We start from the raw sequence: 113175 nt of genomic DNA, 5'->3' as shown, positions 1-113175 counted from the left end.
TCAATAAACTTTTAATTTAATCAGTATTACAAAGGGATTCAGAGGTTTTTACCAACCATTTTTTGCCATTAAGCCGTAAACTAGTTAATTGCCAAAAAGAAATCGAATAGCAACAAAAACGGCAATAATTAAACTTCCGTAAAGAATTACTTTTTTTCCTGCACCTTTATAATAACGCTCGTGGTTTTTAATGTCTTTTCTATAGCTGTAAACCATTAAAGCAACAAAAGCAATGACAAAGAAAATGATAAAAATAATTCTACCTGTTGTAAAAAAAGTGTTTAAAAACAAATCAAAAAAATTAATAGAACAAATTTAAAATAATTTAATTACTTAAACTACAATTTAAGCCTGTAAAATTTGAAGTGTCATATAAAGAAGTTCCTATTTGATTTGTTTTAGATCCTTTTAGTTCCAATCTAAAATTAACTTTAGTTTTTCTTTTAGCCGTGCAAATCTCTAATGCATAATTACTGTTTGCTTCCTTTTTTATTTTATCTAGAATATTACCTAAAGCTAAGTTTAGCTGAGAATAATTATTAATATAAAATTGTCCATTTCTACCAATATCTACTAAAACATTTTTATTGATATCTATACCAGCTCCTACTACGTAAAATTCTACATCATTCTTAATGGAATTAATTTTTATATTCATTTCTGATTTATTTTTACTAAAAACTTCATTTTTTCCATCAGAAAATACAACCATAGATGCACCCCATATTGTAGTGTTAGGATTTGATTTTAAATTTTGAACTTTTACTTGGAATAAATTACAACTTTGAAAAATTGCTCCATACAAATTTGTAGATATATCTTTTTGTAAAGCTTTATCCATGTTATCTATAGCTGCTAATATGTTTGCTTTTGAGTTGGAAAAATTTATTAATTCTTGCAGTTTTTCTCTTCCATCAAAATATTGAATAGAAATTTCCAAATTCCCACTGTTTATTCCTTGATGCAAATTTTCTACATAAGTTTTTGCTGCTTCTTTAATTTTTTCAATTTCATCAATTACACTTCCACTTAAATCCATTACAATCATGGTAGCATAGCTAAAATTTTCTGGATTTGGAACAATGTATCTTGGTGCTTCAAGAGGGTCTATTAAGTTTTCATCTTCATTGCTTTTTAAAGCCCTTTCATATAAATTAAAGTCTTTGTCAGTTTTAGATGCTATGCCTTCATTATTTTCATCTGTCAATTTAAAAAATACTTCTATTTTACTTTCGCTAGTTAACGTTTTTAAGTCCTTAATTTGTATTTTTGATTGTTTTAAATTCTCTATGTCATCTTCATCATCACAATCCTTACTTATTCCTAAAAAGCAACAAGAAGAAAAAAGAAATAGAAAAAAAACATTAAAGAACACGTTTAATTTAGAGTTCATAGTATTATCTTTAGAATTACAAACTCAAAAATAGGAATGAGTAACTTTAAAATATATACCTATAAATAAGTAATTTTTAATAATGCAAAACGCAATTATTTTTGGAGCAACTTCTGGTATTGGTAAATCTTTAGTCAATTTTTTAATAAAAGATGGTTATCATGTAGCAATTACAGGTAGAAGATTAGAGCATCTACAAGCAATCAAAAAAGAACACCCAAGTAAGATTTTAATCAAACAAAACGATATTCAGGAAGTAGTAGAGGTAGAAAAAGTGTTTAATGAAATTGTAGCAGAGTTTAAAACCATAGATTTAGTAGTGCAATCTTCTGGAGTCGCGTTTATCAATCCTAAATTTGAATGGGAAAAAGAACAACAAAGCATTAATACCAATGTTTTAGGTGTTACAAAACTATATACATTAGCATATAATTTGTTTAAAAAACAACAATTTGGGCATTTGGTAGGTATTTCTTCGATAGCATCTATTAGAGGAAATCGTTCTGCACCAGTATATTTTGCATCTAAAGCTTATCAAAAAGCCTATTTAGAGAGTTTGTATATCAAAACAAAATCTATAAAATCTAAAAAAGTTTTTATCACAGAAATTAGACCAGGATTTGTAGATACAGACATGGCTTTAGGTGATGGAATTTTTTGGTTAGTGCCTTTAAAAAAAGCGACCAAACAAATTTACACAGCTATAAAAAAGAAGAAAAGAGTTGCTTATATTTCTAAAAGATGGAGATTAGTGGCTTGGGTTTTAAAAATTGTTCCAGCTTGGTTATTAAAAAAGGCGACTTAAAATAAAAAATAAACTACAATAATGAAAAATAAAATAGCAGCAGTTCATGCTTTTCACAGTGCATTTAAATTAAATATACAAGATACACCAACTGTAAATATTTCTGATGAAAGAAAACAATTACGATTTGAGTTGATGAAAGAAGAAAATGAAGAATATTTAGAAGCTGCAAAAAACAACGATTTGGTTGAGGTTGCAGATGCTTTAGGAGATATGTTATATATTTTGTGTGGTACTATTATAGAACACGGAATGCAAGATAAAATAGAGGAAGTTTTTAATGAAATACAGCATTCTAACATGAGTAAATTAGGTGAAGATGGCAAACCTATTTACAGAGAAGATGGTAAAGTTTTAAAAGGCCCCAATTACTTTAAACCGAATATCAAAGCTATTTTAGATAAGTAGTCTTTTGTGAATTTCGCTAACGTCTTTGTGTATGATTTATTACTTTGGTAAGTAGGTAAGAAGCTAGCAATAAACTATATATGTTCATACTGTTCAAAATTATATGTAAATTATTTATAACTAATTAGTTAATTTTCGCATCTTAAGTCGAATTTACATAAGGTTTCATTATTAGTATACCAGAATATACTATTTTTTAGTTTTAGAAATTAAAGTTATTGGTAAATAACAACCAGAAAAAACAGAAAACAATAAAATTAAATTTTTCATAACCATTAACAAAAAAAGCGATTGAGAATTTCTCAATCGCTTCATAAATATTTTACTTCACAAGTAATAGTTTTGTAATACTTTTATTATTATTTGTGATTTTAACAATATAAGTTCCACCTGAAAAATCATTTAAATCAACTGATATTGAGTTGTCTGAACTAGTGAAGTCTTTTACTACACTACCAATTATGTTATAAATCAAGATACCACTTTCTCCTTCTAAATTATTTAATTGAATATTAAAGTTTTTATTTACCGTAGGGTTTGGGTATAAACTTACTGAATTATCAGGTAATTGATTATCTACTACACTTAAAGAACCAGCATCAATAGGAATTTCCCACATTCCTCTACCATAAGTAGCTGCTCTTAATTTTTCAGTATCATAACGTATCTCTAAATCGTTTACAGCTACATTAGGTAATCCTGTTCCTAACTTGACCCAATCACCTGCAGTGTTAGTTCTATAATACACACCAAGATCTGTAGCTAAAAATAGCTCTCCATCGGTAGTTCCTGTTCTGTAACGTATTTGATGTGTAGGTACATTTGGCAATGAACCAGTTATATTTGTCCAGTTTACGCCACCATCTGTAGATTTATAAACCTTACCTGCAAGATATCCTGAATAAGCAATGTAAATTTCAGAGGTGTTGGTAGCGTGTACTTCTATACTTTTAACAGTTCCATTTTGAGGTAGATTTATATCTTGCCATGATGTACCACCATTTGTTGTCTTAGCTACACCATTATCTCCTGAAACATAAATTACATCAGCATTAGAAGGTGCTATGGAAATAAATTCTATATCACCTACTCCAGAACTTAAGTTTGTCCAACTATCTCCACGGTTGGTAGATTTATAAATATCATCAAATCCTCCAAAAATTGTTGTAGGTATTGTTGGATGTATTTCTAATTCCCAAAGAAAAGGTCCACCTGGCGTATTTATAAATGCTTCTGTTGTAAAATTATCAAGGCTTCTAAGCAAAATACCATTTTGGCCACCAACCCAACTAATATTTTGGTTAGAATAATCAATTAAGCCATTAACACCATCTCCTACACCAATTATTTTAATTGTTGTTCCATCAAAATGAGTAATATCGTTATCTTGCGCACCCCCAAAAAATCTTCCTATATTTTGGGGTGTTCCATCAATACTATAGTATTGTGTAATAGCTAAACCAGCGGTTAAATTTGTCCATTGAGTATCTAAAGAAGCATCACCTTTTATAATACCTCCGTCATTAACATCAAAAGCAATATTTGTACCTGGTACAAATTTTATATCATGGTGGTCAACATGTGCAGGAGTAAAGGGATCTCCAGTTGTCCATTCATGATCTAAATATACCACCCAATTTGAACCACCATCTGTTGACCTTTGACCAGTTAGTCCTCCTACTAAAATTAAATTTTTATTAATAGGCGATATGGCTAAAGTTTGGTTATATCCGTCTTGTGAATTATAAATTGGAACGGAAGAGACCATTGTCCAAGTTGATCCTTGATCGGTAGATTTTCTTATATTTCCGTTTTGATCTAATGTTAATATTAAATTAACATCGTCTGCAGTCAAAGCTAAATCTAACCTACCACCACCAGTTGCAGGGGTAGATGCAACTGACCAACTTGTACCGTTATTTGTAGATATATAAAATTTTCCAGTTTTTGAGGTTGCATATAAAATGGTGTTACTCCCTTTTTTATAGACTATATCATTAAAAAAAGCATTATTTTCCGTAAAAACATCTGTCCAGGTTGTTCCTCCATCTGTAGTTTGTTTTATGGAATTTTTTGTTGTAGCGAAAACAGTATTTACATTATTTGGATCTATAAGCAATTTACTGATAAGATTATTTTCAATTAACGTAAAAGTTAGACCAGTCATAGTCCAGTTATCTCCACCATCTGTTGATTTATAAACACCTATAGATCTACTGGTAACACCATCCCAATCTCCAGTTGCCAAGTATAGTATATTAGTATTCGTTGGGTTAATAACTATGTCTGAAACAGACATAGTTCCGAGTGCATCTCCTTTAGGTACCCAAGTGGATCCGCCATCTGTAGTTTTCCAAACGCCTCCACCAGGACTTGCAATATATAATGTATTGGTATTTGTGCCATTAAAAGCAACTGTATTGATTCTTCCTAAACCAGTAGATAAAGTTGAAGGGCCAATAGATGTCCAATTAGCATTACTTTTAGTATTTAATTGCAAATTATTTTGGCGCTGTTGTTCTTTTTTCCATTCGTTATAGGTATGTGTTGCCGAAACAAATGAGCCATCGGGTAGAATTCGATCTTTCCAAAAAGCTTTCCATCGTTCAAACTGCTTAATTTCTTTTTTGCTTTTATAATCTGTTTTTCCTTTTAAAAATACCAGTTCTTTATTTTTTTTGTTTACAATTTCAAAATAATTACTTTTCTTATCTAGTGTAGATGTTCTAAAGTTTTCATTTTGTGCAATTGTGTAGCTTGAAAGTAACATTATTGCTACTAAGAAAAATATTTGTTTTCTCATATTTTATATTTTTACGTTTTACATATATGTAACAATATAAAGTGTTATTACCCTACTTAAATTTTATTTTTTTTAATTTAGTTGTTGTTATTTGTGAATTTCTTTTATTCTACTCTTTTTATACTATTTCCTTTTTCTGCTAGTAGAAACAAACCCAATTACAATTCATAATTCTGTCCTTCTGTAGCAAACCTAAAACCTAGCTGTTCTATTTTCTTTCGCTCTTTACTATTCTCCTGCAAAGCAGGATTTGTATGGTTAAAGTGAATAAAAATCACTTTGTTTTTAGTTGCTAAAGTTTCGTTTTGAAATAAGTTTACAGTTTCTTCTATAAACGGATGAGGTACTTCTGTCATGGCTCTTTTTACTTCTTTCTGATTTAAAAAAGTAGCATCAACAAAAGCATAATCTACTTTTTTAACTTCTGCTATAATAGAGTGTTTCCATTTGTACCATTTGTCAATATCTGGTATAAACAAAGCCGTTTTTTTTAGTCCTTCAATTTTATAACCTACAGTTTCTGAAAACTCATCTCTATGGGGTACTAAAAAAGGGGTTACTTTTAGTTTGTTATTTAAAACAATAGTTACATTGTGTTCTAATGTTTTTAGTTGTACGTTTTCTAACGTAACTAACTGACTCCAAGGACCATTTGTTTCTAAATAATTCTTCATTTTTGGCATTGCAAAAACAGGAATATCTTTTTTACCCAAAGCTTCTCTACCAAAATACATTAAGCCTGTATAGTGTCCAATATGTGCATGTGTTAAAAATACACCATCAATAATTATTTTCTTTTTAATATGATTTTGCTCTAATTCAGCCAATTGCGTATGCATATCTGGTGTAGCATCAAACAGCCATTTTTGTTTATTTTCTTTATCAATCAAACCCAAAGAAACAACACTTTTACGTTTATTTTTTCCTTTGTAAACATTTCTACAACATTCTTTTTGGCATCCAATATGAGGGTATCCTCCATCTTGAGCAGTTCCTAAAACTGTAATATATTGGTTAAATTTAATTTTTTTGACCTCTTCTTTTGAGGTTGAATTGCCTTTACAAGAAAAGAAAATTAGTACCAAAACAACATTCCAAAAGTATTTCATAAACTTTTTATCTTATAATACTCAAAGCTCCTGAAGGACATTTACCAACTTGATTGATAATTTCTTGTTTGGTTGCATTTTCTGTTTGTACCCAAGGTTTGTCTTTAGGTTTAAAAACTTTGGGTAAACCTAAAGCACATTTTGCAGAATGCGTACATTTTTCTGGTTCCCAGTCTACTTTAATATCTTCTTTTAGATACGTTTTCATAAGATTAAATTTTAGTTTTTTAAAGATAGCAAAATTTAAAGCACAAAAAAAGCATCAAACTAAATTGATGCTTTTACATTATTGTTGTGTTCTATTTAAACCATCACTCTCCAACCATAAGGGTCTTTAGCTTTATTGGTTTGTATATCTGTAATTGCTTTCTTTAAAGTAGCCGCAAAAGGTTTTTCTAATTCAGGTAAATCATAATCTGTGCCTTGATAACCAAAACCTGAAATTGGTGAAATTACTGCAGCTGTTCCTGCACCAAACATTTCTTTTAAATTTCCATTTTGAGCAGCAGAAATTACTTCAGAAACTGTAATCTTTCTTACTTCTACATCAATACGTGTATCTTGTGCAATTTGGATGATACTTTTACGCGTAATTCCATCTAAAATTCTATCGTTAGTTGGACTTGTAATTAGCGTGTCTCCAATTCTGATAAAAATGTTCATAGCACCAGCTTCTTCAATATATTCGTGCGAATTATCATCCGTCCAAATTACTTGATTATACCCTTTTTCTATTGCTAATTGCGTAGGATAAAACTGTGCAGCATAATTACCTCCAGCTTTTGCAAAACCAACCCCACCATTGGCTGCTCTTGCATATTTTTCTTCGATTAAAACTTTTACTTTTCCAGCAAAATATGCACCAGAAGGAGCTGTACAAATAACAAACTTATAAGCATCTGCAGGAGAAGCATGAAAACCTAATCCAGAAGCAAACATAAAAGGTCTTATGTATAAAGAACTTCCTTCATTTTTAGGAATCCAGGCATTATCAACTTCTAATAATTTTTTTAATCCGTCCATAAAAATGTTTTCAGGAATCTGTGGTATTACCAGACGTTCTGCAGATTTGTTTAAACGTTTACAATTGTCTAAAGGTCTAAATAACATGGTATTACCATCTGCATCTTTGTAAGCTTTCATTCCTTCAAAAATAGATTGTCCATAATGGAAAATTTTCGCAGACGGATCTAAAGAAATTGGAGCATAAGGTCTAATAACAGGAGTTTGCCACTCACCATTTACAAAATCACATTCTAACATGTGATCAGAATACACACTACCAAATGGTAAGTTGTTAAAATCTACATTTTCAATGTTCGATTTTTCTACACGTTTTATTTCTATCGTAGAACTCATAAATAAATCAATTATTTTTTCTCCACAAATGTACATAAATTATTCATCTGAAAGGATATCTAATTATTGGTTTTGCACTAAAATTACGTACATTTGTTATTATTTTATTAAAAATGCATCTTATGAAGAATATCGTTAAATTTTTTGCAATCGTAATCTTTGTTATTACAGCTTGTAAACAAGAAAAAAAAGAAATTAAAGTAGAAAAAGAAGTAGAAATTACTACAAATTACAATTCTTTCGGAGCAAAAATTTCTGCAGATAAAGCCATAACATCAGAAGAGCTGTTGGCTAAGTTTAAAGCGATGAAAGTGGGTGACACTATAAATGTAAAATTTGTTTCAAATATTAAAGAAGTTTGTTCAAAAAAAGGATGTTGGATGAAATTACCTTTAAATAAAGAAACAGAAACAATGGTGCGTTTTAAAGATTATGGTTTTTTTATGCCCTTAGATTCAAAAGGAAGTGAAGTTATTGTAAACGGAAAAGCTTTTGTAAAAGAAACTCCTGTGAAAGAATTACAACACTATGCAGAAGATGCAGGAAAATCTAAAGCTGAAATTGCAAAAATAACAGAACCTAAAGTAGAGTTTGCTTTTGAGGCTGATGGAGTTTTAATGAAAAAATAAAGTAAATTGTCATTTCGAAATGAGCTTTTAAAGCGATTGAGAAATCTAATGAATTAAATTTATCATTTTGAAACGCGAAATATTAACAACTTCAGATGGTTCTACCACCATTCATTTACCAGATTGGAATGAGCAATATCATTCTAAAAATGGTTCGATTAATGAAACCTATCACGTTTTTATTAAAATGGGATTGAAACAAGTTGAATCAGAAAAAGTTTCAATATTAGAAATTGGTTTTGGTACAGGTTTAAATTGTTTTATTACTTATTTAGAATCAAAAAAGAAAATTGATTATGTTGGTGTAGAAGCATATCCTGTTACTGCTGAAGAAGTTGAAAAGATGAATTTTATTTCAGTTTTAGAAGCTGAAAAAGAAAGTGCTATTTTTAAAAAAATGCATGCTGTTTCTTGGGAAGAACAACATCAAATAACAGAAAATTTTTCGCTTGAAAAAAGAAAACAATTTTTTGAAGATATTAATGATGAAAATGCTTTCGATTTAATCTATTTTGATGCTTTTGGAGCGCGAGTTCAACCACAATTATGGACAGTAGAAATCTTTCAGAAAATGTATATAGCACTAAAAGAAAACGGAATTTTAGTAACTTATTCTGCAAAAGGAAGCGTTAGAAGAGCAATGCAAGAAGTAGGTTTTTCTGTAGAGCGTTTACCTGGACCTCCAGGAAAAAGAGAAATGTTAAGAGCCATTAAAACGAAGATAGATTAATGTTTCTTTAAATAATTGTATGTTTAAAAAAGGAACGTTTTATTACTTCATACTTAAAAAGCTACAAAAATAATTTCCAATAAAAAATGATTATTTTTGCGGCAACAAACAACAATTTTATAGTGTATGAAAGCATATATTTTTCCTGGTCAAGGAGCGCAGTTTACAGGGATGGGATTAGATTTATACGAAAAATCGCCATTAGCTCAAGAATACTTTGAAAAAGCAAACGATATTTTAGGGTTCTCAATTACAGACATTATGTTTGAGGGAACTGCAGAACAATTAAAAGAAACAAAAGTTACTCAACCAGCAATCTTTTTGCATTCAGTAATTTTAGCAAAGGTTTTAGGTGATTCTTTTCAGCCAGAAATGGTTGCTGGACACTCTTTAGGAGAATTATCTGCTTTAGTTGCTAACGGAGTTTTATCTTTTGAAGATGGTTTAAAATTAGTTTCTAAACGTGCTTTAGCTATGCAAAAAGCTTGTGAAATTGCACCTTCTACAATGGCTGCAGTTTTAGGTTTGGATGATAATGTAGTAGAAGAAACTTGTGCAGAAATTGATGGGATTGTAGTTGCAGCAAATTACAATTGTCCAGGTCAATTAGTAATTTCTGGAGAAATTGAAGCTGTTGAAAAAGCATGTGAAGTTTTAACTGAAAAAGGAGCAAGAAGAGCATTGTTATTACCAGTTGGTGGGGCATTTCATTCACCAATGATGGAACCAGCAAGAGAAGAGTTAGCAGCTGCTATAGAAGCTACAAAATTTAGTGAACCAACTTGTGCAGTATATCAAAACGTTGTAGCAAAAGCGGTTATTAATCCTGATGAAATTAAAGAAAACTTAATTGCACAATTAACTGCACCTGTAAAATGGACACAATGTGTGCAAGCTATGGTTGCAGATGGTGGAACCGAATTTATAGAAGTTGGACCTGGTAAAGTATTACAAGGTTTAATGCGAAAAATAGATAGAAGTGTTACTGCTAGTGGAGCTATTTTAGCTGAATAAGAGCGTAAAATAAAGATAAAAAAATGAGGCTGTCTGAAAAGTTAATTTATCTGTCATTTTGAGCCTTTCGTCTTCACTCAAGACAGGCTTTGTCGAAAAATCTATGTAATTGATTTGAGTAAATAAGATTTCTCCATTACAGTCGAATGACAAATTTTAATACTATTCAGACAGCCTCATTTTTTAACGAATTAATTTTGCTGCTGTTGCCATTTCCAAGCAGCAGCTAAAGCTTCATCTAGTGTTTTTTCTGTTTTCCAGTTTAATTCTTTATTTGCAATTGTAGTATCTGCATACGCAGCTGTAATATCTCCTTCACGTCTGCCAACAATTTTATAATTTAATGGTTTTCCAGATGCTTTTTCGAAAGCTTTTATTACTTCTAAAACAGAGCTTCCTGTTCCTGTACCTACATTAAAAAACTCAAAATTTTGTTTGTTATTTTTATTTGTTAATCTTTTTAGAGCAGCAATATGCGCTTTTGCCAAATCTACTACGTGAATGTAATCTCTAACTGCAGTTCCGTCTAAAGTAGGATAATCATCACCAAAAACAGACAGCTCTTTTCTAATTCCAGCTGCAGTTTGTGTAACAAAAGGAATTAAATTTTGAGGAACTCCTAGTGGTAATTCTCCAATTTTTACACTTTCGTGCGCTCCAATAGGATTAAAGTAACGTAATGCAATTGCATTTAAATTATGTGCTTTACAGGTTTCTTTAATTATTTCTTCACCAATTTGTTTGGTGTTTCCATACGTAGATTCTGCTGTTTTTACAGGTGCATTTTCTGTAATTGGCAATTCATCTGCTTGCCCATAAACAGTACAAGAAGAAGAAAAGATAAAATTATCAATATTTCTATCTCTCATTTCTTGTAAAAGATATACTAAAGAACCAATATTGTTTTCATAGTAATCTAATGGGTTTTCCATACTTTCTCCAACTGCTTTAAAAGCGGCAAAATGTATTATTCCATCTACTTTATTAGTGTCAAAAAAGTTTTTAACATCATTTTTAACTCTTAAATCGATATTGTGATAATCTGGTTTTTTACCTGTTATTTCTGTTATTTTTTCTAAAACAGAAATTCTAGTATTGGATAAATCATCAATAATAACAACTTCAAAACCTTCATTTTGTAATTCTACTACTGTATGAGAACCAATAAAACCTAATCCTCCTGTTACTAGAATTCTTTTCATACTATTTTATAAATTGATTGATTGTTTCTGTTATAAATGTTAATTGTTCTTGGTCTAACTCTGTATGCATAGGTAAAGAGATAACAGTTTTTATCAATTGATTGGTTACAGGAAAATCGCTTTCTTTGTAACGTGAGTCTTGATATGCTTTTTGAGCATGTAAAGCAACTGGATAGTAAATTGCATTTGGAATTCCTTTGTCTAACAAATGTTTGTGTAGTTCGTCTCTTTTTCCATTAGTAATTTGTAAGGTATATTGATGAAAAACGTGACAATCACAAACTTCACAAATTTCTCCACAACTATTTGTTGCATTTGATTTTGTGGTTGGTGTAATTATATTTGGGTTGCTTTTAAATGCATTGTTATAAAAACGAGCTGCATTTCTTCGAGCGTAACAATAAGCATCTAAATTTGGTAATTTTGCTTTTAAAACACCTGCTTGTATAGAGTCTAATCTAGAATTTACACCAACTACATCATGATAATAACGTGTATACATTCCGTGATTTACGATTCCTCTTAGAGTATGTGCCAATTCATCATCATTGGTAAAAATGGCTCCTCCATCTCCATAACAACCTAAGTTTTTTGAAGGGAAAAAAGAAGTTGTACCTACATTTCCAATAGTTCCTGCTTTCTTTTTTGATCCGTCTTTAAAGGTGTAATTTGCACCAATTGCTTGAGCGTTGTCTTCTATAACAAACAAATTATGTTCTTTGGCAATTTCTAAAACAGCATCCATATTGGCTACTTGTCCAAATAAATGAACAGGAACAATTGCTTTTGTTTTTGGTGTAATTGCTCTTTTTAAAGCTTCAATATCAATATTAAAGGTGTCTTTTTCAACATCAACCAAAACAGGTGTTAATTTTAAAAGTGCAATAACCTCTACAGTTGCAGCAAATGTAAAATCTGCAGTTATCACTTCATCACCTTGCTTTAAACCTAAACCCATCATTGCAATTTGCAAAGCATCTGTTCCGTTTGCACAAGGAATAACGTGTTTTACGTCTAAATATTTTTCTAAATCTGCTTGAAATTCATGAACTAAAGGACCATTGATGTATGCAGATGTATTTAAAACTTGTTCTATAGAAGTATTTACTTCATCTTTTATTCGTTGATATTGACCTTGAAGGTCAACCATTTGGATTTTTTTCATCTAGAAAATTTTACTCATCAAAAATACAAACTTCCAGCGATTTTTATTGTATTTATCCGTAAATAATAATTCTATTATCTTTGAAAAAAATCAATTTTTATGAAGTTTCTAAAGCGTTTTTTAAGAATACTATTAATTCTTGTATTATTAGTAGTTATTCTAGGCTGGTTATATACCAAATATGCTGCTCCTAAATATTATGGAGAATTAGAATTGAAAAATATTTCTGAGAAAGTAACTGTCTATTTTGATGAGATTGGAGTTCCGCATATTAATGCAAAAAACCAAAAAGATGCTTATGTAGCTTTAGGTTATGTGCATGCACAAGACAGGTTGTGGCAAATGGAGTTAATGCGCAGAATAGCATCTGGAAGATTGGCAGAGATTTTTGGTAAAGACTTGGTAAGAGTAGATCAATTTTTTGGAGGTTTAGGTATTGAAGAAGCTGCTGAGAAAACTATAAAAGGTTTAGATAAAACCTCTAAATCTTATATGTTAAGTCAAGCTTATTTAGATGGTGTTAATCAGTATATAGAAGAAGGAAAAACACCCATAGAATTTTATATGGTAGGCGTAAATAAAGAAAAATATACAATAAAAGATATGTATAATGTTTTTGGGTATATGTCTTTTAGTTTTGCAGTTGCTCATAAAACAGATCCATTATTAACTGAAATAAAAGAAAAATTAGGTGATTCTTATTTGCAAGAATTAATGAGTTCTTACAGCGAAAATTTAACGATTAATAAAACATACAATCCGAAAAAAATTGATGCAGTTTTTTCTAAAACTGTAAGTGCAATTATGGATGATTTACCTGTTTCTCCTTTTATTGGAAGCAACTCTTGGGTAATAGCTCCTGAGAAAACTAAAAACAGAAAGGTAATTTTTGCTAACGATCCACACATTGCTTTTGCGCAACCTTCTGTTTGGTATCAAAATCATATAAAAACACCCGATTACGAAATTTACGGATACAATATTGCATTGATGCCTTTTCCTTTGTTAGGGCATAATCGTGAATATGCTTATGGTTTGACAATGTTAGCGAATGATGATTTAAACTTTTATATTGAAAAAGAAAATCCTGACAATCCTTTAGAATATCAAACAAAAGAAGGTTTTAAAAAATATGAAATTAGAAACAAAACCATTAAAATTAAAGGGGAAGCAGATACTACCTATCAAGTTAAAGTAAGTAAGTATGGGCCTATTATGAATGGTTTGATAGAGCATATTATTGATGAACGCCCAATTGCGATGAACTGGATTTACACACAATTACCAAACGAAATGTTAGAAGTTTCTTATGGAATATCACACTCTAAATCTTTAAGGAATTTTAGGAGTTACGTTGCTAAAATTCACGCTCCAGGGTTAAATGTAATGTATGGTGATGCAAAAGATAATATTGGTTGGTTTTCATCAGCAAAATTATATCAGTTAAGAGATTCATTATCATCCAAAACTTATTTAGATGGTGCTTCTGGAAATGATGAAATTGTGGAGTTTTTACCTTTTGAAGAGAATCCTCAAGCAATAAATCCATCAAGAAATTATGTGTATTCTGCAAATCATCAACCAGATTCTGTAAGAGGTAAATTGTATCCAGGATATTACCAACCACAAGATCGTTCTAAGAGAATTGTGGAGTTGTTGTCGCCAAAAAATGATTTTACAACAAAAGACGTTCAAAAAATGATTTACGATGTAAAATCTGCAACAGCCCCAGAAATTGGAAGGAATTTGTTAGAGAATGTAGATAAATCGATGCTGACTCCTTCAGAAAGAAAAGCATATTCAGTTTTAGAAAATTGGGATGGAACTTATTTAAAATCTTCTGTTGGAGCAACTATTTACAATCGTTTTTTATATGAATTTTTAAAAGAAACTTACAAAGATGAATTAGGAGTTAGTTTCGATTTGTTTATCAACTCCCAATTGCAAGATCATGTGTTGCCAGTACAAGTAGATAGAGAAAAATCTGTTTGGTGGGATGATGTTTCTACTAAAGATAAAATGGAAACCAAAGCAGAAATAATTAATACATCATTTAAAAATACAATTTCTTTCTTACAAAATCAGTTGGGTGAAAATGTAGAAGATTGGACTTGGAACAGAGTAATTTCTGTAGAATACGAGCATGCAATTGGAAAAGCGGGTGGAGTTTTACGTAAGCTATTTAATGTGGGACCTTTTGAAACGATTGGAGGAAATGAAGTAATTAATAATCAAATTTTTAAGTTAGATAGTACTGGTGTTTATAAAGTTAATGCAGGGCCATCAACAAGAAGAATTATCGATTTTTCTGATGTAGAAAATAGCGTGTCAATTTTACCAACAGGTCAATCTGGAAATGTATTTAGTGAGTATTACAAAGACCAAACCCAAAAATATTTAAATGGCGAGTTTGTAAAAATGTATTTGAATCAAACAGAAATTGAGAAAAGTAAAAATGTTTTGGTTTTGAAGCCTGAAAAATAGATTAAAGGTAATTAAGTAATCCTATAATTGTTCCAATAAAAATAAATGTGATCATCATATTATTGAAATGATGGCCATGAATATCAAAATGATTTTTTGAGTTTTCTATTCCAAAAACATACTCTTTATATTTAAATTTTGGCTTTTTGAAGATTGTTCTATAAATGGATCCATAAATCCATCTAATTGTGCCACTAATAAAGTTACAAATTAGATATAATATTTCAAAACCAAAGAAATCCAACATAATTAAACCTCTTTATAAACTTCCTCAAAAGGAATTCTAAAACGCTCGCCATAAACTCCTTTTTCGGTTCTAATTCCGCAAGAGACAATCATGTTAATTTCTGAAGAAAAAGACAATCCCAATAAATTTTTTACACGCCAAGTGTCTGAACCTTCCATTGGGCAAGTATCGTAACCTTCTGCAGCCATAGAAATCATAAAATTTTCTGCAGCTAAGCCACAGGTTTTATGAGCAACAATGCGCATATCACTTTTTCTAACCTGTCTGTACATAGGTTTAAAAAGTCCGACAATTAAAACCATTAGATGTTTTAGAAAACCTAAAATTCCTAAAAATTCTGCATACGCAAACGGAATTATTTTTCCATAATAATTTCTTGCTACTTTTTCTCTGCTGCTTTGTTCTGCTTTAGGATTGTTTTTCCCGAAAACGGTATCCATGTATTGTAAATTGGCTTTGGCTCTTTGTTTCCATAAATCTTTTCTAACTACAAAAACGACTAATTGTTGGGCTGTTTTTGCTGCATTTTGGTTGAAACAATAAGGCGCAATTTTATCAATAACATCTTTAGATGTAATATGATAAAATTCCCACAATTGCATATTGCTGCTATTTGGAGCTAATGCAGCAAGTTCCAAACATCTTTTTACAGTATGCGTATCAATTGGTTTTTGAGCATCATAAATTCTTACAGAACGCCTGTACTTTATGCTTCTGAAACCTTTTTTTCTTGAGACATGTTTAATTACAGATTTTTTATTCTTTTATTCATCACCCAAAACCATAATGGAGGTAAGAGCGAAAGTAGCATCATTCCTGGATAACCTGTTGGCATTTGAGGGCTTTCTGGTAAAGATTTTAAGAGCTGGTAATGTTTTGCACCATTATAATGATGATCTGAATGACGTGATAAATTAAATAACAATGCTTGCCCAACTTGATGGTCTGAATTCCAAGAATGATTTCTTTTTACACGTTCGTATCTTCCGTTTTCATTCTTTTTTCTAAGCAAACCATAGTGCTCTATGTAGTTTACGGTTTCTAACAAAACAATACCAATACTTGCAGCAGCAATAAAAGATAATGTAGCAAATTGTCCGAAGAAAAAATAAATCAATGCAATTAAAAAGATATTACAAAAAGTATAGATTAACATTCTATTTTGATGATGGAACCAAGATCTGTTTTCAGACTTCATTCGTTTGTTTTCTAACTTCCAAGCTTGTACATAGCTTGTAAAGTGAGAACGAATCCAAAAAGAGAAAATCCATTCATTTTTTCTTGCTGTGGCTGCATCTTCTGGAGTAGCTACATTAAAATGATGCCCTCCATTATGATAGGGTAAAAAATGGGTGTTTAATGAAGATAGTAATAATATTTCTCCAATAAGTTCATCAAACCTATTGTTTCTATGTCCTAACTCATGGCCAACATTAATGCCCATTACTCCACATAAAATTCCCATTGCTAAAATTCTTCCACTAATTTCTAAGGTAGATAAATTAGGCTCTTGGATTACATTTAAAAAAAGTATTAAAAAAATAATTTGAATAGGTAAAGTTGCATACAATAAGTAAGTGTAATTCTTGTTTTGCTTTTCAATTTTTTCTTCTTCTTTTGATAAGTTTTTCTTGTTAGGTTTTATAAAAAACTCGATAAAAGGAACAAACCCAAAGACATAAAAAATTGGTAAATAAGTCCACCAGCCATAATTGTAAAAAGAGATGTATACCACAAAAGGCAAAGTAAAAATGGCAAAGTATTTAAAAAGATTCATTAAGAAATAATTATTTTCTAAAGATACCAATTAGTTACATGCACTCCAAATAGCATCATTAGGTGTTGGAGCAGTAATTTTAATAGTTTCTTTACTTACAGGATGAATAAAATTAATTTTCCTAGCATGTAAATGAATACTTCCGTCTTTATTACTCCTGTTAAAGCCGTATTTTAAGTCTCCTTTTATTGGACTTCCAATAAAAGATAACTGTGTTCTAATTTGATGGTGTCTTCCAGTTTCTAAGTCGATTTCTAACAAAGCGTAATTGTCTAATTTTTGTAGTACTTTATAATGTAATATCGCTTTCTTAGAGCCTTCTATTTCTTTCTTGTAAACAAAAGATTTGTTTTTTTTAGCGTCTTTTTTTAAGAAATTAGTTAAGGTGTCTTTTTCTTTCTTCGGATAATTTTTTACAACAGCCCAATAGGTTTTATGAATAGTTTTTTCTCGTAACATTTTATTTAAACGTTCTAAAGCTTTAGAGGTCCTTGCAAAAATGATAATTCCAGAAGTGGGTCTGTCTAACCTATGTACTGTTCCAATAAAAACATTGCCAGGTTTGTTGTACTTGTCTTTTATATATTCTTTTACAACTTCACTTAAAGGTTTGTCTCCTGTTTTATCACCTTGTGTAATATCTCCAGCTCTTTTATTCACAATTATAATGTGATTGTCTTCAAATAAAACCTGTAAATTTTCTTTAGTTGATTGCATTTTTCACTTTGAGCAAAATCGAGAATTTATTTAAAATTATCTTTTACATCTTCATTAACACCATCAATAAAATTTAAAAACTCATCTCTACCAAAACCTGAAGAAGATGAGGTGATAAAAGAAGTTGGTAGCGACTCCCAATACTGTAATAATTTCTTTTTGTAAGAAGTAATCTGCTTGTTGAGTTTTGAGCTACTTAGCTTGTCTGCCTTGGTGAAAACTATACAAAACGGAAGTTGTTGTTCGCCTAAAAACTGCATAAAATCTAAATCTATTTTCTGAGGATCGTGCCTTGAGTCTATCAAAACAAATGTGCAAACCAATTGTTCTCTTTCTTTAAAGTAATTTTCTATAAAATACTGAAAAATAACTCTTTTCTTTTTAGAAACTTGAGCATACCCATAACCTGGTAGGTCTACTAAAAACCATTCGTCATTAATCTTAAAGTGGTTGATGAGTTGTGTTTTTCCTGGTTTTCCAGAGATTTTTGCTAAATCTTTACGCTCCATCAACATATTTATTAATGAAGATTTACCAACATTAGATCTACCAATAAAAGCGTATTCTGGGATTCTGTCTTTAGGAGCTTTAGTAACATTACTGTTGCTCATAACAAATTCTGCAGATTTAATTTTCATCGAATTTAAATATTTCTAGAAGTAAACCAATCTTGAAGAATTTTATTAAACTCCTCAGGTCTTTCCATCATTGCAGCATGACCACATTTATCTATCCAAAATAAGTCAGAATTTGGTAATAATTTGTGAAAATCTTCAGCAGCTTCTGGTGGTGTAACATTATCCTGTTTACCCCAAATTAAACAAGTTGGTTGTTCCATTTTTGGTAAATCATTAGCCATGTTGTGTCTAATTGCACTCTTTGCTATAGATAGTGTTTTTATTGCTTTTATTCTATTATTTACAGTGTCGTAAACATCGTCTACTAACTCTTTTGTAGCAATAGCTGGGTCATAAAACACATCTCTTGCTTTTTGCTCTATATACTCGTAATTTCCTCTTTTAGGAAAACTATCTCCCATTGCTTTTTCGTACAAACCAGAACTACCTGTAAGTACCAATGCATTTACCTTTTCAGGATAATGTTTTGTAAAATACAATGCAATATGTCCTCCTAAAGAATTTCCCACAAGAATAGCACTCTCAATTCCTTTAAATTTCATAAAGTCTTTTAAGAATTTAGCTAAATTCTTAACATTGGTGCTAATTAATGGTAAAGTATATAAAGGCAATTCTGGAATTAGTACTTTATAATCATTTTTAGAAAAATGATCAAAAGTAGGTCCAAAATTACTTAAGGCACCCATCAACCCATGTAAAACAATGATAGCAGGTCCTTCTCCAGCTTCTGCGTATGTAAATTTTCCTTCCGTTTTTAACTTGTCAGTCATTGATTTTTTTCAATTCGCTTGAAAGCAAATGTAATCCTTTTTTATCAAATAGATATCGTTTTCGAAAAACCCATTTTTTAATTTTTTAAAGTAATTAACAGGCAATGAATTGTTAACAAATGCGTTATTTATTAACAAAGTAGTAAAAAGTGGTAAAAAGTGGTAAATTTTATATATTTTTGATATCATAAACTGTTTTTAAAGGGTGATAAATCTAATTGGTACATACGAGTGTAAGGCTGATGCTAAAGGAAGGTTGATGTTTTCGTCAGCTTTTAAAAAGCAATTGTCTACTGTGTTGCAAGAAGGTTTTGTTGTGAAAAGAGCTGTTTTTCAGCCTTGTTTAGAGTTGTATCCAATGAAAGAGTGGAATTTGATGATGGAGAAAATAAATAAGTTAAATAGGTTTAAAAAAAAGAACAACGATTTTATTAGGAGGTTTACAGCAGGTGTTAAAATGGTAGAGTTAGATGCTGCTGGTAGAATTTTAATTCCAAAAGATTTGTATGATTTTGCAGGTATTAAAAAGCAGGTAGTCATGTCATCTTCTCTAAATATTATTGAGATTTGGGATAAAGATAAGTACGAAAAAGCGATAGATGATGCAGCAGATGATTTTGCTGATTTAGCAGAAGAAGTAATGGGTAATACAGATTTTGATGAGCTATCATAATCCAGTTTTATTAAAAGAAAGTGTTGATGCGCTTTCTATAGAAAAAGATGGTGTTTATGTAGATGTTACGTTTGGTGGAGGTGGTCATTCTAAAGAAATTTTGAGTAGGCTTGGAAAAAATGGAAAATTGTTTGCCTTTGATCAAGATCCTGATGCTTTAGAAAATGTGATTGATGATGAGCGTTTTGTTTTAATTCCAGAGAATTTTAGATATATCTCAAGATTTTTAAGATTTCATGGAATAAGAAAGGTAGATGGTGTTTTAGCTGATTTGGGAGTTTCTTCTCATCAATTTGATGAGGCAGAAAGAGGGTTTTCAACTCGTTTTGATGGAGATTTAGATATGAGGATGAATCAGAAGTCGAAAACATCAGCAAAGGAGATTGTTAATAATTATTCTGAAGAAAAATTAGCAGAAATATTGTTTTTATATGGAGAGTTGAGAAACTCAAGAAACATAGCAAAAACAATTGTAGAGAAAAGAGGAGAAGCTAAGATTGAAACAAGTTTGCAGTTAAGAAAAGTATTGCAGAGGTATTTGCCAAAAGCAAAAGAGCACAAAATTATAGCGCAAATTTTTCAAGCAATAAGAATCGAGGTGAATGAAGAACTAGAGGTGTTGAAGGAGTTTTTACAGCAGATTCCTAATTTATTAAATGAAAAAGGAAGGTTAAGTGTTATTTCTTATCATTCTTTAGAAGACAGATTGGTAAAAAGATTTATAAGAACAGGTTTGTTTAGTGGAGAGCCAGAGAAAGATGTTTTTGGAAATAGTAATGAACCGTTGCAAAAAGTAGGAAAGTTAATAATTCCTACCTCGCAAGAAATTAAAACAAACAATAGAGCTAGAAGTGCAAAATTAAGAATTGCAACACTTCGAAAATAATTTAAAAGGTTAAAGCAAGATGTCTAAAGTAAAAAAAGGAGTTTATAGCTTTCTTCGTGGAAGTTTTCTTACAGATGAGTCTGCTTTTAAAAATTGGCGAATTATCATTTTTGTTGTGATTTTGTTGTTGTTTATGATTTCTAGTGCACATAGAGCAGATAAAAAGGTAATTCAAATATCAGAATTAAATAAAAAGAAAAGAGAGTTAAGAGCAGAGTATGTAGATACTGGAACCATTTTAATGCGAATGAAAATGGAATCTAACATAAAAGAAAAAGCAAAGGCAAGAGGTTTAGAACCTTCAAAAACTCCTCCAAAAAAAATAAAAGTAACTATTAAAGATTAATACAATTGGCAACTCATAAAAAAAGCATTCTAAAAAAATTCTACATAGTGGCTGCTTTTATGACGCTATTTTTGTTGGCTGTTGTAATTCGAGTTTTTTCAATTCAATATTCAGAAGGAGATAAATACAGAAAGCTTTCTACAGAATTAACAATTAAGCAAGATACTATTTATGCTAACAAAGGAAATGTATATGCAGCAGATGGTAATTTGTTAGCAACCTCTATGTCAAAATTTACAATAAGAATGGATGTAGTTGCAGCTGTAAAAAGTGGTGTTTTTGAAAAAAATATTGCAGCATTGTCTAAAGAACTTTCAAAAATGTTGGGAAAATCTCCAGCTTTTTATCAAAATAAATTAAGAAACGCAAAAAACAAAAAAAACAGGTATTTGTTAATCGCAAGAAATATTGGTTATACAGATTATTTAAAGATGAAACAATTTCCAATTTTTAATAAAGGCGTTTACAAAGGTGGTTTTATTGCAGAGCATAAAACAGTTCGTGCACATCCAATAGGTAAAATTGCAGAAAGAACAATTGGTTATGATGATTATAGAGGAGGTGCAGGAATAGAAGGAGCTTTTGCAGATTATATGCAGGGTAAAAATGGTTTGCGTTGGAAACAAAAGATTGCTAAAAACCAGTGGAAGCCAATTAACGATGTTAATGAAAAAGAGCCTATAGATGGTCATGATATTATTACAACTATAGATGTAAATATTCAAGATATTACACACCATGCTTTGCTTAATAGTTTAGAATATTTTGAGGCGGACCATGGTTGTGCAGTGGTTATGGAAACTGCAACAGGAGAGATTAAAGCAATTTCTAATTTAGGAAGAACATCAAAAGGTACCTACTATGAAAAAAGAAATTACGCAGTTTGGGAAAGTCATGAGCCAGGTTCTACATTTAAATTGGCAAGTTTAATGATTGCTTTAGATGATAAGAAAATTGATACATCTACAGTTGTAGATACTGAAAAAGGTAAAATTTACATTCATAATAAAAAAGTAGAAGATTCTAGAAGAGGAGGTTATGGAGAAATTTCTGCTGCAAGAGTTTTTGAAGTCTCTTCTAATGTCGGAATTGTAAAGTTAATTAGAAAGTATTATGATGATAAGCCAGAAAAATTTGTTTCTAAATTAGAAGAATATGGTTTTACAAAACCAATAGGTTTTCAAATTAAAGGAGAAGGACAACCTTATGTTCCTAATCCAAAAGATAAAAAAAGATGGAATAAAATTTCATTAGAGTGGATGTCTTGGGGTTATGGTGTTTCTGTAACAGCAATGCAAACGCTAATGTTTTACAACGCTGTTGCTAATAATGGAGTAATGGTAAAACCAAGGTTTATTAAGGAGTTAAGAAGGCAAGATAAAACTGAAAAAAAATTTAAAACTGAGGTTGTAAATCCAAAAATTGCTTCAGATGAAACTTTAAAAAAGATTCGAAAAGTAATGGAAAATGTAGTAATTAAAGGAACTGCAGACAATATCTATTCTCCTAATTTTTCTATGGCAGGAAAAACAGGAACTGCCAAAAAAGTTGTGAATGGGGCGTATTCAAATAAGCATTATGTAGCATCTTTTGCAGGTTTTTTTCCTGCAGATAAACCTAAGTACAGTTGTGTGGTTGTAATTCACGATCCAAAAAAAGAAAAAGGATATTATGGAGCTACTGTTGCTGCTCCAGTTTTTAAAGAAATTGCTCAAAAAATTTACACTACAACTCCTATTGATAATCAATACGTAGATGATAAAATTGAATTTGCTTCTATAGAAAATCAATATAAAAAGTTTCATAAAAAACTAAATAAAAATTACAAAGAGATTCCAGATGTAAGTGGCATGTCTGGTATGGATGCATTGTCTTTATTAGAAAATATTGGCTTAAAAGTAAAAATTACAGGAGTGGGTAAAGTAATTTCTCAATCACTTAAAAAAGGAGAAAAATTAGTGAAAGGAAAAACCATCATTTTAAAATTATCATAAACTGAAAAACTTAAAAGACATATTATATCAAGTTGCAATTCAACAAGTGTTTGGTGGTACAAATATTAATGTGAATGCTGTTGTTTTTGATTCTAGAAAAATTAAAAAAGCGGATGTTTTTGTGGCACAAAAAGGTGTAACAGTAGATGGTCATTTGTATATCGAAAAAGCAATTTCTTTAGGAGCAACTGCAATTATTTGCGAAGATTTTCCTTCAAATAAAAAAGAAGGTGTTACTTATGTGCAAGTTGAAGATGCAAATACTGCTTTGGCAATTATGGCTTCAAATTTTTATGACAATCCCTCAAAAAAAATACCTTTAGTTGGAGTTACTGGAACCAATGGAAAAACTACTATTGCTTCACTTTTGTATCAACTGTTTAAAAAAGCAGGTTATAAGGTAGGGTTGTTATCAACTGTAAAGGTTTTGGTTGATGAAACTGAATTTAAAGCAACTCATACAACTCCAGATTCTGTGACTATTAATAGTTATTTAGATAAAATGATAGAAGCTGGAGTAGATTATTGTTTTATGGAGGTGAGTTCTCATGGAATTCATCAAAAAAGAACTGAGGGTTTAATTTTTGCAGGTGGAATTTTTACGAATCTTTCTCACGATCACTTAGATTATCATGAAACATTTGCAGAGTATAGAAATGTAAAAAAAGCATTTTTTGATGGTTTGCCAAAAACTGCATTTGCGCTCACAAATATAGATGATAAAAATGGTGCTTTTATGTTGCAAAACTCCAAAGCTAAAAAATATACCTATGCCTTAAAAACGATTGCAGATTATAAAGCAAAAATTTTAGAAAAACAGTTATCAGGCAGTTTATTAAAAATTAACGATACAGAAGTTTGGACAAAATTAATTGGCGGTTTTAATGCATATAACTTATTAGCAATTTATGCTACAGCAGAATTGTTAGGCCTAGAAAAATTAGAGATTTTAACACTAGTAAGCCAGTTAGAAAATGTAAGTGGGCGTTTTGAATATGTAGTTTCTAATGACAATGTTACTGCAATTGTAGATTATGCACATACCCCAGATGCTTTAAAAAATGTTTTAGAAACCATTAATGATATTAGAACTGGTAACGAAAAACTAATTACAGTTGTAGGTTGTGGAGGAGATAGAGATAAAACCAAAAGACCAAAAATGGCACATATTGCTTCGCAATTAAGTAATCAAGCCATATTTACTTCAGACAACCCAAGAACGGAAAATGCACAAAATATTATAGATGAAATGGAGGTTGGAGTAGCTGCAGAAAATTATAAAAAAACAGTCTCAATTTTAGATAGAAAACAAGCTATTAAAGCTGCTTGTAAATTTTCAGAAAATGGAGATATTATTTTAATTGCAGGAAAAGGACATGAAAATTATCAAGAAATAAATGGCGTAAGAACACATTTTGATGATTTAGAGGAAGTTAAAAAATGTTTCAATCAACTAAAAACCAACTAAAATGCTGTATTATTTATTCGAATATTTAGAAAGTCAATTTAGTTTTCCTGGTGCAAGTGTGTTTCAGTTTATCACGTTTAGAGCAGCAGCAGCATTTATTTTATCGCTATTAATTTCTGCAATTTTTGGAAAAAGAATTATCAATTTTTTAAGCAAACAACAAGTAGGAGAATCTATTAGAGATTTAGGCTTAGAAGGGCAAGTGCAAAAGGCTGGGACACCAACTATGGGTGGAATTATTATTATTTTGGCTACGCTAATTCCAGTACTTTTATTAGCAAAGGTTGATAATATTTACATCATTATTTTGCTCATTACTACAATTTGGATGGGTGCTATAGGTTTTGTAGACGATTACATTAAAATATTTAAGAAAGACAAAGGAGGTTTAAAAGGGAAATTTAAGGTTTTAGGCCAAGTTGGTTTAGGTATTATTGTTGGTTCTATGCTTTATTTTAATGATGATGTAACCATAAAAGAACAACTTCCAATAGAGCAGCAAGTACTGCAAGAAAATGGACGTAAAAAGGTTTTTGGTGAAGCACATAAATCTACAAAAACAACAGTTCCGTTTTTAAAAGACAACGAATTAGACTACTCAAAAGCACTAAGTTTTTTAGGTGATGGATATGAAAAATACGGATGGATCATCTTTATTTTTATTACTGTTTTTATTGTAACAGGTATTTCTAATGGCGCAAATTTAACAGACGGAATAGATGGTTTAGCAGCAGGTTCCTCTGCAATTATGGTCATTACTTTGGCAGTTTTTGCATGGGTTTCTGGAAACATCATTTTTGCAGATTATTTAGATGTAATGTACATCCCAAACTCAGGAGAAATGACTGTTTTTATACTAGCATTTGCAGGAGCTTTAATTGGTTTTCTCTGGTACAACACATATCCAGCTCAGGTTTTTATGGGAGATACTGGTAGTTTAACTATTGGAGGCATCATTGCAGTAATAGCTATTGCAATTCGTAAAGAGTTGTTGTTGCCCATTTTAGCAGGAATTTTTGTAATTGAAAACCTATCAGTGATTTTGCAAGTTTCTTGGTTCAAATACACTAGGAAAAAGTTTGGAGAAGGAAGAAGAATTTTTAGAATGTCGCCTTTACATCATCATTATCAAAAATTAAGTTATCACGAAAGTAAAATTGTAGTCCGTTTTTGGATAGTTGGAATTCTATTAGCGGTATTCGCCATTGTTACTTTAAAATTAAGATAAATGAAAAGGTTGGTAGTTCTTGGAGGAGGAGAAAGTGGAGTTGGTACAGCACTTCTAGGAAAACAAAAAGGATTTGAAGTTTTTGTTTCAGACAAAGGAGAAATATCAAAAAAATATAAAGAAGTTCTTTTACATAACAAGATCAATTTTGAAGAAAAAAATCATACAGAGAGTGAGATTTTTAATGCAGATGTAGTAATGAAAAGTCCTGGAATTCCAGATAAAGTTGAGCTGATAAAAAGATTGATAAACAAATCAATTCCTGTGATTTCAGAAATTGAATTTGCAACACAATTTACAGATGCCAACATTATTGGAATAACAGGTTCTAATGGAAAAACAACCACAACATTATTGGTGCATCATATTTTAAAAAATGCAGGTGTAAGTGTTGGGGTTGCAGGAAATATTGGAGACAGCTTTGCACAGCAAGTTGCAGAAAAAAGCTATAAAAATTATGTGTTAGAATTGAGTAGTTTTCAATTAGATGGAATAAATAAATTCAATAGTCATATAGCAATATTAACCAATATTACACCAGATCATTTAGATAGATATGAGTATGATTTTAATAAATATATAGAATCAAAATTTAGAATAACAAAGAATCAAAAATCAACCGATTATTTAATTTATGATGCAGATGATGAAGCAATTAATAATTGGTTAAAAACAAATAAAACAGAAGCAAAATTAGTGCCGTTTTCAATTGAGCAAGAATTAGAATTCGGAGCTTTTTTAAAAGACAATAACATTATAATCAACATAAACAAAGACAAACTTATTATGCCATTATCAACTTTATCAGTTAGAGGAAAACACAATACAAAAAATGCGATGGCAGCAACAATGGCTGCACAATTATTAAAAGTTAGAAAAGAATCTATCAAAGAAAGTTTAGCAAATTTTGAAGGTGCAGAGCATCGATTAGAAAATGTAGCTAAAATTAAAGATGTAGAATACATTAACGATTCTAAAGCAACCAATGTAAATGCAACTTTTTATGCTTTAGAATGTATGGATAAAACTACAATTTGGATTGTTGGTGGTGTAGATAAAGGAAATGATTATAATGATTTGTTGCCATTAGTAAGAGAAAAAGTAAAAGCAATTGTTTGTTTAGGTGTTGATAATGAAAAAATAAAAAATACGTTTGGCAATGTAGTAGATATTATTGTGGAAACAGCAGGTGCAGAAGAAGCAGTAAAGGTTTCTCATAAGTTAGCAGAAAGAGGAGATGCAGTTTTATTATCACCAGCTTGTGCAAGTTTCGATTTGTTTGAAAATTACGAAGACAGAGGTCGTCAATTTAAAAAAGCGGTAAGGAGTTTGTAAAAATCCCATCCCAACTTTCCCAAAGGGAAGAAGTTAGCTTGTTTGTGGTAAAATAAAAAGAGGCGAAAATATAAAAACATAGATAAATACAAGAGTGTTTCTCTCCTTTGGAGAGATTAAGAGAGTATTATGAAAACCATTTTTCAACATATAAAAGGAGATAAAACCATTTGGGCAATTGTTGCTGTTTTGGCAATATTCTCATTTATGCCTGTATATAGTGCAAGTACAAATTTGGTGTATGTAGTTGGTAATGGTTCTACTTTGGGGCATTTGGTAAAGCACATTGTTTTGTTAATTATGGGATTTGCAATTATTTACGGAGTTCATAAAGTACCTTATAGGTATTTTTCTGGAGGATCTGTTTTAATGCTACCTGTAGTAATTGTTTTATTAATTTTTACCTTGGCACAAGGCAATACAATTGGAGGAGCCAACGCAAGTAGATGGATACGAATTGGAGGAGTTGGTTTTCAAACATCAACCTTAGCAGGTTTGGTTTTAATGGTGTATGTTGCTAGGTATTTAGCTAGAAATAAAGAAAAAATAATCAATTTCAAAGAAAGTTTATGGCAACTTTGGTTGCCAGTTGCAGCTATTTTAATACTAATTTTACCAGCAAATTTTTCTACAACTGCTATCATTTTTGTCATGATTTTAATGGTGACATTTATAGGTGGATACCCAATAAAATACATTGGTTTTATTTTAGGAGCAGGAATTGTAGCCTTATCTATTTTTATTTTAATAGCTAAAGCATTTCCAGATGCAATGCCAAATAGGGTGCAAACTTGGCAAAGCAGAATAGAGAGTTTTTCTGATGAAAATGGAAAAGAAGCATATCAAGTGGAAAAAGCAAAAATTGCGATAGCAACAGGAGGAACTTTAGGTGTTGGTCCAGGAAAAAGTGTACAGAAAAATTTTTTACCACAATCTACGTCCGATTTTATTTTTGCAATTATTGTAGAAGAATATGGTTTAGTTGGTGGTTTTGTAATAGTGTCTATTTACTTTTTATTGTTATTTAGAATTTTTGTTGTAATTCGTAAAACTACCACAATTTTCGGAACACTATTGGTAATTGGTGTTGGTCTTCCCATTATTTTTCAAGCAACAATAAATATGGCAGTTGCCACAAATTTATTTCCAGTAACAGGTCAAACCTTGCCACTTATTAGTAGTGGTGGTACTTCTATTTGGATGACGTGTTTTGCTCTTGGAATGATTTTAAGTGTAAGCGCATCAAAAGAAGAAACAGAAGAAGATATTTTAGATGATAACCCTTTAGATATACTCCATGAAACAATCGATTAATATTTTAATTTCTGGAGGAGGAACAGGAGGTCATATCTATCCTGCAATTGCAATTGCAAACGAATTAAAGTTGCGTTATCCTGATGCAAACTTTTTGTTTGTGGGTGCAAAAGATAAAATGGAAATGGGAAAAGTGCCACAAGCAGGTTATGAAATAAAAGGATTATGGATTTCTGGAATTCAAAGAAAATTGACTCTTGATAACTTGTCTTTTCCGTTTAAAATGATGAGTAGTTTATCTAAAGCAGCTAAAATTATTAGAAAGTTTAAACCAGATGTTGCTATTGGTACAGGAGGCTTTGCAAGTGGGCCAACATTAATAATGGCTAATAGAAAAGGAATTCCAACATTAATTCAAGAACAAAACTCATATCCAGGAATTACTAATAAGTTATTAAGTAAAAAGGCGCATAAAATTTGTGTGGCTTATGATAATTTAGAGCGTTTTTTTCCTGCGGATAAAATAGTAAAAACGGGAAATCCAGTTCGTCAAGATTTGTTATCTATTCATTCAAAAACACAAGAAGGAAAGGATTTTTTTAAAATTGATAAGACTAAGAAAACCATTTTAGTTTTAGGAGGAAGTTTAGGAGCAAGAAAAATAAATCAATTAATAGAAAACAACTTAGAGTTCTTTAAAAATCAAGAAGTACAGGTTATTTGGCAATGTGGTAAATTTTATATTGATGAATATAAAAAATACGACGATTTAGAACACATTCAGGTACATCAGTTTTTAAATAGAATGGATTTAGCCTATGCAGCTTCAGATATTATTATTTCGAGAGCAGGTGCAAGTTCGGTTTCAGAATTGTGTATTGTTGGCAAACCCGTAATTTTTATTCCATCACCAAATGTAGCTGAAGATCATCAAACTAAAAACGCAAAATCTGTTGCAGATAAACATGCAGCTATTTTGTTAAAAGAAAGTGAGTTAGAAACCTTTCCAATAGTTTTTGAAACCCTTTTGAAAGACAAAGGAAAACAAGAGCATTTATCAGAAAATATAAAAGAACTAGCATTGCCAGGAGCAACTACAGATATTGTTAACGAAGTTGAGAAATTAATAAAAAAGTGAATTTAAAAAATATACATAACGTCTATTTTGTCGGAATTGGAGGCATAGGAATGAGCGCAATTGCTCGCTATTTTGCATCTAATGGAAAAAATGTAGCTGGTTATGATAAAACGCCTTCTCAAATTACTTCGGATTTAGAAGAATTGGGTGTAGAAATTCATTTTGAAGATGTAGTAAAAAATATTCCGATTTCATTTTTAGATAAAAAACAAACACTGGTTGTGTATACACCAGCAATTCCTAAAAATCATTCAGAATTAAATTACTTTTCAGATCATAATTTTACAGTTTTAAAACGTTCAGAAATTTTAGGAAAAATAACAGAAAACACCTTCTGTCTTGCAGTTGCAGGAACGCATGGTAAAACCACAACTTCGTCTATTTTAGGACATATTATGACGCACATAAATGCCACTTCTTTTTTAGGTGGAATTGCAGAAAACTACAATTCAAACCTAATTTTAGGTAATGATAAAATTTCTGTGGTAGAAGCAGATGAATTTGATAGATCATTCTTAAAATTGAGCCCAAACATTGCTTGTGTAACTTCTATGGATGTAGATCATTTAGATATTTACGGAGCGCCAGAAGCGTTGCAAGAATCTTTTATAGAGTTTTCTAATAAAGTTTCAGATACGTTAATTGTTGCTAAAGGATTGCCTTTAAAAGGATTAACGTATGCAATAAATGAAACAGCAGATTATAAAGCCTTTAATTTAAAAATTGAAAGCGGAAAATATATTTTTGATGTAAAAACACCTTCTTCAGAGGTTAAAAATATAGAATTTCATTTACCAGGACAACATAACGTAATGAATGCTTTAGCAGCCTTGGCAATGGCTGATGTTTATGGAGTTTCGTTAGAAAATATCAAACAGAAATTAGGCACTTTTAAAGGTGTAAAACGTAGGTTTTCATATAAAATTAAAAAAGATAATTTTGTGTTGATAGATGATTATGCACATCATCCCACAGAAATCAACGCAGTAGAAAATTCGGTAAGAGAAATGTATCCTAATGAAAAAGTGTTGGTCATTTTTCAGCCTCATTTATTTTCTAGAACCAAAGATTTTGTTGATGATTTTGCAACAGCACTATCAAAATTTGATGAAGTTATATTGTTAGATATTTATCCAGCCAGAGAAGAACCCATTTCTGGAGTGGATTCTGAATGGTTATTGAGTAAAATTGATAATAAGCATAAAAAACTGACACAAAAAAATAATATTTTAAAAGATATTAAAAATTCTTCAGCTAAAGTGGTTGCAATGTTGGGTGCAGGAGATATAGGAGTGCTAATTAATCAAGTAACAAAAGAACTTTTAAAAACAACAAAACATGAGGTTTAAAAAAGTTTTAAAATACCTGTTTTTTCTATTGTTGTTAGGAAGTTTAGGGTTTTTGTATAGTTTTTCTTTAAAAAGAAATTCAAACAAAAAAGTAAAAGAAATAATAGTAGAATTTGAAGTTGGAGACAATAATTTTTTAACACATGAAATGGTTGATAAATTGTTAATACAAAATGGTACAACAGTTAAAAACCAAGCAAAAACTGTAATAGATTTATACAGTTTAGAAAAAAAGGTGGCTAAAAATCCGTATGTAGAAAATGCATCCGTTTTTTTAACCATAGCTGGTACTCTAAAAACAACCATAAAACAACGTACATCTGTTGCAAGAATTATGAGTAATAATTCTTCTTATTATGTTGATAAACAAGGTGTAAAGGTTCCTTTGTCTGATGTGTATTCAGCAAGAGTGTTGTTAGTTTCTGGTATTGATAATGATAAAGATATTAAAGAAATTTTGCCTTTAGTTTCCTTTATTTTAGCGGACGATTTTTTGAAAAAAGAAGTCGTTGGAATTCAGAAATTCGACAATGATGAGTATCAATTTTCCGTAAGAAGCGGAAATTATAAAATAGATTTCGGAAAATTATCTGAAATGGATATAAAATTTAAGAAGTTAAAAGCGTTTTACAACAAAACATTTTTAGATAAAACGATACAGAATTATAAAAAGATAAATGTAAAATATCACAACCAAGTTGTGTGCACAAAATAAATCATAATGGAAAACAATAAAATAGCTGTTGGTTTAGATATTGGTACTACCAAAATTGTGGCAATGATTGGTCGTAAAAACGAATACGATAAAATTGAGGTTGTTGGTATTGGAAAAGCAAAAAGTTTAGGCGTAAAACGTGGTGTTGTAAGTAATATTACACAAACCATCCAATCTATTCAACAAGCAGTAGATGAAGCAGAAAGTATTTCTGGTATTAAAATAGAAGAAGTTGTGGTTGGTATTGCTGGTCAGCATATTCGTAGTTTACATCACTCAGATTACATTACCAGAAATAATGCAGATGAAGTTATAGAAGATGCAGATATAGATGATTTGGTAAACCAAGTACACAAGTTGGTTATGTTGCCTGGAGAAGAAATTATACATGTTTTACCACAAGAATTTAAAGTAGATTCTCAAGCTGACATCAAAGAACCAATTGGCATGTATGGAGGTCGTTTAGAAGCAAATTTTCATGTAGTTGTTGGGCAAGTTTCATCCATCAGAAATATTGGGAGATGTGTAAAAAGTGCAGGTTTAGGGTTAAATGAAATTACCTTAGAACCTCTTGCATCTGCATCTGCAGTATTAAGCCAAGAAGAAAAAGAAGCTGGTGTTGCATTGATTGATATTGGTGGTGGTACAACAGATTTAGCTATTTTTAAAGACGGAATTATAAGACATACAGCTGTAATTCCTTTTGGAGGAAACGTAATTACGGATGATATAAAAGAAGGCTGTTCAATCATCGAAAAACAAGCAGAATTGCTAAAAATCAAGTTTGGTTCTGCATGGCCAGGAGAAAACAAAGAAACAGAAATCGTTTCTATTCCTGGTTTAAGAGGAAGAGAGCCCAAAGAAATTACGCTAAAAAATTTATCAAAAATTATACATGCAAGAGTTCAAGAAATTATTGAACATGTGTACTTAGAAATAAAAAATTACGGACACGAAACTGCTAAAGGAAAATTAATTGCAGGAATAGTGTTAACAGGTGGAGGATCTCAATTAAAACATTTACGCCAATTAGTAGAATATATTACTGGTATGGATGCAAGAATCGGTTTTCCAAATGAGCATTTAGCAGGAGATTCTGATGAGACATTATCAAGTCCATCTTATGCAACAGCAGTTGGTTTGTTAATGGAAGGCTTAGAAAGAGCAAATCCTGTAGAGAAAATTGTAGAAGAAATAGAGGAAGAAGTTATTGTTGATGAAAATCAAGAAGAAGTTATAGACGAAACTCCTAAAGTAGAAGTTAAACAAAAACCAAAAAAGAAGTCGTTTTTTGAAAAATTTACAGAAGGGTTAAAAGATTTTTTAGATAATGCAGAGTAAAATTATTGAGTAGTAGGAAGTTGGGAGACTGAAGTTGTAAAATGTTCCCAAAACTTGCAAAAAAATAAAAGGGAAAGTAAAAAATTAGATAATAAAAACAATCAATAAAAAAAATAGAACGTTATTATGAGCGCAGAATTTGATAACATTTCATTTGATATGCCAAAAACACAATCCAATACTATAAAAGTAATTGGAGTTGGTGGTGGAGGTAGCAACGCAGTAAATCACATGTTTACACAACATATTAAAGGTGTAGATTTTGTTATTTGCAATACAGATGCACAGGCTTTAGAAAATAGCCCAATTCCTAATAAAATTCAGTTAGGTGCAAACCTTACTTCTGGTTTAGGAGCAGGAGCAAACCCAGAAATTGGAGCACAAGCAGCTAAAGAAAGTATGCAAGAAATCCAGCAAATGTTAAATACCCAAACCAAAATGGTATTTATTACAGCTGGTATGGGTGGAGGAACTGGAACAGGAGCAGCACCAATTATTGCAAAAATTGCAAAAGATATGGACATTTTAACTGTAGGTATTGTTACAATGCCTTTTCAGTTTGAAGGTAGAATGCGCTCAAAACAAGCTCAATTAGGAATCGATCAACTGCGCCAAAATGTAGATTCTTTAATTGTGATTAATAATAATAAATTACGTGAAGTTTACGGAAATCTTGGTTTTAAAGCTGGTTTTTCTAAGGCAGATGAGGTGTTGTCTACAGCATCAAAAGGGATTGCAGAAGTAATTACACACCATTACAAGCAAAATATTGACTTGCATGATGCAAAAACAGTACTTTCTAATAGCGGAACTGCAATTATGGGATCTGCAAAAGAAGAAGGAAATGACCGTGCAAAAAATGCGATTGTAAAAGCCTTAGACTCTCCTTTATTAAATGACAACAAAATTACAGGAGCTAAAAATGTATTGTTGTTAATTGTATCTGGAACTAATGAAGTTACCTTGGATGAAATAGGAGAAATTAATGACTACATTCAAGATGAAGCTGGTTATGATGCCAACATAATTATGGGTATTGGAGAAGATGAAGAATTAGGAGATGCAATTTCTGTAACTATTGTAGCTACTGGTTTTGCAGCAGATCAACAAAGTACTATTACCAATACAGAGGTTAAAAAAATTGTGCATACTTTAGAAGATGAACAAAAAGCGACGTATAATTTTGAAGAGAAAACAATAACAAAATCGCCAACGTTAAACGAGCCTATTTCTAATAAATCAGACCAAAAAATAGTACATGTTTTAGAGGATGAAGTTGAAGAGGTAAAGCCTAAAGTAAATATTACAAAAACAACAAATGAAGTTGAAAATATGTCTGTGGTTTTTGATGAAGTTGCCATTGAAGATGTTACTGAGGATGATTTTGTAATTACAGATATGACTCCTGAAAAGGAAGAAATAGTGATTGAAGAACCACAACAACTACAAGCAGATTTATTGTTTGATTTGCCATTAAATTCTTATACAGAAGTAAAAGCAAATGAAGAAGTTAATCATCGTTTACAAGAAGAGAAAACTGTAAATATTAATGAAATTGAAGTTTACGGAGCAGAAGAAATTGTTTTTGAGAAAAAAGAAGTAGAAAAACGTTACGTTTTAGAAGATTTTGATGCAAAACCAACTATTGGAAAAAGTTCTCTTATTACAGAACAAAAACAAGTTGAGGAAGAAGAAATTCAATTTGAGTTAAAAACAAAAACTCCACAAGCAGCAATTAATGAAATTGAAACAAAAAGCGAAGAAGTTTCTCCTTTAGATTTAACCATTACTGAGTTACAAAAAAGAGCAGAAGAACGTCGTAAAAAAATGAAAGGGTTCAATTACAAGTTTAATGATCAGATGAATAAAAACATCGATGAAATTGAGCGTCAACCTGCTTATAAAAGATTAGGTGTAGATTTAGATACCAATGCTGCTATTAGTAAAGCAAAAACATCAATTAAAAAAGAGAATGATGATTTAGGTTTAAAATCGAACAATTCTTTTTTACATGACAATGTAGATTAGTGAAACTCTATTTTTTATAATTGCAAAACAATTAATTAAAAATAGTAAGTTGAACTAATTCCGTTTTTTTGCGGAATCTTTAAATTCAGTTTTTCTAATTTTATTTGGTTATATAATTTTTTTAAAAAAGTAACTTAAAACCACATCAATTCTGATGTGGTTTTTTTATAAAAATTATTTTTTTTTAAATTTTTTTCTCAATTGTCGTAAACCATCAATGCTGAAAACTGTTGGTTTTTAAAGGTTTTCTATAATTTTATTTTGTAACATTTTTGTTTTGAGTACGTCTTACCTGTATAATCAACAAAACTAAACATTATGAAATATTTACAAACAGTATCAGTAAAAGAAAGAGGAATTTTAACTTCAAGTTATAAACAAGAAATTAAAAATCAATCAAGAATAGAGAAGTCTAAATCTTTATCTCAGGTTAAATCGATGATATTAAATCAAAGTAATTTAGAGAGTCAAACAGGAACAATATTAAAAGTATCGTTTTTTATGTTAGCCATCATTTTTATGGTATCGTAGAAGGGGTAAAATAATAAAGAGCCAAATGCTGGGGGGTTTAGCTATTTAGCTCTTTAAATCAAATAATTAAAAGACAAGTTTTTACTTAATGGTTCTTAGAAACTATATTTTAATCCGAAGAAACCACTAATTATATATTTCTTTTTAGAGTTATGTAGTACTTGCAAATCTTTTCTATGAGTTATTTGTTGTGTGCAAATCAGTTTTAAGTTATTGTTTATTTTAAAATTTAACTCTCCACTTAAACTAAAGCTGTTAAAACCCTCTTTTTGCCTATAAATTTTTCCGAAATCTGCGTAAGCACCAGCTCCAAATTTCCCGAAAATTTTCTTAATAACATATCCAAACCCTAAAGCATATCTTTGATAGTTTTTAACTACCAAATCTGCATATTCTACAGATAAATAAGTAGATAAATACGTTTTATTTAATTCTAGAACAGGTACTTCTATTTTTGATAAAAGATTAATGGTTAAAGGATCATTTCCTTTTTTATCTCCTAATAAAAACAATCTTAAATCTTGTTGTAAAGAGATTTCTATGTTTTGTTGAGCGCTCAAAGAGAAGGCAAATAAAAAGCAGAAAATAATGCATATTGTTTTCATAATTGGGGGAGATTTATAAAGTAATTTAGAGAGTTAAGTAACGTAACATTCTTATAAGTGTTACGATAAATGTATTAATATACATTCGCATCTAAAGAAGAATAAAGTTCTTAGTAAGTTGTCAGTTTGGTATTAAAAACACCCTATAATTTAAGTTGTTATTATAAAGAATAGGATGTTTTCTCCCCTTAAATTTTAATATCGAAAATTTATTTTATTTTCATTTTTCCAGTCCAGCTTATTCCTCCTAAAGTAGAGGTGTAAAAAACTTTACCACGTTTTATTTTATTAATTTTCATTTTTAATTTAGAGCCCATTCTAAATGGAAAATTAGGAAGATTAGATTTTTGTAAAGTCATAATACATTCATCCTCAGAAATCCATTTGATGTTAGACTTAATAAAATATTTTTTATTATTAAAGTATTCTATATGTTCGTTTTCTTTATAGATAACTAAAACATCATCACCTTTATATTTGTAAGTATAGTGTGTTTCTTTTAATAAAGGAACCACTTTATAATTAGTGTTGTTATAAGTAGAACGATTATTATTAACCATTGCTACATCTTGTGCTTTAATTGTAAATGTTACAATTGATAATACTGAAAATAGGAGGAATTTTTTCATAATAGTGTTTTTTAGTTCTGTAGACAATTCTACACTACAAATGTATTTACGATCATAAGTTTTTACAATAGGCATATTTCTTATTTTACATAAAAAAACATAAAAACTAATCTTATTTAAAACTAATAAGAAAGGCTTTTTTGAGTTAAGTATTTATAAATCAGATATTTATATTTTGTTTTGTAAGGTTTTAGTATTTGATTATAGATTTTGCTGCTATTTGTAGAAAAAGCGTTTTAATAGATAAAACTTATAGTTTTTGTAGAAATTACTATAAATTATTTTAAAAAAGTGATTCTATTTATGTTAAGGGAAATAGGTTTTTCTATAAAAAAAGTCCCACAGTTTTTACTGTGAGACTATAATGTAAAAAATTAAATAAATTATTAATTAACTCAAAGCTTCTTTTATTCTTTTAACAGCTTCACGTATTTGCAACTCAGAAGCAGCATAAGATAATCGAATACAATTTGGTGTTCCAAAAGCATCTCCAGTTACAGTAGCAACATTTGCATGTTCTAAAATGAATAAAGAAAAATCGTTTGCGTTTTCAATTTTTGTTCCTTTAATGGTTTTACCAAAAAAGCTAGAAATATCAGGAAAAACGTAAAAAGCACCTTCAGGTACGTTTACTTTAAAGCCGTCTATTTCTCTTAACAAACCAATAATGATATCTCTACGAGTTTTAAATTCGTCTACCATATATTTAATTTTAGAAACTGGTGCTAAAACTGCAGTAATTGCAGCTCTTTGTGCAATACAATTGGTACCAGAAGTAATCTGTCCCTGCATTTTTGTACACGCTTTTGCAATCCATTCTGGAGCACCAATATAACCAATTCTCCAACCTGTCATTGCAAATGCTTTTGCCAAGCCATTAACAGTAATAGTTCTATTATACATGCTTTTTATAGCAGCAAAACTAAAAGGTTTTGTATCGTAGTTGATGTGTTCATAAATCTCATCAGATAATACATAAATCTGAGGATGTTTTTCTAAAACTGCAGCCAATGCTCTATATTCTGCTTCGCTATAAATCGTTCCACTAGGATTGTTTGGCGAGTTAAAGAAAATCATTTTAGTTTTTGGAGTAATTGCAGCCTCTAATTGTGCAGGAGTAATTTTAAAATCATTCTTTATAGACGAAGGAATTTCTACATATTTTGCTTCGCATAAAGTTGCAATTGCAGAATAACTTACCCAATAAGGAGCAGGTAATAAAACTTCATCTTCAGGATTTAAAAGTACTTGTGCAACGTTTGCAATAGATTGTTTTGCTCCTGTAGAAACTACAATTTGACTTGGTTTATAATCTAAATCGTTATCACGTTTAAATTTTACACAAATGGCTTCTTTTAATTCTAAATAACCATCAACAGGTGTGTAAGAATTGTAATCTTGATTGATGGCTTCTATAGCAGCGTCTTTAATAAAATCTGGTGTATTAAAGTCAGGCTCACCTAAACTTAAACCTATAATATCTTTTCCTTCTGCTCTTAATTCTCTTGCTTTAGCAGCCATTGCCAAAGTTTGTGATGTTGGTAGGCTGTTAATTCTGTCCGATAATGGATGTGTCATTTTTACTGTTAGTTGTGTGTTGTTTGCTTATACTAATTCAGGTTTTTTTCCTAAAACACCTAAGTGTCTAAAATGCTCTATAATAGCTTTTCTAGTTGTTTTGTATTCATTATAAGGCAAATTAAATTCTTTAGCGGTTTCTTTTACAATTTTAGCTAATTTACCATAATGTACGTGAGAAATATGTGGAAAAATATGATGTTCAACTTGGTGATTTAATCCTCCTGTATAGAAATTTACCAACCAGTTACTAGGTGCAAAGTTAGAGGTTGTATATAATTGATGGACTGCCCAAGTGTGTTCTAAATTTCCGTCTTTATCTGGAATAGGCATTTCTGTATTGGGTACAATGTGTGCCAACTGAAAAACCAGACTTAAAATCATACCAGCTGTGTAATGCATAACAAAAAAACCAATCAAAACTTTCCACCATGCAATATCTAAAACTAATATGGGTAAAACAATCCAAAGAGAGTAGTATGCAATTTTAGAAATAACTAGTTTTGTCCATTCTGTAGCAGGGTTTGGAAATTTACCATAAGACAATTTACGCTTTAAATATCTATGCATTTGTTTAATGTCTGTAGTTATTGCCCAGTTTATAGTTAATAATCCATACAAGAAAATAGAATAATATTTTTGAATTTTATGAATCTTTAACCATTTAGAATGTAATGAAAAACGAATGATTCTTCCTGCATCAATATCTTCATCATGATCTTTTACGTTGGTAAAAGTATGGTGTAACACATTGTGTTGTACTTTCCAGTTATATACATTTCCTGCCAAAATGTAAATACTGCTTCCCATTAATTTATTTACCCATTTTCTTTTAGAAAACGATTCATGATTTGCATCATGCATCACATTCATACCTACACCAGCCATTCCAATTCCTGTAATTACCATTAATAATACCATGGTCCATTGTGGCATAGAAACTGTTAAAACCAAGATAAAAGGCACTAAAAACAAAGAAAACATCAATACAGCTTTTGTATATAATTTCCAGTTTCCTGTCCTTTTAAGATTGTTTTCTTTAAAGTAAGTATTTACTCTTTTGTTTAAAGTTCTAAAAAACTTTGCTTTGTCAACTCTTGAAAAATTTAATGCTTTCATCTATTATTTTAATAATACTATGCAAAAATATGCTTTTTGAAATAGGTTTATATGATAAACGTCAGTTTTTGTTACTAATTGTTTAATTACAATAACTATTTTTGCAGTTCAAAAAATACCTATTAATGCAAATTATACACAAATATTTTAAAAATTTATCAGAAACGCAAACTGCACAATTTGCTAAGTTACAAGAGTTGTACCAAAATTGGAATTTAAAAATTAACGTAGTTTCTAGAAAAGATATTGATGAGTTGTATTTGCGTCACGTTTTACATTCTTTAGGAATTGCTAAGGTAATGCAGTTTAAACCTGGGGCAAAAGTAATGGATGTTGGTACAGGAGGAGGTTTCCCAGGAATTCCTCTAGCTATTTTATTTCCAGAAACACAATTCCATTTGGTAGATTCTATTGGTAAAAAAATAAAAGTGGTTAATGAAGTTGTGGCTGGTTTGGGTTTAGAAAATGTAAAAACAACTCATGGTAGAGTAGAAGAAGTTAAAGATACTTACGATTTTATTGTAAGTAGAGCTGTTGCCCAAATGGAAACTTTTGTACGATGGAATAAAGGTAAAATTGCTAAAAAACAAAACCACGACTTAAAAAACGGTATTTTGTATTTAAAAGGAGGCGATTTAACTGAAGAATTAAAATTATATACTTCTGCAACCATATATGATTTGCCTAATTATTTTGATGAACCATTTTTTGATACTAAAAAAGTGGTGCATTTAGGTATGAAGTATAAAGGGTAATTGTCTAGATTTTATCAGAAATATATAAGTCAACTTTTTTTAAAACGTTAATCTTTAATGTAAAAGCGTCAATTTTTAATGGTATTCTTTTTTAGGTTTGTAAAAACAAAAAAAACATTTATTATGAATTTAAAAAGAACATTTGGAGCAGTATTAACAACATTAGGAATTGCAGGATTAATTTTTACAGGTTACAACGTGCTTCAAGGTGGTGGTGCAATTACACAAATGCTTGTTTTTGGTATCTTAGGTTTTATCTTTTTTGTTTACGGAATTAGTTTGGTAAGAACAACTAAAGATGAGGCTTAGTAATAGCATTTAGAAAATATTTATATAATTTAAAAACAGAAATCTCTTTTGAGACTACTGTTTTTTTATTTTTACTAACTCAAGACAGTTATGATATTGTTATAATGACTTATAATCTGAGTTGAAGAAGCTATATATTTTTAACCAGAATATAAAAAAAATTTCTAATTTTCCTCAAACAAAACAACCATAGAAGTTTTAGGAATATTCAAACTCCCAGAAACACTTTCTTTCCCCTCAAAATCAAAAGAATCTGATAAAACTGCAACTTTCCAGTGTTGGTCTAAATTATAGTTTACAGTTTTATTTTGTGCATTAAAAATCACTAAAATAGTTTTCCAAGAATCGTTGTTTGCACTGTTTTTTAGTTGATAAGAAACCAATCCATTTTTCGTTATTTTAAATTCTAAATTTTCTCGTACTTCTTCTGCTGTTGGCATTCTAAAAGCTGGATGCTCTTTTCGTAAACGAATTAAATTTTTGTAATACTTTAGAACATCTGCATGTTGCACTTTTAAGTTCCAATCAATTTGATTTACAGCATCTGGAGATTTATAAGAATTATGATCTCCATTTTTAGTACGCATCATTTCTGAACCTGCATGTAAAAAAGGCGTTCCTTGAGACGTTAAAACAATGGCAGTTGCCAATTTATGCATGGCTTTTATTTCTTGTTCAGTAGCATTTGGTTGAGAGATTTTTAGTTTATCAAACAAGGTATGATTATCATGACAAGAAACATAATTGATAGCTTGCCAAGGTTGGTTTGCCCAAGGTTTGTCAAAATAATTTACTGTTTTATAATCAATTTGAGGATGATTTATGGAGCCTACAATTCCGAATTTTATAGATTCCTCAGTATTTTTTGCACCACTTACAAAACCTGTGCTTTTGTCATCAAAAACAGAGCCTTTAATGCCATCTCTCAAATCATCAGAAAAAGCTGCAATTTGTGGCATTTGGTTGGTGTGTTTTTTTAAAGCTCGTTTTTCTTCTGGAAGAGGAGAATCACCTGCAGTCCAACCTTCGCCATAAATTAAAGCGCTTTTGTTTATTTTTTTAATTTCTGAAGCAATTAAATTCATGGTTTCAATATCATGAATGCCCATTAAATCAAATCGAAAACCATCTAAATGATATTCCTTTGCCCAATATTTAACAGATTCAAGCATAAACTTTTGCATCATTTTGCGTTCTGAAGCAGTTTCATTTCCACAAGCAGCAGCATCAGAAAAAGAACCATCTTTGTTAAATCTGTAAAAATAATTTGGGTTTTCTAAGTTAAAATTAGAAGTTTCTGTTCTTCCTGTATGGTTGTAAACTACATCTAAAATAACGCCAATATTAGCATCGTGAAATGCTTTTACCATCGTTTTGAATTCTTTGATTCTAATTGAAGCATCAAAAGGATTTGTGGCAAAAGAACCTTCTGGAACATTGTAATTCTGGGGGTCATAACCCCAATTGAATTGTGGTTTTTCTAAACTGGTTTCATCAATCGAATAATGATCGAAAGTAGGTAACAAATGTACATGTGTAATGCCTAATTCTTTGATATGGTCAATAGCAGTTGCCACGTTTTTGTTGCTTTTTGTCCCTTTTTCAATCAAGCCTAAATACTTACCTGCAAAAGTGGAATTGGCTTCTTTTTGAATGGTAATATCTCTAATATGTAACTCGTAAATGATGGCGTTATTTGGTGATTTTAAATTTACAAAATTGTCATTTTCCCAGTTTGTAGGATTTGTGGTCTCAAAATCTAAAACCATGGCTCTATTGCCATTTACACCAACAGCTTTTGCGTAAATACCTAGAGTTTCTGCCAACCATTTACCATCAATATAAATTTGATACGTATAATAAGTCCCATGTAAATCTTCTTTAATTGTTTTTGACCAAACACCATTTTCATCATCTTGCAAAGCATGAGTTTCAAAAGCATCAGAATTATTTCCTGTTTTGTAAAAATTGAGTTTTACAGCAGTCGCAGTTGGAGACCAGATTTTAAAAGTGGTGGCTTCTTTAGAATAGTCTATCCACAAATTTTTATTTGTTGTTGGATAATCATCAAAAGAAGAAAATGTTGTTGGTCTTTTGTTACAAGAGGTGATGAACATGGCTAAAAATAAAAAGTTAAAAACTTTCATACCCTTTTTTAATTTGACTGAAAACAGGAAGTTCTTCTTTTTTATTTAGATATACAAACTAAGTTTTAAAAAATAGAAGAGGATGTTGCTGTTGTAAATTTTTCTAAAAACAACATACCTTTGTAAGAATTGCCTTTTTCATTTAATTTAGGACTCCAAACTGTAATACAATATTTATTTGGATGGATAGCAACAATGCCTCCACCAACACCACTTTTTCCTGGTAAACCTACTCTAAAAGCAAACTCACCAGATTCATCATAAAAACCACAAGTTAACATTATTGCATTTATTCTTTTAGCTTGACTTTCTGTAAGTACTTTTTTCCCTGTTTCAGTAACAAAATTATCGTCTGTTAAATAAAGAAAAAGGTTAGAGAGTTCTTTACAACTCATTCCTAAAGCACAAGTATAAAAGTAGAAATCTAAAACTGTATCAACATTATTTTTAATGTTTTTGAATGATTTTAAAAAATTACAAAGAGCATAATTTCTAAAACCTGTATTTTTTTCTGATTGTGCTACCTTTTCTGAATAATTTAAATTAGGATTATTAGAAATTTCTCTACAAAAAGTAAGAAAATCTTTTTTAGGATTTTTTAAATGAGAAATTAACACATCGCAAACTACTATTGCACCTGCATTTATAAAAGGGTTTCTAGGTTTACCTTTATCTGCATCTAATTGTTGTAAAGAGTTAAAAGGATTTCCAGAAGGTTCTACATCTACTCTTTCCCATAATTTTTCGCCTTCTAATTGATAGGCTAGTGTTAGGGTTAAAATTTTAGAAATACTTTGGATGGAGAATTTTTCTTCGAAATTACCTATACCAAAACTTTTTTTGTCAATGGTATTTAAACACACACCAAAATTATTGGCAGCTACATTGCGTAACTCTGGAATATAGTTGGCAACTTTACCAAAATCTTTAACTTTTTTCACATCAGCATAAATTTTGGTAATTATTTCTTGATACTCTTTTATTTCCATGTGGTATACTTTAAAAGCTAAGTTAAGGTTTCAGGAATTAAAAAAGGAACTACATTTCTGTAATTCCTTTTTTCATATTAAATATCTATTTCAGCCACCTTTAAAATCTTTATAAATTCTAAATGGGGGTTATCTAGCCATTTGTTATTATGATAACAAGCATTATATAAATTTAATCTTTCAATATTATCTATCTTAAGTATTTCATATTCTATAATAACATTATATTTAAAATAGTATGTAGCTTTAGTAGAAGTACTGAAGATTCTTGCATCTTTTGATAAACTAGAATCAACAAACTTAAAGTCTTCGTTTAATAATCTATATAGATCTCCGTTTGAAGTTTCTACAATATAAGTGCATCCAGAACCTATAAACCCAGAATCATTATAATTGTATATCGTTGCTTTTACTCCTGATAATTCTAGTTTAGAATTATCATCATTACAACTAATCGATATAAGAGTTATTAAAATTAAGATACTTTTTTTCATTTTAAATATTTTATAAGCTAAATATAGGTTTTTTTTTTAGAAAAAAAATATTGTTAAGGTTTTCATAAACTTATTAAATAAAAGGAACTACATTTCTGTAATTTCTTTCTTTATTATAAAATATCCTTAAATTTTCTTTAAGGATAAAATTTTGACATATTTAGGAAATTCTTCTAAAAACTCTTTGTTACGCCTATGATAACATTTATCATAAGGAGAAACAAAATCAGTATCGATAATTTCATACTCAATAGTAACATTTATACCTTCATAATTATTCTCTCTTTCTGAAAAATCTAAATCTTTCAAAAAAGGATCATTAGTGAGTGCTGTAAAAAAATCACCATTTATGGTCTCTATAACAATAGAACAACCAGAACCACCAAATCCTGGGTCAAAATAGTAATATATCGTAGCCTGATTTGGTAGTATGTCTTTTGTTTCTTTCTCATCACAATTAAAGAGCAATAAGAGAAATAATATGATTATTAGTCTATTCATAATTCTGAGATTTAATATGTTTTTTAAAAATACAAAAAAAAAGGAATTACATTGTTGTAATTCCTTATCAATATTTTAAGAATAAAATTTACTACACAATTTCCACAAACAAACCATCCTCAGTTTTAGAAACTTTAGCTACTTCTTTTTTAGTTAAACCTTTAATGGTTTTGTCCCATTTTTTATTTGATAAACCAGATTGAGTTTTTAAATCATTCAAATCTATTTTATCTGCTTTTGTGATAATTTCAAGCACTGCTTTTTCTTCATCATTCAATTCTATAGCTGGCGCTTTCTTTTCTGGACGCATTTGTGGGAAGAATAATACTTCTTGTATAGATTGATTATTAGTTAAAAACATAATTAATCTGTCCATTCCAATTCCCATTCCAGAGGTTGGAGGCATTCCATATTCTAATGCACGTAAAAAATCATGGTCTATAAATTCGGTAGCTTCATCATCGCCTTTTTGAGCTAATTTTAATTGATGTTCAAAACGCTCACGTTGGTCAATAGGGTCATTTAATTCAGAATAAGCATTGGCAATTTCTTTACCACAAACCATCAACTCAAAACGTTCTGTCAATTCTGGATTTGTTCTGTGTTCTTTACAAAGAGGACTCATTTCTTTAGGGTAATCTGTAATAAAAGTTGGCTGAATGTAATTTCCTTCACATTTCTCGCCAAAAATTTCATCAATTAACTTTCCTTTCCCCATAGTTTCGTCAACCTCGATGTTCATCGATTTTGCTGCAGCTCTAATTTCATCTTCAGTTTTATCATAAATATCAAAACCTGTAAATTCTAAAATAGAATCGCGCATCGAAATTCTTTTATATGGAGCCTTAAAATTGATTTTATGTTCGCCAAAAGTAGCTTCTGAAGTTCCGTTTACAGCAGTTGCACAATGTTCTAACAAACGCTCGCAGAAATCCATCATCCAATTGTAATCTTTATAAGAAACATAGATTTCCATGGCAGTAAATTCTGGATTGTGTGTTCTGTCCATTCCTTCATTTCTAAAGTTTTTAGAGAATTCATAAACTCCATCAAAACCACCAACAATTAATCTTTTTAGGTACAATTCGTTAGCAATTCTCATATACAATGGAATGTCTAAAGAATTATGATGTGTAATAAAAGGTCTTGCAGCTGCACCACCAGGAATAGGTTGTAAAACAGGTGTTTCTACTTCAAAATAACCAGCATCATTAAAAAAAGTACGCATTGCATTAAACAATTTTGTTCTTTTAATAAATACTTCTTTTACATGCGGATTTACCACTAAATCTGCGTAGCGTTGTCTGTAACGCATTTCTGGATCTGTAAAAGCATCGTAAGTAACACCATCTTTTACTTTTGGCATTGGTAAAGGTTTCAAAGCTTTAGAAAGCAATGTAAAATCTTTTACTTTTACGGTTTTCTCACCTACTTTTGTAGTGAATAATTCGCCTTCTATACCAACAAAATCTCCTAAATCTAGTAGTTTTTTAAAAACATCATTGTATTTAGATTTGTCTTCTCCAGGACAAATTTCATCACGATTAAAATACACTTGTATTCTACCTTCACCATCTTGTAATTGTGCAAAAGAAGCTTTTCCTTGAATATTTATAGCCATTAATCTTCCTGCAATAATTACCTTTTTGTTTTCAGAATAGTTTTGTTTTATTTCCTTTGAATTTGAATTGATTGGAAATAAATCTGCTGGATAGGGATTAATGCCTAAATTTCTTAATTTTGTCAGCTTTTCTCTACGTACAACTTCTTGTTCTGATAATTGCATTTTATACGGTATTATTGATGTTTTATAAAGATTGCAAAGATACAATCTTTAGATAAGTTGGCAATTGAAGATTTCAATAAAATAACAATAAAATATTGCAGAAATCATAAAACGTTGTATATTTGCACGCTACTTTTTGTTGAAGTAGCATTTAGTTGTGTTGTTTTGGCACTTTAGTAAAAGTGTCGTGGTTTTGTTAACCAATGGAAAGCTTCCCTTAAGTGGGACGCTTTTTTTTTTTGCTTTAATTTTTTTTTGAAGCTATTTCCAGCTTCTTGTGCAGAACTTGTTTCAGTATCTTACTCGCTTTTTTTATGCTGAATTTATTTCAGCATCTCAATTATTTAATAACATGTTTCAATATTACAAAAGATACAGAATTTATTTCAGCATAAAAAAGAGCTCAAACAAACCGTTCAATCTGAGCTAAACTTGTTTGTTAGCTTTTTGAAAAATAAACAACTCTCAACAAAATCTATGTTTTCTATGTGGTAAAAGTTTAAAAAAACTCACCTTTAAATTTCCAAAACTGAATTATAAACAATACAAAATAAACAGCAGCAATAGAAAACTTAATGGTTGCAGAAGCTAAAAAACCTAAAAAAGCTCCAAAAGAAGCTTTCAAAGCTCTATTTGTATCTTTACTATCATATAATAATTCTCCAATTAATGCACCAAAAAACGCACCTAACAACATACCAAAAGGAATAGGAGAGAGCAAACCAATAATTAATCCAATTGTGGTTCCATATACCCCATATTTAGTGCCTCCAAAACGTTTTGTACCCATTGCTGGTATAAAATAATCAAGAATCCAAATAAGTATTGCAATTCCTAAAGTAACTCCTAAAAAAGTCCAATCCATAGGTATTACATCTGTAAAATGTATAAGTAGTAAGCCTACCCAACTTGTTAATGGTCCAGGTAATACAGGCAAAAATGAGCCAATGATTCCGAGACAAACAAAAACAAAGCCAAGAAGTAATAAAAATATATCCATAATTATTTTAATAATTTAACTAGCGTAAAAGCCAGTATTAACAATAGTTTTATACTTTTTAGACGATTATATGAAACCATTGTTACAAATATTTTCAACTAAAAAATTAGTTTAAACTAATTTTTTAGTTATATTTGTTGTGTTAAACAAAAGATAAGTTAGAGTTATGAGTAAACAATTAACAAAAGCAGAAGAGCAAATTATGCAAGTTTTATGGGAGTTAGAAGAAGCTTCTGTAAAAGAAGTAATAGGCAAGCTGCCAGAACCAAAACCTGCATACAATACAGTTTCTACAATTATTAGAATTTTAGAAACCAAAAAATTTGTCAATCATAAAGCAATTGGGAGAGGGTTTATATATCGTCCAATAATAGATAAAGAAACCTACAGCAACCAAAGTTTACATAAATTAATGAACGGTTATTTTAATGGCTCTTTTAAAAGTATGGTATCTTTTTTTGTAAAAGAAAATAAAATGGATGTTGCAGAACTGGAATCTATACTAAAAGAAGTAAATAAGAAAAAGTAGGTAGTATTCAGTTTACAACCTTAGTACCAAACTGAGTTTGTCTAAGTTTCAATAAAAAATAAAAAATTATGCTCAATTATATTTTGCAAGTCATATTATTCCAAGTATTGTTCTTGGCTATTTATGATTTCTTTCTAAGCAAAGAAACCTTCTTTACAAAAAACAGGTGGTACTTATTAAGCACGCCCATTTTGTCTTTTTTAATTCCGTTTTTTAAAATCCCGACGTTTCAAAAAGCTGTTCCACAAGAGTTTATTGTGTATTTGCCAGAAATTATTTTATCACCAGAAAAAGTGATTCAAGAAACCAATTGGTATCAATCTTTAGATTTTATAGATGCAATTTTTGGTGTTGGAGTTATTATTTTTAGTGTGTTGTTTATTTCTAAGTTATATCAAGTTATTCAACTGATTTTAACCTATAAAAAAGAACGAAAAGATAATTATACTTTGGTTTTAATACCCAAAGAAAGCAAGGCATTTTCTTTTTTTAACTATATTTTTTTAGGAAAAGAAATTCCAAAAAGTCAAAAAGAAAACATCATTGCGCATGAAATGGTGCATAGTAAACAAAAACACACATTTGATTTACTGTTTTTCGAAATTTTAAAAATTGTGATGTGGTTTAATCCAATGATTTATTTATATCAAAAAAGAATCACATTAATACATGAATATATTTCTGATGCAGTTGCCTCTAAAAATAAAACCCAAGAAACCTATATAAATAGCTTGTTATCTAGTTTTTTTCAGGTAGAAAATATTGCTTTTATAAATCAATTTTACAAACATTCACTTATTAAAAAAAGAATTATGATGATGAAAAAAACACAATCAAAAAAAATGAAACAATTAAAATATTTAGTCTTAATTCCTGTATTAGCAAGTATGCTTTTCTATACATCTTGCTCTGAAACAGTTTTAGAGAATGCTGTTGTTAAGAAAGAATTACAAACTAGATATTCCAAATTTGGTACTAAAAAAATGAAAGAATATAAAGGCGAAAAAGAAAGTTTTTTAGATTTTTATATTGGATCTGAAATACCTAAATGGAAAGAGATTACTTATAACGATTTATCTTTTGAAGAACGAGAAGAGTTTGATGTTTTTTTAATTAGAGTAAATAATACGGAAAGTATGTTCTCTAATGGCATAACTTATAAGCTATATAAAGCTAAAAATGGTAGAAATGTAATAGCTAATGTTCTTGATTTTTCAAAAATGAAATTGAATAGAAAACCTCCTAAAAAACTTGCAGATGGATCGTTTTCTGTTATTCAAGTTCAAAGAACACCAATTTTCCCAGGTTGTGAAGAAAGAGATTTAGATTGTTTTTTTAAAAAGCTAGAAACTCATTTTCGTGAAAATTTTGATAAAAGTAAGGTCAATAATTTAGGTTTGAGTTCTGGGAAAAAGAAAGTCTTTGTTTCTTTTAATATTGATTTAAAAGGTGAAGTAGCAGATATTAAAGTTAGAGCACCACATTCTATAATTAAAGAAGAAGTAAAAAGAGTAGTTAGTTCTTTGCCAAAAATGACAATAGGTAAAAATGATGGAAAGCCAGTAAAAGTAAAATATACACTACCTTTTGTTTTTGTAGTAGATTAAAAAAAAATAAATTTAAATGAAAAAGAAAATTTTAATTGCATTATTATTCAGTATTGTAAAAGTCGAAGCGCAAACTTCGACTTTTTCTACAATAGATAGTTTGTTTGAAAAAGGACGTTATAAATTAGCTTTAGTACAGTTAGATAAATTACCACCCACTTTTGAGCGTAATTTTAAGAAAGCAATCATTTATGAGTCTATAGATAATTATAAAAAAACAGCTGAGTATTTAGAAAAAGCCATTGTTTTTAAAGAAGATTACAAAGCACAGTTAAAGTTAGCTAAAGTGTATCAAAGATTAAAAAAGATAAAAAAATCTATACTTATTTATGAAGATATTGTAAAAAAGGATTCTTTAAATCTGGTTTTAAAATATCAATTAGGAAAACTGTATTTGGTTTCTAGAAATGCTAAAAAATCCTTACAGACTTTTAAATATTTAATTAAAAAAGATCCTAAAACGCTAATTACGTATATCAACTAGGCTTGTCTTACGCTTTAAAAAATGATAGAAATAGAATGATAAATAGTTTTTTAGAAACTTTTAAGAAAGATTCTACTCACTTAAAGGCAATTGTACATTTGGCTTCTAGTTTTAATAAATTAAAAGATGTAGATTCTACTCAAATTTTTGTGAATAAAGGTTTAGCCATAAACCCTAACCATGTAAATTTAAACAAGCTAAAAATAAATCAATTATACAGAAAAAAAGAATTTTTCAAAGCTATTCCATTATTACACAACTTAGATACTATTGTTAATAATGATACATACCCAACTTCTATGCTTGGTAGAACCTACTACAACTTGGATAGCTTAACAAAGGCAAAAAAATATTTTAGAAAACTTAGGAATTTAGATAGAGAAAATTACAAAGCTTACACCTATTTAGGACATATTTTTGTAAAAGAAAAAAAATATAAATGGGCAGAAATAAATTATAAAATGGCAACTATTGTAGGCAAAGAAAAAAGAGATGAAGAGTATTATGGTTTGGCAACTGTATTTTATGAAATGAAAAAACCAAAAGAAGCTATTTTTAATTTTGAAAAAGCCTACAAAGAAAATTATAGTAATTACAAAGCGCTTTTTCAACTAGCAAAAATGTCTGAAGACTATTATAAGGATAAGAAAATTGCTTATAAGCACTATGTGAAATATCTTGATAAATTTCAAAATAGAGATGAAGATATGACCAATTTTGCTAAAAAAAGAGTATCAGAAATAAAAAAAGCATTATTTATGAATGGCAAAAGTTTAAGGTAATTTCTAAGTAAATTTTTAGTAAATTCACCCAATAAATAGAACTCTATTTTGCGTGTTGTTTATTAAAAATATAAAATTATTAAGTTTTTTAATTCTACTTTTTTCTATAAATGTATTATCTCAGGAAATAGTAAATAATGAAGTTTTACAAGTTAATGAAGAGCCTCCATATTTTAGAGAGTGTAAAAGAAGTTATAAAAAATCTAACGACTGTTTTAAGAAACAATTTTTAAAACATTTTAAAAGAAGATTTAATGCAGAATTACCTTATCGTTTAAATTTAGAAGCTGGTAAGAAAATTATTAAAATTAGTTTTAAAATAACCAAAAAAGGCAAAATAGATAGTATAGAGGTAAATGCCCCACACAAGAAAATAGAGTTAGAAGTAATTAGGGTTTTAAAAAGATTTCCTAAACTAAAACCTGCAAAACAAAATGGAGTTCATGTATCTGTAAAATACTACACTACAGTTTTTCTTTTTGTAGAAGAGTCAAAATCAGAAAAAAAAAGCCAGAAAGAAAAAAAATAGAAGTGAAAGAAAAAGTAAAATCTAATTCACTAATTTTACTCTATAAAATAATATTGATGTTTTTAAGATTTTTTTCTTTTCTAATATTAGTAATCTTTTTCACTTCGTGTGATAAATTTTCATTCACAAAAAACAATCAGAATAAAGTTTTAGATACTTTAGTAGATTTTTCTTCTGTAGACACTTTTCCTTCTTTTAAGGTTTGCGATTCTATCATAGAAAAACAAAAAAAAGCACATTGTTTTAGAAAAACCATTCACAAAAAAATAGGAGAGGAGTTGCAAAAACATCAACTTACCATAAAAGATAGTATAGACGAGGTTGTTTATGTAGATGTAACCATCAATTCTAAAGGTGAATTTATTTTAGACTCAATAAAATCTTCAGCAAACATAAAAACTCAATTACCAGAATTAGATAGTTTATTAAAAGTAAGTATTCATAATTTACCAACTATATTTCCTGCCCATAAAATGGGGATTCCAGTAACTACAAAATATAGTTTGCCAATAAGAATTCAGTTAAAAGAATAGTTTTTCATTCCTAAGAGAGAAACCACTGAGGAATCTATTTTTAGATTTCTCGACTGCGCTCGAAATGTCAATTTGAATAAAAAGAAGAGATTAAAAAAGCAACTGAGTTGCTTAATTCTTAATTCAGCATTTTCCAGAGTTTGTCTTTCAATTCTTGCAAACCAATTTGAGCCACAGAAGATATAAATAAAGTTTCTACACCTTTTGGTAGGTCTGCTTTAATTTCTTCTTTTAACTCATCATCTAACATATCCGTTTTAGAAATGGCTAACAATCTGTCTTTATCTAACAATTCTGGATTGTGTTTTTTAAGTTCGTTTAACAAGATTTCGTACTCTTTGTTGATATCATCACTATCTGCAGGAACCAAAAATAACAAGGCAGAATTACGCTCTATATGACGTAAAAAACGATGTCCTAAGCCTTTTCCTTCTGCTGCACCTTCTATAATACCAGGAATATCTGCAATTACAAAAGTTTGATGATTTCTATGTTCTACAATACCTAAATTTGGTTTTAGGGTAGTAAAAGCATAATCTGCAATTTTAGGTTTTGCAGCTGTTAAAACGGATAATAAAGTAGATTTACCAGCATTTGGGAAACCAACTAAACCAACATCTGCTAGTAATTTTAATTCAATCCTAAACCAGCCTTCTAAACCATCTATCCCAGGCTGAGCGTATCTTGGAGTTTGATTTGTAGATGATTTAAAGTTCCAGTTGCCTAAGCCACCTTTTCCACCTCGTAAAAGAATAATTTCTTTTTGATCTTCGGTAATTTCGAATAAGATTTCATCAGTATCTGCATCTCTTATAATTGTGCCTAAAGGAACATCTATATAAATGTCATTTCCATCAGAACCAGTACTTCTACTTTTACTTCCTGCTCCACCACTTTCTGCTCTAAAATGACGTTTAAATTTTAGGTGAAAAAGTGTCCACATATTTTTATTACCACGTAAAATAATGTGTCCTCCACGTCCTCCATCACCACCATCTGGACCTCCTTTGGTAATAAACTTTTCTCTATGTAAGTGCACAGATCCTTGCCCACCTTTTCCAGAAGAAGCATATATTTTTATGTAATCAACGAAATTTCCCTCTGTCATTTTAATGTTTTTAAATGTTATCTTGAGCGCAGTCGAAAGGTATTAGTTTAAAAGATTTCTCGTCTACGCTCGAAATGACATTAATTCTTATAGCTTATCAAATACTTCTGCTATTCTTTTGGTAATATCTTCAATAGAGCCAACACCATTAATACCATAGTATTTGTTTTGTGCTTCGAAATAATCTTTTAAAATAGCCGTTTTTGTGTTGTATTCGTTAAATCGATTTCTAATTTTACCTTCATCAGTATCATCAGTTCTTCCACTTGTTTTTCCACGTTCTAACAAACGCTCAACTAACAAATCTTCTGGAACTTCTAAGGCAATCATTCCGTTAATTTGTTCTCCTTTTTCTGCTAAAAAACTATCTAAAGCCTCTGCTTGAGATTGTGTTCTAGGAAAACCATCAAAAATAAAACCATTAGCATCTGCGTTTTTTTCAACTTCCGCTTTTAGCATATTTATGGTTACTTCATCTGGTACTAAATCTCCTTCATCCATATATTTTTTAGCTATTAAACCTAATTCTGTAGCGTTTTTAATGTTAAAACGAAATACATCTCCAGTAGAAATATGTACTAAATTGTACATTTTTTTTAAAAATTCTGCTTGTGTTCCTTTTCCAGCTCCTGGAGGGCCAAATAATACAATATTTTTCATTTTTGGTGGTGTTGATAGTTGATAAATTTCTGGGTAATTTCTTCCTAAACCATTGTAATCTAGTCCATAGCCAACAATAAATTTATCTTCTATGCTTTTTCCGATATAATTTATTGGTAGTTCTTTTCTAAACACATCTGGTTTAAAAAATAACGTCGCAACTTTTAGTTGTTTTAAGTTCTTGTCTCTAAAGATATTATAAATTTCTTGAAGGGTGTTACCAGTATCAATAATATCTTCTAAAATAATTACTGTTCTTCCTGCTAAATTTTCATTTATACCTACTAACTGCTTTACATTTTCTGTGGATGATGTTCCATTATAAGAAGCTAATTTTACAAAAGAAACTTCACAATTACCTTGATATTCTCTAATAAAATCTGCCGCAAATAAAAAACATCCGTTTAAAATACCTACAAAAATAGGAACTTCGTCTTTTGGTAAATCAGCTTTAACCAAACGTGCTAAATGTTTAACAATGGCAGCAATTTCGTCCTTATTTATATAAGGTTTAAAGTGTAAATCGTGAAGTTTTAAAATGCTCATCAGTTTGCAAATATAATAGCTATATATTGAATGAAAAAACCGTTTTCTTATTAAGAAAACGGTTCTAACTTATACTTTTTTAGAACTATGCGTTCTTTTCGTCTTTTTTAGTAGTGTCAAACATAATTGGTGTTGCCACAAATAATGATGAGTAGGTACCTACAGCTACACCCACAATTAAGGCAAACATAAATCCTTTAATAGAATCTCCTCCAAATAAGAAAATAGCTAACATTACTAATAATGTAGTTAAAGAAGTATTTATGGTTCTCCCTAAAGTAGAACTTAATGCTGTATCTACATTTTCGCTATACTTTCTATTTGGAAAATCTCCTGCAAACTCTCTAATTCTATCAAAAATAACCACAGTATCATTTAAAGAATAACCCACTACTGTTAATATGGCTGCAATAAAAGATTGTCCAATTTCCATATCAAAAGGCATAAATTTGTAGAAAATAGAGAATACACCTAATACAATTAATACATCATGAAAAACAGCAACTACTGCTCCAATTGAATAAGAAATTTTTCTAAAACGTAATAAAATGTATAAGAAAACAACTAATAATGAGCCAAATACTGCATATAGAGCAGATGTTTTAATGTCATCTGCAATAGTAGGAGAAACTTTGTCATAACTCATAACACCTGCACCTTCTTTTTCAAAACCAGGCTTAAAGTTTTCGTAAGTAGTATCTCCTAAATAAGGTTTTAAACCTGTATATAAAGCACTTTGTACTTGTTCATCTACTTCTTGACCTTCTTCTTCAATCTTATAAACGGTTGTAATTTTTAATTGATTATTTGTACCATACGTTTTTACTTCTGGAGCAGAACCAAATACATCTTTTAAGTTACCTGCAACTTGTGTTGCATTCATATCTTGGTCAAAACGTACAACATAAGAACGACCACCTTTAAAGTCTACCCCTTGTTTTAAACCAATTTGCCATATAGAAACAATACCAGCAAGAATAATTGCCCCAGAAATGATGTAAGCAATTTTACGTTTTCTTAAGAACTTTATATTTATGTTTTGGAACCATCCTTTAGAGATTGATGTGTTAAACGTTAAGTTTGCACCTCTATTAATAGCACCATCAATTAACAATCGTGTAATAAAAACTGCTGTAAATAAAGAGGTTGCTATACCAATCATTAAGGTTAAAGCAAAACCTTTAATTGGTCCTGTACCAAATACATATAAAATAATACCTGTTAATAAAGTTGTAATATTCGCATCAATAATAGCAGAAAGTGCTCCTTTTACAGAAAAACCTTCTTCTACAGATTGTTTTAATCCTTTCTTTTTAAATAACCCTTCTTTAATTCTTTCAAAGATAATTACGTTGGCATCTACAGACATACCAATGGTTAAGATAATACCTGCAATACCAGGTAAAGTTAACACAGCATTAAAAGAGGCTAAAATACCAAAGATAAATAAGATGTTTACAATCAAGGCAATGTCTGCATATAAACCAGCTTTCCCATAGTATAAAATCATCCAAAGTAAAACCAAAAGAATAGCTAAACCAAAAGATAGGAAACTAGCATCTATAGCTTCTTGTCCTAAAGATGGACCTACAACTGCTATCTGTACAATATCTGCAGCAGCTGGTAATTTACCTGCTTTAAGTACAGTTGCAATATCTTCTGCTTCTTCAATAGTCATAGAGCCACCAGAAATAGATGTTCTACCACCTGTAATTGGTAAGTTTACAGAAGGTGCAGTATATACGTAATCATCTAAAACAACTGCTACAAATTTACCCTGATTATCAGTAGTCATTTTTGCCCATTGTTTAGTTCCAGAGCTATTCATAGTCATGCTAACTTCAGGCTTGTTTAATTGATCAAAAACCTGAGCAGCATCTAAAATAACATCCCCTTCTATAGTAGGTTTGTCATTTCTGTTTGATTTTACTGCATATAAACCAATTAATTCAGTTCCGTCTTTGCTTTTTGTAGTTTTATAATCCCATAAGAATTTTACATATCTTAATTCTTTTGGTAATAAAGCCTTAACTTCTTTTCTTTTTAATAAATCATTTACTGTAGCAGTGTCTAAAACTTTAGCTTGTCCTACTAAAGAACTCATCTGTTGTTGAGATTGTGCTACGTTTGGATAGAAATAAGAAAAAAGATTTTTTTGGTTTGCAACATCTAAAGAATCTTTTTCTTCTCCTAATAAATCATCAATATCATCTTTTTTAGTAGAATCTTTTTCTTTTTCAAGAACAGAAGTATCTTTTAACAATTCTGCTACTTTAGCATTTGCACTAAAGAAAAAACCTTGTACTTCAGCATTTGTATAAACTTCCCAAAACTGTAATTCTGCCTTACTTGTAATTAATTTTGTAACACGTTCTATATCTTTTGCTCCTGGTAATTCGATTTGAATTCTACCAGAATTTCCAATTCTTTGAATGTTTGGAGAGGTAACACCAAATTTATCAATTCTACTTCTTAAAACTTCAAAAGCAGTTCCAATAGAACCGTCAATTTCTTCTTGTAAAGTTTCTTTAACAGTTTCGTTAGCTTCGTTAAAAGTAATTTTTTCGCTTAATGCTTTGGTTCCAAAAATAGAAGGGTCACTTAATTTTGTGTCTCCAGCAATTTTTTCGAATTCTTCGAAAAATAAGTTTAAATAGTTTTCATTACTATTTTTTAGTCTTGCGTCTGCAGCCTCTAATGCTTGGTTAAAAGCAACGTTTTTAGAATCGTTAGATAGGTTTTTTAGAACTTCTTTTACAGAAACTTGTAAAATTGCATTAATACCACCTTTTAGGTCAAGACCTAAGTTCATTTCTTTTTCTCTAACATCATTGTAAGTATATTTTGTAATACCTAAATCAATCACATCTTTGTTGGCAACACTATCTAAATAAGATCTTTCAAATTTAGCTTTTTGTCTTGCATCACTATCAACTCCTTTTGTTTTAGCGTATACTTTAGCATCATCCTCAACTTTGTTGGCTAAAAATGTAAATGATAATTGGTATAAACTTACTAATCCAAAAAGGATAGCAAATAACTTTATAAGTCCTTTATTTTGCATTTTGTTTGTATTTTGTAGTCAAATTTTTTAAAAAAAGAGCAAATATATGGCTTCTCTCAAAACCTGACAATTATTTTTATGGTTTGTTTTTTGTGATGAGTATGATAATCATCACTTTAAAGAATTTTTTAAAAAAAATGTAAAGATATTACATTATTAAACGTAATAATTTGGGGGGCCAGCTCTTACTTCTGGCTCCTGATAAGAAGTGTAATTTTTAATAAAAGGATTGTTTTTACGAACTTTAAAAGCAGTTTTAAAAAGTTGATCTGCATTTTCTTCTAAAGTTCTAAAATAACCTAGAGTTTTATTTGTGGTAAACCTCTCTAAATTATACTCAATTTTAAAAACAAATTGATCATCTAAGTTAGAAATATCAGTAGTATCTGTTAATTCATAAATATCAATATTATACTTAGAGTACTCTTTATTATTCTCTTTGTTGCCAGTGTTTTTATTTAAAACTAATTGGTTTTCTTTAGCAAGCGTTTTTTTTATATCATTAATATTTACAGAACTGTAATAAGAGATTTTTAAAGTGCCATTTTTTGTTTTTTGAATTGCAATATTTGTAACACCAATTTGTAACAGTTTTTCTTTTACATCAGAAATGGTGTTTTCTATACTTTTTTGATTGATTTTAGTATCTACAAACTCCAGAACTATTTCTTGATTAGGTATAGAAACCTGATTTTGAAAAGCTCCAAACAGTGTAAACAGTATAAATAGAGTACAGATGTACCATTTTGCATTCATGCACCAAATATATACAAAATAGTGCTTTTTGTTTCTGAAAATCTGTATTATTTAAATTAATAAATTACTAATTTTATTATGTAATCTGTAATTTTTGCATGAAATAGGATAAAAACATTATAGATTCTTAAAAATGATTATATTTAATCGCTAAAATTGATAAAATAAAATACACAAAATATAAATATGGCACATCTATCAGATATTCAAATTGCGCAAGCAAAAACGCTTCAACATATTAAAGAAATAGCTAAAAAAATTAATGTAGATGAAGATGATTTAGAAATGTATGGAAAGTACAAAGCAAAACTACCATTGTCATTAATTGATGATAAAAAAGTTGATGAAAACAACTTGGTTTTGGTTACTGCTTTAACTCCAACTCCTGCAGGAGAAGGAAAAACAACAGTTTCTATTGGGTTAACAGAAGGGTTAAATAAAATTGGAAAACAAGCAACTGTGGTTTTGAGAGAGCCATCTTTAGGGCCTGTTTTTGGAATTAAAGGAGGTGCTGCAGGAGGTGGATATTCGCAAGTTGTACCTATGGAAGATATTAATTTGCATTTTACTGGTGATTTTAATGCAGTAGAAAAAGCAAATAATTTGTTGTCTGCTTTAATTGATAATAATATTCAAAATAAAACTAACAATTTAAATATTGATCCAAGAACCATTCTTTGGAAACGTGTGATTGATATGAATGATAGGGCTTTGCGAGATATTACTATTGGTTTAGGTGGTACTGCAAACGGAATACCAAGACAAGATAGTTTTGATATAACCCCTGCCTCTGAAGTTATGGCAATTTTGTGTATGGCTTCAGATTTAGAAAACCTAAAAGAGCGATTAGGAAATATCTTTATTGGATTTACTTTTGATAAAAAAACCATTTTTGCTCGTGATTTAAAAGCAGAAAATGCGATGGCTATTTTATTAAAAGATGCTATTAAGCCAAATTTAGTACAGACTTTAGAAGAGAATCCTGCAATAATTCACGGAGGTCCATTTGCAAATATTGCACAAGGTACCAATACCATTATTGCCACTAAAATGGGATTGTCTTTGTCAAATTATGTAGTAACAGAGGCAGGTTTTGGTGCAGATTTAGGCGCAGAGAAATTCTTGAATATTAAATCTCAATTTGCAAAATTAAATCCTAAATGTGTTGTTTTAGTAGCTACAATTAGAGCTTTACGTCATCATGGAGGAGCCAGTACAGATGAATACAACATTCCAGATTTAGATAAAGTATCAGAAGGATTTAAAAATCTTGAAAAGCATATAGAAAATATTAGAAAATATAATATTGAACCTGTTGTTGCTATCAATTCATTTATTTCTGACTCGAAAGAAGAAGTTGATTTTGTAATTGAAAAATGTGCAAGTTTAGGAGTACAAGCTGTTTTATCTGAAGGTTGGGCAAAAGGTGGAGAAGGTACTAGAAACTTAGCAAAAGCAGTTGTAGATGTTGTTGAAAATAAAGCAACACAATACAAACCTTTATACGATTGGAAATCTCCAATAACAGAAAAAATTGAAACCATTGCCAAAGAAATTTATGGTGCAGTTAATGTTGAATATAGTAAACAAGCACAATTAAATTTAAGAAGAATTGATAGATTAGGTTTTAATGAATTTGCGGTTTGTATGGCAAAAACTCAAAAATCTTTTTCAGATAATGCTGCTTTGATAGGAAGACCTGAAGGTTTTACAGTTACTGTAAGAGAAATTGAAATTGCAGCAGGAGCACAATTTGTAATTCCTATTTTAGGTAAAATGATGCGTATGCCAGGATTACCATCTATTCCTGCATCAGAAAATATGACGATTGATAACGATGGTGTTATTTCTGGGTTGAGTTAGTGTTGGAAATAGGAAGGAGCAAGTAGAAAGTTAAAAGAAGGAAGCTTAAAAAAGTAGGAAGTTTTAAACATAAAAAAGAGGCTGTCTGAAAAGTATTAAAATTTGTCATTTCGACTGTAATGGAGAAATCTTATTTACTCAAAATCAATTACATAGTTTTTTCGACAAAGCTTGTCTTGAGCGAAGACGAAAGGCTCAAAATGACAGGTAAATTAACTTTTCAGACAGCCTCTTTTAATGTTATCTAAAGTCTAAAGCTCTAACAATCCGTTTGTTTTAGAAACACCTTCTGCAGATTCTTGTAAATGCGCTTTCTCAGCATCATTTAAATTAATTTCTACAATACTTTCAATTCCGTTTTTACCTAAAACAACAGGAACTCCAATGCATAAATCATTTAAACCATATTCTCCTTCTAATAAAGTAGAACAAGGATAAATTTTCTTTTGATCGCAAGCAATAGCTTGTACCAAACCACTTACTGCTGCTCCAGGAGCGTACCAAGCAGAAGTGCCTAAAAGACCAGTTAATGTTGCTCCACCAACTTTTGTGTCTTGTAAAACTTGCTCTAATCTTTCTTCTGAAATAAATTCAGAAACAGGTACAGAATTTCTTGTTGCTAAACGAGTTAAAGGAACCATTCCTTTATCTGAGTGACCACCAATTACCATTCCATCAACATCAGAGATTGGTGCACCTAAAGCCTCTGCTAATCTATATTTAAAACGTGCAGAATCTAAAGCTCCACCCATTCCAATAATTCTATTTTTTGGTAATCCTGTAGTTTTATGCACTAAATAAGTCATAGTATCCATAGGATTAGAAACAACAATAATGATGGTGTTAGGAGAATGCTCAATTAAACTTGAAGATACAGTTTTTACAATTCCTGCATTAATCCCAATTAATTCTTCACGAGTCATACCAGGTTTTCTTGGTATACCAGAAGTAATTACACAAATATCAGAATTTGCTGTTTTTGTATAATCGCTTGTACTTCCTGTAATTTTAGTGTCAAAACCATTTAAAGAAGCTGTTTGCATTAAGTCCATTGCTTTTCCTTCTGCATAGCCTTCTTTAATGTCTAATAAAACAACCTCAGAAGCAAAATCTTTAATTGCAATATACTCTGCACAACTTGCGCCTACTGCACCTGCACCAACTACTGTAACTTTCATATCTTTTTATTTTAAATTATGTTTGATAAAATTCTTCAACAAAAATACAATATAAAAAATATTTTAATGTGATATATATCATAAAAAAAAGACCTCTAAAATAGAAGTCTTTTATATATGATATTTTGTAATTTATTATCTGATGCTAAGTGCTATACCTGCAGCTACAGCATTGTACTCTTGTAATGTGTAAGAAGCAAATATTTTAAAAAACCCTAAGCTAAGTCTAGCACCAACTGTAGATCTAAAACCACTTGATTCAAAATCAATATTTGATGGTATTGAAAGAGTTTGTCTAACATCATTTCCTAAAGGATCTTTATAAATACCAGTAAATGTACCACTCATTTCATAAGAAGAGCTACCATTGTTGTACCCTAATCCTCCGTAAATATTAATAATAGGAAAGTTTAAAGAACCGATTGCTTGCACAGTAAAGGCTTTTAAATTAAATTTAGATAAACCATTTTTAATTTCTAAGTTTCCAGAATTTACATCTCCAATCCCATAATCTACATCCATAGTTGTATACGCAGCTAATAATGAAACGTGTAAAGGTATTTTTTCCATTGGTCCAAACCAACTTGTGATTTCTTTTTTAAGACCAATACCTAACATATTAACTGAGCCATCATTGTCTCCAATATTAATTTTAGGAACTAATCTTAACATTGCTTCAAATTTTCCAGGTAAACCTAAATTTATTTGAGCTATTGGAGCAGGTACAAAATTACCTGGTAAATCAGCACCTCCAGGAGCATCAAAATTTGCAGTAACTTGTTGACCGCTAATTGTTGTTGTAACTGTCATTGGTGTTGTGTTTTTACTATCTCCACCAAAAGTTGCAGCAGTTGTAGATGTAGAACTAACAGATGTAAGCCCTAATGCAGAAATGTTAAAAAGCTCTTTTTCAGAAGGTATAATAGAACCACTTGCTCCTATAGAAATATCAAAACCAAAAGGCTTGTGAACTTTAGCTGTATGATACCAACCGTTATTCATACTATTAATAAAAGCTTCCATTCCTGGAGCAAAATAAGCTTGTAAAAGCTTTTGAGAATCAGCTTTATCTGCTAAAAGAATAGCTTCAAAGCCATCTTGGGCTTTGGTATTAAACGATAAGGCGAAAACGCCTAAAAATAATAAAATGCACTTTTTCATTTGTAAGTAAGTTTGGTTAAAATTTGTTTAGTTGAAGCTAATATATAAAAAAATACACACTTCATTTACGAAGTGTGTATAAAATGGGTGAAAATACCTATACTATGCATCAATATTTGCATACTTTGCATTTCTCTCAATAAAATCTCTTCTTGGTGGCACTTCATCTCCCATTAGCATAGAAAATACTCTGTCTGCTTCTGTAGCATTATCAATAACCACTTTACGTAAGGTTCTAAACTCAGGGTTCATGGTAGTGTCCCATAATTGTTCTGCATTCATTTCTCCAAGACCTTTATATCTTTGTATGTTTACAGAGCCACCCATTTTTTGAGCAATTAAATCACGTTGATTGTCATCCCAAGCATATTCTCTTTTTTGTCCTTTTTTAACTAAATATAAAGGAGGTGTAGCAATATAAATATAACCTTGCTCAACCATTTCTCTCATATATCTAAAGAAGAAAGTAAGGATTAATGTTGCAATGTGAGAACCATCTACATCTGCATCACACATAATAACTACTTTATGATAACGAACCTTAGATAAGTTTAAAGCTCTTGGGTCTTCTTCTGTACCAATAGAAACTCCTAAAGCTGTAAACATATTTTTGATTTCTTCGTTTTCAAAAACTTTATGTTGCATTGCTTTCTCAACGTTCAAAATTTTTCCACGAAGTGGAAGAATAGCTTGAAAGTTTCTGTCTCTACCTTGTTTTGCTGTTCCACCTGCAGAATCTCCCTCAACTAAGAAAATTTCACATTGTGCTGGGTCTGTTTCAGAACAGTCAGATAATTTACCAGGTAAACCACCAATAGACATAACCGTTTTACGTTGTACCATTTCTCTGGCTTTACGTGCTGCATGTCTTGCAGTTGCTGCTAAAATTACTTTTTGTACAATTGTTTTAGCGTCGTTTGGATTTTCTTCTAAATAGTCTGTTAACATTTCTGAAACTGCTTGAGAAACAGCAGAAGAAACTTCTCTGTTACCCAGTTTCGTTTTGGTTTGCCCTTCAAACTGAGGTTCTGCTACTTTTACAGAAACGATTGCTGTTAAACCTTCTCTAAAATCATCACCAGCAATTTCGAATTTTACATTTTTTAACAATCCAGATTCGTCAGCGTATTTTTTTAAGGTATGTGTTAATCCACGTCTAAAACCAGATAAATGGGTTCCTCCTTCGTGTGTGTTGATGTTGTTTACGTAAGAATGTAAATTCTCTGAATAAGAAGTGTTATACACCATTGCAACTTCTACAGGAATGCCATTTTTCTCACCTTCCATAGAAATTACTTGCGCTGTTAATTGCTCTCGAGTAGAATCTAAGTATTTAATAAATTCTGGTAAACCTTCATCAGAATGAAACGTTTCTGAAATAAAGTTTCCTTCATCATCTGTGTTTCTTTTGTCAGTTAAAGTAATGGTGATGCCTTTATTTAAATAAGCCAATTCACGCATTCTTGTTGCTAACGTTTCATAATTATATTCTGTAGACTGAGTAAAGATTGTTTTGTCTGGTAAAAAGGTAACAATAGTACCTGTAAAATCTGTTTCTCCAATGGTTTTTACAGGGTATAATGTTTTTCCTTTAGAGTACTCTTGTTGCCATATCTTACCTTCTTTATGAACGGTTGCTGTTAAATGGTCAGAAAGTGCGTTTACACAACTTACACCTACACCATGTAAACCTCCAGAAACTTTATAAGAGTCTTTATCAAATTTACCACCAGCACCAATTTTTGTCATTACAACTTGTAATGCAGAAACCCCCTCTTTTTTGTGGATTCCAACAGGAATTCCACGTCCATTATCTTTGGTTGTAATAGAATTGTCTTCGTTTATTGTAACGTCAATTGTATCACAATAACCACCCATTGCTTCATCAATAGAGTTATCTACAACTTCATATACCAAATGGTGCAACCCACGTATTCCTACATCTCCAATATACATAGATGGACGCATTCTAACATGCTCCATTCCTTCTAATGCTTGAATACTGGAAGCATCATAATTATTTTTGTTTTCTTCGCTCATTATATATTTAAATTTCTATTTTTTTTAATGATGATTATTAATTTTATAACCTATCAAATATAAACAAAAACGTATGTTTTATTCGTTTTTTGTTGATAAAAATTGAAATTGTTAATAATTATAAAAGTGTCTTAAAATAGCTAAAAAGCATCTTAAAACTAATTTCGTCTATTTTTTTAAAGTTTTATTTTAATAACTTAAGGAAAGTTCTTTAATTCTATTGTTTTTCATTTTTTAAAAATAAAAACTACATCGATTTAGCTCTAATTTAGACTTTTTTTGAATTTAAAAATAGTTATTTATATATGATGATTATCACATTTTGAAAAAAAAGTTACCTCTAATTTTGTCTTATATTTCAGAATAAAATAAAAAATGAAACAAGTAAAAAAATGGTTGTTGATGATAGTCGTATTTTCTTCAACCATATCAAAAGGACAAGAAAAAAAAGAATTTAAACCTGTTGTTAAATGGAATATGACCTCACAAATTTGGTTGCGTTATTCAGATTTGAATGCAGGTTCTTTAATAGATGATGAGCTAACAACTAGTTTTATGGATATTTCTATAAGACGTTTAAGAATACCTGTTTCGTCTCAAATAACACCAAAAATATTTGTGTATTCAATATTTGGTGGCAATAACTATAATTTTAAAAATAAAACCTTTCAATTAGAAGTTTTAGATTTATATGTAGAATATACTTTCCATAAAGCTTTTGAAGTTGGTATAGGTAAATCTGGTTGGCAAGGTTTAAACAGATGGAATATTCGTTCTGCAAAAACAATGATGGGATTAGATTCGCCATTATTTACTTTAAATTCTGTTGAAAAAAATGACGATTTAGGACGTTTGTTTGGAGTTTGGGTAAAAGGACAATATGGAAAGTTAGATTATAGACTGGCATTTAACAGACCCTTTATTATTACAACAATACCTAATGGAGAGGTGAATTTTGCAAATCACAAACCAAGAGTTAAAACGTCTGGATATGTAAAATATCAATTTTTTGAACATGAATCTAACAAATCTGCCTATCAAACAGGAACGTATGCGCAAGCAAAAAAAGTATTTAATATTGGAGCAGGTTTTCAGTTTCAAGACAAAGCATTGAGTGATGGTGATGCAAAATTAGCATCAACAACATTTTACGATATGAAACACTGGGCAGTGGATTCTTTTTTAAATTTACCTTTGCAAAATGATGCAGCTATAACTGCATATTTAGGATATTATGACTACGATTTTGGAAAAGATTATATAAGAAATGTAGGAGCAAATAACCCTACAACTGGAGGAGGATCAGATTTTAACGGAGCTGGAGTTGCATTTCCAATGATTGGTAGTGGAACTACTTGGTATATGCAATTTGGGTATGCGTTTAAAGAGTCTGAAATAATGGGGCAACCTTTTGTTATTCAGCCCAATATTGCCATTCAAAGTTCTAATTGGGAAGCTTTAAACGATCAAATGACAGTGTATGATTTTACCGTAAACTTTTTACTGAATGGGAAACACAATACAAAATTTAGTTTTGGGTATCAACATCGTCCTATTTTTGATGCAACTACAATCCAACAAAAAGGATATAAAGGAATGGCAATTTTACAATATCAAATTTCTTTGAAATAGACGTAATTTATCAATTTAGAAAGATATTTTTCTGAAAGGTTTTATTCTTTCTAATAAGATAAGCGTGGTATGCACTCGGAATATCGTGTGTCCATTTAGGCAGAATTAAAACAATTAGAATTACATCAATATGTGAAATTAAACCTAAAATAATAGCCAAATAAAATGGTAAACCAGCATAATTAAATCCAATCAAAGATGTAAAAGCAATTAATAAGCTAAGTCCCCACATTTTTGATAAGAACGCGTGTGTACAAGTTTCTTTTTTAAATTTTAGAAAACTAATTACATAACAAGCTATTTCCATAATTAAAATAGACCAAATTGCAATTGAATTTTCTCTAATTAAATTGGGATATAAAATCCAAGTTGCAATACCAAGTGATAACCAAAATATCATATCTGTCTGACTATCTAAACGCCTGAGTTTTTCGGATGCTATTTTTTGCTTTCGTGCAATTATTCCGTCTAAAATGTCAGAAATTAATCCTAAATACATTAAAGTTAAAATAATTGGTTTTGATGTTTCTCCAACAAAATAAGCCAAAGCTAAAATTATTGGAGCTAATAAAAAACGAAATAGAATTAGTTTTTGAGGTGTGTTTAATTTAATAGTTTTCATAATATTAGTTTAATTTATATCGAATTCCAAAATTGATTAAAGCTTCTTCTGTGCGAAGTTTCGACCCTATTGGGAATCCTATCTTTTTTTTACTTTTTGGGTTGCCAGAATATATTTCTGCAATCGTAAATAGGTCAAATTTTGGGTTGATTTTATAAATAAAACCAATCCCTAAATTAAAGTTTATGTTTGTTGTGTTATAGTCAGGTGTAATATCTTTTATCTCAATATAATTTTCTGTTAAACTAAAGTTTATGGCAAGCCCTGTTAAAAAAAGAAATTTTAATCTTGAGGAGAACATCGCTTTTTCCCACTTATAATTTATTGGTAATTTTAAAACACTTGCTTCATATAAAAACCTTTTAGAACTTGAACTAAATAAACAAAAGAATGAGTTACAGGGATTACCTTTTTTAAAATAATCAATTCCAGTTTTAAAGTATTTTAGTCTAAAAGTTAAACTACTGGTATTTGACAAAAAGTATTCTGTGCCAGCTCCAAAATGGATGTTAGTTTTTCCATTTACTTCATTAAAGCCACTTTCCCCAAAAAAATACCAAGCACCTTTATTTTGAGAAATACAATTAAAGCTAAGAAGAAATAAAAGTGCAATTAAAAGATGTTTCATTACAGGTTGATTTATATTTTTCTCAAAACTATCCTGTTTTCAAAAAATAGGAGTCCAGAATTTTCCAATTTTGAAGAATTCTGGACACATTTAAAGAATTCTGGACTCATTAATAATACATGTTTTGCTTTTAATTGGGCAATTTTTTATGATATCAGCAAATAAATACCCATATTTTAAAAATATTGTAAAGAGGTTATAAAATCTTAAAAAAGAAGAATCTATAAGACTTTTTCTATATATATTTGCTTGCAAATAATAGATACTGAAATAAATTCAGCATAAATGATAAACAATAATAACAATCGTAATTTCAATAATCCTAATTTTTAGGATAGGAAGGTTGTTGTTTAAAAATATATAAATAAAGCCTTCCAATTTGGAAGGCTTTTTCTTGTCCTGGAGTTTTATGCTGAATTTATTTCAGTATGTTTAAGGATCTTTTAAAAAAAGATAATATGAGTAAAATAATGACAGTCGACGTTTTGTCGAGTATTAAAGGAGCACAGGAATCCGAAACTGTGAACAAATTATTTGAGGTAATTAAAAAAGCCAACACAACAAATAATAATTCTTTTAATAATAATCAGAATAATGCTGTGTCTTTAAATGATTTAAGAGAGGATGTTGTAATTGATAGTTCATCTGCAGAAAAAGAAATCATCATAGAAAATTTTCCAAAGGAAAAGAACGGTTTTTTAGTAGTTTCTAAAGTGATAGAAGAATAAAAAATAATTTTTAGTTATTAGTTTTTGGTTGTTAGTAGATAACAACAAGGCTAAAAAATAAACTATATGAGTCAGATTAAAAAAATACATACTCAATTAATAAATAAAGAGATTTCTTGTACAGATTTGGTGCAAGAAAAATTAGATTTATTAAAAGAAAATACACACAATACTGTCAATTCACTTTTAGAAACGTTAGCTTTAGGATTAGCTGCAAAAGTAGATGCTAAAATTGCAAATGGAGAACAAATAGGTTTGTTAGAAGGAATCCCTTTCGGAATTAAAGATGTGTATATGGTACAAGGAACGTACACAACAGCGAGTTCAGAATTGCTAAAAAACTACAAATCTTCTTACACAGCAACAGCAATTCAAAAATTGTTAGATGCAGGTGCAATTCCTTTGGTAAAAGAAAACTGCGATAGTTTTGGGCATGGCTCATCATCAGAAAACACCATTTTTGGAGCGGTTAAAAATGCCATTAATCCAGAATTGGTTGGTGGAGGTTCAAGTGGAGGTTCTGCTGTAAATGTGGCAAAAGACTACACCGTTTTTTCTATTGGTGGAGATACAGGAGGCTCCATCAGACAACCTGCAGGCTACAATAATGTCTATGGATTAAAACCTACTTATGGTAGAATTTCACGTTTTGGATTAATGGCGTATGCATCATCTACAGATTGTGTTGGTCCCATTGCAAAATCAATCGAAGACATCAGAATTGTTTTAAATGTGATGAGTGGAAAAGATGTAAAAGACCAAACTACTTATCAATCTGAAACAATTTCTTCAGAAGCAATTTTAAATACTGATGACATAAAAACGGTTGGTTATTTTAAAAACTTTATAGAAAACGATGCGATTGATGCGCAAGTAAAATCAGATTTTTTAGCATCCTTAGAAAAAATCAAAGCGAAAGGAATTCAAGTAACAGCATTAGATTTTTTTGAATCGGATACCTTAGTTTCTACCTATTATACCTTAGCAATGGCAGAAACTGCCTCTAATTTATCAAGATTAGATGGTACAAATTACGGAAATAGAATTGAGGGCGATAATCTAAAAGACACCTATTCTATTACACGTTCCCAAAATTTTTCTGAAGAAACAAAACGTAGAATTGTAGGAGGAAACCAAGTGTTATCTCAAGGTTTTTCTGATGAAATTTATTTAAAAGGATTAAACTTAAGAGACCAAATTGCTGCTAATTTTGAGAAAGATTTTAATGAGGTTGATATTATTTTATCGCCAGTAACACCAAATACACCACCAAAAATTGGCGATAGTTTAAAAGATCCTTTAGCAATGTATTTGTCAGATGCTTATACAGTTGGTTTTAGTTTAGGGCAATTACCAACGTTAACAATACCTAAAGGAACAACTACAGGTTTGCAAATTACGGCTGCAAAAACTCATGACGAACTTGTTTTGAAGTTTGCTAACTTCTTAAAAGATATGATATAATGGAACTAGAACAATTAAACGAACAGCTTAAAAAGTACGATTTAGAGTTAGTCATTGGATTAGAAACTCATGTTCGATTAAATACAAAAACAAAATTATTTTGTTCTTGTGCCAATCAAGAAATAGAGCAGCCAAACCAAAATATATGTTCAGTTTGTACAGGGCAAATGGGCGTTTTACCTTCTATAAATAAAGAAGCTATTAAAAAAGCCATTTATTTTGGGAAAGCAGTAAAATCTACTTTTGAAAACGAGGTGATTTCTTGGGACAGAAAACATTATGAATATCCTGATAATCCAAAAAATATTCAAATTACACAGTTTCACAACCCTGTAATTCCTGATGGACAAGTTTCTTGTTTTAGAAATGATGGTTCTCAGTTTACAGTGAATTTAACGCAGGTTCATATAGAAGAAGATGCTGCTAAATTGATGCATGAAAAAAAAGTTTCTTTGGTCGATTTTAACAAAGCTGGAGTTCCGCTGATAGAAATTGTAACAGAACCTTGTATCAGACATATAGAAGATGCATCAACGTATGCACAATATATTCAAAGAATTGTTCAGAATTTAAAAATATCGGAAGCAAACCTTGAAAAAGGAGAGTTTAAAAGTGATGTTTCTGTATCACTTCGAAAAAAACATACGTATAATTTAAATCCAAGAACTGAAATCAAAAACTTAAACTCATTTAAGTTTATGGTAGAAGCTTTGAAGGAAGAAATTGAAAAACAACTTAATTATTATATAGAAAATAAGGAGTTTAGACCAGACCAAACTACGGTTTTATGGGATGCAGATTTAAAGCAAACCAAAACAATGCGTAAAAAGGAATTTGAAGCGGATTACAGATTTATTTCTGAACCAGATTTACCTTTTGTAAATATTAAAAACGTAGTAGAGTCGATTGATGTAGATATCAGTTCTTTACCATTTGCTGTAGAATCTATTTTGATAAAAGGAGGAGTTTTACCCCAAGACGCAAAGTTTTTTACAGCAGATGCTGTGCGTTCTAAAACGTTTGTAGAAATTAATAACGTTATAAAAGACCCTTCTTTTGTTGCAAAAACATTGGTGAATAATATTGGTGCAGATGAATATGCTAACATTCATAACGTCTCACAATTAACGGAGATTTTTCAACTTTTTAAAGATGATAAAATTACGTCAGTTTTAGTTCAAAATGGAATTACAAGATATTTAAAAGACAGAACTTTCGATTACAAAAAGTATTTTGATGAAAATACGATTTCTGAAAATCAAATTAAAGAAGCTGTAGTTAAGGTGATTTCTGAAAACGAAGCCATTGCAAATGATATCAAATCAGGAAACCAAGGTAAAGCAGGAATCTTAGTTGGTAAAGTTATTGCCATTATTGGAAAAGGAGCCTCAGGAAAAGTAATTCGCGAGGAAATTTTAGGTCAAGTTTCTAAAGTTGATGGTTTAACAGTTTCTAAAGTTGATGAAAATAATAATTTGAAATCAACATCCAAAAACCAAAAACTATCAACCAAAAACCAAGAGGAAGAATTACCAGAAATTCCAATCATTATAAAAGAAGAATACAGAACACATAAAATTTCTCAATTATCAGAAAGTTCTATTAATAATGGAGTAACATTATCAGGTTGGGTTGCAAGTGTAAGAGATCATGGAGAGTTGATTTTTATCGATTTAAGAGGCTCTAATAATGAGGTTTTTCAAGTACGTTTAAGTAGAGAAACATTCCCGAATTTAGATGAATTGGTAAAACTAAAACCAGAAACTGTAATTACTGTAAAAGGTATTGTAGTACAACGTAAAGAAGACGATTACAATGCAGGTTTAAGAACTGGTAAAATAGAGTTAGAAACTTCTGCTTTAGAAATTTTAAACCTTTCTAAAACATTGCCTTTTGAGATAAAAAGAGCAATGAAAACAAACGAAACAACACGTTTTCAATACAAGTTTTTAGACCACAGAAATGATGAAGTTCGTAAGGCAATCGTAAATCGTCATAAAGTAATTAAGTTATTGCGTGACATTTTAGATGAAGAAGAGTTTTTAGAAATAGAAACGCCAATTTTAACGGCTGGTACAGACGAAGGCGCAAGAGAATTTATTGTGCCAACAAGAAAACAAGCAGGTTCTTTTTATACCTTACCACAAGCACCTCAACAATTTAAGCAAATGTTAATGGTGGGCGGATTTGAGAAGTATTTCCAAATTGCACGTTGTTTTAGAGATGAAGATTCCAGAGGAGATCGTCAACCAGAATTTACCCAATTAGATATAGAAATGGCTTACGCAAGTATGCAACAGATTATAGATTTAAACACCAAAATGTTTAATGAACTTGTGCGTAAAATTTATGGTAAAAAATGGATTTTACATCCTTTTGAAGTCATAACTTATAAAGAAGCCATGGATAAATATGGTTGTGATAGGCCAGATTTACGTTACGGATTGCAAATGCAAGATATTACTGATATTGTTAAAGAAACTACTTTTCAAGTTTTTAGCAAGCCTATTGAAGAAGGTGGAATCGTAAAGTGTATCAAGGTTTCAGCAAAAGAGCAAGGAAACAAGCGTATGTCTAAAGGTCAGATAGAAAATTTGACAGCCATTGCTCAACAAAATGGTTTAGGAGGTTTGGCGTATATCATTGTAAATGAAAACGATTTACAATCGCCAATTATTAAGTTTTTAGGTGAAGAAATTGCTGCTAACATCATCAAAGCAACTAGTGCTCAAGTTGGGGATATTGTATTTTTCTCAGCATCAGATTATGCTACTGCTAATAAGGCTTTAGATGCTGTTCGTCAAGAAATGGGACGCATTTTAAAGTTGATAAATCCAAAAGAGTTAAGACCAGCTTGGGTAGTAGATTTCCCAATGTTCGAAAAAACAGAGGAAGGAAGATGGACATTTACGCACAATCCGTTTTCTATGCCAGCCATCTATGATTTAGAAAAACACATGACAGGAAATGATGATGAAATCGGAACAATAATCGCACAACAATACGATTTAATTTTAAATGGTTACGAAATTGGTGGAGGATCAGTCAGAGCACACAAAGCAGAAATTTTAGAAGCAACCTATAAAAATATGGGTTACAATAAAGAAGAGATGATGAAAAGTGTGGGAACAATGTACAAAGCGTTTCAATATGGTGCACCACCTCATGGAGGAATTGCTTGGGGAGTAGACAGGTTAATGATGATCTTGGAAAAGAAAGCTTCTATAAGAGAAGTTATGGCTTTTCCAAAAACAGGTACATCAGAAGATTTATTATTCCATGCACCATCAATTTTATCTGATAAAAAGGTAGAAGAGATGAATGTGAAAATTATGAGATAATTTAGAAAAATTCATTTATTTCTTAAAAACAAAAAATCTCGCAATTGCGAGATTTTTTGTTTTATATTAGCCAGTATCCTTATAAACACTATAAGTGACAGATAGGTGACATTTAAATGGCGTGTTAAAAACCAGTAATTCGCTATAGATTTGTATCATCAAAATCAATAAAATGGAAAACCAAACTTTAGGAAAAAATTTAAAGTACCAAAGAAATTTAAAAGGCTTCACTCAAGAAGAACTTTCAGATGTTTCTACTGTTGGAGTTAGAACAATTCAACGAATAGAAAAGGAAGAAGTACAACCTCATTTACAAACTGTAAAATTATTAGCAGAAGGTTTAAAGATAGATTTGGAAGACTTAATGGTTTTAGAAAATCCTAATGAAGAAACTATAGAAAAAAAATGGATGTTATTATTTCATTTCATTCCGTTTTTAGGTTTGGTAATTCCTTTTGGAAATATCTTTTTTCCGCTATTTTTATGGATTCATAAATCTAAAGACAACGTAATTTATAATAATCACGGAAAAGCTGTTGTAAATTTTCATTGTTCAATAACATTGTATTTTATTATTTCTTTATTGTTGTTTTTTCCTTTTCCTGGGTATAATTTCTTTTTAACGGGAGCCATTGTTTTATTTGGTCTCATTACATCAATTGTAAATATTATTTCTGCTCTAAATAAAGGAACTTGTAGGTATCCATTATCAATTCCTTTTTTAAAGAAAAAATAATTTCAAGCCTTTTATCTATCTAATCAAAGAACTTTTATAGTTCAAACTAAACTTGCAAAAAAATGAAAAATATTACCAAGAAATATCCAATAATATCAAAATACATTTTTGCAATTCTAATTTTATTTTTTGCTCTTTTTGTTTCAGGATTACTAAATAAGGGAGTTATAAAACAGTATTTTCCATATGCTTCTGCAATCTGTCTTTTTATTGCTACTTGGATTTTATTAAAATCAGATAATAAAAAAATGAGTGATTTTGGTTTAGATTTTAAAACTAAAAATTTAATGTTTTTTCCTTTAGGAATTTTAATAGGTGCACTCGTGTTTTTAATAGCAAAATATTTAAGAGCCTTATGTTTTGGAGAAACAATTAATTTAAGTTCAACTTTCAATTATAAAAATATTTTAAACGGTTTTTATATTATGTTACCAATGGTTGCAGTAGAAGAGTTTTTATTTAGAGGGTATTTATTTAAAAAAACAATTGAAATAAGTTCTGTAGTAAAAGCAAATATTATTTTTTCATTTCTATTCATGTTAGTTCATGTTTTTGATAGTGGCGTAATTAATAGTATTCCCATGATTATTTTTACAGTAATTACGATTCCAATTGGCCATTTATTATTTGCTACAGCTTTTTTAAAATCAAGATCTTTGTTATTTGCAATAGGAATTCATTTAGGCAATAATTGGGGTACTAGGCATCTGGTATCAAAATTTCAAAATGGCGATAGCATATTTTATATTACTGAAAATGCTCGTTTTGATACTTGGTTATCATTTATAGCATTTATTCTTTTATGGAATCTATTTTACCTTATCATTATATATATAATTTGGAAATGGAATTATTATCCTTTTTTTAAATGGTTAAAAAAAGGATAATTCAGAAAAAAGCCTCTTTTTTAGATAAATGCATAATTATAAAGTACATATAAAATAAAACCGAATTAAAATTTGTTCATTAAAAAATCTATGCTATTTTTGTATTTCAATTATGATTAAAAATACAAATAATACATGGTGGTGGAATTCTCTTAAACAATAAGTGAGAAGTAAACCTATATGTAAACAATATAAAAAAAGGCTTATCTCACGATAAGCCTTTTTAGTTTTTATTAAAAAAGGCAATTGTCCCCTCGAGCGCAGTCGAGAGGTTAATTTAGGTCTCAACTGCGCTCGACCAGACAAAGAAAAATGAAAAAAATACAATTTAAAACAATCCATAAAACAAAAATAGCAGACACTGTTACACCAGTTGGTTTGTATTTGCGTTTTAGAGATAAATATGCAAATACTTTACTGCTAGAAAGTTCAGATTATCACAGTAAAGAAGAAAGTTTTTCTTTTATTGCGATTGACCCAATTTTATCTTTGAAAGTAGAAGATTACAAGTTTTCTGTTTCACATAAAGGAGCAATAATAGAAGAGCAACCTATCCATAAAAACTTTTATGAATTATTCGATAAATTTACAAATTCGATAGATTTAGATTGCCCTGCCGAATTAAAATCATTCAATGGTTTGTATGGTTATTCTACGTTTGATTCTGTTCAATATTTCGAGAATATTCAATTTAAAAACCAAAAAGCACCTTCTGCAATTCCAGAAACGCAATACAGTTTTTACAGATTTATCATCGCCATCAATCATTTTAATGATGAAATGACATTGATAGAAAATATTGAAGAAGGCACCCAATCTCGCATAAAAGAAATTCAGACCATAATAGATGCGCAAGCATTTAATACACAGAAATTCGAAATTGTTGGTGAAGAAACATCAAACGTAACTGGCGATGAATTTATTGATTATGTAAGAAAAGCAAAATCGCATTGTAAACGTGGCGATGTTTTTCAACTGGTTTTATCACGCCAATTTCAGCAGAAATTTAAAGGAGATGAGTTTAACGTTTACAGAGCTTTACGCTCTATAAATCCATCACCTTATTTATTTTATTTTGATTATGGTTCTTTTAAATTAATGGGTTCTTCACCAGAAGCACAAATTAAAATATCTTCAGGAAAAGCGACTATTAATCCGATTGCTGGGACATTCAGAAGAACTGGAGATATGGCAGAAGATATCAAATTGGGTAAGAAATTATCCGAAGATAAAAAGGAAACAGCAGAACACGTTATGTTGGTAGATTTAGCACGAAACGATTTAAGTAAACACGCTGATAATGTGAATGTTGAGGTGTTTAAAGAAGTGCAATATTTTAGTCACGTAATTCATTTGGTTTCCACAGTAAGAGGTCAAATTAAAGGAAATCCCATTGAAATTGTTGGCGATACTTTTCCAGCAGGAACGTTAAGTGGCGCACCAAAATACAAAGCAATGGAATTGATTGATAAATACGAGAATCAAACTCGCGGATTTTATGGTGGTGCAGTTGGAATTATTGGGTTAGATGGTTCCGTAAATTTGGCGATTGCCATTCGTTCTTTTGTCAGCAAAAACAACGTTTTGTATTCGCAAGCAGGAGCAGGAATCGTAATTCATTCCGATGAAGAAAAGGAATTACAAGAAGTAAATAACAAGTTAGCAGCGCTAAAAAAAGCGTTGATTTTAGCGGAAAATATATAAAGTATCCTGCAAGGTTTCAAAAACCTTGTAGGTATATATAAATAGATAATATTAGTTAACAATAATAAAATTTAATTGTTTTTAATTTGGGCGTTTTAACGGGCTTTCATTACTCGCTTTTTTTGAGAAAAACAAAAAAGAGCTCAAACAGACCATTCAATCCCTAACGCTAACGCAAGTTTATTAGCGTCCTGCAAGGTTTCCAAAACCTTGTAGGTTTAAAAAGATAAAAACAAAAATACCTACAAGGTCTTCAAGACCTTGCAGGAGAAACAAAAAAATATGAAAATATTAATATTAGACAATTACGATTCGTTTACCTATAATCTGGTTCACATGGTAGAGAAAATCACAGGAAATTTTCCTGCAGTTTTTAGAAACGACGAAATCAGTATTGCAGATGTAGGAAATTACGACATCATTATGTTATCTCCAGGACCAGGAATTCCAGATGAAGCAGGAATTTTAAAAGAAGTAATTAAAACCTATGCAGGTAAAAAGCCAATATTCGGAGTTTGTTTAGGTTTGCAAGCCATTACAGAAGTTTTTGGAGGGAAAATCATCAATTTAGACGATGTTTTTCATGGAGTTGCCACAGAAATGAAAATCACAGATAAAAATGCTACAATTTTTAAAGATGTTCCAGAAACCTTTATGGCTGCACGTTATCATTCTTGGGCAGCTACAGATGAGGGATTTCCAGAAGAATTAGTTGTAACAGCAAGAGATGAAGATGGCTTAATTCAAGCAATTGAGCATAAACGTTTTAATATTTCTGCGGTTCAGTTTCATCCAGAATCTATTTTAACAGATGTTGGTGAGCAATTGGTTACAAACTTCATCAACTCCTGCAAGGTTTCAAAAACCTTGTAGGTATAAAAAAAAGAATTATAAAAATACCTACAAGGTCAAAAAAAGACCTTGCAGGAAAAAGAAAGATATTAATACAAGAGTGTTTTTTTCCTTTGGGGAAATTAAAATGGGCTATATGAAAGCAATTTTAAACAGATTATATAATCACGAAAGACTGTCAAAATTAGAAGCAAAACAAATCTTAATAGATATTGCTTCAGAGAAATACAATGATGCACATTTAGCATCGTTTATGACGGTTTTTATGATGCGTCCAATTACTGCAGATGAACTTTCTGGTTTTAGAAATGCACTAAAAGAATTGGCAATAAAAGTAGATTTTTCAGATTACAATACCATAGATATTGTGGGTACAGGAGGAGATGGAAAAGATACGTTTAACATATCTACTTTAACCTCTTTTATAGTTGCAGGAACAGGACAAAAAGTTGCAAAACATGGTAATTATTCTGTGTCTTCGCAATCGGGTTCATCAGATATGTTAGAAAGTTTTGGGTATCATTTTACAAATAATGAAAACATTTTAAAAGAACATTTAGAAAAAGCGAATATTTGTTTTTTACATGCACCAAAATTTCATCCAGCAATGAAAGCTGTTGGTCCCACAAGAAAAGCGTTGGCATTAAAAACGTTTTTTAATATGTTAGGACCTTTGGTAAACCCAAGTTCTCCAAAAAACCACATGTTAGGGACTTTCAATTTGGAAATTGCACGTTTGTACAATTACATTTTACAAGAAGAAGATATTAATTATGGAATTATTCATGCATTAGATGGTTATGATGAAATCTCATTAACAAGCGGATTCAAATTCTTCACTAAAAACGGAGAACAAATTATAAATCCAGAAGCTTTAGGACAGAAAAGAATTCAGCAATCAGAAATTTTGGGAGGAAGTTCTGTTGCAGATGCAGCAAAAATTTTCAAAACTATTTTAGAAGGAAAAGGTACAGAAGCACAAAATAATGTGGTATTAACAAATGCTGCTTTTGCTTTAAAAATAGTAGATGAAACTAAGAGTTTTGAGTCAGCTTTTGAAGAAGCTAAAGAATCACTTTTTGGATTGAAAGCTAAAGAATGTTTAAGTAAATTAGTGAAGTAAATCAATATGTCAGTTCAAGTGAATTTTGAGGAACGAAAAATTTGTATCGAGAACAAAATAACTTTTTGATACAATTTTCTCCTAATATTGAAAATAACTCGAAGTAACAAAAAGATATAAAATGACAAAAAAGAAAAACAATTTAATTCTAATTATTCCAGCATTTTTATTGATGGGAATAGCAGTGGGAGTTCAAACAAAAGAACTTTTTAAACATTCTATTGTTGGATTGATTGTTGGGATAATTGTTTATGTTTTTTTGTTATATAGAAATAAAAGAATTAATAAATAATGTCATTTTGAGCGAAATGGAATGAAGTCGAAAAATCTTAAAAATCATAGATTTCTCCATAAAGTCGAAATGACAAATTAGTATTAAAAAATGACAATTTTAGATAAAATAATCGCATTTAAAAAGAAGGAAGTTGCCAAGATAAAAGCAGAAGTTCCTGTAAAGAAATTAGTAGAAAGTCCGAGTTTTGGGAGAACAACTTTTTCATTAAAGAAATCTTTGTTAGAAGTTGGTTCTACAGGAATTATTGCAGAATTTAAAAGACAATCTCCCTCTAAAGGAATCATTAACGACAAAGCAACAATTGCAGAGGTTACTAACGGATATTTAGACGCAAATGTAGCTGCTCAATCTATTTTAACAGATACTTCTTTTTTTGGAGGAACTATGGCAGATTTAATGGAAGCAAGAGTTATCAATCAACAAAAACCTATCTTAAGAAAAGATTTTATTGTGGATGGATTTCAAATTGTAGAAGCAAAAGCCATTGGTGCAGATGTAATTTTATTAATTGCTTCTTGTTTGACATCCACAGAATTAAAAAACTATGGAAATTTAGCAACAGATTTAGGTTTAGAGGTTTTATATGAAGTGCATACGCAAGAAGATTTAGATAAAATTAATGATTTAGACAACAAAATAATCGGAATTAATAACCGAAATTTGAAAACATTTAAAGTTGATTTAGAGCATTCTATAAAATTATCAAATCAAATTCCAGATACTTGTGTAAAGGTTTCAGAAAGCGGAATTTCTGACCCAAAAATTATTACAGGATTAAAAGAATTTGGGTTTCATGGTTTTTTAATTGGAGAGAATTTTATGAAAGAAGATAATCCAGGAGAAGCTTGTCAGGATTTTATCAATCAAATTAGATAGTTATGTCAGTACGAGTGAATTTTGAGGAACGAAAAATTTGTATCGAGAACAAAATAACTTCTCGATACTATTTTCTCCTAAAGTCGAAAATCACTCGAAGTGACAAAAATAAAAGTAAGTTATGAAACTGAAGGTCTGTGGAATGAAATATGTTGAGAACATCCAACAAGTTGCAGCATTGCAACCTGATTATTTGGGTTTTATTTTCTATGAAAAATCCAAAAGAAATTTTGAAGGAATCATTCCTGAACTTCCAAAATCAATTAAGAAAACAGGTGTTTTTGTAAATGAATATAAAGAAATTGTAATTTCTTTGGTTGAGGAATATGGTTTAGATGCTATCCAGTTGCATGGAGATGAATCTGTAGAATACATAAATGAATTAAAATGTCATTTCGAGCGTAGTCGAGAAATCTCCAAGAAAGAAATTGAAAAACTTTCAAAAAAGCAAAAAAAGAAACTTCGACAAGCTCAGTTTGACAAAAAATTAGAAATCATTAAAGTATTTGGAATTAAAGACGAATTCGATTTCTCTGTTTTAGAGCCTTATTTACCTGTTGTAGATTATTTTTTATTCGACACCAAAGGAAAAGAAAGAGGAGGAAATGGAATAAAATTCGACTGGAAAGTTTTAGAAAAATACCCTTTTAAAAAACCATTTTTTTTAAGTGGAGGGATAGGGTTGCAAGATGTTTTAGAAGTAAGGAAAATATTAGATTCAGAATTACCAATTTATGCACTTGATGTAAATAGTAAATTTGAAAGTGAACCAGGAGTTAAAAAAATAGAGGAGTTGAAAAATTTCAAAAAAGAAATTTTTGTGTAATTGTGTAACCATTTAAATGTATAAAAAGTCTGCACAAATAAACGATTACACAATTACACAAATAAACAGTTACACATTAAGAAGATATGAAAAGCAAATTTCAACCAGACAAGAATGGATATTTTGGACAATTTGGGGGAGCATTTATCCCAGAATTGTTATATCCAAACGTGAAGGAATTAGAAGATAATTATATTCAAATTATCGAATCTGAGGAATTTCAAAAAGAATACAAAGCTTTATTAAAAGATTATGTTGGGCGTCCAACACCTTTGTATTTAGCAAAAAGATTGTCAGAAAAATATGGAGCACATATTTACTTAAAGCGAGAAGATTTAAACCATACAGGAGCGCATAAAGTAAACAACACAGTTGGTCAGATTTTAATTGCAAAAAAGTTAGGTAAAACAAAGATTATTGCAGAAACTGGAGCAGGCCAACATGGAGTTGCAACAGCTACAGTTTGTGCATTAATGGGGTTAGACTGCACAGTTTTTATGGGCGAAATTGATATAGAGCGTCAAGCACCCAATGTTGCAAGAATGAAAATGTTGGGAGCAAAGGTAGTTGCAGCCACAAGTGGAAGTAAAACTTTAAAAGATGCTACAAATGAGGCCATAAGATATTGGATTCAAAATCCAGAAACGTTTTATTTAATTGGTTCTGTGGTTGGACCACATCCACATCCAGATATGGTTGCAAGATTACAAGCCATTATTTCTGAAGAAATGAAATGGCAATTAAAAGAAAAAACAGGAAAAGAAAACCCAGATACCATTATTGCTTGTGTTGGTGGAGGATCTAATGCTGCTGGTGCTTTTTATCATTATATGGACGATGAAGATGTAGAATTAATTGCGGTTGAAGCTGCTGGTTTAGGAGTAAATTCTGGCGAAAGTGCTGCAACTTCTCAATTAGGAGAAGTTGGGATTATTCATGGTAGTAAAACCATTTTAATGCAAGATGAATATGGGCAAATTGTTGAACCCTATTCGATTTCTGCAGGTTTAGATTACCCAGGAGTTGGCCCTTTACACGCTTTTTTATATGAAAGTAAAAGAGCAAAATTCATGAACGCAACAGATAAAGAAGCCTTAGCTGCAGCTTACGAGTTAACCAAAATAGAAGGAATTATTCCTGCTTTGGAAACAGCACACGCTTTAGCAGTTTTACCAAAAATGAAACTCAAAAAAAACCAAGTTGTAGTGGTTAATTTATCAGGCAGAGGAGATAAAGATTTAAGTACTTATATCAAACATTTAAAAGAATAGAATTGAAAGTTGTCACCTTGAGCATTACTGAAATAAAAATATATTTTCATTGAAAGTAGCTTTCGCAGAAATTAGAAAGGTTATGACAACTAAAATAGTTCTCGACTGCGCTCGAACAGACAATAACTTACCTATGAATTCAATCGAAAAATTATTTCAACAAAAAGATAAAAATCTATTATCTATCTATTTTACTTGCGGTTTTCCAAAATTAGATGATACCACAAAAGTAATTTCTGCATTAGAAAAAAGTAATGTAGATTTTATTGAAGTTGGTTTGCCATATTCAGACCCTTTAGCTGATGGGCCAACCATACAAGATAGTAGTCAAAAAGCATTAGAAAACGGAATTAATTTAGATATTGTTTTTGAGCAATTAATGTCCATTAAAGAAACCAACAAAACACCTTTAGTTTTAATGGGGTACTTAAATCAAATGCTTAAATATGGTGAGGATAAATTTTGTAAAAAAGTCGTAGAATGTGGAATTGACACCTTAATTATTCCAGATTTACCAATGGTAGAGTTTGAAAATCATTATCAGCAATTATTTGAAAAATACGGTTTAACAAATGTATTTTTAATTACTCCACATACATCTGAAGAAAGAATCAAAAAGATTGATAGTTATACAAAAGCTTTTATATATGTTGTTGCTTCAGCATCAATTACGGGTGCAAAAGGCGAGATTTCTAACCAACAAATAGCCTATTTTGAAAGAATCAAAGCCATGAATTTAAATAGCAAATTAATTGTTGGTTTTGGTATTTCAGACAAATCTACTTTTAACACAGCTTGTAGCTATGCTAATGGTGCCATTATTGGTTCTGCTTTTATAAAAGATTTAGGTAAAAATGGAGTTGATAAAATTGATAATTTTATAAAACCTATCATAAGTTAAAGAAGTCATAAATTTTTCTTAAAGACTAATTTATAAAAGATTAACTACCTAATAAAGTTTACTTTAGTTATTTAAAACCAAACAAAATGACTAAAAAAACTTTACTTTTTCTCGCTTTTTTGTGCAATATTTCTCTAATAATTGGACAGAATAGCTTTGTTAGACAGCCCTCTATTAGTCCAGATGCTTCTAAAATGGCATTTGGTTTTCATGGAGATATTTGGGTTTTAGACCTAAACAACAATCAATCTAAAAGACTAACAATACATCAAGCTTATGAGAGTAATCCTGTTTGGAATTCAAACAGTAACCAAATTGTTTTCACTTCAAATAGAAGAGGAAGTAACAATATCTTTAAAACTGATTTAAATGGTGGAGTTCCAAAACAGTTAACCTATTATCCAACTACAGACACACCTAGCCATTGGAATTCGAATGGTAAAATTATTTTTTCAAGTAACAGAATTTACAAAGGCACAGAACGTGAGTCTTCAATTTATCAAATTGATGAAAATGGAGAAACTCCTAATCGTTTTATAACAGCTTTAGGAAGCCAAGCAACCATTTCTCCAAATGGAAACTTTGTGGCTTTTGTAAAAGGGACTTGTAGAATTTCTAGAGAAGATTATAATGGCCCAGCACAAAGAGATATTTGGGTTTATAATTTAAAGACTAAAGAATATCATCAAATTACAACTAGTAAAAAGAATGACCATACTCCACTTTGGGATGCTTCAAACAACTTGTATTACATTGGTTCAGAAAGTGGGCGTTATAATATTTACCAAACTTCTTTAAATAAAAATGGAACTAAAAAAGGAGTTACCAATCAGTTAACAAAACTGAAAGAAGATGGAGTTTTATCTTTTTCTGTAAGTAATAATGGAACAATTATTTACAACAGTGGTTTAACCATTTTTAAATTACAAAATGGTAGCTCAAAAAAAATAAACTTAAACTTAGTTACAGACAACAGATTTGAGTTAGAAGAAACCAAAACCGTTTCTGGAGATATTAGAGATTTAAGTGTTTCACCAAATGGTAAATTAATTGCTTTAAGTATAAATGGAGAAATTTTTGTAAAAGAAAATAACAAAGATAAAACCAAAACAAATAACGTAAGTAATCATCCTTTTAGAGATGATAACCCTTTTTGGATAGATGACAATACCTTAGGTTTTTTATCTGATAGAAATGGACAAAACGAGTTTTATAAAGTGGTTTCTACTGACGAAAATGTAGATTTAAGTAGAAGTTTAAAAACAAAAGTTACCCAACTTACAGATAGTAAAATTGATGTTTTTGAACCATTATTATCTCCAGATAGAAATAAAATTTCATATAGAATTGGTAGGGGAAAATTAGTAATTGCAGATGTAAAAGATGGTAAAATTACAAAACCAAAAAGTTATTCAGATACTTGGGCAGCTGCAGAAGGTGTTTCTTGGAGCCCTGATAGCAAGTACATTGCTTATTCTCAAGACGACTTAAATTTTGATAGCGAAATCTACATTCAATCAGTTGCAAATCCATCAGATAAAATAAATGTTTCTATGCATCCTAGGTCAGATGTATCTCCAGTTTGGAGCCCTGATGGAAAAAAACTTTCTTTTGTTTCTAACAGAGCAGGAGATAGAGGGGGTATTAATTTTGATGCTTGGATGGTTTGGTTACAAAAATCTGACTGGGAAAAAACTAGGGCAGACTTTAAAGATGGTACATATTATCAACCTAAAAAAGAAAAATCTAAAGACAAAAAAGATAAGAAAAAAGTTGTCGTAAAAATAGATAAAGACAAGATTTACGATAGGTTGGTTCAGCTTACAAGTTGGGCAGGTAATGAGTATGGTGCCTTATTTAGTGCAGATAGTAAAAGTATTTATATTTCTGCAACAAACCCAGCTACTAGACAAAATGGGTATTATAAAGTAGATTTAAATGGAGGTACTCCAAAGCCTATAAAAGGGGTCTCTAATGTAGGTGGTTTTAGCTTAAACAAAAATACTTTATATTATGCCTCTAGAGGAAAATTAAAATCATTGAACTTAAAATCGGATAAAGTTTCTTCTTACTCACACTCTGCAACCTATACCACTCAATTAGATAAGTTAAATGAACAGGTTTTTGAAGAAGGGGTTAGAGCAATTACAGCTGGTTTTTACGACCCAAAATTTCATGGTTACAATTGGAGTAAAATTGTAAAAAAATACAGGCCTTGGGTTTTGTCTGCAACTACTAAGCAAGATTATTCTTTTATGTTTAATAATATGTTAGGTCAGTTAAATGCCAGTCACATGGGGTATAGAGGGGCTACACCAGAAAAAACATATAGTGATAAAGTAGGTCTACTTGGTTTAGACGTGTCTAACCAAAACAATGGAGCTAAAATTGAGTATATACTACCTAATTCTGCTGCAACAAAAACAAATGTTTCTTTAAATGTTGGTGATGTAATTACAGCTGTAAATGGAAAAAAGATTGATAAAAAAACCAACTTTTATAGTACTTTAAAAAATACTGCTGGCAACGAAATTTTATTAACCCTAGCAGATAAAAGAGAAATAGTGGTAAGAACACAGTCTACAAGAACCATGAGTCGTTTACGTTATGAAGAGTGGATAAATTCTCGTAAAAAATTAGTAGACCAATACTCTAAAGGACAATTAGGGTATATTCATATTCAAGGAATGAATTTACCAAGTTTTGAGCGTTTTGAACGTGAATTAAAAGCAAGTGGTTATGGTAAAAAAGGAATTGTAATAGATGTTCGTAATAATGGTGGTGGTTGGACCACAGATAGATTGTTAGCAGTGTTAACTTACCAACAGCATGCCTATACAATACCAAGAGGCGAAACTGATAATTTGCAAAGAAATAACAAAAATTATATAGAAAATTATCCTTATAATGAAAGAGCAATATTATCTGTAAATACAAAACCATTAGTAGCTTTGGCAAATCAAAGTAGTTATTCTAATGCAGAAATTTTCGCGCATGCTTTTAAGAGTTTAAAACTCGGAAAGCTAGTAGGACAACCAACATTTGGAGCTGTAATTTCTACTGGTGGTCACCGTTTACAAGATGGTTTTATTAGAATGCCTTTTAGAGCTTGGTACGTAAAAGAATCTGGAATGAATATGGAGCATGGACCAGCAGTACCAGATTATTTAGTTGAAAATAAACCAGGTTGGAAAGCTAGAGGAGAAGATGATCAACTTAAAAAAGCTGTTGACGTTTTATTGCAAGATATGAAGTAGATATAAATAAAATTAGAAAAGGCGAAACTGTTAAGTTTCGCCTTTTCTAATTTTATTTTGACACGAAAACAAGATGATTTATTAATAAACCTTTTCTCCATTTACAAAAGTTTCCACTGCTTTTGTTTTAGGAATTTCACTTCCTTCAACCTCCATAATATCTTGATTTAAAATTACAAAATCAGCATATTTACCCACTTCAATAGACCCCTTTTCGTTTTCTTCAAAGTTAGAATAAGCAGCCCAAATGGTCATCCCTTTTAATGTTTCTTCTCTGGTTAACGCATTTTCCATTTGGTACCCATTTGCAGGATAATTATCTAAATCTTTACGAATGGTGGCTGCATAAAACGTTAAAAACGGATTTACTTGCTCTACAGGAAAATCTGTTCCTAAAGCTATTTTGCCATATTTATTTAATAAATCTTTAAAAGCATAAGCACCTTTTATTCTTTCAGCACCCACTCTGTCTTCTGCCCAATACATATCTGATGTTGCATGCGTTGGTTGTACAGATGGTAAAATATTATCAAATTTATCGAAATCTTCTGCAGAGATAATTTGGGCGTGTTCAATTCGCCAACGTCTATTTTTATCACCTTTTAAAACATTCTTGTAGGTTTTTAACATCCAAGTATTGGCAGAATCTCCAATAGCGTGTGTATTCATTTGATATTCTGAAGCTGCAATTTGTTTTGCCAGTTCTTGGTATCTTTCTGGTGTGTAAATTAAAGCTCCAAAATGATTTTCTCTATCTGAATACGGTTTACGCATTGCAGCTCCTCTTGAGCCTAAAGCACCATCACCATAAACCTTAAAAGAGCGCACATTTAGCCTGTTTGTTTTGATGATTCCTTTGTTAATATAATAGTCTATTTGTTGTTGATTGTCTCCAGAAACCATTGCATAAACACGCATTTTTAAACTTCCAACTTGTTGTAAACTATCAATTAATTCTATCGTTTTTTTATTGATGCCTGCATCATCTACAGTGGTTAAACCATAAGAAAAACAAATTTTTTGAGCATCAAATAAACCTTGAATAGCCTCTTTTTTTGATGTTGATGGAAACTTGATAAAATCCATAGCAGCATCAATTAAAACGCCAGTCATTTTTCCATTTTTAACTATAATTTCTCCACCAGAAACTTTGGTGTCTTTTGTAATTCCTGCTAAATCTATAGCAGCTTGATTTACCAACAAAGCATGTCCATCAACCCTACCAACAGCAACAGGAATTGTTGGAAATAATTTGTCTAATTTCTCTTTAGTAGGAAATTCTTTTACTTCCCAATCGTTTTGATCCCAACCACGACCTGTAATAAAATTTGTGTTTTTTTCTTTTTGAAAATCGACTAATTTTTGCAAAACTTCATCATAACTTTTTGTGCCTTCTAATGATACTTTTTGTTGTTGCAAACCCATTCTGTAAAAATGGCAATGTGCATCTATCAAACCAGGAACAATGGTTTGGTAGTTAGCATTAACAATAGTTTCTGATTGATATTTATCTTGAATGTCTTTTGATGTTCCAATAGCTATAAATTTCCCATCTTTAATAGCAAAAGCTTCTGCTTTTTCAAAGTTATCATTTACAGTATATGTATTAGAATTGATAACAATTACATCTGCTTTTTCTTTTTGACAAGCTAAAGTAATTATTGATATAAATAGTAATAAAATTATTTTTTTCATTTTTAAGTAAATTATGAATTTTGATAAATTAAGTAGGCGAAATACATTAGTAAAAACTGTAAAGGAATTCTGATATAAGCTACCCATTTTTTGCCAATAGCTGGTCTTATTTTTGTGGCATCCCAAATATGGATGGGCAAAAAAACAATCATTAAAAATAAGATGCCTAAAGCTGCTTGTTTTACAGTTGATGAGAAAAATAAACCAAAACCTAAAAAGAGCTCTATAATGCCAACTATATAATTGACTAGTTTTTTTGGTAAATAATCTGGAATAAAATATTTGAAAATTTTAGGTTTTATAAGATGCATCATACCTGCAAACATAAAAAAGATTGCAAAAAATAGTTTTAAAGAAAAAACAAAAGTTTCCATTCTTAAGGTTTTATAGGTGTGTTACTGTATAAATATTTATCCATTAAATAAATAATACTTGCCATAGATGCACTACCTAATTCCAATTCTCTTTTGTTTACTTTATCAAAAGTATCTCTACTTGTATGATGATAATCAAAATAACGCTGAGAATCTGGTCTGTAACCCACTAAAGTTACGTTTTCTCCTTTTAAAGGACTAATATCTGCACCAGAACCACCTTTATCTAAATCGTGTAATCCGTAAGGAGATAATAGCTTTTTCCAACTTTGTAGTAGTTTTGTGTTTACAGAATTTGCATCAATAGAAAAACCTCTTGGTGTATGGCCACCAGCATCAGATTCTAAACCTCCAATATGATTTTCTTTATTGAATTTTGCCAATTCAGCATATTTTTTTGCACCTCTTGTACCATTTTCTTCATTCATAAAAAAGACAACTCTAATGGTGTTTTTGGGTTTAATGTTGTTCTTTTTAAATAAATAAGCAACTTCTAAAGATTGTACAATTCCTGTTCCATCATCATGAGCACCTTCACCTAAATCCCAAGAATCTAGATGACCTCCAACTACAAAAATATTTTCTGGAGTCTTACTTCCTCTAATTTCTCCAACAACATTAAAAGAAGGAGCATCTGGTAAGGTTTCACAACTCTGTTTAAAATAAAATTTTAGATTTGGATTCTTTTTTAAATCAGTACTTAAAATATTAGCTGCTTTACTACTAATTGCAGCAGCAGGAATGTATTTTTCTTTTGGCAAATCTCCATAACTCATAGTTCCAGTATGTGGGAAATCATCTACAGCATTTGTCATAGAACGTACAATTACTCCTTTTGCACCAAATTTTCCGCAAATTGCAGCTCCTCTAACTCTTTGGTCTACACAACCTCCATACGCTTTAAAAGTATGAATTAAAGTATTATCAAAAGGACGATTGAAAAAAACAATTTTACCTTTCATTTTTGTACCTAAAGCTTCTGCTTCTTCTAGGCTTTTTACCTCTATAACTTCTGCTAAAACTCCAGTTTTTGGAGTTGCAATAGAAAAGCCTAAAGCGCAAATAGGTACGTTTTTTTGAACTCCATTTGTAGTGTAAGTAGCAATTTCTTTTTCTCCACGAACCCAATGAGGCACCATAATTGGTTGTAACCAAACAGAGTCTAGACCAACATCTTTCATTAATTTTTCTCCCCATTCTACAGCTTTTGCAGCTTCTGGAGAACCTGATAATCTGCCACCAACGTTTTTAGTTAAATCTCTTAACCATTCATAAGATTTACCTTCTGTTAATACAGAATTGAATAAGGTTTTAATTTTGGTAGAATCAACTTTTTCTTCTGATGATAATCCTTTTGTATTTGTTACTTTTTCTTGTTTTTGATTACAAGAAACCCATAAAATTGTAAGCAATAATAAAAGTGAAAATTTTTTCATTTTGTAGTTAAATTAGATTTTATAAATCTACAAAAATGAAATGAGAATTTAATTTATTTGAAAATGAATATGATCATCATGTCTAACAGCTCTACATCCGTGAAATCTTATTTTTTTATGATGAAGATTCAGCCTGTTTTTTAGGTGAGGTTCAATAAATATTTTATTTACTTTTTTATGTTTCAGGATTTCTAAAATCAATAATTTTGTTGGTTTTTCTGAAAGTTTTAGTTTTTTATTAGAGCTTCCAAAAGTCATGTATTTTGTAAAATCGTATTGCCAATATCTATTTTCTTTACAAAATTTAGTTTGATTTTTTTCATTGAATTTAGGAGCTTCAAAAATTCCATAGCCACTAACAGAAGGTTTTAAGTTTGTTGTTTTTCCTTTTTCATCTTCATAAATAAAAGCAATGTCAATTTTTTTACCATCATTATGACTTAGATGAGGAAGTAAAGGAAAACCATCAAAGAAAGGAAAATTAGCATCTAAATAGACTACTTTCAAATCATTATTTGTGTTTTTTAAATTTTTTGAGATATTGTTTAGAATTAAATTTAATTCAGGCTTTACATAATTTCTATTCAAAAGGTTGGTCAAGAAAAAATGAGATGATAGGTTTTTATTAGTACTTATTTTTTCTCTGCCAAATATTGGAGCAATTTTTGGTATTATAAAATATGTTGAAAAAAGATATAATAAAGAAAATAAGAATACTCTTTTTATTTTGTATTTTGATTTTTTTGAAGAAATAGTTAAAAGTGTAAAAAGATAAAGAACACCACCTATTTGAGATATAATTGTAAGAAATAAAATAATTAAAGTATGTAAAAAAGAGAGTAGTAAAAGTTTAAATTTCATTCTTTAATTTTTCAACATCAAGAAGAATGTATCTATATTTTCTTGCGTTGCTTTTTGTCATTGAATTTATTTCAGAAATAATTTCTTCTATTACTTCTTTTGCATCTTTTTGTTTGTTTCTTCGAATTAAAAACCTTGAAAATTCAAGTCTTTCGTCATAATTAGAAAAGCGTTTGTCAACTTTTCTTAGTTGAGTTTCAGCCTGCTCAAAATCGCCTTTTTTTTCTAAAGCCAAACCATAATAATAAATAGATTCTTTAAAATCTTTGTCTAAGTTTATTTTTTGTGAGTATGCTATTACTTTCTCAAAATTATCAATATTAAAATAACATTTAATTAATTTATTTAGAGTGTGAGGATCGTTTGCAAAGTTACCTTCTCTTGCTTTTTCATAGTAAAAAATAGCATTCTCAAAATCTTTATTTTCTAAAAAAGCATTGGCTAAATTTATTTTATTTTGAAAAGTGTTAGAAAATGCTAATTGCTGCTCTAAGTCTTTAATTTTTTTAGTTGGATTGATAATTGTAGTAATTTCTTCAGAAATATCAACAATATCTTTCTTGTTAATTACCTGCGTGATTAAGTAAATAATACAGCCAATTAAAGGAATAAAAAATATAATAAAAAACCAATAATAGTTGTTCTTGTTTTTATAAGCGTGATAAATGCAATATACTTGTAAGGCTATAATTATATAATAATACATTTTGTAAATATACTCAAAAGAGAAAATCAAAAATCAAACTTATAGGTTATTCCTCCTAAAACTTGAATGCCTTGTACATCAAAATTTGCAAAGCGTTGGTATTTTGTGTTTAAAAGATTGTTTACATTTAAAAAAGCTGAAAATTTATCATTAAAATGATAACCTCCATTTAAGTTTACATCTATAAAACTGCTTATTGTTTCTATGCCTTTAAAACTAGAAGGAAAATTTGCATTATAAAGACCATCTTTTCTTTCACTAACGTAAAATATATTGGTGGTTGCAAACCATTTATTGTTCTTGTATTTTGCAAAAACAGCTGCTTCAATTGCTGGTAAATTCCATTTTTCTAATGCATTTGTAACTTGGTAAGTATTAAATTCTGCATACGTACCAAAAAGAATGTTTTTGGTAAGGTTATATTCAATTTCTCCGAAAATAGATGTTGTAGCTACGTCATCATAATATATACTAAAAGAGTTGCCATATTCAAATCCTTTTAATTGATTTCCGTTTACAATAGATGTACTTCCATCAGATTTTGAGTTATTTCTAAGAAAGAGTGGTTTGTCTTCTTCTTTAATATTACTGTATTTAAAATTGTAAACCAAATCATTATTAATTTTACCATTGATACCTACAAATAAGTTTTGTTTTTCTACAGTTTGAGTAATAAATAAGGTTGGAGAAACAAAAGGGTTTTTACTGGTAAAATCTTTATAAGTATTTGTTTTTAAATCACTAAAAAAACCACCATACACATTTACAAAATCTTTAATTATAGGTCTTTGAATTTTTAAGTTGGGTAATAAAAACAGATTTGTAGATTTGTTTTCCGAATCTAAAGAAACATACGTTTTAAGGCCAGCCAAAAATATAAAGTTCTTATAAATCATCTTATATTCTGGGTATATTTTTGCTGTAAGAATAGAGTAAGCTAGGTTGCTACTGCCTTCATAATTTTGTTTAAATTCTCCTTTTAAATATTCTAAGCCAGTTTTTATAGAAATATCATTAAGGTTTGGTTTTATAAAAGTTAAAGGAAAATCTAATTTTGCATCAAAATTTGCCAAAATTTCTTGGCTTTGAAACTTGTCTGTAAAATAGGCTAGACTTATGTTGCCAAAATCGATATAAGAATCATGAAACTTAAAATTTCCATTTAATTTAAAATAATTATACGTTTGTTTTTCATCAATAGAGTTAGTGGTAATTTGATTAAAATTAATAGCAGGCAAACCATACCAATTGTATTCGTTTTTTTCTGAATAAAGAGTTACTTCCCAATCAAAATAACGATCTTCTTGTTTGTAAAACGCATTGATGTTAAAGTTAAAGAAATTACTATCTAACACAGTATTTTCTATATTTTCTAATGAAGCAGTGTATTTGGTAGACAGCCCAAACTCATTTTTAAAACGTGTATTATGATGTAAAAATAATTCTATATAAGGGCTGTTATAATTGCCATAACCAGCTGCTAAATAATTTTTGTAAATACGTTCTTTTACACCAACATCTATCCCTTTAACAACACCACTTCTTGGAACAAAAGTAGAGGCAACTGGCGCAGAAAAAATAGTATATTCTAATTTTTTCTTTTTGCTTTTGTCTAACAAAATAATGGTAGGGTTTAATTTTATTTTTTTAGCATCTGCAATCTTAGGGTTAAAAGTTGTAACCACTTCTACCACTTCTGTTTTTACAGTATCTTTAACTTTTTCTTTAGGCTTTGTTTGTGCCAATCCAGAAAAAATTCCTAATAAAATAAATAGTATAACTACTTTTTTTCTCATCTAATTTTTATCTTCTGGTGTAATAGAGTTATTGGTTTTTGCTTCGTTCTTTTTAATCGTGTTCAACTCAGTTTGAGCATCGATAACAATATCATCAAATTGTTTAAAGTTTTTAATAACGTTTTCTAAAACAAAAGTTGCTTGGTATACATCTTTTAATCCATAATAGTTTTTACCCATTACAACGTAACTTTTTACAGCCCAATATTTATAAGCAGAATAATTTGCAATTAACTTTTGTACAACTTTATTAGATTGTGCATATTCTTTTTGCTGATTTTTAAAGTAGGCATTGTAGTAGAGTGCCTCTGCTTTTAAAGCGCCTTTAGCATTTTTTTCGATTTCTGAATAATATTCTTCTGCTGTGTAAAAGTCTTCACTTTTAAAAGCAGCTTTTGCAATCATTTTTTGGGCATCTAACTTTAAATTGGCATCAATTTTATCTCTTAACAAGATTTTTTTTGCATATTCTATGGCAAAATCATAAGCTTCAGTTTCAAAATACGCTTTCATTAAATTGCTCTGAGCATATAAAACATTTTCTGCAGAATATGCTTCTTGCTCTAATCTGTCCAAGAGAGGTAGAGCATTGCTATACTCTCCATCTTCTAAATAAATTTGTGTTAACTTACTAAGTGCATCTTCACTAAATTCATTTTGTTCTTCTTCTATAACATTTTGGTAATAAGCAGAGGCTCTTTTGTATTCTTTTACTTTAAAAAGAATATCTGCTAAATAATAATTTGCTTTTAATTTATGAACTCCATCAGGAAAAGCATTTACATAATCTGTTAGTTTTTTAATGATTAGATTGCCATCTTTAGATTCAAAATAATTTTTTTCTGCCACTGCAAAAGTAGTATTATCTAAATCTGAATTGGTAATATTTATAAATTTTAAAGAACTTATCCACTTTACATAATCGTCTAAATTTCCTTTGTCTATATATACATTTCTTGCATTTGCAACAGCTTCTAGAGCATCTGAAGAGTTTGGAAATTTTTTTGCAACTTGTTTAAATTTTTCTAAAGCTTTATCTCCTTGATTGTCATTGTAGTAGAGTAAACCTTGTCTTACTAAGGCTTTAGAGGTAAAAATACTTGTTGGATATTTTTCCAATAACCTGTCGTAAGCATTTAGTGCCTCTTTTGTATTTTTTAATGTTGTTTGAGTAGAGGCAATGTTAAACAAAGCGTCATCTTTTAAGGTAGAAATTGTATAATCATTTACAACTTTTTTTAGCGCAATTACCTTTTTATTGTTATCTCCAGTAAAACCGTAAATCATACCTATTTGATATTGTGCATAATCTGCTCCTGCACCTTGCTTGTCAATTACTTTTTGATAAGCTTTAATAGAAGTTGTATATTTTTTTGATGCAAAATAGCTATCTCCCATTCTTATAAGTGCATCATCTTTTGTGGTTTCGTTAATAGAATCTTTTTCTATAAAAAGACCAAATGCGTTGGCAGCATCTTCATATTTTTTAAGTTTAAAATTACTGTAACCAATATTATACGGAATTTGTTTAAGATATTTATCATTGGTATCTTTATTAATAACACTACTTAAAGCCGAAAACTTAGACAAAGCTTCTTGGTAATTTTCTAATCTGTACAAAGCTTCTGCTTCCCAATATTTAGCTTTATTACTAACCTCTTTGTTATTAGAAGTGGCGCTATTTTTAAAAAAAGGGATAGCTTCCTTTAATTTATTTTCATTAAATAATTGCATACCTCTATACAAAGAAACCTCTTGAGACAAAGCAATGTTGTCTTTTGATTTGTTTTTTGATAAAAAAATTAAAGCACCTTCATAGTTTTGTTGATGTAAATAGGAGGAAACCACAAGTTTATTTATTTGTTCATACTCCTTAGATTTTGGATATTGTTTTAAATAATCTTGTAAAACATCTGCCACACTTTTAAATGGATTGCCTTCTTCATAACTTAATTTTGCATAGTTTAAAGCAGCATCTTGTTTAATTTGTAAATTAAAATTCATTTCTGATGCCGATTTAAAAGCATTTAAAGCTTCCGTTTTTTGGTCAGTTTTTAGGTAACATTCACCTAGATGCGAATAAGCATTTTGGGCAACTGCATTTTTCTCATCAATAATTTTATTAAAGTTATTTATGGCATTTATAAAATCGTTTTGTTTGTAATATGCATAACCTAATTGATAATAATCTGTATTAGACCATTTTCCTTTTTTTCCTTTAAAATCGATTAAATAAGGAATGGATTCTGCATATTTTTTTAAATTAAAATAGCTTTCTCCAATAATTTTAGAAATTTCTGACTTTTCTTTTCTTTTGGCTTCAGTTAGCAACTCTTTACCAATAATTATACAACGCTCAAAATTACCAGCTTTAAAATTAATATCTAATAAATAGTAAGAAATTTCTAGCCTATAAGTTTCGTTGTTCTCTATTTCTTTAAGTGTAGATTCTGCTATGCCATAGTCTTCTAATTTATAAGCTATGTAGCCATAATAATACCTAGAATCATTCCCATATTTGGCATCGTTAATTAGTAGGATGAACTTGTCTTTGGCTAAAGTGTAGTTTTTAGTAACTAAAAAGCAATAGCCCATTTTATAGTTTAGCTCTTTTATATTTTCTTCAGACAAGCCATTTATATCTACTTTTTGGTACCATTTTAAAGCATAGGCTGCTCTTTTATTTGCAAAATAATAATTGGCAACATTGTAATATGCTTTGTTTTTTTTGTTACTATTTGGATTTTCTTCAACAAATTTGAGTACTTTTTTATCAGCATCTACCTTTCTTAATTTTATAGCACACATTGCTTCATAATAAGAAGCATCAGATTTTAAATTAGAACTATTTATAGCTGCATTTTCTACAGTAGCAAATTTTTTTTGTGCAGCTGCATAAGCTTTATTGTTATAAAGTTTTAGAGCATTGTTAAAGTCTGTTACAACACTGTTCTCAGCAATAGATTGTTGCGAAAAACTATAGCTGGTCAATAAACAGAAAGATATAACTAAAAAATGTTTTTTTATAAAAACAGCAATCATACAATTATTTTTGGTACTCAAAATGAATAACGAACTTTTTTAATTTTTGTTTGATGTGAGAAAGAAAAAAATTATATATTTTTAAATCAAAAGTAATAATTGTTTGTAATTTATAGTTTAAAATAATTAGAAACTTATAAGTTTGTAGAAACTTTTATTTTATGGAAAAATCAGTTTTATTTTTAGAAAATGCAGATATTTATCAAAAAGATAATTTGGTATTGTCTAAAGTAAATTTAATAATTAATAAAGGAGAATTTTATTATTTAATTGGTAAAACTGGAAGTGGTAAAAGTAGTTTGATGAAAACTTTATATGGAGATTTACGCTTACAAAGAGGCTTAGGAAGCATTGTTGGTTTCGATTTAAAGAAATTAAAAGAAAAAGAAATTCCGTTTTTAAGAAGAAAAATTGGTATTGTTTTTCAAGATTTTAAGTTGTTAAGTGATCGAAATGTTTTTTCTAACTTAGAATTTGTTTTGAAAGCAACTGGTTGGAAAGACAAAGAAAAAATCAAAGAAAAAATTCATGAAGTTTTAGATAAAGTTGGGATGAAGACTCAATACTATAAAAAAACTTTCGAACTTTCTGGAGGAGAACAACAAAGAGTTGCTATTGCAAGAGCTCTGTTAAATGATCCTGAATTAATTTTAGCAGATGAGCCTACAGGTAATTTAGACCCAAAAACATCTTTAGAGGTGATGGAGTTGTTAAGTGAAATTCATAAAAGTGGTAAAACTATTTTAATGGCTACTCATGATTACCAGCTAATTGTTAAGTACAAACAAAAAACAATTAAATGTGAAGGAGGAGAGTTATTTGAAGTAGCACAAAAAGCTACTGTCCAAAAATAATTTCAACTAAATTTTCTGCAGATTTTTCTGGTGAAAACTGTTTGAGTTTTTTCTGTCTGTTTTTAATTTCAATGTCAGTAAATTCTTTTTGAAAAAGCATTTGGGTTTTTTTAAGAATTTCTTCTTTAGAATTTGCAACCTCACAAGTAGTTTCTAGTCCAGTATCTTCAATTAAAAGTGAGTTTACAATTATAAATTTACCTTTATAAAGCGTGTTTAATAGCTTTAATTTAATACCTGTTTTTTGAAAAGTAAATAAGGTGTTGATGTGTGCTTTTTCAAATAATCTATTTAAATCTTCTTGAGTTGGAATTTGCTTTATAGAAATATTTTGGTATTTATTAACTTCTGATATAATTTGATTTTCTTTAATAGAAGTAGCAATAACAAAACTGTAGGAAGTGTTTTTATAAGTGTCTATTAAAAACAAACAAGCTTTTATATTATCTGCAACTCTTAAATCTCCATGATATAATATAAAACTCCCTTTTTTACTGTCGTTTTTTATGAAGGTTTCTTCATGAAAGGCTGGGAGATAATGTACATTTTCTCCATAATTTTTAGAAAAATAATTTTGTTCAAAAGGAGATATTGTAAATATACCTTTAGCTTTTGTAAGATGTTTTTCAAAACGCTTTAATTTCCATCCTTCTAGATAAAAAAAAGCTTTTTTTAAGATGTTTTTTTCGCTTTTTGCCAACCCATAAAAGTAAGAGTGCTCAATATTATGAGTTCTTACATAAGAGTTTTTTAAGTTAAATTTATAAAGCGGATAAATTGTATGTAAACCTTCAAATAAAATAGGGAAATTTAAAGTTTTAAGATTTGAGTTTAATTCTTTGTTAATTCTACTTTTTATTCTAAAAGGAAAGAGAGAGAACATAGAAAAAACAGTGTTGTTTCGCTTATAATAGATAACTTTTTCACAGTACTTTTCAAGCTTTATTTGTTTGTTTTTTTGATTAAAAATATACGTGTGTAAATAAATTTTAACACCCAATTTATGGAGTTCTTTTATCTTGTAAAACACATCTATAATTCCGCCATAATTTGGTGGATAAGGAATATCAAAAGAAACAATATGCAATCTTTTACTCATTAATTACAAAGTTAAAGCTAAAAGCAATAACTTTATACTTTATTCGAAATGAATTATGAAAAGAGAAGAATTAGCAGAAATTATTTATCAGAATATATCTAATCAAAAAGAAAATTTAGAAACACAATTTTCTAAACATAGTGATACAATTGGTTTTTTTTATTTAGATAATTTATTGCCAAAAGAAATAGCACTAAAAATATTTAAAAGTTTTCCAAAACTGAATGATACAGTTAAGAGAAATAGTATTCGAGAGTTAAAATATACTGCCTATCAAATGGACAGATATGATTCCATTTTAGAAGAAATAACGTATGCTTTTCAGGATAAAAAAATTATAGACCTCGTTTCAGAAATATGCAATATAGATAAAGTTTTTGCTGATGAAAATTTGTATGCTGGTGGTTTGTCTTTAATGGCAAAAGATAATTTTTTGAACCCGCATTTAGATAATTCTCACGATAAAGACAGAAACAGATGGCGTGTTTTAAACCTTTTATATTATTTAACTCCAGATTGGGAACTAGATTATGGAGGTAATTTAGAAGTTTGGCCAAAAGGGATAAAAGAAAAACCAATAACTATAGAAAGTAAGTTTAATAGATTGGTAGTTATGGCAACACATCAAAATTCTTGGCACTCAGTAAGCAAAGTTCAAGTAGATAAAATAAGGTGCTGTGTTTCTAATTATTATTTTTCTGAAAAACCAATTTTACCATCAGATACATTTCATATTACCACTTTTAGAGGTAGACCAAAAGAAAAGATTAAAGACTTTTTTTTACAATTAGATAATGGAATGAGATCTACTTTACGAAAAATTTTTAAAAAAGGAGTGAGAGAAAACCCACATCAATATAAAAAGTAGCTATTTTAAATTTTTTAAAATAGCCACAAGTTTTTTTTCTTCATTTTCCCAAATTAATTCCTCTTTTGCTTTTTTAAGTTCTGTAGAAAAATCTTTAGAAACCATATTTTTAATTTGGAGAGCAAGCTCTTTTGGATTTCTGTTTTTTACAATTTCTCCTACACCAAAATCTAAAACAATTTGTTTCATTTCTGGTAAGTTAGACACTAATATAGGAACTTCTGCCTGTATATAATCAAATATTTTATTTGGTAAAGCGTATCTGTAATTCAAACCCAAGTCTTCTTCAATACTTATACCTATATCTGCTAAAGGTGTTATTTTTTTTAATTCGTTAGGAGGTTTTTGTCCTAAAAAATAAATTTGATTAGTTAATTTTTTTTCTAAAACAATTTGTTTTAAATTTTTAATGATATCTCCAGTTCCAACAATTACAAGAATATAATTGGGTAGCAAACTCATGGTTTCTACCATTAATTCTAAACCCCTACCAATATTTACACTTCCTTGATATAGAATTATTTTTTTTCCTTTTGTATTAAAGTTAAAAGTTTCTTTTTGTTTGCCTTCTTTTTTTATAGGTAAATTGCGAATAACTTTAAAGTTTGTAGCATATTTATTATTATAAAATTTAGCAATACTATTACAAACTGTATAAGAGTTTTTTATTTTGGGTACTAAAAATCCTTCTAACCTGGTCCAAAAGTTTTTTACAAATTTTCTGTGAATCAATTCAGGTATTTCAGGAAAAAGCTCATGACTATCGTAAATAATTTTTTTTCTTTTTAGCTTACTAACGATATAATTGGGTAGTAATGTGTCTAAATCGTTTGCTAACAAAACATCTGATTTATAATATAATAGTATAAAAAATAATCGAAAATTATATTCAGCATAAAAAAAGAAACCACTGTTAAAAATTAGTTGTATTCTTTTGGTTTTATAAGTTCTGTTTAAAGGGAGGCTATTTTTTAATTTTCTACCAATAAGTAAGATTTCGTAATTATTTTTAGATAATGTTCTACAAATTTTTTCAACTCTTTGGTCTGTAGAAAGATCGTTAGAAACAGAAACTATTATTTTGGTCAAAATTAATTTTATAAAAGTTTTAACAAAAATAAGTTATTAGAATTTTAAAGCAATAGAAGTAAAGTGTAAAAAATAAATAAATGATTTACAATTACTTATTTGACAATATTTAACATGTAATATTGGGTTTTTATAGTTTCTTTTTTATAAAAATTATTTAGAATTTAAAATATTACACATAAAGTTATGAATTTTATAAAAAAATAATATATATTTGAAAAGTACATAATTGCATGAAAAAGTTAAAATATAAAAAATAGTTTAACTTAAATCCCCTAAAAAAATGTGTAAATGTCCCACATGCAAATCTAGTTACAGAAAAAGATTATCAAGAAACTTTGTTATTAAACTAATGCCAAAAGCTAAAGTTTACAAATGTTATCATTGCAAAACAAAATACTTGAATTTACCTTTTTTATTCTCTGTTATAGTTCTTAAAAAAGGAGGAAAAATTAAAGGAAGGCAATTAATAAAAACAGAAGATTTAATTGTAAATTAAAACACAAAAACCTCCAAATTTGGAGGTTTTTATTTTTGTGGAGACGCCGAGAATCGAACTCGGGTCCAAACAAGCAGCCAAAAAGCTTTCTACATATTTAGTTCTTTCTTAATTTTCGATTTAAAGCTGATTAAGAACAATCCACTTTAAACTTAACTTCTTTAGTTTCGGAAACTTAACGAAGTACTAAATTTCCTATGTTTACTTTTACGATGCCCAAAAATGAAACGCCGTAAACCAAGGCTTTTCGTGGACATAAAGCTTGCTCACCTAGTGAGCCGAGGCTAATCTTACTATAATTCAGATTATGCAGCTAAAGCGTAGTTATCTTCGCCGTTTATAAAGTTGAAATTAGGTTTAACGAGTGTTATTTCATAACTCGATATGCTTACAAATTCACTGTCCTTGCTGTCAAAACCAGTCGTCCCCAAAATTTCAATGAATATAATTACTAGTAATAAAACAATAATTATATAACTATATACTCTTTGAGTTGGTTGGCAAAAATACAAAAATAGATAAGTTTTCAATTTATAATTTCTATAAATTAAAAGTTAAAATGTATTTGGTTTAAAAACAATTGTATTTGAGCAAACAATACGCTGCTGGATACATTAAATTTGAAAATAAAATACAACTATTATGATAAAAAAAGGAACAGAAGTAAAATGGAATTGGGGTAGTGGTTCAGCAAAAGGTAAAGTTGTAGAAACATACACCAAAAAAATTACGAAAACCATTAAAGGAAATAAAGTAACTAGAGATGGTGAACAAGGAAACAAAGCATTGTATATTGAGCAAGAAGATGGAGATAAAGTATTAAAATTAGAAAGTGAAGTAGAAAGAGTTTAAATTTTAATTTAAGAAACTTAATAAATGCTTTTTTCAGTTATCTTTATAGCTTTAAAAAGCATTTATAATATAAATTAATATGAAATTCGGCATCATAAGAGAACGTAAAAATCCTCCAGATAGAAGAGTGGTTTTTTCACCAGATAAAGTACAAGAATTTAAAAAAAAATACCCATCAGCAGAAATAAAAATTGAGTCTTCAAATATTAGAGTTTTTTCTGATAAAGCTTATAAAAGTAGAGGCATAGAAATAACTAATAACTTATCTGATTGTGATGTTTTATTGGGCGTAAAAGAAGTACCAAAAGATGCTTTAATACCAAATAAAAAATACTTTTTTTTTAGTCACACAATTAAAAAACAACCTTACAATAGAGATTTATTAAATACAATTTTAGATAAAAATATAGAATTGTACGATCATGAAACCATTATCAAAGAAAATGGTGCACGTTTAATTGGTTTTGGAAGATATGCTGGTATTGTTGGTGCTTACAATGGTTTTAGGGCAATTGGATTAAAAAGTGGAAATTTTAACTTACCAAAAGCAGAAACTCTAGATTCCCAAAAAGAATTGACAAATGAACTAAACAAAGTTAATTTACCAAATTTAAAAATTCTTTTAACAGGAAATGGAAAAGTAGCCTATGGAGCTAAAGAAATGTTAGATGCAATGAGCATCAAAAAAGTTTCTGTAGAAGATTATTTATCAAAAGATTTTAATGAAGTTGTTTATTGTTTGGCAGATGTTTTAGATTACAATAAACGTAAAGACGGTCAAGTAATAAATAATCGAGATTTTTATAATCATCCAGAAGAATACAAGTCTGATTTTATGCGATTTGCAAAAGTAACTGACTTTTTTATTGCAGGTCATTTTTTTGGTGATGGTTCTCCGTATTTATTTACAAGAGAAGATGCCAAACATCCCGAATTTAAAATAAAATTTGTTGCAGATATTTCTTGTGATATAGATGGCCCTGTGGCTTCTACAATTCGCCCATCAACCATTGCAGAACCTATTTATGGGTATCATCCAGAAACAGAATCTGAAGTTGATTATAAAAATGAAAATGCAATAGTAGTGATGGCTGTAGATAATTTGCCTTGCGAGTTGCCAAAAGACGCTAGTGAAGGTTTTGGAGAAATGTTTTTACAAAATGTGATTCCTGCTTTTTTTAATGATGATAAAGACGGAGTTTTAGCAAGAGCAAAAATGACAGAAAATGGAAAACTTACAGAACGCTTTTCATATTTACAAGATTATGTAGAAGGAAAAGAATAATATTGTTAGTTGTCAGTATTACCTTAAAGGTAGTCGAAAGGTTTTTATTTAAAATGGAAAAAAATCAACAATTTTTAATAGATTTAGCTAAAATGAAGATGCCTTTTGGTAAATACAAAGGCAATTTTTTAATTGATTTACCAGAACATTATGTAGTTTGGTATCATAACAAAGGTTTTCCAAAAGGTAAATTAGGGCTACAATTACAACTTGTTTACGAACTAAAATTGAACGGTTTAGAAGATATCGTTAGAAAAATTAAAAAAGATTATTCCTAAATAAAATTAATTATATTTACTTCAGTCAATAACTAATTCGTTACTATGATTCTTAAATATGTTTACTTTGGCTTTGCCATTTTGGGTATTTTTCTCTTTTTCTTTTTGTTAAAAAAGTTTTTTAAATGGTTACAATCTAAACTAGATACTTTAGATAGAAACGTACTTTTTAAGAAAAAAGAAATTCTACACTTTTTTAAATTTATTACTCCTAGAAGAGAAAAACATATTTTAAAATTTATAGTTAGAAGTTTAAGAATAGGAATTAGTATTTTCTTTTTAGTCGTCTATTTGCCTTTTGTATTTAGCTTTATACCAGAAACTAAAGAAATAGCAGATACTGTTTTTGAGTATGTGATGAAACCAGTTCATTTTGTTGTTGGTGGTTTTTTAAGTTTTATACCAGGCTTATTTTTTATTGTAGTAATTATTTTTATCACTAAATATTTATTAAAATTTTTAAAATATTTAACTGGCGAGTTAGAAAGAGAAGCAGTTAGGTTAGATGGTTTTCATGCAGATTGGGCAAAACCAACTTTTAACTTGGTAAGAGTTGTAATTATTGCTTTTGCTGCCATTATTTGCTTTCCATATATTCCAGGGTCAGATTCAGATGCGTTTAAAGGCGTATCTATCTTTTTTGGAGTTTTATTTTCTTTAGGATCTACATCAGCAATTTCAAACATTGTTGCTGGTATTGTTATTACTTACATGCGTCCTTTTAAATTAGGAGATAGAGTAGAAATAGGGGAAACTATTGGAGATGTTACAGAAAGAAGTTTGCTAGTAACCAGAGTAAGAACAATTAAAAATATAGATGTTACCATACCAAATTCTTCTATTTTAGGAAATCATATTATTAATTTTAGTAAAAATGCTGCTGAGGAAATTGGGGTAATTTTACATACTTCTGTAACTATTGGGTATGATGTGCCAAGTGGAGATGTTATAAAAGCCTTAGTAAAAGGTGCAAAAAATACAGAAATGATTTTAAGCAAACCAGAACCTTTTGTGTTGGTTAAAAGCTTAGATGATTTTTATATTAATTATGAAATAAATTGTCATACAAAAAATCCAGAAAAAGCGGCTTTAATTTATTCTTATTTGCACGAAAGTATTAAGAATGAATTGCATAATGCAGGCATAGAAATTTTATCTCCTCATTACAATGCAGTTAGAGATGGTAATGTTTTAACTGTACCACCAGAAAATGTTCCTAAAGATTATATAAAGCCAGGTTTTAAGATTGGTGACTAATTTTAAAATTCTGAAATACATAAAACAAGAGATAAATAAATGATCCAAAAGCAATGGTTATAAACCAAGTTTTTGGGTCATTTATACTTAATATACTTCTTTTTAAAACTGTAATTGGTGATGTGAAAATATCCCAAGAATTTAGTCTTAAAAATCTGCCAAGGTATATGCCAAAGCCACACAGAAAAGTAACTAAGAGTAAAAAGTATTTTGCGAATTTTAAGCTCCATTTTTTTATGATGATTTTATGTATTTCAGATAAAGACGTAATTGCTAGTAATAACCCTGTAGATGAAAAAGCAAACAGAATAAATATGTCTAACCAAACCAAATTTGTTTTTGCGTGTTGCAAATGAATAAAATCGGTTATTATGTAAGGTGCATTTGGTAAAAAAATTAACCAAATAAAAATGAGTAAAATTAATGTCGCTTTCGATGTTTTTAAGAGGTTCATTTTTTTCATTCTTTCAGAAATTATAAAAGGAACAATTGCTAAAAACAAGTTCCAAACCAAAAAACTATAAGTTAGCGTATTTGTAATTTTTATCCTTACCATTAATAATAGCAAGCAAAACAAAACTAATAGAAGTACGTTCTTTTGCAAAAGATTCATTTTTTTTATCATTTTCGTATTGTTTTTTCAAAAATTAATATGAGAATTATACCTATTGTATAAGCTACTAAATCTCCCAAACTAAATGAGGTTCCTAAAATAATTCTCATATACTTTTCTATCTTTTCTGGATATGTATTTTGCAAGTTTGTAAGTTGTAAAACCTCGATTGTATAAGAAATTATCAATACTATTATTAGTGTTTTATTTACAGATATTTGAAAGAAACTTTTAATTAAACAGTAAAGAAATATAGAGGCTAAAACATCACCTATAGTATGACGTAAAAAACCTGATGTATATTTTGCAATTGCTATTTCTATTAAAAATATCAGTATAAAACTGATAAAATAATTTCTATTGAATTTTATCATAATTAAATTTTTAAAAAGCAAAACCTCGTTTTAAAGTTTAGAGGTTTTGCTTTAATCAACTAACTAAACAACTTCTCTTTTTCAATTTTATTTTCTGTTTTTGGTGTTTTGCAAAGCCATAACCAACTTTGTATGAGTGTAAAAAAAACTGTTACAAAAAAGGTATATGAAATTTCATTAAAATTTGAATATATCACACAATAAAAAAAGATACAGAATAAAATTATTGAATAATATGGAAAATATTTTTTGAACATTTTATGACTATCTAAATCTTTTTTCTCAAGCAAAAACAAGGGTACAATTGTAATTAATATGGCAATTGAGCAAATAATAAATATTGGTATGTATGAGAAAACTACAATTACCAAAAGAAAATCATCTCCCCAAAAAGTTCTTTTAGACAAAATTAGCGTCCAAAAAATTACAGTTGCTAACAGAGCTGCTTTTAATAAAATGGGCATTATTTTATTGGTACTATTCACTTTTTAATTTTAAGGTTATCATACGTCATTTCTTGCCATGAATTATTGTGTAAATCAGAAATATATGCTTTGTGTTTTTTGTTGATTTTAGTGGTATAAAAAGCATCCAATTTATTTTTTTCTAGGTAGTCTTTTAACATAAAAGCATTATTGTTAGACAAATCTATTAAGTAATTCAAATCCATTTGATCTGCATAATTTATGTTATAATAAGTAATTGTTTTATCCCAATTTATTACAGATGCAAAGATTAAAAGAGCAAATGCAATTTGAGTGTTTTTACGAAACAGGTACCAAAGATTTTTAATTTTTGATACTTTTATATATGTAGATACGAGGCCTACAGAAGTTATCATCAGAAAAAATAATACTCCAATTCTTTTGTAAGTCAACCCAAAAGAAACAATGTATTCTATATTTATGATAACAGTTATTACAACAATACTCAAATTTAAAAGCAACCATGCATAAGTTAGTTTTTTTAGACTTATATTTTTTTTATAGAAGTTAAGATTGCCTCTAAAAAAATAGAGAATAATTGCAATTGCCAATAAATTTGAAAAAATTAATGCATTTACACCATTATGAACCTGTTTGGAAAGTTGTGATGCAGCCATATTATGAATTTCTGATAGGTGAATTAGATAAGTAATCAAGAAAAAGACGATTAATATATTTAATAAAAACATCAATACAACTCCTATTTGTTTTTCCTCTTTTAGTTTTTTTAGAGAGCTGCTATTTAAATCGTTTTTTTCTAATTCATTACGCTGTTTCACATCATTTTTAGTGATGGGTTCAATTTGAATTGGATTACTAATATTATAAAATAAATAGTATCCTAAAGCTGTAAATAAAAGCCATTGAAAATTGATAAAACTAAAATCTATTTTAGAGATTAATTCATTAAAAGTAGGATTACCAACTCTATATAAGTTGATAAAAATTAAAAGTAAAACAGCTGGTATTCCTATAAGTTTTAACCAATATGTATAATCTATTTTTTCTTTTTTTACTTTTTCTATTTCTGTATTTAAAGTTTCGAATCTTAGAGAAAAATACGCTACAATTGTTGTGTAGATTCCATTTATCCATTTTATATATACAGAAGATTTATGTTCTGATATACTACCAACAAAGGTAAAGTAGGCAATTATATTTGCAATTATACTTAAATCTGATTTGTACATAAACACAAAAATCCCAGAAATTAGATAAGGAATAACTGTGTAAACTGTACTTCTTTTCTTAAAATTTATTGGGTGATTAATAGCTAATACTAAAGAAGTAAGTAGTGTAAAAAGCAATAGGTTTAAACCAATATTTTGCCTGTAAAAAAGTGTGCTAAATAAAATTGCAGCGATTAATGTGATTAAATTTTTCATTTTAATTATTGTTAAAAGAACTTTGAAATTCAAAGTAATTGTTTAAAAAAATATTTATTTGTTTTTAATTAATTTTTCAAGAGCATCTATATGCTTTTTAAATTCAACTTTACCTAATTGAGTTGCTATATATTTAGTGTTTGGTTTTCTACCAATAAATTGTTTTTCTACTTTAATAAAATCTACTTTTTCTAATGCTTTAGTATGGCTTGCTAAATTGCCATCTGTTGCTCCTAATAATTCTTTTAACGTATTAAAATCTGCATAGTCATTTACCATTAAAATAGACATAATTCCTAGTCTTATTCTATGGTCAAAAGCCTTATTTATATTTAAAATAATATTTTTCAAATGAAATAGATTATATAAAATGTACTATTTCTTATCATATTTAAAGTACATAATTGTACCATATAAAATGTGCATAAATCCAAAACCAATTACCCAAAACCAAAATCCATAACCTGGATAAAAAGCACATAGCAGTCCTAAAATTATTTGTGTTATTCCTAAGTATTTTACATCACCCAAAGTATATTTAGAAGCATTTAATAATGCCAAACCATAAAATAATAACATTAATGCTGCAGTTTGTCCATATCTCTGTTGTTGTAAAATGATAAGGATATAAATACCTCCAGCCAATAAAGGAATAATAAAATTTATTAATAATCTTCTTGTTAGAGGATCCCAAATTTTTTCATCATTTTTCTTTGCTTTTCTTGTTGTTAAAAAAATAGCAGTTCCAATACTAAAAACGCCAACTAAAATTAAATCAAGAATTATGAGTTGAAAAATATTTCCGTCTAAAATTAATTGACTTTTTTCCTCTACGTTAAACAACCAATAAGCAAAACCTGCACCAATTAGTGCAAAAACTCCTGCTAAAATACCAGATAAGCCACTTAATGAAATAAATTTTGAGGATTTACTCATTAGTGTTTTAATCTCTGATATGTCTTTTAAATAATCTTCTGAACTCATTTTTAAAGAACTTTGAATTACAAAGTAAATGATAATATTTGAATTAAACAATTAAAAAACTTAAAAAGTAAATTATTTTTTTTCTACAACCCCATAAGTAATGTGTGCAACTCCTAAAATAAAAAGAGAAGAGTACCAGTAGCTAGGAATTAGTATACAAATAATGGCAAAAAGAAAACAAATAGCAGAAATTACAACAATGTTTTTTCGTTCTTTCTTTTTTAATAGAAATAATAAAAGTCCATAAAAAAGTAAAAAAGAAGGGGTAATATACATTACATAACCTAAATTAAAAGCTAGAATTAGTAACCCAAAAATAGCAAAAAAAGCTCCAAAAATGAACCAAAAAGTAGTGGCTCCTTTTTTATTCCAAAGTTTATATTGATGTTTTTTGGCATTTCTTTTCCCTTTAAATAAAAGAGCAAAAAAAGAAAAAATTAAGGTTGTAAAAACAATTGTTATGATGGTAATTACTAGGTTTTCTTCTGAAATACCTAGCCTATTTTTTTTATAAAAATCTTCAAGAAGTAATTTTATTGCATAAGCACTTATTAATATATAAACACCAATTTGTATGCTTGTAAAACCAGATAATGAGAAATTTAATCGAGAATTATTGTCTGTATTCATAAATTTTATAACTTTCGCTAATATACAAATTAATGAAACCAGCAGAAGAATACATTTTAAATCAACCAGAACCTTTTAAATCTATATTATTACACTTACAAATCTTAATAGAAACGAGTTTTCCAGAAGTAGATTTACAATTTAAATGGAAAATACCTTTTTATTATTTAGATGATAAACCTTTTTGTTATTTGAATCCATCAAAAAAGAAAGGCTATGTAGACGTTGCATTTTGGGTTTCTGCGCATCTAACAAAATATAATGAATACCTTATTTCTGAAAATAGAAAAGTGGTAAAATCGTTAAGATATTATTCTATTGATGATGTTAACGAAGAGGTTTTATTAACGGTTTTAGAGGAGGCACATCAACTAAAAGAGAAAGGTTTTTATAAGAGGGGTTAATTATTCAACAATAACTTTATACTGAATGGCTAATTGGTTATCAAAATAAATATTTAAAAAAGAATTTTTTTTAGGACTTTTTAATACCAGCTCCATAGATTCTTTGCTATTCTTAATTATTGGTCTTTTAGAGATTTTATTTAAATTGTAAGAATATAAAATTTCTACATCAGGTTGAATTCCTTTTAATTTTAATTGAATTTTCTTTCCTTTTCTAATCATTATTTCTCCTTCTTTTTGAGAGAGTAATTCTACATTGTGAATAAAAAAAGGTATATTAAATATTGGGCTTTCGCAAAATCTATTTAAAGGTTTTTGCCCCAAAATATCTAACCATTTTTTATCACTTGGATAGTGGGTTTTATTAAGTTGGTCTTTTTCTATATTAAAATAAAATTTTTCAAATTTAGGTATCCATTGTCCCTCAAAAATAAAACCAGCACCAAAAGTTGCATCTAAAAATAGCCATTCATTATTAATATTAATAGCATTCCAAGCATGATTTTTTTGTTTCGCTAAGTAAGCTATTTGACTTGGTGTTGTTTTTACATAGCCTTTTATTAAAGCGTTTTCAATATTTAACAAATCACATATTCTTTTAAATAGTAAAGCATAACTTTCGCAAACACCACTTCTTGTGTTAAAAGTATTTTCTATTATTTTTTCTACTCTCTTTTTTTTTAATAAATTTTTTCTTCTCTCTAAATCATCTTTATTAAAATAAATGATGTGTTCAGGAGCCTTTATTTCAAACTTTCTTTTTTGAGAATAGTCAATATTTATTGCTAACCAAGTAAATGCGGCTCTTGCTTTTTCAATTTTTGATTTGAAATCATAATCAATCTTGTTTGCTAATTGTTCAATCGAATTTATATGATGATAAGACTTTATAATTTTATCAACTTTTGATAAATCTTGAGACGATAAATTAAAAGCAAAAAAGAAAAGTAAAAAAGGTATTTTTCTCATTTTTTTTTTCTTAAAAATACAAAAGTTATTTAGTTTTAAACTGTAACACAGCTTCTTTATTGATGTACAAATTTAAATAAGAATTTTTTCTAGCATTTTTAATGATAAGAGTTGTTATATCTCCTCCAACTAAGAAAGTTGGTCTTTGAGCATATTTTTGTCCTTGAAAAGTGTAGTAAATTAAAGAATTTGGGTCTAATTTTTTAAACTTCAGTTTTATTTCTTTGGCTGTATTTACTTTTAGAATTCCTTTTTTAGGTGATAGAAATTCAGTTTTAGAATTGAGTAAACCATTTCCATAAATAGGTTGATTGTAAAATTCCTGCAAACTCATTCGTCCAAAACGAAGCATCCAAATTGTTTTTTCTGGATAATGAGTTTTTAAAACTTTGTCCTTAGGAATATCATAAAAATAATTGTTAAACTTTTTTATCCACTTTCCATTATATTCATAACCAGCAGCCCAAGTTGCATCTAAAATTAGCCATTTTTCATTAATTTTTACAGCATTCCAAGCATGGTTGGTTGTGTTTTCTGGTTTTCCAATTTCTTGCGGAGTATTTCTTACATTTCCTTTAATTACAGTTGCTTCAATACCTAATAAATCGCACACTTTTTTAAATGCTTGTGCATATTCTTCGCAAACCCCAAATTTGGTTACAAAAGCTGCTGCCACAATTTTATCTTTTAGAGCTTGCAGTTTTTGTAGTTTTTCTGCTTCTGTTGTATATCTAAAGTTATAACTTCTTTGAGTAGGATTGTAATATTCTCTTAAATTATAACGAATATTATTTGCTAACCAATAAAATACAGCTCTTGCTTTTTCTTCATCCGAAGAAAAATCGGTTTTAATTTTTAATGCTAAATCTTCTGCTTTAGAAAATTGTGGATAACTAGCAACAAGACTATCAACTTTAGTAAAGTCTTGAGAATTTATAGAAATTGTAATCAATAAAAATAAAAGTAGCAGTTGTTTCATCATCTAAAAAAGGTAAACAACTTTAGAAAACAAAAATTGTGCCTAGAAATTATTTATTGTTTTTCTAATGGCAACCAAATTGGTTAATAAACGCTCTAAGTTGTCTAAGTGGAGCATGTTTGCACCATCAGATTTTGCGTTTTTAGGATCAAAATGCGTTTCTATAAACAAACCATCTACATTATTTACTACTCCAGCTCTTGCAATGGTTTCAATCATTTCTGGTCTACCTCCAGTAACACCAGCTGTTTGATTGGGTTGTTGCAAAGAATGGGTTACATCTAAAATTGTAGGAGCAAATTCGCGCATTTCTGGAATGCCTCTAAAATCTACAATCATATCTTGGTACCCAAACATGGTACCTCTATCTGTAATCCAGGCTTTGTTAGACCCAGCATCTTTTACTTTTTGTACTGCGTGTTTCATAGCAGCAGGACTCATAAATTGTCCTTTTTTTAAGTTGACAACCTTGCCTGTTTTTGCTGCTGCAACTACCAAATCTGTTTGACGTACTAAAAAAGCAGGAATTTGTAAAACATCTACATATTCAGCCGCTTTTGCAGCATCTGCAACTTCGTGTATATCTGTAACTGTAGGTACATTAAAGGTTTCTGAAACTTTACGTAAAATTTTTAAGGCTTTTTCATCTCCAATTCCTGTAAAACTATCAATTCTACTTCTATTAGCTTTTTTAAAACTTCCTTTAAAAATATAAGGAATTTCTAATTGATCAGTAATCGAAATTACTTTTTCAGCAATTCGCAATGCCATTTCTTCACCTTCTATGGCACAAGGACCAGCCAATAAAAAAAAATTATTCGAATTGGTGTGTTTTATATTGGGAATGATTGATAAATCCATCAGAAAAAAATTTTAACAAAAGTACAAAATATTTATTGCTAAGATTGGCTATATTTAGCGAATTAAAATCTACAAAATGAAAAAAATCTACCTTATTTATTTGACAATTTTTGCACTTGTGTTTTCTTGTAAAGAGAAATCGAAAGTTTTAAAATCTGAAAAAAAAATAGCTACAATAGACTCTCTTACTGTTAAAAAACATTTGTACACTTTGGCTTCTGATGAAATGGAAGGAAGAATGACAGGAACTCCTGGTATTGAAAAAGCGGCAAAATATATAGAAAACGAATTTAAAAGAATAGGTTTAAAAACCTATGATACTTTGCAAAACTATAGGCAAACGTTTACGTTTAAAAATAGAAGAACTAAAGAAGATATTACAACAAGTAATATTATTGGCGTTTTAGAAGGGAAAAGCAAAAAAGACGAGTATGTAATTGTTTCTGCACATTATGATCACTTAGGGATTCGTAAAAAAGAAGGGCAACTAGATAGTATTTATAATGGTGCAAATGATGATGCTTCTGGGGTTACTGGTGTTTTAACTTTAGCAGAATACTTTAAAAATAAAGGAGATAATGAGAGGACTATTGTTTTTGTAGCATTTACTGCAGAAGAAATGGGCTTGGTAGGTTCTAGACATTTTGGTAAAGGAATTGATGCCTCTAAATTTGTGGCAGGAATTAATTTAGAAATGATTGGTAAAACTGCTAGTTTTGGACCAAAAACTGCTTGGTTAACTGGTTATGAACGTTCTGATTTTGGTAAAATTGTTCAGAAAAATTTAGAAGGAACTGGTTATACACTTTATCCAGATCCTTATAAAAAATTTAATTTATTTTTTAGATCAGACAATGCATCTTTAGCACGTTTAGGGGTACCTTCTCATACGTTTTCTGCAACTCCTATAGATGTAGATAAAGATTACCATAAAGCTTCTGATGAAGCAGAAACACTTAATATGACTGTAATTACAGAAACCATAAAAGCAGTTGCAAAAGGAACTGAAAGTATTATTAACGGTAAAGACACACCAACAAGAGTAGTTTTAGAAGAAAGTAAAAAATAGCTTTTATGAAATTTTTAAAATTTTTCTTTTTGTTATTGTTGATAAGCTGTGTATCTTCTAAAGTAATTGTAGATTATGATGAGAAAACCGTTTTTTCTAACTTCAATACATTTGATTTTTACGAGGATAATGGAGAGAATTTAAATGAGTTTGATGTAAAAAGAATTTCAAATGCCATTGTAAATAGATTAGAAAAAGATGGGTTAAGTCAAAATTCTACTCCAGATTTTTTTATCTTTTTTGAAGCGACAATATCAGAAAAACCAAATAATAATACAATTGGCATTGGAGTAGGAACAGGAGGTAGAAATGGAGGAATTGGAATTTCTGGAGGAATACCTATTGGTGGTAAAAAACTAAACGAAGAAATTGTAATTAAATTTATAGAAGCAAAATCGAACCAATTATTTTGGGAAGGTTCTTTAACATCAACAATTAAAGAGAAAAGAACACCTCAAGAACGTGAGTTATATTTGAAAGAAGTAATTCAAAAAATATTAGGTGTGTACCCTCCAAAAAGTAAGAAATAATGGCGTATTCCGTGTATTTAGCAGATAGGGTTTCTCAATTCTTAAAAGAGAAAAAAGTGCCTTTTACAACAAAAAAAATGTTTGGTGGTTTGTGTTTTATGGTAGATAATAAAATGTATGTAGGTATAAATGTTGATGAAATTATGGCAAGAATCAACCCTAATATTTATCAAGAATCATTATTGAAAAAAGGATGTAGAGAAATGAATTTTACTGGAAAACCAATGAAAGGCTATGTCTTTTTATCTGATGAAGCTATAGATTTAGATAAGAATTTAGAATATTGGTTACAATTGGCATTAGATTTTAACCCTTTAGCAAAGTAGAGTAAAAAAATAAAAATTGAAAACTAAGCAAAATAAGCCCTCCAGTTTTCAATTTTGTTTTTTTTATAAAGGCTTAATGGCAAAAAATGGTTGGTAAAAACCTCTGAATCCCTTTGTAATACTGATTAAATTAAAAGTTTATTG

105 protein-coding genes and 1 other RNA gene are annotated in these 113175 nt (G+C 29.5%); 55 read left to right on the top strand and 51 right to left on the bottom strand.

Features of this window, described 5'->3' with window-relative positions:
* Positions 1-84 precede the first annotated feature (84 nt).
* Together ACY2RW_RS13310 and ACY2RW_RS13305 are read right to left on the bottom strand one after the other, a co-directional pair.
* Entirely contained in the window at positions 85-291 is a 207-nt protein-coding gene (locus tag ACY2RW_RS13310) for a hypothetical protein (RefSeq protein ID WP_490123221.1), read from the bottom strand.
* Between the two features lie 34 nt (positions 292-325).
* Positions 326-1393 (bottom strand): vWA domain-containing protein, encoded by a 1068-nt coding sequence (locus tag ACY2RW_RS13305; protein WP_490123220.1) that lies wholly within the window; start codon positions 1391-1393, stop codon positions 326-328.
* Positions 1394-1475: 82 nt separating this feature from the next.
* Between ACY2RW_RS13305 and ACY2RW_RS13300 the strand changes: the two genes are divergently transcribed.
* Positions 1476-2198 (top strand): SDR family NAD(P)-dependent oxidoreductase, encoded by a 723-nt coding sequence (locus ACY2RW_RS13300; protein ID WP_490123219.1) that lies wholly within the window; start codon positions 1476-1478, stop codon positions 2196-2198.
* A gap of 21 nt (positions 2199-2219) precedes the next feature.
* On the top strand, positions 2220-2606 hold the full coding sequence (locus ACY2RW_RS13295) for a pyrophosphohydrolase domain-containing protein (RefSeq protein WP_490123218.1): 387 nt from the start codon (positions 2220-2222) through the stop codon (positions 2604-2606).
* A 322-nt stretch (positions 2607-2928) separates the two neighbouring features.
* Here the strand turns inward: ACY2RW_RS13295 and ACY2RW_RS13290 are convergent, their stop codons facing one another.
* The 4 genes from ACY2RW_RS13290 to ACY2RW_RS13275 form a co-directional block, all read right to left on the bottom strand.
* Positions 2929-5409, bottom strand: coding sequence for a T9SS type A sorting domain-containing protein (locus tag ACY2RW_RS13290; protein WP_490123217.1), 2481 nt, complete (start codon positions 5407-5409; stop codon positions 2929-2931).
* A 158-nt stretch (positions 5410-5567) separates the two neighbouring features.
* Positions 5568-6518: an MBL fold metallo-hydrolase gene (locus ACY2RW_RS13285; RefSeq protein WP_490123216.1), complete on the bottom strand. Its 951-nt coding sequence runs from the start codon at positions 6516-6518 to the stop codon at positions 5568-5570.
* A 7-nt stretch (positions 6519-6525) separates the two neighbouring features.
* Positions 6526-6726, bottom strand: coding sequence for a (4Fe-4S)-binding protein (locus ACY2RW_RS13280; protein WP_490123215.1), 201 nt, complete (start codon positions 6724-6726; stop codon positions 6526-6528).
* 95 nt (positions 6727-6821) lie between these two features.
* Entirely contained in the window at positions 6822-7877 is a 1056-nt protein-coding gene (locus tag ACY2RW_RS13275) for a branched-chain amino acid aminotransferase (protein WP_490123214.1), read from the bottom strand.
* Positions 7878-7999: 122 nt separating this feature from the next.
* Here ACY2RW_RS13275 and ACY2RW_RS13270 point away from each other — a divergent pair, with 122 nt between their 5' ends.
* The 3 genes from ACY2RW_RS13270 to fabD all read left to right on the top strand — a co-directional run bounded on the left by ACY2RW_RS13270 (position 8000) and on the right by fabD (position 10250).
* Positions 8000-8506: a DUF4920 domain-containing protein gene (locus ACY2RW_RS13270; protein ID WP_490123213.1), complete on the top strand. Its 507-nt coding sequence runs from the start codon at positions 8000-8002 to the stop codon at positions 8504-8506.
* 67 nt (positions 8507-8573) lie between these two features.
* Complete coding sequence (gene mnmC2, locus ACY2RW_RS13265; RefSeq protein ID WP_490123212.1) at positions 8574-9236, top strand: tRNA (5-methylaminomethyl-2-thiouridine)(34)-methyltransferase MnmC2; 663 nt, start codon at positions 8574-8576, stop codon at positions 9234-9236.
* A gap of 126 nt (positions 9237-9362) precedes the next feature.
* Positions 9363-10250, top strand: a complete 888-nt coding sequence (fabD, locus tag ACY2RW_RS13260) for an ACP S-malonyltransferase (protein WP_490123211.1) — start codon at positions 9363-9365, stop codon at positions 10248-10250.
* 191 nt (positions 10251-10441) lie between these two features.
* Here the strand turns inward: fabD and galE are convergent, their stop codons facing one another.
* Both galE and ACY2RW_RS13250 read right to left on the bottom strand, forming a co-directional pair.
* Positions 10442-11452 carry a UDP-glucose 4-epimerase GalE gene (gene galE, locus ACY2RW_RS13255; protein WP_490123210.1) on the bottom strand — a complete coding sequence of 337 codons (1011 nt, stop codon included), beginning with the start codon at positions 11450-11452 and terminating at the stop codon, positions 10442-10444.
* A gap of 1 nt (position 11453) precedes the next feature.
* Positions 11454-12617: a DegT/DnrJ/EryC1/StrS family aminotransferase gene (locus tag ACY2RW_RS13250; protein WP_490123209.1), complete on the bottom strand. Its 1164-nt coding sequence runs from the start codon at positions 12615-12617 to the stop codon at positions 11454-11456.
* A gap of 99 nt (positions 12618-12716) precedes the next feature.
* Here ACY2RW_RS13250 and ACY2RW_RS13245 point away from each other — a divergent pair, with 99 nt between their 5' ends.
* Complete coding sequence (locus ACY2RW_RS13245; protein ID WP_490123208.1) at positions 12717-15101, top strand: penicillin acylase family protein; 2385 nt, start codon at positions 12717-12719, stop codon at positions 15099-15101.
* 249 nt (positions 15102-15350) lie between these two features.
* Here the strand turns inward: ACY2RW_RS13245 and ACY2RW_RS13240 are convergent, their stop codons facing one another.
* The 5 genes from ACY2RW_RS13240 to ACY2RW_RS13220 are packed head-to-tail and all read right to left on the bottom strand — an operon-like array spanning position 15351 to position 19250.
* Positions 15351-16034: a nitroreductase family protein gene (locus ACY2RW_RS13240; protein ID WP_490123224.1), complete on the bottom strand. Its 684-nt coding sequence runs from the start codon at positions 16032-16034 to the stop codon at positions 15351-15353.
* 59 nt (positions 16035-16093) lie between these two features.
* On the bottom strand, positions 16094-17125 hold the full coding sequence (locus tag ACY2RW_RS13235; RefSeq protein WP_490123207.1) for an alkane 1-monooxygenase: 1032 nt from the start codon (positions 17123-17125) through the stop codon (positions 16094-16096).
* 30 nt (positions 17126-17155) lie between these two features.
* The gene (locus ACY2RW_RS13230) at positions 17156-17842 is read right to left on the bottom strand and encodes an RluA family pseudouridine synthase (protein WP_490123206.1); all 687 of its coding nucleotides are present in this window, start codon (positions 17840-17842) and stop codon (positions 17156-17158) included.
* 26 nt (positions 17843-17868) lie between these two features.
* Positions 17869-18480, bottom strand: a complete 612-nt coding sequence (gene yihA / locus ACY2RW_RS13225; RefSeq protein WP_490123205.1) for a ribosome biogenesis GTP-binding protein YihA/YsxC — start codon at positions 18478-18480, stop codon at positions 17869-17871.
* Positions 18481-18485: 5 nt separating this feature from the next.
* Entirely contained in the window at positions 18486-19250 is a 765-nt protein-coding gene (locus ACY2RW_RS13220; protein WP_490123204.1) for an alpha/beta fold hydrolase, read from the bottom strand.
* 205 nt (positions 19251-19455) lie between these two features.
* On the opposite strand from ACY2RW_RS13220, the gene mraZ reads away from it, so the two are divergent.
* From mraZ to ACY2RW_RS13150, 14 genes are all read left to right on the top strand, one after another.
* Positions 19456-19923: a division/cell wall cluster transcriptional repressor MraZ gene (gene mraZ / locus ACY2RW_RS13215; RefSeq protein WP_490123203.1), complete on the top strand. Its 468-nt coding sequence runs from the start codon at positions 19456-19458 to the stop codon at positions 19921-19923.
* On the top strand, positions 19910-20809 hold the full coding sequence (rsmH, locus tag ACY2RW_RS13210; RefSeq protein WP_490123202.1) for a 16S rRNA (cytosine(1402)-N(4))-methyltransferase RsmH: 900 nt from the start codon (positions 19910-19912) through the stop codon (positions 20807-20809). The genes mraZ and rsmH overlap by 14 nt, the downstream gene beginning before the upstream one ends.
* A gap of 19 nt (positions 20810-20828) precedes the next feature.
* Positions 20829-21155 (top strand): FtsL-like putative cell division protein, encoded by a 327-nt coding sequence (locus tag ACY2RW_RS13205; protein ID WP_490123201.1) that lies wholly within the window; start codon positions 20829-20831, stop codon positions 21153-21155.
* 59 nt (positions 21156-21214) lie between these two features.
* Positions 21215-23149, top strand: a complete 1935-nt coding sequence (locus tag ACY2RW_RS13200) for a penicillin-binding protein (RefSeq protein WP_490123223.1) — start codon at positions 21215-21217, stop codon at positions 23147-23149.
* A gap of 1 nt (position 23150) precedes the next feature.
* Positions 23151-24617, top strand: coding sequence for a UDP-N-acetylmuramoyl-L-alanyl-D-glutamate--2,6-diaminopimelate ligase (locus ACY2RW_RS13195; protein ID WP_490123222.1), 1467 nt, complete (start codon positions 23151-23153; stop codon positions 24615-24617).
* Position 24618: 1 nt separating this feature from the next.
* Positions 24619-25845, top strand: a complete 1227-nt coding sequence (mraY, locus tag ACY2RW_RS13190; protein ID WP_490123200.1) for a phospho-N-acetylmuramoyl-pentapeptide-transferase — start codon at positions 24619-24621, stop codon at positions 25843-25845.
* The gene (gene murD, locus ACY2RW_RS13185; protein WP_490123199.1) at positions 25846-27180 is read left to right on the top strand and encodes a UDP-N-acetylmuramoyl-L-alanine--D-glutamate ligase; all 1335 of its coding nucleotides are present in this window, start codon (positions 25846-25848) and stop codon (positions 27178-27180) included.
* A gap of 129 nt (positions 27181-27309) precedes the next feature.
* Positions 27310-28494 (top strand): FtsW/RodA/SpoVE family cell cycle protein, encoded by a 1185-nt coding sequence (locus ACY2RW_RS13180; RefSeq protein ID WP_490123198.1) that lies wholly within the window; start codon positions 27310-27312, stop codon positions 28492-28494.
* Positions 28478-29572 carry an undecaprenyldiphospho-muramoylpentapeptide beta-N-acetylglucosaminyltransferase gene (gene murG, locus ACY2RW_RS13175; RefSeq protein WP_490123197.1) on the top strand — a complete coding sequence of 365 codons (1095 nt, stop codon included), beginning with the start codon at positions 28478-28480 and terminating at the stop codon, positions 29570-29572. Before ACY2RW_RS13180 ends, murG begins: the two co-directional genes overlap by 17 nt.
* Positions 29569-30921 (top strand): UDP-N-acetylmuramate--L-alanine ligase, encoded by a 1353-nt coding sequence (gene murC / locus ACY2RW_RS13170; protein WP_490123196.1) that lies wholly within the window; start codon positions 29569-29571, stop codon positions 30919-30921. The genes murG and murC overlap by 4 nt, the downstream gene beginning before the upstream one ends.
* On the top strand, positions 30911-31636 hold the full coding sequence (locus ACY2RW_RS13165; RefSeq protein WP_490123195.1) for a cell division protein FtsQ/DivIB: 726 nt from the start codon (positions 30911-30913) through the stop codon (positions 31634-31636). The genes murC and ACY2RW_RS13165 overlap by 11 nt, the downstream gene beginning before the upstream one ends.
* 6 nt (positions 31637-31642) lie before the next feature.
* The gene (gene ftsA / locus ACY2RW_RS13160; RefSeq protein ID WP_490123194.1) at positions 31643-32977 is read left to right on the top strand and encodes a cell division protein FtsA; all 1335 of its coding nucleotides are present in this window, start codon (positions 31643-31645) and stop codon (positions 32975-32977) included.
* 126 nt (positions 32978-33103) lie between these two features.
* Positions 33104-35005 carry a cell division protein FtsZ gene (gene ftsZ, locus ACY2RW_RS13155; RefSeq protein ID WP_490123193.1) on the top strand — a complete coding sequence of 634 codons (1902 nt, stop codon included), beginning with the start codon at positions 33104-33106 and terminating at the stop codon, positions 35003-35005.
* 318 nt (positions 35006-35323) lie between these two features.
* On the top strand, positions 35324-35536 hold the full coding sequence (locus tag ACY2RW_RS13150) for a hypothetical protein (RefSeq protein ID WP_490123192.1): 213 nt from the start codon (positions 35324-35326) through the stop codon (positions 35534-35536).
* 95 nt (positions 35537-35631) lie between these two features.
* Here ACY2RW_RS13150 and ACY2RW_RS13145 read toward each other — a convergent pair whose 3' ends face one another.
* The 4 genes from ACY2RW_RS13145 to ACY2RW_RS13130 all read right to left on the bottom strand — a co-directional run bounded on the left by ACY2RW_RS13145 (position 35632) and on the right by ACY2RW_RS13130 (position 39467).
* Complete coding sequence (locus tag ACY2RW_RS13145; RefSeq protein WP_490123191.1) at positions 35632-36096, bottom strand: hypothetical protein; 465 nt, start codon at positions 36094-36096, stop codon at positions 35632-35634.
* A gap of 254 nt (positions 36097-36350) precedes the next feature.
* Positions 36351-36845, bottom strand: a complete 495-nt coding sequence (locus ACY2RW_RS13140; RefSeq protein WP_490123190.1) for a hypothetical protein — start codon at positions 36843-36845, stop codon at positions 36351-36353.
* Between the two features lie 315 nt (positions 36846-37160).
* Positions 37161-38348, bottom strand: a complete 1188-nt coding sequence (locus ACY2RW_RS13135) for a pyridoxal phosphate-dependent aminotransferase (protein WP_490123189.1) — start codon at positions 38346-38348, stop codon at positions 37161-37163.
* Between the two features lie 27 nt (positions 38349-38375).
* Positions 38376-39467 carry a fatty acid desaturase family protein gene (locus ACY2RW_RS13130; protein WP_490123188.1) on the bottom strand — a complete coding sequence of 364 codons (1092 nt, stop codon included), beginning with the start codon at positions 39465-39467 and terminating at the stop codon, positions 38376-38378.
* Positions 39468-39592: 125 nt separating this feature from the next.
* Between ACY2RW_RS13130 and rsmG the strand changes: the two genes are divergently transcribed.
* Both rsmG and ACY2RW_RS13120 read left to right on the top strand, forming a co-directional pair.
* Positions 39593-40222, top strand: coding sequence for a 16S rRNA (guanine(527)-N(7))-methyltransferase RsmG (gene rsmG / locus ACY2RW_RS13125; RefSeq protein WP_490123187.1), 630 nt, complete (start codon positions 39593-39595; stop codon positions 40220-40222).
* A 123-nt stretch (positions 40223-40345) separates the two neighbouring features.
* Complete coding sequence (locus tag ACY2RW_RS13120) at positions 40346-40531, top strand: hypothetical protein (RefSeq protein WP_490123186.1); 186 nt, start codon at positions 40346-40348, stop codon at positions 40529-40531.
* Positions 40532-40695: 164 nt separating this feature from the next.
* On the opposite strand, the gene pulA is transcribed toward ACY2RW_RS13120, so the two are convergent.
* From pulA to ACY2RW_RS13090, 6 genes are all read right to left on the bottom strand, one after another.
* Positions 40696-42678 carry a type I pullulanase gene (gene pulA, locus ACY2RW_RS13115; protein WP_490123185.1) on the bottom strand — a complete coding sequence of 661 codons (1983 nt, stop codon included), beginning with the start codon at positions 42676-42678 and terminating at the stop codon, positions 40696-40698.
* 65 nt (positions 42679-42743) lie between these two features.
* Positions 42744-43667 (bottom strand): glutaminase, encoded by a 924-nt coding sequence (locus ACY2RW_RS13110; protein WP_490123184.1) that lies wholly within the window; start codon positions 43665-43667, stop codon positions 42744-42746.
* A gap of 77 nt (positions 43668-43744) precedes the next feature.
* Positions 43745-44161 carry a hypothetical protein gene (locus ACY2RW_RS13105; protein ID WP_490123183.1) on the bottom strand — a complete coding sequence of 139 codons (417 nt, stop codon included), beginning with the start codon at positions 44159-44161 and terminating at the stop codon, positions 43745-43747.
* 126 nt (positions 44162-44287) lie between these two features.
* Positions 44288-44662: a hypothetical protein gene (locus ACY2RW_RS13100; protein WP_490123182.1), complete on the bottom strand. Its 375-nt coding sequence runs from the start codon at positions 44660-44662 to the stop codon at positions 44288-44290.
* Between the two features lie 91 nt (positions 44663-44753).
* The gene (lysS, locus tag ACY2RW_RS13095; protein ID WP_490123181.1) at positions 44754-46448 is read right to left on the bottom strand and encodes a lysine--tRNA ligase; all 1695 of its coding nucleotides are present in this window, start codon (positions 46446-46448) and stop codon (positions 44754-44756) included.
* Between the two features lie 499 nt (positions 46449-46947).
* A complete protein-coding gene (locus tag ACY2RW_RS13090; protein ID WP_490123180.1) occupies positions 46948-47448 on the bottom strand; it encodes a DUF456 domain-containing protein in 501 nt (166 codons plus the stop codon).
* Between the two features lie 166 nt (positions 47449-47614).
* Here ACY2RW_RS13090 and ACY2RW_RS13085 point away from each other — a divergent pair, with 166 nt between their 5' ends.
* From ACY2RW_RS13085 to ACY2RW_RS13060, 6 genes are all read left to right on the top strand, one after another.
* Positions 47615-47977 (top strand): BlaI/MecI/CopY family transcriptional regulator, encoded by a 363-nt coding sequence (locus ACY2RW_RS13085; protein WP_490123179.1) that lies wholly within the window; start codon positions 47615-47617, stop codon positions 47975-47977.
* A 191-nt stretch (positions 47978-48168) separates the two neighbouring features.
* Complete coding sequence (locus ACY2RW_RS13080; RefSeq protein ID WP_490123178.1) at positions 48169-49584, top strand: M56 family metallopeptidase; 1416 nt, start codon at positions 48169-48171, stop codon at positions 49582-49584.
* A 16-nt stretch (positions 49585-49600) separates the two neighbouring features.
* Entirely contained in the window at positions 49601-50068 is a 468-nt protein-coding gene (locus ACY2RW_RS13075) for a tetratricopeptide repeat protein (protein WP_490123177.1), read from the top strand.
* 35 nt (positions 50069-50103) lie between these two features.
* On the top strand, positions 50104-50850 hold the full coding sequence (locus ACY2RW_RS13070; RefSeq protein ID WP_490123176.1) for a tetratricopeptide repeat protein: 747 nt from the start codon (positions 50104-50106) through the stop codon (positions 50848-50850).
* 55 nt (positions 50851-50905) lie between these two features.
* Positions 50906-51379: an energy transducer TonB gene (locus ACY2RW_RS13065; RefSeq protein ID WP_490123175.1), complete on the top strand. Its 474-nt coding sequence runs from the start codon at positions 50906-50908 to the stop codon at positions 51377-51379.
* 56 nt (positions 51380-51435) lie between these two features.
* On the top strand, positions 51436-51912 hold the full coding sequence (locus ACY2RW_RS13060; RefSeq protein ID WP_490123174.1) for a hypothetical protein: 477 nt from the start codon (positions 51436-51438) through the stop codon (positions 51910-51912).
* Positions 51913-52030: 118 nt separating this feature from the next.
* Here the strand turns inward: ACY2RW_RS13060 and obgE are convergent, their stop codons facing one another.
* The 4 genes from obgE to ACY2RW_RS13040 form a co-directional block, all read right to left on the bottom strand.
* The gene (gene obgE / locus ACY2RW_RS13055; protein ID WP_490123173.1) at positions 52031-53020 is read right to left on the bottom strand and encodes a GTPase ObgE; all 990 of its coding nucleotides are present in this window, start codon (positions 53018-53020) and stop codon (positions 52031-52033) included.
* 87 nt (positions 53021-53107) lie between these two features.
* Positions 53108-54226: an adenylate kinase gene (locus ACY2RW_RS13050; RefSeq protein WP_490123172.1), complete on the bottom strand. Its 1119-nt coding sequence runs from the start codon at positions 54224-54226 to the stop codon at positions 53108-53110.
* A gap of 85 nt (positions 54227-54311) precedes the next feature.
* Positions 54312-57290 (bottom strand): protein translocase subunit SecDF, encoded by a 2979-nt coding sequence (secDF, locus tag ACY2RW_RS13045; RefSeq protein ID WP_490123171.1) that lies wholly within the window; start codon positions 57288-57290, stop codon positions 54312-54314.
* A gap of 156 nt (positions 57291-57446) precedes the next feature.
* Entirely contained in the window at positions 57447-58046 is a 600-nt protein-coding gene (locus ACY2RW_RS13040; protein WP_490123170.1) for a hypothetical protein, read from the bottom strand.
* Positions 58047-58232: 186 nt separating this feature from the next.
* Between ACY2RW_RS13040 and ACY2RW_RS13035 the strand changes: the two genes are divergently transcribed.
* Positions 58233-59909 carry a formate--tetrahydrofolate ligase gene (locus ACY2RW_RS13035; RefSeq protein ID WP_490123169.1) on the top strand — a complete coding sequence of 559 codons (1677 nt, stop codon included), beginning with the start codon at positions 58233-58235 and terminating at the stop codon, positions 59907-59909.
* A gap of 251 nt (positions 59910-60160) precedes the next feature.
* Here the strand turns inward: ACY2RW_RS13035 and mdh are convergent, their stop codons facing one another.
* The 3 genes from mdh to gyrB form a co-directional block, all read right to left on the bottom strand.
* Positions 60161-61087 carry a malate dehydrogenase gene (mdh, locus tag ACY2RW_RS13030; RefSeq protein WP_490123168.1) on the bottom strand — a complete coding sequence of 309 codons (927 nt, stop codon included), beginning with the start codon at positions 61085-61087 and terminating at the stop codon, positions 60161-60163.
* A 135-nt stretch (positions 61088-61222) separates the two neighbouring features.
* A complete protein-coding gene (locus ACY2RW_RS13025; RefSeq protein ID WP_490123167.1) occupies positions 61223-62248 on the bottom strand; it encodes a DUF6588 family protein in 1026 nt (341 codons plus the stop codon).
* Positions 62249-62350: 102 nt separating this feature from the next.
* Positions 62351-64288, bottom strand: a complete 1938-nt coding sequence (gene gyrB, locus ACY2RW_RS13020) for a DNA topoisomerase (ATP-hydrolyzing) subunit B (protein WP_490123166.1) — start codon at positions 64286-64288, stop codon at positions 62351-62353.
* Between the two features lie 375 nt (positions 64289-64663).
* On the opposite strand from gyrB, the gene ACY2RW_RS13015 reads away from it, so the two are divergent.
* Entirely contained in the window at positions 64664-65920 is a 1257-nt protein-coding gene (locus ACY2RW_RS13015; protein WP_490123165.1) for a porin, read from the top strand.
* Positions 65921-65930: 10 nt separating this feature from the next.
* On the opposite strand, the gene ACY2RW_RS13010 is transcribed toward ACY2RW_RS13015, so the two are convergent.
* Both ACY2RW_RS13010 and ACY2RW_RS13005 read right to left on the bottom strand, forming a co-directional pair.
* The gene (locus ACY2RW_RS13010) at positions 65931-66542 is read right to left on the bottom strand and encodes a CDP-alcohol phosphatidyltransferase family protein (RefSeq protein ID WP_490123164.1); all 612 of its coding nucleotides are present in this window, start codon (positions 66540-66542) and stop codon (positions 65931-65933) included.
* A 4-nt stretch (positions 66543-66546) separates the two neighbouring features.
* Positions 66547-67170 carry a hypothetical protein gene (locus tag ACY2RW_RS13005; protein WP_490123163.1) on the bottom strand — a complete coding sequence of 208 codons (624 nt, stop codon included), beginning with the start codon at positions 67168-67170 and terminating at the stop codon, positions 66547-66549.
* A 458-nt stretch (positions 67171-67628) separates the two neighbouring features.
* Between ACY2RW_RS13005 and ACY2RW_RS13000 the strand changes: the two genes are divergently transcribed.
* From ACY2RW_RS13000 to ACY2RW_RS12935, 14 genes are all read left to right on the top strand, one after another.
* Positions 67629-67898 (top strand): Asp-tRNA(Asn)/Glu-tRNA(Gln) amidotransferase subunit GatC, encoded by a 270-nt coding sequence (locus ACY2RW_RS13000; protein WP_490123162.1) that lies wholly within the window; start codon positions 67629-67631, stop codon positions 67896-67898.
* A 66-nt stretch (positions 67899-67964) separates the two neighbouring features.
* Positions 67965-69362: an amidase family protein gene (locus tag ACY2RW_RS12995; protein WP_490123161.1), complete on the top strand. Its 1398-nt coding sequence runs from the start codon at positions 67965-67967 to the stop codon at positions 69360-69362.
* Positions 69362-72703, top strand: coding sequence for a bifunctional amidotransferase subunit GatB/aspartate--tRNA ligase AspS (gene gatB/aspS, locus ACY2RW_RS12990; RefSeq protein ID WP_490123160.1), 3342 nt, complete (start codon positions 69362-69364; stop codon positions 72701-72703). Before ACY2RW_RS12995 ends, gatB/aspS begins: the two co-directional genes overlap by 1 nt.
* 172 nt (positions 72704-72875) lie before the next feature.
* Positions 72876-73439 (top strand): magnetosome magnetite crystal formation protein family, encoded by a 564-nt coding sequence (locus tag ACY2RW_RS12985; RefSeq protein WP_490123159.1) that lies wholly within the window; start codon positions 72876-72878, stop codon positions 73437-73439.
* A 62-nt stretch (positions 73440-73501) separates the two neighbouring features.
* Positions 73502-74326 carry a CPBP family intramembrane glutamic endopeptidase gene (locus ACY2RW_RS12980; protein WP_490123158.1) on the top strand — a complete coding sequence of 275 codons (825 nt, stop codon included), beginning with the start codon at positions 73502-73504 and terminating at the stop codon, positions 74324-74326.
* Between the two features lie 312 nt (positions 74327-74638).
* Complete coding sequence (locus tag ACY2RW_RS12975) at positions 74639-76030, top strand: anthranilate synthase component I family protein (protein ID WP_490123157.1); 1392 nt, start codon at positions 74639-74641, stop codon at positions 76028-76030.
* 282 nt (positions 76031-76312) lie between these two features.
* Entirely contained in the window at positions 76313-76903 is a 591-nt protein-coding gene (locus ACY2RW_RS12970) for an anthranilate synthase component II (RefSeq protein ID WP_490123156.1), read from the top strand.
* Between the two features lie 115 nt (positions 76904-77018).
* Positions 77019-78005: an anthranilate phosphoribosyltransferase gene (gene trpD / locus ACY2RW_RS12965; protein ID WP_490123155.1), complete on the top strand. Its 987-nt coding sequence runs from the start codon at positions 77019-77021 to the stop codon at positions 78003-78005.
* A 121-nt stretch (positions 78006-78126) separates the two neighbouring features.
* Entirely contained in the window at positions 78127-78297 is a 171-nt protein-coding gene (locus ACY2RW_RS12960) for a hypothetical protein (protein ID WP_490123154.1), read from the top strand.
* 90 nt (positions 78298-78387) lie between these two features.
* The gene (gene trpC, locus ACY2RW_RS12955) at positions 78388-79176 is read left to right on the top strand and encodes an indole-3-glycerol phosphate synthase TrpC (RefSeq protein WP_490123153.1); all 789 of its coding nucleotides are present in this window, start codon (positions 78388-78390) and stop codon (positions 79174-79176) included.
* Between the two features lie 121 nt (positions 79177-79297).
* On the top strand, positions 79298-80002 hold the full coding sequence (locus tag ACY2RW_RS12950; RefSeq protein WP_490123152.1) for a phosphoribosylanthranilate isomerase: 705 nt from the start codon (positions 79298-79300) through the stop codon (positions 80000-80002).
* 86 nt (positions 80003-80088) lie between these two features.
* On the top strand, positions 80089-81273 hold the full coding sequence (gene trpB / locus ACY2RW_RS12945; RefSeq protein WP_490123151.1) for a tryptophan synthase subunit beta: 1185 nt from the start codon (positions 80089-80091) through the stop codon (positions 81271-81273).
* 133 nt (positions 81274-81406) lie between these two features.
* Positions 81407-82174 (top strand): tryptophan synthase subunit alpha, encoded by a 768-nt coding sequence (trpA, locus tag ACY2RW_RS12940; protein ID WP_490123150.1) that lies wholly within the window; start codon positions 81407-81409, stop codon positions 82172-82174.
* Positions 82175-82260: 86 nt separating this feature from the next.
* Positions 82261-85431, top strand: a complete 3171-nt coding sequence (locus ACY2RW_RS12935) for a S41 family peptidase (RefSeq protein WP_490123149.1) — start codon at positions 82261-82263, stop codon at positions 85429-85431.
* An 81-nt stretch (positions 85432-85512) separates the two neighbouring features.
* Here the strand turns inward: ACY2RW_RS12935 and ACY2RW_RS12930 are convergent, their stop codons facing one another.
* From ACY2RW_RS12930 to ACY2RW_RS12900, 7 genes are read right to left on the bottom strand one after another with little or no spacing between them, the layout of a single operon-like run.
* Positions 85513-87126, bottom strand: coding sequence for an amidohydrolase (locus tag ACY2RW_RS12930; protein ID WP_490123148.1), 1614 nt, complete (start codon positions 87124-87126; stop codon positions 85513-85515).
* A gap of 11 nt (positions 87127-87137) precedes the next feature.
* Complete coding sequence (locus tag ACY2RW_RS12925) at positions 87138-87500, bottom strand: DoxX family protein (RefSeq protein WP_490123147.1); 363 nt, start codon at positions 87498-87500, stop codon at positions 87138-87140.
* 2 nt (positions 87501-87502) lie between these two features.
* Positions 87503-88936, bottom strand: a complete 1434-nt coding sequence (locus tag ACY2RW_RS12920) for a M20/M25/M40 family metallo-hydrolase (protein ID WP_490123146.1) — start codon at positions 88934-88936, stop codon at positions 87503-87505.
* A 48-nt stretch (positions 88937-88984) separates the two neighbouring features.
* Complete coding sequence (locus ACY2RW_RS12915; RefSeq protein ID WP_490123145.1) at positions 88985-89797, bottom strand: hypothetical protein; 813 nt, start codon at positions 89795-89797, stop codon at positions 88985-88987.
* Positions 89787-90503 carry a CDC27 family protein gene (locus ACY2RW_RS12910; protein WP_490123144.1) on the bottom strand — a complete coding sequence of 239 codons (717 nt, stop codon included), beginning with the start codon at positions 90501-90503 and terminating at the stop codon, positions 89787-89789. The genes ACY2RW_RS12915 and ACY2RW_RS12910 overlap by 11 nt, the downstream gene beginning before the upstream one ends.
* A gap of 26 nt (positions 90504-90529) precedes the next feature.
* Entirely contained in the window at positions 90530-92299 is a 1770-nt protein-coding gene (locus tag ACY2RW_RS12905) for a porin family protein (RefSeq protein WP_490123143.1), read from the bottom strand.
* Positions 92300-95290 (bottom strand): tetratricopeptide repeat protein, encoded by a 2991-nt coding sequence (locus tag ACY2RW_RS12900; RefSeq protein ID WP_490123142.1) that lies wholly within the window; start codon positions 95288-95290, stop codon positions 92300-92302. It abuts the gene before it with no gap.
* A gap of 212 nt (positions 95291-95502) precedes the next feature.
* Here ACY2RW_RS12900 and ACY2RW_RS12895 point away from each other — a divergent pair, with 212 nt between their 5' ends.
* A complete protein-coding gene (locus ACY2RW_RS12895) occupies positions 95503-96195 on the top strand; it encodes a cell division ATP-binding protein FtsE (RefSeq protein WP_490123141.1) in 693 nt (230 codons plus the stop codon).
* On the opposite strand, the gene ACY2RW_RS12890 is transcribed toward ACY2RW_RS12895, so the two are convergent.
* On the bottom strand, positions 96179-97294 hold the full coding sequence (locus ACY2RW_RS12890; RefSeq protein ID WP_490123140.1) for a glycosyltransferase family protein: 1116 nt from the start codon (positions 97292-97294) through the stop codon (positions 96179-96181). The two genes, ACY2RW_RS12895 and ACY2RW_RS12890, sit on opposite strands and share 17 nt — an antisense overlap.
* 55 nt (positions 97295-97349) lie before the next feature.
* On the opposite strand from ACY2RW_RS12890, the gene ACY2RW_RS12885 reads away from it, so the two are divergent.
* Positions 97350-98162, top strand: coding sequence for a 2OG-Fe(II) oxygenase (locus tag ACY2RW_RS12885; RefSeq protein WP_490123139.1), 813 nt, complete (start codon positions 97350-97352; stop codon positions 98160-98162).
* Here the strand turns inward: ACY2RW_RS12885 and ACY2RW_RS12880 are convergent, their stop codons facing one another.
* Positions 98163-99251: a glycosyltransferase gene (locus tag ACY2RW_RS12880; RefSeq protein ID WP_490123138.1), complete on the bottom strand. Its 1089-nt coding sequence runs from the start codon at positions 99249-99251 to the stop codon at positions 98163-98165.
* 534 nt (positions 99252-99785) lie between these two features.
* Positions 99786-100179, bottom strand: a transfer-messenger RNA (tmRNA) gene (gene ssrA / locus ACY2RW_RS12875).
* A gap of 213 nt (positions 100180-100392) precedes the next feature.
* Here ssrA and ACY2RW_RS12870 point away from each other — a divergent pair.
* The 4 genes from ACY2RW_RS12870 to ACY2RW_RS12855 all read left to right on the top strand — a co-directional run bounded on the left by ACY2RW_RS12870 (position 100393) and on the right by ACY2RW_RS12855 (position 103422).
* The gene (locus ACY2RW_RS12870) at positions 100393-100602 is read left to right on the top strand and encodes a hypervirulence associated TUDOR domain-containing protein (RefSeq protein WP_490123137.1); all 210 of its coding nucleotides are present in this window, start codon (positions 100393-100395) and stop codon (positions 100600-100602) included.
* Positions 100603-100681: 79 nt separating this feature from the next.
* Positions 100682-101887 (top strand): NAD(P)-dependent oxidoreductase, encoded by a 1206-nt coding sequence (locus tag ACY2RW_RS12865; RefSeq protein WP_490123136.1) that lies wholly within the window; start codon positions 100682-100684, stop codon positions 101885-101887.
* 53 nt (positions 101888-101940) lie between these two features.
* Complete coding sequence (locus ACY2RW_RS12860; RefSeq protein ID WP_490123135.1) at positions 101941-102165, top strand: DUF3820 family protein; 225 nt, start codon at positions 101941-101943, stop codon at positions 102163-102165.
* A gap of 45 nt (positions 102166-102210) precedes the next feature.
* A complete protein-coding gene (locus ACY2RW_RS12855; protein ID WP_490123134.1) occupies positions 102211-103422 on the top strand; it encodes a mechanosensitive ion channel family protein in 1212 nt (403 codons plus the stop codon).
* On the opposite strand, the gene ACY2RW_RS12850 is transcribed toward ACY2RW_RS12855, so the two are convergent.
* Entirely contained in the window at positions 103406-103978 is a 573-nt protein-coding gene (locus ACY2RW_RS12850; protein WP_490123133.1) for a DUF1361 domain-containing protein, read from the bottom strand. The genes ACY2RW_RS12855 and ACY2RW_RS12850 overlap by 17 nt on opposite strands.
* A 65-nt stretch (positions 103979-104043) precedes the next feature.
* Positions 104044-104409: a ribosomal maturation YjgA family protein gene (locus tag ACY2RW_RS12845; RefSeq protein ID WP_490123132.1), complete on the bottom strand. Its 366-nt coding sequence runs from the start codon at positions 104407-104409 to the stop codon at positions 104044-104046.
* A gap of 315 nt (positions 104410-104724) precedes the next feature.
* Between ACY2RW_RS12845 and ACY2RW_RS12840 the strand changes: the two genes are divergently transcribed.
* Positions 104725-104901: a hypothetical protein gene (locus ACY2RW_RS12840; RefSeq protein ID WP_490123131.1), complete on the top strand. Its 177-nt coding sequence runs from the start codon at positions 104725-104727 to the stop codon at positions 104899-104901.
* On the opposite strand, the gene ACY2RW_RS12835 is transcribed toward ACY2RW_RS12840, so the two are convergent.
* From ACY2RW_RS12835 to ACY2RW_RS12820, 4 genes are all read right to left on the bottom strand, one after another.
* A complete protein-coding gene (locus ACY2RW_RS12835) occupies positions 104891-106279 on the bottom strand; it encodes a DUF4153 domain-containing protein (RefSeq protein WP_490123130.1) in 1389 nt (462 codons plus the stop codon). The two genes, ACY2RW_RS12840 and ACY2RW_RS12835, sit on opposite strands and share 11 nt — an antisense overlap.
* 54 nt (positions 106280-106333) lie before the next feature.
* Positions 106334-106630, bottom strand: a complete 297-nt coding sequence (locus ACY2RW_RS12830) for a winged helix-turn-helix domain-containing protein (protein ID WP_490123129.1) — start codon at positions 106628-106630, stop codon at positions 106334-106336.
* A 24-nt stretch (positions 106631-106654) separates the two neighbouring features.
* Complete coding sequence (locus tag ACY2RW_RS12825; protein ID WP_490123128.1) at positions 106655-107263, bottom strand: hypothetical protein; 609 nt, start codon at positions 107261-107263, stop codon at positions 106655-106657.
* A gap of 72 nt (positions 107264-107335) precedes the next feature.
* Positions 107336-107893: a hypothetical protein gene (locus tag ACY2RW_RS12820; RefSeq protein WP_490123127.1), complete on the bottom strand. Its 558-nt coding sequence runs from the start codon at positions 107891-107893 to the stop codon at positions 107336-107338.
* A 32-nt stretch (positions 107894-107925) separates the two neighbouring features.
* On the opposite strand from ACY2RW_RS12820, the gene ACY2RW_RS12815 reads away from it, so the two are divergent.
* Complete coding sequence (locus ACY2RW_RS12815; RefSeq protein ID WP_490123126.1) at positions 107926-108297, top strand: DUF1801 domain-containing protein; 372 nt, start codon at positions 107926-107928, stop codon at positions 108295-108297.
* Here ACY2RW_RS12815 and ACY2RW_RS12810 read toward each other — a convergent pair whose 3' ends face one another.
* The 3 genes from ACY2RW_RS12810 to kdsA are packed head-to-tail and all read right to left on the bottom strand — an operon-like array spanning position 108298 to position 111106.
* Positions 108298-109266 (bottom strand): transglutaminase domain-containing protein, encoded by a 969-nt coding sequence (locus ACY2RW_RS12810; protein ID WP_490123125.1) that lies wholly within the window; start codon positions 109264-109266, stop codon positions 108298-108300.
* A gap of 25 nt (positions 109267-109291) precedes the next feature.
* Positions 109292-110248, bottom strand: a complete 957-nt coding sequence (locus ACY2RW_RS12805; RefSeq protein WP_490123124.1) for a transglutaminase domain-containing protein — start codon at positions 110246-110248, stop codon at positions 109292-109294.
* A gap of 39 nt (positions 110249-110287) precedes the next feature.
* Positions 110288-111106: a 3-deoxy-8-phosphooctulonate synthase gene (gene kdsA, locus ACY2RW_RS12800; protein WP_490123123.1), complete on the bottom strand. Its 819-nt coding sequence runs from the start codon at positions 111104-111106 to the stop codon at positions 110288-110290.
* A gap of 76 nt (positions 111107-111182) precedes the next feature.
* On the opposite strand from kdsA, the gene ACY2RW_RS12795 reads away from it, so the two are divergent.
* The 3 genes from ACY2RW_RS12795 to ACY2RW_RS12785 are packed head-to-tail and all read left to right on the top strand — an operon-like array spanning position 111183 to position 113031.
* Positions 111183-112175 (top strand): M20/M25/M40 family metallo-hydrolase, encoded by a 993-nt coding sequence (locus ACY2RW_RS12795; protein WP_490123122.1) that lies wholly within the window; start codon positions 111183-111185, stop codon positions 112173-112175.
* 5 nt (positions 112176-112180) lie between these two features.
* Positions 112181-112705 (top strand): DUF4136 domain-containing protein, encoded by a 525-nt coding sequence (locus tag ACY2RW_RS12790; protein WP_490123121.1) that lies wholly within the window; start codon positions 112181-112183, stop codon positions 112703-112705.
* A complete protein-coding gene (locus ACY2RW_RS12785) occupies positions 112705-113031 on the top strand; it encodes a TfoX/Sxy family protein (RefSeq protein WP_490123120.1) in 327 nt (108 codons plus the stop codon). Before ACY2RW_RS12790 ends, ACY2RW_RS12785 begins: the two co-directional genes overlap by 1 nt.
* Positions 113032-113175 lie beyond the last annotated feature (144 nt).

Source organism: Polaribacter sp. 2305UL8-11, from assembly GCF_058147165.1.
The sequence above is the reverse complement of the archived record's forward strand: the minus strand, read 5'-3'. Positions and strand labels throughout refer to the sequence as shown.

Excerpts from the sequence above, each read along its gene's own strand:
- ACY2RW_RS12935 (WP_490123149.1), top strand. The coding sequence starts at position 82,261 with ATGACTAAAAAAACTTTACTTTTTCTCGCTTTTTTGTGCAATATTTCT.
- ACY2RW_RS13200 (WP_490123223.1), top strand. The coding sequence starts at position 21,215 with ATGACGCTATTTTTGTTGGCTGTTGTAATTCGAGTTTTTTCAATTCAA.
- ACY2RW_RS13140 (WP_490123190.1), bottom strand. The coding sequence starts at position 36,845 with ATGCCTATTGTAAAAACTTATGATCGTAAATACATTTGTAGTGTAGAA.
- ACY2RW_RS12855 (WP_490123134.1), top strand. The coding sequence starts at position 102,211 with ATGATTCTTAAATATGTTTACTTTGGCTTTGCCATTTTGGGTATTTTT.
- ACY2RW_RS13270 (WP_490123213.1), top strand. The coding sequence starts at position 8,000 with ATGAAGAATATCGTTAAATTTTTTGCAATCGTAATCTTTGTTATTACA.
- ACY2RW_RS13050 (WP_490123172.1), bottom strand. The coding sequence starts at position 54,226 with ATGAGCATTTTAAAACTTCACGATTTACACTTTAAACCTTATATAAAT.
- trpC (WP_490123153.1), top strand. The coding sequence starts at position 78,388 with ATGACAATTTTAGATAAAATAATCGCATTTAAAAAGAAGGAAGTTGCC.
- lysS (WP_490123181.1), bottom strand. The coding sequence starts at position 46,448 with ATGCAATTATCAGAACAAGAAGTTGTACGTAGAGAAAAGCTGACAAAA.
- ACY2RW_RS13040 (WP_490123170.1), bottom strand. The coding sequence starts at position 58,046 with ATGAATGCAAAATGGTACATCTGTACTCTATTTATACTGTTTACACTG.
- ACY2RW_RS12865 (WP_490123136.1), top strand. The coding sequence starts at position 100,682 with ATGAAATTCGGCATCATAAGAGAACGTAAAAATCCTCCAGATAGAAGA.
- ACY2RW_RS12810 (WP_490123125.1), bottom strand. The coding sequence starts at position 109,266 with ATGAGAAAAATACCTTTTTTACTTTTCTTTTTTGCTTTTAATTTATCG.
- ACY2RW_RS13285 (WP_490123216.1), bottom strand. The coding sequence starts at position 6,518 with ATGAAATACTTTTGGAATGTTGTTTTGGTACTAATTTTCTTTTCTTGT.
- ACY2RW_RS12815 (WP_490123126.1), top strand. The coding sequence starts at position 107,926 with ATGAAACCAGCAGAAGAATACATTTTAAATCAACCAGAACCTTTTAAA.
- ACY2RW_RS13015 (WP_490123165.1), top strand. The coding sequence starts at position 64,664 with ATGAAACAAGTAAAAAAATGGTTGTTGATGATAGTCGTATTTTCTTCA.
- ACY2RW_RS13010 (WP_490123164.1), bottom strand. The coding sequence starts at position 66,542 with ATGAAAACTATTAAATTAAACACACCTCAAAAACTAATTCTATTTCGT.
- ACY2RW_RS12795 (WP_490123122.1), top strand. The coding sequence starts at position 111,183 with ATGAAAAAAATCTACCTTATTTATTTGACAATTTTTGCACTTGTGTTT.
- ACY2RW_RS12805 (WP_490123124.1), bottom strand. The coding sequence starts at position 110,248 with ATGATGAAACAACTGCTACTTTTATTTTTATTGATTACAATTTCTATA.
- ACY2RW_RS12950 (WP_490123152.1), top strand. The coding sequence starts at position 79,298 with ATGAAACTGAAGGTCTGTGGAATGAAATATGTTGAGAACATCCAACAA.
- ACY2RW_RS13230 (WP_490123206.1), bottom strand. The coding sequence starts at position 17,842 with ATGCAATCAACTAAAGAAAATTTACAGGTTTTATTTGAAGACAATCAC.
- ACY2RW_RS12870 (WP_490123137.1), top strand. The coding sequence starts at position 100,393 with ATGATAAAAAAAGGAACAGAAGTAAAATGGAATTGGGGTAGTGGTTCA.
- fabD (WP_490123211.1), top strand. The coding sequence starts at position 9,363 with ATGAAAGCATATATTTTTCCTGGTCAAGGAGCGCAGTTTACAGGGATG.
- ACY2RW_RS13220 (WP_490123204.1), bottom strand. The coding sequence starts at position 19,250 with ATGACTGACAAGTTAAAAACGGAAGGAAAATTTACATACGCAGAAGCT.
- ACY2RW_RS12970 (WP_490123156.1), top strand. The coding sequence starts at position 76,313 with ATGAAAATATTAATATTAGACAATTACGATTCGTTTACCTATAATCTG.
- ACY2RW_RS12920 (WP_490123146.1), bottom strand. The coding sequence starts at position 88,936 with ATGAAAAAATTTTCACTTTTATTATTGCTTACAATTTTATGGGTTTCT.
- ACY2RW_RS13110 (WP_490123184.1), bottom strand. The coding sequence starts at position 43,667 with ATGGAAATAAAAGAGTATCAAGAAATAATTACCAAAATTTATGCTGAT.
- mdh (WP_490123168.1), bottom strand. The coding sequence starts at position 61,087 with ATGAAAGTTACAGTAGTTGGTGCAGGTGCAGTAGGCGCAAGTTGTGCA.
- ACY2RW_RS13130 (WP_490123188.1), bottom strand. The coding sequence starts at position 39,467 with ATGAAAGCATTAAATTTTTCAAGAGTTGACAAAGCAAAGTTTTTTAGA.
- ACY2RW_RS12890 (WP_490123140.1), bottom strand. The coding sequence starts at position 97,294 with ATGAGTAAAAGATTGCATATTGTTTCTTTTGATATTCCTTATCCACCA.
- ACY2RW_RS13295 (WP_490123218.1), top strand. The coding sequence starts at position 2,220 with ATGAAAAATAAAATAGCAGCAGTTCATGCTTTTCACAGTGCATTTAAA.
- ACY2RW_RS12785 (WP_490123120.1), top strand. The coding sequence starts at position 112,705 with ATGGCGTATTCCGTGTATTTAGCAGATAGGGTTTCTCAATTCTTAAAA.
- kdsA (WP_490123123.1), bottom strand. The coding sequence starts at position 111,106 with ATGGATTTATCAATCATTCCCAATATAAAACACACCAATTCGAATAAT.
- ACY2RW_RS13180 (WP_490123198.1), top strand. The coding sequence starts at position 27,310 with ATGAAAACCATTTTTCAACATATAAAAGGAGATAAAACCATTTGGGCA.
- ACY2RW_RS12835 (WP_490123130.1), bottom strand. The coding sequence starts at position 106,279 with ATGAAAAATTTAATCACATTAATCGCTGCAATTTTATTTAGCACACTT.
- ACY2RW_RS13250 (WP_490123209.1), bottom strand. The coding sequence starts at position 12,617 with ATGAAAAAAATCCAAATGGTTGACCTTCAAGGTCAATATCAACGAATA.
- ACY2RW_RS13300 (WP_490123219.1), top strand. The coding sequence starts at position 1,476 with ATGCAAAACGCAATTATTTTTGGAGCAACTTCTGGTATTGGTAAATCT.
- ACY2RW_RS13000 (WP_490123162.1), top strand. The coding sequence starts at position 67,629 with ATGAGTAAAATAATGACAGTCGACGTTTTGTCGAGTATTAAAGGAGCA.
- ACY2RW_RS13150 (WP_490123192.1), top strand. The coding sequence starts at position 35,324 with ATGAAATATTTACAAACAGTATCAGTAAAAGAAAGAGGAATTTTAACT.
- ACY2RW_RS12845 (WP_490123132.1), bottom strand. The coding sequence starts at position 104,409 with ATGATAAAATTCAATAGAAATTATTTTATCAGTTTTATACTGATATTT.
- ACY2RW_RS12910 (WP_490123144.1), bottom strand. The coding sequence starts at position 90,503 with ATGTATTATTATATAATTATAGCCTTACAAGTATATTGCATTTATCAC.
- ACY2RW_RS12895 (WP_490123141.1), top strand. The coding sequence starts at position 95,503 with ATGGAAAAATCAGTTTTATTTTTAGAAAATGCAGATATTTATCAAAAA.
- ACY2RW_RS12850 (WP_490123133.1), bottom strand. The coding sequence starts at position 103,978 with ATGGTAAGGATAAAAATTACAAATACGCTAACTTATAGTTTTTTGGTT.
- rsmH (WP_490123202.1), top strand. The coding sequence starts at position 19,910 with ATGAGCTATCATAATCCAGTTTTATTAAAAGAAAGTGTTGATGCGCTT.
- galE (WP_490123210.1), bottom strand. The coding sequence starts at position 11,452 with ATGAAAAGAATTCTAGTAACAGGAGGATTAGGTTTTATTGGTTCTCAT.
- ACY2RW_RS13135 (WP_490123189.1), bottom strand. The coding sequence starts at position 38,348 with ATGACACATCCATTATCGGACAGAATTAACAGCCTACCAACATCACAA.
- ACY2RW_RS12980 (WP_490123158.1), top strand. The coding sequence starts at position 73,502 with ATGAAAAATATTACCAAGAAATATCCAATAATATCAAAATACATTTTT.
- secDF (WP_490123171.1), bottom strand. The coding sequence starts at position 57,290 with ATGCAAAATAAAGGACTTATAAAGTTATTTGCTATCCTTTTTGGATTA.
- mraY (WP_490123200.1), top strand. The coding sequence starts at position 24,619 with ATGCTGTATTATTTATTCGAATATTTAGAAAGTCAATTTAGTTTTCCT.
- ACY2RW_RS12960 (WP_490123154.1), top strand. The coding sequence starts at position 78,127 with ATGACAAAAAAGAAAAACAATTTAATTCTAATTATTCCAGCATTTTTA.
- ACY2RW_RS13290 (WP_490123217.1), bottom strand. The coding sequence starts at position 5,409 with ATGAGAAAACAAATATTTTTCTTAGTAGCAATAATGTTACTTTCAAGC.
- ACY2RW_RS12885 (WP_490123139.1), top strand. The coding sequence starts at position 97,350 with ATGAAAAGAGAAGAATTAGCAGAAATTATTTATCAGAATATATCTAAT.
- ACY2RW_RS13025 (WP_490123167.1), bottom strand. The coding sequence starts at position 62,248 with ATGAAAAAGTGCATTTTATTATTTTTAGGCGTTTTCGCCTTATCGTTT.
- murG (WP_490123197.1), top strand. The coding sequence starts at position 28,478 with ATGAAACAATCGATTAATATTTTAATTTCTGGAGGAGGAACAGGAGGT.
- ACY2RW_RS12975 (WP_490123157.1), top strand. The coding sequence starts at position 74,639 with ATGAAAAAAATACAATTTAAAACAATCCATAAAACAAAAATAGCAGAC.
- ACY2RW_RS13100 (WP_490123182.1), bottom strand. The coding sequence starts at position 44,662 with ATGAATAGACTAATAATCATATTATTTCTCTTATTGCTCTTTAATTGT.
- ACY2RW_RS13090 (WP_490123180.1), bottom strand. The coding sequence starts at position 47,448 with ATGGATATATTTTTATTACTTCTTGGCTTTGTTTTTGTTTGTCTCGGA.
- ACY2RW_RS13305 (WP_490123220.1), bottom strand. The coding sequence starts at position 1,393 with ATGAACTCTAAATTAAACGTGTTCTTTAATGTTTTTTTTCTATTTCTT.
- ACY2RW_RS13070 (WP_490123176.1), top strand. The coding sequence starts at position 50,104 with ATGATAAATAGTTTTTTAGAAACTTTTAAGAAAGATTCTACTCACTTA.
- ACY2RW_RS13035 (WP_490123169.1), top strand. The coding sequence starts at position 58,233 with ATGGCACATCTATCAGATATTCAAATTGCGCAAGCAAAAACGCTTCAA.
- ACY2RW_RS13060 (WP_490123174.1), top strand. The coding sequence starts at position 51,436 with ATGTTTTTAAGATTTTTTTCTTTTCTAATATTAGTAATCTTTTTCACT.
- ACY2RW_RS12915 (WP_490123145.1), bottom strand. The coding sequence starts at position 89,797 with ATGAAATTTAAACTTTTACTACTCTCTTTTTTACATACTTTAATTATT.
- ACY2RW_RS12905 (WP_490123143.1), bottom strand. The coding sequence starts at position 92,299 with ATGAGAAAAAAAGTAGTTATACTATTTATTTTATTAGGAATTTTTTCT.
- rsmG (WP_490123187.1), top strand. The coding sequence starts at position 39,593 with ATGCAAATTATACACAAATATTTTAAAAATTTATCAGAAACGCAAACT.
- obgE (WP_490123173.1), bottom strand. The coding sequence starts at position 53,020 with ATGACAGAGGGAAATTTCGTTGATTACATAAAAATATATGCTTCTTCT.
- ACY2RW_RS13205 (WP_490123201.1), top strand. The coding sequence starts at position 20,829 with ATGTCTAAAGTAAAAAAAGGAGTTTATAGCTTTCTTCGTGGAAGTTTT.
- ACY2RW_RS12985 (WP_490123159.1), top strand. The coding sequence starts at position 72,876 with ATGGAAAACCAAACTTTAGGAAAAAATTTAAAGTACCAAAGAAATTTA.
- ACY2RW_RS13280 (WP_490123215.1), bottom strand. The coding sequence starts at position 6,726 with ATGAAAACGTATCTAAAAGAAGATATTAAAGTAGACTGGGAACCAGAA.
- ACY2RW_RS12925 (WP_490123147.1), bottom strand. The coding sequence starts at position 87,500 with ATGGAAACTTTTGTTTTTTCTTTAAAACTATTTTTTGCAATCTTTTTT.
- ACY2RW_RS13235 (WP_490123207.1), bottom strand. The coding sequence starts at position 17,125 with ATGAATCTTTTTAAATACTTTGCCATTTTTACTTTGCCTTTTGTGGTA.
- gatB/aspS (WP_490123160.1), top strand. The coding sequence starts at position 69,362 with ATGGAACTAGAACAATTAAACGAACAGCTTAAAAAGTACGATTTAGAG.
- ACY2RW_RS13005 (WP_490123163.1), bottom strand. The coding sequence starts at position 67,170 with ATGAAACATCTTTTAATTGCACTTTTATTTCTTCTTAGCTTTAATTGT.
- ACY2RW_RS13085 (WP_490123179.1), top strand. The coding sequence starts at position 47,615 with ATGAGTAAACAATTAACAAAAGCAGAAGAGCAAATTATGCAAGTTTTA.
- ACY2RW_RS12820 (WP_490123127.1), bottom strand. The coding sequence starts at position 107,893 with ATGAATACAGACAATAATTCTCGATTAAATTTCTCATTATCTGGTTTT.
- ACY2RW_RS13120 (WP_490123186.1), top strand. The coding sequence starts at position 40,346 with ATGAATTTAAAAAGAACATTTGGAGCAGTATTAACAACATTAGGAATT.
- ACY2RW_RS12790 (WP_490123121.1), top strand. The coding sequence starts at position 112,181 with ATGAAATTTTTAAAATTTTTCTTTTTGTTATTGTTGATAAGCTGTGTA.
- ACY2RW_RS13165 (WP_490123195.1), top strand. The coding sequence starts at position 30,911 with ATGAGGTTTAAAAAAGTTTTAAAATACCTGTTTTTTCTATTGTTGTTA.
- ACY2RW_RS13075 (WP_490123177.1), top strand. The coding sequence starts at position 49,601 with ATGAAAAAGAAAATTTTAATTGCATTATTATTCAGTATTGTAAAAGTC.
- ftsZ (WP_490123193.1), top strand. The coding sequence starts at position 33,104 with ATGAGCGCAGAATTTGATAACATTTCATTTGATATGCCAAAAACACAA.
- trpD (WP_490123155.1), top strand. The coding sequence starts at position 77,019 with ATGAAAGCAATTTTAAACAGATTATATAATCACGAAAGACTGTCAAAA.
- trpA (WP_490123150.1), top strand. The coding sequence starts at position 81,407 with ATGAATTCAATCGAAAAATTATTTCAACAAAAAGATAAAAATCTATTA.
- pulA (WP_490123185.1), bottom strand. The coding sequence starts at position 42,678 with ATGAAAGTTTTTAACTTTTTATTTTTAGCCATGTTCATCACCTCTTGT.
- ACY2RW_RS13245 (WP_490123208.1), top strand. The coding sequence starts at position 12,717 with ATGAAGTTTCTAAAGCGTTTTTTAAGAATACTATTAATTCTTGTATTA.
- ACY2RW_RS12930 (WP_490123148.1), bottom strand. The coding sequence starts at position 87,126 with ATGAAAAAAATAATTTTATTACTATTTATATCAATAATTACTTTAGCT.
- gyrB (WP_490123166.1), bottom strand. The coding sequence starts at position 64,288 with ATGAGCGAAGAAAACAAAAATAATTATGATGCTTCCAGTATTCAAGCA.
- murD (WP_490123199.1), top strand. The coding sequence starts at position 25,846 with ATGAAAAGGTTGGTAGTTCTTGGAGGAGGAGAAAGTGGAGTTGGTACA.
- ACY2RW_RS12860 (WP_490123135.1), top strand. The coding sequence starts at position 101,941 with ATGGAAAAAAATCAACAATTTTTAATAGATTTAGCTAAAATGAAGATG.
- ACY2RW_RS12840 (WP_490123131.1), top strand. The coding sequence starts at position 104,725 with ATGGCAATTGAGCAAATAATAAATATTGGTATGTATGAGAAAACTACA.
- ACY2RW_RS13105 (WP_490123183.1), bottom strand. The coding sequence starts at position 44,161 with ATGAAAAAAAGTATCTTAATTTTAATAACTCTTATATCGATTAGTTGT.
- ACY2RW_RS12825 (WP_490123128.1), bottom strand. The coding sequence starts at position 107,263 with ATGAGTTCAGAAGATTATTTAAAAGACATATCAGAGATTAAAACACTA.
- trpB (WP_490123151.1), top strand. The coding sequence starts at position 80,089 with ATGAAAAGCAAATTTCAACCAGACAAGAATGGATATTTTGGACAATTT.
- ACY2RW_RS12995 (WP_490123161.1), top strand. The coding sequence starts at position 67,965 with ATGAGTCAGATTAAAAAAATACATACTCAATTAATAAATAAAGAGATT.
- ACY2RW_RS13275 (WP_490123214.1), bottom strand. The coding sequence starts at position 7,877 with ATGAGTTCTACGATAGAAATAAAACGTGTAGAAAAATCGAACATTGAA.
- yihA (WP_490123205.1), bottom strand. The coding sequence starts at position 18,480 with ATGAAAATTAAATCTGCAGAATTTGTTATGAGCAACAGTAATGTTACT.
- ftsA (WP_490123194.1), top strand. The coding sequence starts at position 31,643 with ATGGAAAACAATAAAATAGCTGTTGGTTTAGATATTGGTACTACCAAA.